Source organism: Streptomyces olindensis (assembly GCF_040645895.1).
GTDB lineage: Bacteria > Actinomycetota > Actinomycetes > Streptomycetales > Streptomycetaceae > Streptomyces > Streptomyces olindensis.
The window spans coordinates 57,132-158,739 of sequence record NZ_JBEYZD010000013.1 but is presented as its reverse complement, the minus strand read 5'-3'; the positions used below and the strand labels follow the sequence as shown (position 1 = coordinate 158,739).

Annotated in this window: 97 protein-coding genes, 1 rRNA gene, 1 pseudogene and 1 riboswitch; of the genes and pseudogenes, 56 read left to right on the top strand and 43 right to left on the bottom strand. The window is 72.4% G+C overall.

Annotated features, from left to right (window positions below):
- Together ABZ948_RS11230 and ABZ948_RS11225 are read right to left on the bottom strand one after the other, a co-directional pair.
- A 16S ribosomal RNA gene (locus ABZ948_RS11230) occupies positions 1-92 on the bottom strand; the annotation flags it as partial.
- A gap of 525 nt (positions 93-617) precedes the next feature.
- Positions 618-1,259 (bottom strand): DNA-3-methyladenine glycosylase, encoded by a 642-nt coding sequence (locus tag ABZ948_RS11225; RefSeq protein WP_359758647.1) that lies wholly within the window; start codon positions 1,257-1,259, stop codon positions 618-620.
- A 145-nt stretch (positions 1,260-1,404) separates the two neighbouring features.
- Between ABZ948_RS11225 and ABZ948_RS11220 the strand changes: the two genes are divergently transcribed.
- The 3 genes from ABZ948_RS11220 to ABZ948_RS11210 all read left to right on the top strand — a co-directional run bounded on the left by ABZ948_RS11220 (position 1,405) and on the right by ABZ948_RS11210 (position 3,496).
- Positions 1,405-2,187 (top strand): sporulation protein, encoded by a 783-nt coding sequence (locus tag ABZ948_RS11220; protein WP_359758646.1) that lies wholly within the window; start codon positions 1,405-1,407, stop codon positions 2,185-2,187.
- 51 nt (positions 2,188-2,238) lie between these two features.
- Positions 2,239-2,778: a YbhB/YbcL family Raf kinase inhibitor-like protein gene (locus ABZ948_RS11215; protein WP_359758645.1), complete on the top strand. Its 540-nt coding sequence runs from the start codon at positions 2,239-2,241 to the stop codon at positions 2,776-2,778.
- 211 nt (positions 2,779-2,989) lie between these two features.
- Entirely contained in the window at positions 2,990-3,496 is a 507-nt protein-coding gene (locus ABZ948_RS11210; RefSeq protein ID WP_359758644.1) for an HNH endonuclease, read from the top strand.
- Positions 3,497-3,558: 62 nt separating this feature from the next.
- Here ABZ948_RS11210 and ABZ948_RS11205 read toward each other — a convergent pair whose 3' ends face one another.
- From ABZ948_RS11205 to ABZ948_RS11195, 3 genes are all read right to left on the bottom strand, one after another.
- On the bottom strand, positions 3,559-4,518 hold the full coding sequence (locus ABZ948_RS11205) for an SPFH domain-containing protein (protein WP_031118970.1): 960 nt from the start codon (positions 4,516-4,518) through the stop codon (positions 3,559-3,561).
- A 131-nt stretch (positions 4,519-4,649) separates the two neighbouring features.
- Positions 4,650-5,081 (bottom strand): NfeD family protein, encoded by a 432-nt coding sequence (locus tag ABZ948_RS11200; RefSeq protein ID WP_359758643.1) that lies wholly within the window; start codon positions 5,079-5,081, stop codon positions 4,650-4,652.
- A 96-nt stretch (positions 5,082-5,177) separates the two neighbouring features.
- Positions 5,178-5,975: an ABC transporter ATP-binding protein gene (locus tag ABZ948_RS11195; protein WP_359758642.1), complete on the bottom strand. Its 798-nt coding sequence runs from the start codon at positions 5,973-5,975 to the stop codon at positions 5,178-5,180.
- Between the two features lie 161 nt (positions 5,976-6,136).
- Here ABZ948_RS11195 and ABZ948_RS11190 point away from each other — a divergent pair, with 161 nt between their 5' ends.
- A complete protein-coding gene (locus ABZ948_RS11190; RefSeq protein ID WP_359758641.1) occupies positions 6,137-6,925 on the top strand; it encodes an Rv1486c family protein in 789 nt (262 codons plus the stop codon).
- Positions 6,926-7,126: 201 nt separating this feature from the next.
- On the opposite strand, the gene ABZ948_RS11185 is transcribed toward ABZ948_RS11190, so the two are convergent.
- From ABZ948_RS11185 to ABZ948_RS11175, 3 genes are all read right to left on the bottom strand, one after another.
- Positions 7,127-7,369, bottom strand: a complete 243-nt coding sequence (locus tag ABZ948_RS11185) for a chaplin (protein WP_031118966.1) — start codon at positions 7,367-7,369, stop codon at positions 7,127-7,129.
- 156 nt (positions 7,370-7,525) lie between these two features.
- Positions 7,526-8,167: a response regulator gene (locus tag ABZ948_RS11180; RefSeq protein WP_359758640.1), complete on the bottom strand. Its 642-nt coding sequence runs from the start codon at positions 8,165-8,167 to the stop codon at positions 7,526-7,528.
- Positions 8,160-9,338, bottom strand: coding sequence for a GAF domain-containing sensor histidine kinase (locus tag ABZ948_RS11175; RefSeq protein ID WP_359758639.1), 1,179 nt, complete (start codon positions 9,336-9,338; stop codon positions 8,160-8,162). The genes ABZ948_RS11180 and ABZ948_RS11175 overlap by 8 nt, the downstream gene beginning before the upstream one ends.
- A 279-nt stretch (positions 9,339-9,617) precedes the next feature.
- Here ABZ948_RS11175 and ABZ948_RS11170 point away from each other — a divergent pair, with 279 nt between their 5' ends.
- The 3 genes from ABZ948_RS11170 to ABZ948_RS11160 all read left to right on the top strand — a co-directional run bounded on the left by ABZ948_RS11170 (position 9,618) and on the right by ABZ948_RS11160 (position 12,438).
- Entirely contained in the window at positions 9,618-10,316 is a 699-nt protein-coding gene (locus ABZ948_RS11170) for an SDR family NAD(P)-dependent oxidoreductase (RefSeq protein WP_359758638.1), read from the top strand.
- Positions 10,313-11,362: an S-adenosylmethionine:tRNA ribosyltransferase-isomerase gene (locus ABZ948_RS11165; protein ID WP_359758637.1), complete on the top strand. Its 1,050-nt coding sequence runs from the start codon at positions 10,313-10,315 to the stop codon at positions 11,360-11,362. Before ABZ948_RS11170 ends, ABZ948_RS11165 begins: the two co-directional genes overlap by 4 nt.
- Before the next feature lie 347 nt (positions 11,363-11,709).
- Positions 11,710-12,438, top strand: coding sequence for a transglycosylase SLT domain-containing protein (locus ABZ948_RS11160; RefSeq protein ID WP_359758636.1), 729 nt, complete (start codon positions 11,710-11,712; stop codon positions 12,436-12,438).
- A gap of 91 nt (positions 12,439-12,529) precedes the next feature.
- Here the strand turns inward: ABZ948_RS11160 and ABZ948_RS11155 are convergent, their stop codons facing one another.
- Positions 12,530-15,091, bottom strand: a complete 2,562-nt coding sequence (locus tag ABZ948_RS11155; RefSeq protein ID WP_359758635.1) for an ABC transporter ATP-binding protein/permease — start codon at positions 15,089-15,091, stop codon at positions 12,530-12,532.
- Between the two features lie 243 nt (positions 15,092-15,334).
- Between ABZ948_RS11155 and ABZ948_RS11150 the strand changes: the two genes are divergently transcribed.
- Together ABZ948_RS11150 and serB are read left to right on the top strand one after the other, a co-directional pair.
- Complete coding sequence (locus tag ABZ948_RS11150) at positions 15,335-17,821, top strand: streptophobe family protein (RefSeq protein ID WP_359758634.1); 2,487 nt, start codon at positions 15,335-15,337, stop codon at positions 17,819-17,821.
- A gap of 129 nt (positions 17,822-17,950) precedes the next feature.
- Positions 17,951-19,165 carry a phosphoserine phosphatase SerB gene (gene serB / locus ABZ948_RS11145; protein ID WP_359758633.1) on the top strand — a complete coding sequence of 405 codons (1,215 nt, stop codon included), beginning with the start codon at positions 17,951-17,953 and terminating at the stop codon, positions 19,163-19,165.
- Positions 19,166-19,221: 56 nt separating this feature from the next.
- Here the strand turns inward: serB and ABZ948_RS11140 are convergent, their stop codons facing one another.
- From ABZ948_RS11140 to ABZ948_RS11125, 4 genes are all read right to left on the bottom strand, one after another.
- Positions 19,222-19,740 carry a SixA phosphatase family protein gene (locus ABZ948_RS11140; protein WP_359758632.1) on the bottom strand — a complete coding sequence of 173 codons (519 nt, stop codon included), beginning with the start codon at positions 19,738-19,740 and terminating at the stop codon, positions 19,222-19,224.
- Positions 19,741-19,805: 65 nt separating this feature from the next.
- The gene (locus ABZ948_RS11135; protein ID WP_359758631.1) at positions 19,806-20,012 is read right to left on the bottom strand and encodes a hypothetical protein; all 207 of its coding nucleotides are present in this window, start codon (positions 20,010-20,012) and stop codon (positions 19,806-19,808) included.
- Between the two features lie 168 nt (positions 20,013-20,180).
- Positions 20,181-20,297, bottom strand: a complete 117-nt coding sequence (locus tag ABZ948_RS11130; RefSeq protein WP_097215821.1) for an SGM_5486 family transporter-associated protein — start codon at positions 20,295-20,297, stop codon at positions 20,181-20,183.
- Between the two features lie 69 nt (positions 20,298-20,366).
- Positions 20,367-21,836: an MFS transporter gene (locus tag ABZ948_RS11125; RefSeq protein WP_435857479.1), complete on the bottom strand. Its 1,470-nt coding sequence runs from the start codon at positions 21,834-21,836 to the stop codon at positions 20,367-20,369.
- Between the two features lie 70 nt (positions 21,837-21,906).
- Here ABZ948_RS11125 and ABZ948_RS11120 point away from each other — a divergent pair, with 70 nt between their 5' ends.
- The gene (locus ABZ948_RS11120; protein ID WP_359758629.1) at positions 21,907-22,599 is read left to right on the top strand and encodes a FadR/GntR family transcriptional regulator; all 693 of its coding nucleotides are present in this window, start codon (positions 21,907-21,909) and stop codon (positions 22,597-22,599) included.
- Here ABZ948_RS11120 and ABZ948_RS11115 read toward each other — a convergent pair.
- From ABZ948_RS11115 to fabG, 3 genes are all read right to left on the bottom strand, one after another.
- On the bottom strand, positions 22,577-22,927 hold the full coding sequence (locus ABZ948_RS11115; RefSeq protein ID WP_359758628.1) for a hypothetical protein: 351 nt from the start codon (positions 22,925-22,927) through the stop codon (positions 22,577-22,579). The two genes, ABZ948_RS11120 and ABZ948_RS11115, sit on opposite strands and share 23 nt — an antisense overlap.
- A 161-nt stretch (positions 22,928-23,088) precedes the next feature.
- Positions 23,089-23,856 carry an enoyl-ACP reductase FabI gene (fabI, locus tag ABZ948_RS11110; RefSeq protein WP_359758627.1) on the bottom strand — a complete coding sequence of 256 codons (768 nt, stop codon included), beginning with the start codon at positions 23,854-23,856 and terminating at the stop codon, positions 23,089-23,091.
- 5 nt (positions 23,857-23,861) lie between these two features.
- Positions 23,862-24,581 carry a 3-oxoacyl-[acyl-carrier-protein] reductase gene (gene fabG, locus ABZ948_RS11105; protein WP_359758626.1) on the bottom strand — a complete coding sequence of 240 codons (720 nt, stop codon included), beginning with the start codon at positions 24,579-24,581 and terminating at the stop codon, positions 23,862-23,864.
- Between the two features lie 300 nt (positions 24,582-24,881).
- On the opposite strand from fabG, the gene ABZ948_RS11100 reads away from it, so the two are divergent.
- Genes ABZ948_RS11100 through tyrS form a run of 3 tightly spaced genes read left to right on the top strand, consistent with a single transcriptional unit; the run spans position 24,882 to position 29,121 of the window.
- Positions 24,882-26,405 carry a TldD/PmbA family protein gene (locus tag ABZ948_RS11100; protein ID WP_359758625.1) on the top strand — a complete coding sequence of 508 codons (1,524 nt, stop codon included), beginning with the start codon at positions 24,882-24,884 and terminating at the stop codon, positions 26,403-26,405.
- The gene (locus ABZ948_RS11095; RefSeq protein ID WP_359758624.1) at positions 26,402-27,796 is read left to right on the top strand and encodes a metallopeptidase TldD-related protein; all 1,395 of its coding nucleotides are present in this window, start codon (positions 26,402-26,404) and stop codon (positions 27,794-27,796) included. Before ABZ948_RS11100 ends, ABZ948_RS11095 begins: the two co-directional genes overlap by 4 nt.
- 56 nt (positions 27,797-27,852) lie before the next feature.
- The gene (gene tyrS, locus ABZ948_RS11090; RefSeq protein ID WP_359758623.1) at positions 27,853-29,121 is read left to right on the top strand and encodes a tyrosine--tRNA ligase; all 1,269 of its coding nucleotides are present in this window, start codon (positions 27,853-27,855) and stop codon (positions 29,119-29,121) included.
- A gap of 98 nt (positions 29,122-29,219) precedes the next feature.
- On the opposite strand, the gene ABZ948_RS11085 is transcribed toward tyrS, so the two are convergent.
- A complete protein-coding gene (locus ABZ948_RS11085; protein WP_031118946.1) occupies positions 29,220-29,495 on the bottom strand; it encodes a GlsB/YeaQ/YmgE family stress response membrane protein in 276 nt (91 codons plus the stop codon).
- A gap of 244 nt (positions 29,496-29,739) precedes the next feature.
- On the opposite strand from ABZ948_RS11085, the gene ABZ948_RS11080 reads away from it, so the two are divergent.
- The gene (locus ABZ948_RS11080) at positions 29,740-30,135 is read left to right on the top strand and encodes a DUF3099 domain-containing protein (RefSeq protein ID WP_359758622.1); all 396 of its coding nucleotides are present in this window, start codon (positions 29,740-29,742) and stop codon (positions 30,133-30,135) included.
- 216 nt (positions 30,136-30,351) lie between these two features.
- Positions 30,352-30,564: a hypothetical protein gene (locus ABZ948_RS11075; RefSeq protein WP_031118944.1), complete on the top strand. Its 213-nt coding sequence runs from the start codon at positions 30,352-30,354 to the stop codon at positions 30,562-30,564.
- 11 nt (positions 30,565-30,575) lie between these two features.
- On the opposite strand, the gene moaA is transcribed toward ABZ948_RS11075, so the two are convergent.
- The 3 genes from moaA to ABZ948_RS11060 form a co-directional block, all read right to left on the bottom strand.
- Positions 30,576-31,565, bottom strand: coding sequence for a GTP 3',8-cyclase MoaA (gene moaA, locus ABZ948_RS11070; RefSeq protein ID WP_359758621.1), 990 nt, complete (start codon positions 31,563-31,565; stop codon positions 30,576-30,578).
- A gap of 171 nt (positions 31,566-31,736) precedes the next feature.
- Positions 31,737-33,362: a monocarboxylic acid transporter gene (locus tag ABZ948_RS11065; protein ID WP_359758620.1), complete on the bottom strand. Its 1,626-nt coding sequence runs from the start codon at positions 33,360-33,362 to the stop codon at positions 31,737-31,739.
- Positions 33,359-33,715 carry a DUF485 domain-containing protein gene (locus ABZ948_RS11060; protein ID WP_359758619.1) on the bottom strand — a complete coding sequence of 119 codons (357 nt, stop codon included), beginning with the start codon at positions 33,713-33,715 and terminating at the stop codon, positions 33,359-33,361. Before ABZ948_RS11060 ends, ABZ948_RS11065 begins: the two co-directional genes overlap by 4 nt.
- Before the next feature lie 254 nt (positions 33,716-33,969).
- On the opposite strand from ABZ948_RS11060, the gene ABZ948_RS11055 reads away from it, so the two are divergent.
- From ABZ948_RS11055 to ABZ948_RS11040, 4 genes are all read left to right on the top strand, one after another.
- Complete coding sequence (locus ABZ948_RS11055) at positions 33,970-35,499, top strand: S8 family peptidase (RefSeq protein ID WP_359758618.1); 1,530 nt, start codon at positions 33,970-33,972, stop codon at positions 35,497-35,499.
- A gap of 58 nt (positions 35,500-35,557) precedes the next feature.
- A complete protein-coding gene (locus tag ABZ948_RS11050; RefSeq protein ID WP_359758617.1) occupies positions 35,558-37,084 on the top strand; it encodes a S8 family peptidase in 1,527 nt (508 codons plus the stop codon).
- 76 nt (positions 37,085-37,160) lie between these two features.
- Positions 37,161-37,685, top strand: coding sequence for a hypothetical protein (locus ABZ948_RS11045; protein ID WP_359758616.1), 525 nt, complete (start codon positions 37,161-37,163; stop codon positions 37,683-37,685).
- 51 nt (positions 37,686-37,736) lie between these two features.
- Positions 37,737-38,705 (top strand): CopD family protein, encoded by a 969-nt coding sequence (locus ABZ948_RS11040; protein ID WP_359758615.1) that lies wholly within the window; start codon positions 37,737-37,739, stop codon positions 38,703-38,705.
- A gap of 12 nt (positions 38,706-38,717) precedes the next feature.
- Here the strand turns inward: ABZ948_RS11040 and ABZ948_RS11035 are convergent, their stop codons facing one another.
- On the bottom strand, positions 38,718-39,398 hold the full coding sequence (locus tag ABZ948_RS11035; protein ID WP_359758614.1) for a lysoplasmalogenase: 681 nt from the start codon (positions 39,396-39,398) through the stop codon (positions 38,718-38,720).
- A gap of 368 nt (positions 39,399-39,766) precedes the next feature.
- Positions 39,767-40,627, bottom strand: a pseudogene (locus ABZ948_RS11030) (sterol desaturase family protein); the annotation flags it as partial.
- A 235-nt stretch (positions 40,628-40,862) separates the two neighbouring features.
- Here ABZ948_RS11030 and ABZ948_RS11025 point away from each other — a divergent pair.
- The 3 genes from ABZ948_RS11025 to ABZ948_RS11015 all read left to right on the top strand — a co-directional run bounded on the left by ABZ948_RS11025 (position 40,863) and on the right by ABZ948_RS11015 (position 43,038).
- Positions 40,863-41,855: a DEDDh family exonuclease gene (locus tag ABZ948_RS11025; protein WP_359758613.1), complete on the top strand. Its 993-nt coding sequence runs from the start codon at positions 40,863-40,865 to the stop codon at positions 41,853-41,855.
- 102 nt (positions 41,856-41,957) lie between these two features.
- Positions 41,958-42,191 (top strand): metallothionein, encoded by a 234-nt coding sequence (locus ABZ948_RS11020; protein WP_114251243.1) that lies wholly within the window; start codon positions 41,958-41,960, stop codon positions 42,189-42,191.
- 49 nt (positions 42,192-42,240) lie between these two features.
- On the top strand, positions 42,241-43,038 hold the full coding sequence (locus ABZ948_RS11015) for an SURF1 family cytochrome oxidase biogenesis protein (protein WP_359758612.1): 798 nt from the start codon (positions 42,241-42,243) through the stop codon (positions 43,036-43,038).
- Between the two features lie 177 nt (positions 43,039-43,215).
- On the opposite strand, the gene ABZ948_RS11010 is transcribed toward ABZ948_RS11015, so the two are convergent.
- The gene (locus ABZ948_RS11010; protein ID WP_359758611.1) at positions 43,216-45,354 is read right to left on the bottom strand and encodes a carbon starvation CstA family protein; all 2,139 of its coding nucleotides are present in this window, start codon (positions 45,352-45,354) and stop codon (positions 43,216-43,218) included.
- A 77-nt stretch (positions 45,355-45,431) separates the two neighbouring features.
- Positions 45,432-45,644 carry a DUF3311 domain-containing protein gene (locus tag ABZ948_RS11005; RefSeq protein ID WP_031118928.1) on the bottom strand — a complete coding sequence of 71 codons (213 nt, stop codon included), beginning with the start codon at positions 45,642-45,644 and terminating at the stop codon, positions 45,432-45,434.
- Between the two features lie 168 nt (positions 45,645-45,812).
- Here ABZ948_RS11005 and ABZ948_RS11000 point away from each other — a divergent pair, with 168 nt between their 5' ends.
- Genes ABZ948_RS11000 through ABZ948_RS10980 form a run of 5 tightly spaced genes read left to right on the top strand, consistent with a single transcriptional unit; the run spans position 45,813 to position 50,831 of the window.
- On the top strand, positions 45,813-47,360 hold the full coding sequence (locus ABZ948_RS11000; RefSeq protein WP_359758610.1) for a sodium:solute symporter family protein: 1,548 nt from the start codon (positions 45,813-45,815) through the stop codon (positions 47,358-47,360).
- Positions 47,357-47,935: a sigma-70 family RNA polymerase sigma factor gene (locus tag ABZ948_RS10995; RefSeq protein ID WP_435857478.1), complete on the top strand. Its 579-nt coding sequence runs from the start codon at positions 47,357-47,359 to the stop codon at positions 47,933-47,935. The genes ABZ948_RS11000 and ABZ948_RS10995 overlap by 4 nt, the downstream gene beginning before the upstream one ends.
- Positions 47,932-48,243, top strand: coding sequence for a hypothetical protein (locus tag ABZ948_RS10990; RefSeq protein WP_031118925.1), 312 nt, complete (start codon positions 47,932-47,934; stop codon positions 48,241-48,243). Before ABZ948_RS10995 ends, ABZ948_RS10990 begins: the two co-directional genes overlap by 4 nt.
- Positions 48,244-48,276: 33 nt before the next feature.
- Positions 48,277-50,070, top strand: coding sequence for a glycoside hydrolase family 15 protein (locus ABZ948_RS10985; RefSeq protein ID WP_359758609.1), 1,794 nt, complete (start codon positions 48,277-48,279; stop codon positions 50,068-50,070).
- 5 nt (positions 50,071-50,075) lie between these two features.
- Complete coding sequence (locus tag ABZ948_RS10980; RefSeq protein WP_359758608.1) at positions 50,076-50,831, top strand: SDR family oxidoreductase; 756 nt, start codon at positions 50,076-50,078, stop codon at positions 50,829-50,831.
- Between the two features lie 59 nt (positions 50,832-50,890).
- On the opposite strand, the gene amaP is transcribed toward ABZ948_RS10980, so the two are convergent.
- The 5 genes from amaP to ABZ948_RS10955 are packed head-to-tail and all read right to left on the bottom strand — an operon-like array spanning position 50,891 to position 53,253.
- Positions 50,891-51,469, bottom strand: coding sequence for an alkaline shock response membrane anchor protein AmaP (amaP, locus tag ABZ948_RS10975; protein WP_359758607.1), 579 nt, complete (start codon positions 51,467-51,469; stop codon positions 50,891-50,893).
- A 6-nt stretch (positions 51,470-51,475) separates the two neighbouring features.
- Positions 51,476-52,165 (bottom strand): DUF6286 domain-containing protein, encoded by a 690-nt coding sequence (locus tag ABZ948_RS10970; RefSeq protein ID WP_359758606.1) that lies wholly within the window; start codon positions 52,163-52,165, stop codon positions 51,476-51,478.
- Entirely contained in the window at positions 52,162-52,545 is a 384-nt protein-coding gene (locus tag ABZ948_RS10965) for a hypothetical protein (RefSeq protein WP_359758605.1), read from the bottom strand. The genes ABZ948_RS10970 and ABZ948_RS10965 overlap by 4 nt, the downstream gene beginning before the upstream one ends.
- Positions 52,542-52,727 carry a hypothetical protein gene (locus ABZ948_RS10960; protein ID WP_359758604.1) on the bottom strand — a complete coding sequence of 62 codons (186 nt, stop codon included), beginning with the start codon at positions 52,725-52,727 and terminating at the stop codon, positions 52,542-52,544. The genes ABZ948_RS10965 and ABZ948_RS10960 overlap by 4 nt, the downstream gene beginning before the upstream one ends.
- 55 nt (positions 52,728-52,782) lie before the next feature.
- On the bottom strand, positions 52,783-53,253 hold the full coding sequence (locus ABZ948_RS10955; protein ID WP_359758603.1) for an Asp23/Gls24 family envelope stress response protein: 471 nt from the start codon (positions 53,251-53,253) through the stop codon (positions 52,783-52,785).
- 87 nt (positions 53,254-53,340) lie between these two features.
- Here ABZ948_RS10955 and ABZ948_RS10950 point away from each other — a divergent pair, with 87 nt between their 5' ends.
- Positions 53,341-54,054, top strand: coding sequence for a nucleopolyhedrovirus P10 family protein (locus ABZ948_RS10950; RefSeq protein WP_359758602.1), 714 nt, complete (start codon positions 53,341-53,343; stop codon positions 54,052-54,054).
- A 21-nt stretch (positions 54,055-54,075) separates the two neighbouring features.
- Here the strand turns inward: ABZ948_RS10950 and ABZ948_RS10945 are convergent, their stop codons facing one another.
- The 6 genes from ABZ948_RS10945 to ABZ948_RS10920 all read right to left on the bottom strand — a co-directional run bounded on the left by ABZ948_RS10945 (position 54,076) and on the right by ABZ948_RS10920 (position 61,023).
- The gene (locus ABZ948_RS10945) at positions 54,076-54,879 is read right to left on the bottom strand and encodes an enoyl-CoA hydratase/isomerase family protein (RefSeq protein WP_359758601.1); all 804 of its coding nucleotides are present in this window, start codon (positions 54,877-54,879) and stop codon (positions 54,076-54,078) included.
- 153 nt (positions 54,880-55,032) lie between these two features.
- Positions 55,033-55,251 carry a helix-turn-helix domain-containing protein gene (locus ABZ948_RS10940; RefSeq protein ID WP_010037790.1) on the bottom strand — a complete coding sequence of 73 codons (219 nt, stop codon included), beginning with the start codon at positions 55,249-55,251 and terminating at the stop codon, positions 55,033-55,035.
- Positions 55,252-55,586: 335 nt separating this feature from the next.
- Positions 55,587-57,185, bottom strand: coding sequence for an ABC-F family ATP-binding cassette domain-containing protein (locus tag ABZ948_RS10935; protein ID WP_359758600.1), 1,599 nt, complete (start codon positions 57,183-57,185; stop codon positions 55,587-55,589).
- A 204-nt stretch (positions 57,186-57,389) separates the two neighbouring features.
- Positions 57,390-58,790, bottom strand: a complete 1,401-nt coding sequence (locus tag ABZ948_RS10930; RefSeq protein WP_359758599.1) for a hypothetical protein — start codon at positions 58,788-58,790, stop codon at positions 57,390-57,392.
- A 233-nt stretch (positions 58,791-59,023) separates the two neighbouring features.
- Positions 59,024-60,151: an alpha/beta hydrolase gene (locus ABZ948_RS10925; RefSeq protein ID WP_359758598.1), complete on the bottom strand. Its 1,128-nt coding sequence runs from the start codon at positions 60,149-60,151 to the stop codon at positions 59,024-59,026.
- Positions 60,152-60,291: 140 nt separating this feature from the next.
- The gene (locus ABZ948_RS10920) at positions 60,292-61,023 is read right to left on the bottom strand and encodes a class II aldolase/adducin family protein (RefSeq protein ID WP_359758597.1); all 732 of its coding nucleotides are present in this window, start codon (positions 61,021-61,023) and stop codon (positions 60,292-60,294) included.
- 196 nt (positions 61,024-61,219) lie between these two features.
- Between ABZ948_RS10920 and ABZ948_RS10915 the strand changes: the two genes are divergently transcribed.
- The 16 genes from ABZ948_RS10915 to cobC all read left to right on the top strand — a co-directional run bounded on the left by ABZ948_RS10915 (position 61,220) and on the right by cobC (position 81,159).
- Positions 61,220-61,972, top strand: a complete 753-nt coding sequence (locus ABZ948_RS10915; protein ID WP_359758596.1) for a lysozyme — start codon at positions 61,220-61,222, stop codon at positions 61,970-61,972.
- 144 nt (positions 61,973-62,116) lie between these two features.
- Complete coding sequence (locus ABZ948_RS10910) at positions 62,117-63,358, top strand: inorganic phosphate transporter (RefSeq protein WP_359758595.1); 1,242 nt, start codon at positions 62,117-62,119, stop codon at positions 63,356-63,358.
- A gap of 31 nt (positions 63,359-63,389) precedes the next feature.
- Positions 63,390-63,611, top strand: a complete 222-nt coding sequence (locus tag ABZ948_RS10905; RefSeq protein WP_175431774.1) for a hypothetical protein — start codon at positions 63,390-63,392, stop codon at positions 63,609-63,611.
- Between the two features lie 154 nt (positions 63,612-63,765).
- A riboswitch (cobalamin riboswitch) is annotated at positions 63,766-63,886 on the top strand.
- A 100-nt stretch (positions 63,887-63,986) separates the two neighbouring features.
- Positions 63,987-64,922 carry a cobalamin biosynthesis protein gene (locus ABZ948_RS10900; RefSeq protein ID WP_359758594.1) on the top strand — a complete coding sequence of 312 codons (936 nt, stop codon included), beginning with the start codon at positions 63,987-63,989 and terminating at the stop codon, positions 64,920-64,922.
- Between the two features lie 2 nt (positions 64,923-64,924).
- Entirely contained in the window at positions 64,925-66,433 is a 1,509-nt protein-coding gene (locus ABZ948_RS10895; RefSeq protein ID WP_359758593.1) for a cobyric acid synthase, read from the top strand.
- Positions 66,430-70,086 (top strand): cobaltochelatase subunit CobN, encoded by a 3,657-nt coding sequence (cobN, locus tag ABZ948_RS10890; protein WP_359758592.1) that lies wholly within the window; start codon positions 66,430-66,432, stop codon positions 70,084-70,086. Before ABZ948_RS10895 ends, cobN begins: the two co-directional genes overlap by 4 nt.
- Positions 70,083-72,077, top strand: coding sequence for a putative cobaltochelatase (locus tag ABZ948_RS10885; protein ID WP_359758591.1), 1,995 nt, complete (start codon positions 70,083-70,085; stop codon positions 72,075-72,077). Before cobN ends, ABZ948_RS10885 begins: the two co-directional genes overlap by 4 nt.
- Positions 72,077-72,676, top strand: a complete 600-nt coding sequence (cobO, locus tag ABZ948_RS10880; protein ID WP_359758590.1) for a cob(I)yrinic acid a,c-diamide adenosyltransferase — start codon at positions 72,077-72,079, stop codon at positions 72,674-72,676. Before ABZ948_RS10885 ends, cobO begins: the two co-directional genes overlap by 1 nt.
- Complete coding sequence (locus ABZ948_RS10875; RefSeq protein WP_359758589.1) at positions 72,673-74,049, top strand: cobyrinic acid a,c-diamide synthase CobB; 1,377 nt, start codon at positions 72,673-72,675, stop codon at positions 74,047-74,049. Before cobO ends, ABZ948_RS10875 begins: the two co-directional genes overlap by 4 nt.
- A complete protein-coding gene (cobI, locus tag ABZ948_RS10870) occupies positions 74,046-74,777 on the top strand; it encodes a precorrin-2 C(20)-methyltransferase (RefSeq protein ID WP_359758588.1) in 732 nt (243 codons plus the stop codon). Before ABZ948_RS10875 ends, cobI begins: the two co-directional genes overlap by 4 nt.
- 67 nt (positions 74,778-74,844) lie before the next feature.
- The gene (cobM, locus tag ABZ948_RS10865) at positions 74,845-75,663 is read left to right on the top strand and encodes a precorrin-4 C(11)-methyltransferase (RefSeq protein WP_359758587.1); all 819 of its coding nucleotides are present in this window, start codon (positions 74,845-74,847) and stop codon (positions 75,661-75,663) included.
- Positions 75,660-76,898 carry a precorrin-6y C5,15-methyltransferase (decarboxylating) subunit CbiE gene (gene cbiE / locus ABZ948_RS10860; protein WP_359758586.1) on the top strand — a complete coding sequence of 413 codons (1,239 nt, stop codon included), beginning with the start codon at positions 75,660-75,662 and terminating at the stop codon, positions 76,896-76,898. Before cobM ends, cbiE begins: the two co-directional genes overlap by 4 nt.
- On the top strand, positions 76,895-78,595 hold the full coding sequence (gene cobJ, locus ABZ948_RS10855; RefSeq protein WP_359758585.1) for a precorrin-3B C(17)-methyltransferase: 1,701 nt from the start codon (positions 76,895-76,897) through the stop codon (positions 78,593-78,595). Before cbiE ends, cobJ begins: the two co-directional genes overlap by 4 nt.
- A complete protein-coding gene (locus ABZ948_RS10850; RefSeq protein WP_359758584.1) occupies positions 78,592-79,179 on the top strand; it encodes a precorrin-8X methylmutase in 588 nt (195 codons plus the stop codon). Before cobJ ends, ABZ948_RS10850 begins: the two co-directional genes overlap by 4 nt.
- Positions 79,176-80,114 carry a sirohydrochlorin chelatase gene (locus ABZ948_RS10845; RefSeq protein WP_359758583.1) on the top strand — a complete coding sequence of 313 codons (939 nt, stop codon included), beginning with the start codon at positions 79,176-79,178 and terminating at the stop codon, positions 80,112-80,114. The genes ABZ948_RS10850 and ABZ948_RS10845 overlap by 4 nt, the downstream gene beginning before the upstream one ends.
- Positions 80,104-81,159, top strand: a complete 1,056-nt coding sequence (gene cobC, locus ABZ948_RS10840; protein WP_359758582.1) for an Rv2231c family histidinol phosphate aminotransferase CobC — start codon at positions 80,104-80,106, stop codon at positions 81,157-81,159. Before ABZ948_RS10845 ends, cobC begins: the two co-directional genes overlap by 11 nt.
- A 35-nt stretch (positions 81,160-81,194) precedes the next feature.
- Here the strand turns inward: cobC and ABZ948_RS10835 are convergent, their stop codons facing one another.
- Positions 81,195-82,088, bottom strand: coding sequence for an SCO1860 family LAETG-anchored protein (locus ABZ948_RS10835; protein WP_359758581.1), 894 nt, complete (start codon positions 82,086-82,088; stop codon positions 81,195-81,197).
- A gap of 158 nt (positions 82,089-82,246) precedes the next feature.
- Positions 82,247-83,338 (bottom strand): amidohydrolase family protein, encoded by a 1,092-nt coding sequence (locus ABZ948_RS10830; protein ID WP_359758580.1) that lies wholly within the window; start codon positions 83,336-83,338, stop codon positions 82,247-82,249.
- A 131-nt stretch (positions 83,339-83,469) separates the two neighbouring features.
- On the opposite strand from ABZ948_RS10830, the gene ABZ948_RS10825 reads away from it, so the two are divergent.
- The 6 genes from ABZ948_RS10825 (at position 83,470) to thpD (ending at position 89,148) form a co-directional block, all read left to right on the top strand.
- Positions 83,470-84,570, top strand: a complete 1,101-nt coding sequence (locus tag ABZ948_RS10825) for a pyridoxal-phosphate-dependent aminotransferase family protein (RefSeq protein ID WP_359758579.1) — start codon at positions 83,470-83,472, stop codon at positions 84,568-84,570.
- A 498-nt stretch (positions 84,571-85,068) separates the two neighbouring features.
- Entirely contained in the window at positions 85,069-85,605 is a 537-nt protein-coding gene (locus ABZ948_RS10820; protein WP_359758578.1) for a DinB family protein, read from the top strand.
- 339 nt (positions 85,606-85,944) lie between these two features.
- Positions 85,945-86,451: a diaminobutyrate acetyltransferase gene (gene ectA / locus ABZ948_RS10815; protein WP_359758577.1), complete on the top strand. Its 507-nt coding sequence runs from the start codon at positions 85,945-85,947 to the stop codon at positions 86,449-86,451.
- 67 nt (positions 86,452-86,518) lie between these two features.
- A complete protein-coding gene (ectB, locus tag ABZ948_RS10810; protein ID WP_359758576.1) occupies positions 86,519-87,790 on the top strand; it encodes a diaminobutyrate--2-oxoglutarate transaminase in 1,272 nt (423 codons plus the stop codon).
- Between the two features lie 43 nt (positions 87,791-87,833).
- Positions 87,834-88,232 carry an ectoine synthase gene (locus ABZ948_RS10805; RefSeq protein WP_031118884.1) on the top strand — a complete coding sequence of 133 codons (399 nt, stop codon included), beginning with the start codon at positions 87,834-87,836 and terminating at the stop codon, positions 88,230-88,232.
- A 16-nt stretch (positions 88,233-88,248) separates the two neighbouring features.
- Entirely contained in the window at positions 88,249-89,148 is a 900-nt protein-coding gene (gene thpD, locus ABZ948_RS10800) for an ectoine hydroxylase (protein WP_359758649.1), read from the top strand.
- Positions 89,149-89,267: 119 nt separating this feature from the next.
- On the opposite strand, the gene ABZ948_RS10795 is transcribed toward thpD, so the two are convergent.
- The 5 genes from ABZ948_RS10795 to ABZ948_RS10775 all read right to left on the bottom strand — a co-directional run bounded on the left by ABZ948_RS10795 (position 89,268) and on the right by ABZ948_RS10775 (position 94,097).
- Positions 89,268-90,320 (bottom strand): aminotransferase class V-fold PLP-dependent enzyme, encoded by a 1,053-nt coding sequence (locus ABZ948_RS10795; RefSeq protein ID WP_359758575.1) that lies wholly within the window; start codon positions 90,318-90,320, stop codon positions 89,268-89,270.
- Between the two features lie 95 nt (positions 90,321-90,415).
- The gene (locus tag ABZ948_RS10790) at positions 90,416-91,138 is read right to left on the bottom strand and encodes a DsbA family oxidoreductase (protein WP_359758574.1); all 723 of its coding nucleotides are present in this window, start codon (positions 91,136-91,138) and stop codon (positions 90,416-90,418) included.
- Positions 91,139-91,211: 73 nt separating this feature from the next.
- On the bottom strand, positions 91,212-91,718 hold the full coding sequence (locus tag ABZ948_RS10785; RefSeq protein ID WP_359758573.1) for a GNAT family N-acetyltransferase: 507 nt from the start codon (positions 91,716-91,718) through the stop codon (positions 91,212-91,214).
- Positions 91,719-91,858: 140 nt separating this feature from the next.
- Positions 91,859-92,467, bottom strand: coding sequence for a DUF1349 domain-containing protein (locus ABZ948_RS10780; RefSeq protein WP_359758572.1), 609 nt, complete (start codon positions 92,465-92,467; stop codon positions 91,859-91,861).
- Between the two features lie 100 nt (positions 92,468-92,567).
- Complete coding sequence (locus tag ABZ948_RS10775) at positions 92,568-94,097, bottom strand: aldehyde dehydrogenase (NADP(+)) (protein ID WP_359758571.1); 1,530 nt, start codon at positions 94,095-94,097, stop codon at positions 92,568-92,570.
- A gap of 132 nt (positions 94,098-94,229) precedes the next feature.
- Here ABZ948_RS10775 and ABZ948_RS10770 point away from each other — a divergent pair, with 132 nt between their 5' ends.
- The 6 genes from ABZ948_RS10770 to ABZ948_RS10745 all read left to right on the top strand — a co-directional run bounded on the left by ABZ948_RS10770 (position 94,230) and on the right by ABZ948_RS10745 (position 100,033).
- Entirely contained in the window at positions 94,230-95,003 is a 774-nt protein-coding gene (locus ABZ948_RS10770) for an IclR family transcriptional regulator (protein WP_031117296.1), read from the top strand.
- Positions 95,004-95,007: 4 nt separating this feature from the next.
- Positions 95,008-95,478 (top strand): GNAT family N-acetyltransferase, encoded by a 471-nt coding sequence (locus ABZ948_RS10765; RefSeq protein WP_359758570.1) that lies wholly within the window; start codon positions 95,008-95,010, stop codon positions 95,476-95,478.
- 125 nt (positions 95,479-95,603) lie between these two features.
- Positions 95,604-96,605: a hypothetical protein gene (locus ABZ948_RS10760; protein ID WP_359758569.1), complete on the top strand. Its 1,002-nt coding sequence runs from the start codon at positions 95,604-95,606 to the stop codon at positions 96,603-96,605.
- Positions 96,602-97,861: a sensor histidine kinase gene (locus ABZ948_RS10755; RefSeq protein ID WP_359758568.1), complete on the top strand. Its 1,260-nt coding sequence runs from the start codon at positions 96,602-96,604 to the stop codon at positions 97,859-97,861. The genes ABZ948_RS10760 and ABZ948_RS10755 overlap by 4 nt, the downstream gene beginning before the upstream one ends.
- On the top strand, positions 97,858-98,520 hold the full coding sequence (locus ABZ948_RS10750) for a response regulator (RefSeq protein WP_359758567.1): 663 nt from the start codon (positions 97,858-97,860) through the stop codon (positions 98,518-98,520). Before ABZ948_RS10755 ends, ABZ948_RS10750 begins: the two co-directional genes overlap by 4 nt.
- A 55-nt stretch (positions 98,521-98,575) precedes the next feature.
- Positions 98,576-100,033 carry a peptidoglycan D,D-transpeptidase FtsI family protein gene (locus ABZ948_RS10745; protein WP_359758566.1) on the top strand — a complete coding sequence of 486 codons (1,458 nt, stop codon included), beginning with the start codon at positions 98,576-98,578 and terminating at the stop codon, positions 100,031-100,033.
- A 69-nt stretch (positions 100,034-100,102) separates the two neighbouring features.
- Here the strand turns inward: ABZ948_RS10745 and ABZ948_RS10740 are convergent, their stop codons facing one another.
- Positions 100,103-101,560, bottom strand: coding sequence for an NCS2 family permease (locus tag ABZ948_RS10740; protein ID WP_359758565.1), 1,458 nt, complete (start codon positions 101,558-101,560; stop codon positions 100,103-100,105).
- Between the last annotated feature and the right edge of the window lie 48 nt (positions 101,561-101,608).

The following is a 101,608-nucleotide window of genomic DNA, read 5'->3' as shown; positions in this document are numbered from 1 at the left end:
CTAATCCCCACCGAAGTGGTTCATCGTTCGACTTGCATGTGTTAAGCACGCCGCCAGCGTTCGTCCTGAGCCAGGATCAAACTCTCCGTGAATGTTTTCCCGTAATCGGGATGAACACCACGAGAGCGGTGCGAGAGGAGGAATAGTCCTCTCGCACACAGCGTCCTCGCTGTGTTTTTTCAAAGGAACCTCGACCATCGGTTGTCCGATGGACGGGGTATCAACATATCTGGCGTTGACTTTTGGCACGCTGTTGAGTTCTCAAGGAACGGTCGCTTCCTTTGTACTCACCCTCTCGGGCTTTCCTCCGGGCGCTTCCCTTCGGTCTTGCGTTTCCGACTCTATCAGATCTTTTTCTCGATCCGATTCCCTGTCGGCGGGATTTGCCGTCCGGCCCGGGCTTTCGCTCGTCGGCCTTTCGACATTCACTACGTTAGCCGATTCCCCGTCCAACTCATAATCGAGTCCGTCGGCGTCGAATTCAGGCATGCGGGCACGCCGAATTCGCCCCTGCTGAGGGGAGTCGCTAGGTAGTGGTTTGGCCGCTTCCGGCTGCTGGCGATTGCCGTACCCGGATCAAGCGGCTCGGGCTACATTACGCACCTTGCCTGGACGCGTCAACTTCGGCGGCGCCTCGGGACATGGGCCCGATAGGGGCTGACCGTCGGGTCGTTGGCGATCCAGAAGCGCCAGGGGTGCACGGCTCCCTCGCCGGCCACGCCGGTGCGGGGGCCGTTGAGTACCTGGTCGGAGGGCACGGGCGTGCCGGTCAGCATGCGGAGGGGGGTCTCCTGCGAGGTGCACGCGTCCGTACCGTCCAGGGAGCGGTCCACGTCCAGGGCCGTGGCCAGCCGGGCCGGGCCTTTGGCCAGTTCCTTGTCGTTGCGGGCCGAGAGTCGACGGGTGCGGGCGAGTTCGGCGCCCTCGATGATCTCGCCGGCGCGGAGCAGGACCGCGCTCGCCTTTCCCTCGGGGCCGCACACCAGGTTCATGCAGAACCACATGCCGTAGGTGAAGTAGACGTAGACGTGCCCGGGCGGACCGAACATCACGTCGTTGCGGGCCGTGCGGCCGCGATAGGCGTGGGAGCCGGGGTCGTCGGCGCCGTCGTAGGCCTCGACCTCTGTCAGGCGGAGGGCGATCGGACCGTCCGGGGTGGTGCGTACCAGGATGCGGCCGAGGAGGTCGGGGGCGACATCGAGGACGGGCCGGTCGAAGAAGTCCCTGGGCAGGGGCGTACGGTCGGGGGTCGCGATCATGCCGTCCGAGGGTACTGGAGACGGGTGGCGCGGCGGGGTGGCCGGTGGGCGCAGGCCTTGTCAGGGTGAGGGCATGGAACCGGCCACGGCCGGATCGCGTTTGTAGGGATCAAGGATCCACCCGTAGTGGGCGAGAGGGAGAGTCATGGCGTTCAAGAAGCTGCTCGCGAGCCTGGGGGCCGGCGGGGCTTCCGTCGAGACGGTGCTGCACGAGGTCAACGTCGTGCCGGGCGGTGTCGTCCAGGGTGAGGTGCGGATCCAGGGCGGGTCCGTGAACCAGCAGATCGAGGGGCTCTCGGTCGGGCTGCAGGCCAAGGTCGAGGTGGAGAGCGGCGACCAGGAGTACAAGCAGGACATCGAGTTCACGAAGTCGCGGCTGGGCGGCGCGTTCGAGCTCCAGGCGGGCGCGGTGCACGCGGTGCAGTTCGGGCTGGAGATCCCGTGGGAGACGCCGATCACGATGATCGACGGGCAGGCCCTGCGCGGCATGAACATCGGGGTGTCCACGGAGCTGGAGATCGCGCGGGCCGTGGACTCCGGTGATCTGGACCCCGTCAACGTGCACCCGCTGCCGGCGCAGAAGGCGATCCTGGACGCGTTCATCCAGCTGGGCTTCCGGTTCAAGAACGCGGACATGGAGCGCGGGGTCATCCGGGGTACGCGGCAGAAGCTGCCGTTCTACCAGGAGATCGAGTTCTACCCGCCGCAGCAGTACCGCGGGCTGAACCAGGTCGAGCTGAGCTTCGTGGCGGACCAGCACGCCATGGACGTGGTGCTGGAGATGGACAAGAAGCCGGGCCTGTTCAGCGAGGGCAGCGACACCTTCCGGTCGTTCCAGGTGGGACTCAACGACTACCAGGGGACCGACTGGGTCGCCTACCTGAACCAGTGGCTGTCCGAGGTCGGCAGCAAGCGCAACTGGTTCTGAGAAAGCCCTAGGCTCGGGTGGGACTGCAAGAACCGATCAGGAGGTACCGAGGTGACCGAGCTCAAGCGGCGGCCGCTCCCCCACGACTTCCATCCGCCCGTGCCGTCGTTCACGGTCGAGAGCAAGGACGTCCAGGAAGGGGCGACGCTCAAGGACGCTCAGGTCTACGCGGCCGGCAACACCTCACCGCACCTGCGGTGGGAGGGCTTCCCGCCGGAGACCAAGAGCTTCGCCGTGACCTGCTACGACCCTGACGCCCCGACGGGCAGTGGGTTCTGGCACTGGGTGCTGTTCGACATCCCGGCGTCGGTGACGGAGCTGCCGGTGGGTGCGGGCGGCGGCGCGTTCGAGGGGCTGCCCGAGGGCGCGATCCACGCTCGTAACGACTACGGCAGCAGGGACTTCGGCGGGGCCGCGCCGCCGCCCGGGGACGGGTCGCACCGGTATGTGTTCACGGTGTACGCCGTGGACCAGGAGAAGCTGGGTCCGGACGCGGACGCCAGTCCGGCTTTCGTCGGATTCAACCTGCGTTTCCACACCATCGCGCGGGCCCAGCTGATCGGTGAGTACGAGGTGCCCGCAGAAGGCTGAGCAAGCCGTCCTGGCGATCCCAGCGTTCACGGAACGTTTGCCCGCTCCTGGTCTTGGAATTGATCAGGAGCGGGCATTTTTGTTGCCGGGGGTCGCGGGGGTCACCCCCCGTGGGAGCAGCAGATATTGCGTTGTCCATCTCGGCGTGCCCGGCCAGAGTTGATCCCAGCCCGCCAGGGGGTGGGCCGGTGCACACGGGAGGTGGGCTGGTATGCGGGACACGCTGGTACTCAACGCGAGCTTCGAGCCGCTGTCGACGGTGACGCTGAACCGAGCCGTCGTTCTGGTGCTTCAGGACAAGGCCGTCGTCGAGCAGGCCCACCCCGAACTGCGCATGCGGGGAGCCGCGGTCGACATACCGGCGCCCCGTGTGATCAGGCTCTGCCAGTACGTACGGGTGCCGTTCCGAAGACGAGCGCCGTGGTCGAGGCGGGGTGTGCTGGTCAGGGACCGGCACAGGTGCGCGTACTGCGGGAGGCGGGCGACGACCGTGGACCACGTGGTGCCGCGGTCGCAGGGCGGTCAGGACACGTGGCTGAACACGGTGGCCTCGTGCGCGGAGGACAACCACCGGAAGGCCAATCGGACTCCGGAGGAGGCGGGGATGCCGCTGCTGCGGGAGCCGTTCGAGCCGACGCCCGCGGATGCGATGCTGCTGGCGCTGGCGCAGGAGGACTTCGCCGCGCTGCCGGACTGGCTGGCGCTGGACGCGGCCTAGCCGAGCCGACGTGCGAAGGGGCCCGCTTCTCTTGGGAAGCGGGCCCCTTCGCATGGGTCGCGTCAGTCGATGGACGGCTTCTCGCGGCGTTCCTGGGCGGGGACCTGGGCTCCGGTCGCGCCGCCGTTGCCGCCGGAACCGCCGCCGATGCCGCCGAAGTTGCCCATCGCTCCGGAGAGGCCCTTGAGGGCGTCGCCGATCTCGCTGGGGACGATCCAGAGCTTGTTGGCGTCGCCCTCGGCGATCTTCGGGAGCATCTGGAGGTACTGGTAGGAGAGGAGCTTCTGGTCCGGGTCGCCGGCGTGGATGGCCTCGAAGACCGTACGGACGGCCTGGGCCTCGCCCTCGGCGCGCAGGGCGGCGGCCTTGGCCTCACCCTCGGCGCGCAGGATCTGGGACTGCTTCTCACCCTCGGCGCGCAGGATCTCGGACTGCCGGACACCTTCGGCCTGGAGGATCGCGGCGCGCTTGTCGCGGTCGGCGCGCATCTGCTTCTCCATCGAGTCCTGGATGGAGGTGGGCGGCTCGATGGCCTTCAGCTCGACGCGGTTGACGCGGATGCCCCACTTGCCGGTGGCCTCGTCGAGGACGCCGCGCAGGGCCGCGTTGATCTCCTCGCGGGAGGTCAGGGTGCGCTCCAGGTCCATGCCGCCGATGATGTTGCGGAGCGTGGTGACGGTGAGCTGCTCGATCGCCTGGATGTAGCTGGCGACTTCGTAGGTCGCGGCCCGGGCGTCGGTCACCTGGTAGTAGATGACGGTGTCGATGTTCACGACCAGGTTGTCCTGGGTGATCACCGGCTGCGGCGGGAAGGGCACGACCTGTTCGCGCAGGTCGATGCGGTTGCGGATGGTGTCGATGAACGGGACGACGATGTTGAGGCCCGCGTTCAGGGTCCGGGTGTAGCGGCCGAACCGCTCCACGATGGCCGCGCTGGCCTGTGGGATGACTTGGATCGTCTTGATCAGGGCGATGAAGACCAACACCACCAGAATGATCAGGACGATGATGACCGGTTCCATCGTCGTTCCCCGTACCCTTCTCCGCCTCGGCGCCTTCGGCAGATCTTATGGTTGTTGAAGATCTTGCTGGTCGAGTCTGACAGACCGTCGCGTACCTCGCGAGGAGTTCTCACCAGTTACGTCGTGCGAGGTCACATGACGATCGCAGTCGCTCCCTCGATGTCCACGACATCCACTTCCTGGCCCACTTCGTAGGCGCGGTCGGTGTCGAGGGCGCGGGCCGACCAGACCTCTCCGGCCAGCTTGATCCGGCCTCCGGAGGCGTCGACGCGTTCCAGGACGACGGCTTGTCTGCCCTTCAACGCGTCCACGCCGGTGGCGAGTTGGGGTCGTTGGGCGCGATGTCGGTTCGCGATGGGGCGTACGGCCGCGATGCCCGCGGTGGAGACGACCGCGAAGACGACGACCTGGGCGACGGCCCCGCCGCCGAAGACGCCGGTGGCCACCGCCGCGGCGATGGCGCCCACCGCGAGCATGCCGAGTTCGGGCATCGCGGTGACCACGAGCGCGATGCCGAGCGCTGCCGCGCCGATCAGCCACCACAGCCATGCGTCGATTTCCACATGGTCATGGTAGGTCCGCGGGCCCTGTCGCCGACAGGGCGCCCAGCGTGTGAAATGCCGTTCTTACCCTGGGATTTGTGGGGCGCGGGGGCCGGGTCAGGACAGCGGGAGGCCCTGCGCGGTCCAGCGGTCGCCCACCTGTTCGACGACGAGGGGGAGGCCGAAGCAGAGGGAGAGGTTGCGGGAGGTGAGTTCGAGCTCCAACGGGCCCGCGGCGAGGACCTTGCCCTGGCGGATCATGAGGACGTGGGTGAAGCCCGGGGGGATCTCCTCGACGTGGTGGGTGACCATGAGCATCGAGGGGGCGATGGGGTCACGGGCGAGCCGGCCGAGGCGGCGGACGAGGTCCTCGCGGCCGCCGAGGTCGAGGCCGGCGGCGGGCTCGTCCAGGAGCAGCAGCTCGGGGTCGGTCATCAGGGCGCGGGCGATGAGGGTGCGCTTGCGCTCGCCCTCGGAGAGCGTGCCGAACTTGCGCTCCAGGTACTCGCTCATGCCGAGGCGGTCGAGGAAGGCGCGGGCGCGCTGCTCGTCGATCTCCTCGTAGTCCTCGTGCCAGGTGGCGGTCATGCCGTACGCGGCGGTCAGGACCGTCTCCAGGACCGTCTGGCGCTTGGGGAGCTTCTCGGTCATGGCGATGCCGGCCATGCCGATGCGCGGGCGCAGCTCGAAGACGTCGGTGCCGGGCTGGCCGAGGGTCTCGCCGAGGATGGCGGCGGTGCCCGAGCTGGGGAAGAGGTAGGTGGAAGCGAGGTTGAGGAGGGTGGTCTTGCCCGCGCCGTTCGGGCCGAGGATGACCCAGCGCTCGCCCTCCTTGACCGACCAGGAGACCTGGTCCACCAGAGCCCGGCCCTCGCGGACCACGGATACGTCCTGAAGCTCCAGAACATCGCTCATGAGCGCGTTGTCTCCCCTTGCAGTGTGGCCGGTCTCGGCTGTCGCGTACGCCTGTGGCTCGGTCCGCCGCGCCGGTGGGCGCAGCCCTCCATGAAATCTACGCCACCGGTCGGCCGGGACATTCCCTCGGTCCGGTCCTTGGAGGGTCCTAGGGTGGGAGCATGCTCACGGAACCGCGCGCTGGACGTCTCGCAGCATGGGGAAATGCCCTTTTGGCCGGACTTGTCTCGCCGGATGACGCCGTGCTTGCCATCGTCGGCGAGGACGCGGTGCACCGGGTGGCGGGGCTGCCCGGGGAGTCGGCGCCCGTCGGGCTCACGTTGGCGCTGGGGCGGCTGCGGGCGCTCGGGGTGACCGGGCTGCGGGTGGCGCTGCCCGCGCCGGGGCATCCACTGGGGCTGAGCGGACCGCCGGAGTTCAACGCGCGGGCGCTGGACGCCGAGGAGGCGGTGGTCTGTTACGGGGCCGCGCTCGGGCTGGTGCCGGAGGTGCACGAGGCCGGGCCCGAGGGTGATGTGCATGTCGAGGTCGTGTGGCACGTGCTGCCCGTGCGGGAGGCGCCGCCTGCGGATGTGCCGTCGCTGGGTGAGGCGGAGCGGGAGCTGGCGGAGGCCCTGCGGGAGGCGACCGAGGCGCTGACGCGGCTGGATGTGGCCGGGTCGGGGCCGGTGGCGGAGGCGGCGATCGATGCGTACCGGGCGCGGGCCGAGCGGGGGCGGGAGGTGCTGGCGCCGGGGTATCCGCCGCGGGCGGTGCGGGTGCTGGAGCTGGCGCAGCGGGTGGGGACGCTGATCGGGGTGGCCACGGAGAGTGGGCACGGGGGTGCGGTGAGTTCGGCTGAGATCTTCGCTCGGCGGGAGGCGTTGCGGCCGGTGGAGCGGACGGCTCGGCGGGCGCAGGTCGCGGCGTACAACTCCGTTGTGGAGGAGCGGGAGCGGGGGGTGCGGTGATGCGGTGTGGGGTGGTGCTCGGCGTTGCGGCCGGGGTCACGGCGTTGCGCAACCCGGCGCTGCGGGGTGCAGCCTGCGCCCACCCGTGCCGCCCCAGCGGCACGACTGCCCGCAGGCTCGGCCGGGCAGAAGACTGAGCGGCCTCCCGGGTGTTCCCGGGAGGCCGGTGTCACCTCCGGCTCGGGGGCGGAGGTGGGGGTGTCAGTGGTTGACGGCGGAGTTGCCGAAGGCCGGGTTCAGGATGCCCACGACGTTCACGCTGTTGCCGGACACGTTGACCGGGACGTGCACCGGCGCCTGGACGACGTTGCCCGAGCCGACGCCCGGGGAGCCCACGGCCTGGCCGTCGGCGTGCGCGCTGGTGGCGGAGGCCATGCCCGCGCCCGCGGCCAGCAGGCCACCGGTCACCATCGTCACGGCCGCTGCCTTCTTCAGGTTCTTCACTTCTGAGCCCTCCTTGCGATTGCCGCGGCAGGCGCCGCAGCACGCACTGGAGAACGGCGGAGATCCACCGAGGATGCGCCATGTGAGGGACATTCCCACGACGGTATGAATCTCAGTCCGGAATGGAACCCTCCGTGTTGCCGTGGGGTGAGCGTGTCAGCCGGTCACACCATGGCGAACGGCCCACAGGGCGGCCTGTGTCCGGTCGGACAGGTCGAGCTTCATCAGGATGTTCGAGACGTGGGTCTTGACGGTCTTCTCGGAGAGGACGAGCGCGCGGGCGATCTCCCGGTTGGAACGGCCGTCCGCTATCAGGCCGAGCACCTCGCGCTCCCGCTCGGTGAGGGAACCGCCCCTGCCGGGCCCGGAATTGGCCTCCTCCTGGGAGAGCAGCGCGCCGGCGACCTCCGGCTGGAGCAGGATGTGCCCGGCGTGCACCGAGCGGATGGCTCCGGCGAGGGCGTCGGGGTCGACGTCCTTGTAGACGTACCCGGCGGCGCCCGCGCGCAGGGCGGGGACCACCGTGCGCTGCTCGGTGAAGCTGGTGACGATCAGCACGCGCGCGGGGTTGTCGAGTTCGCGGAGTCTGCGCAGGGCGTCGACGCCGTCCATGCCCGGCATCTTGACGTCCATGAGGATCACGTCGGGCCGCAACTCCTCGGCGCGGTCGACTCCTTCGGCGCCGTCGGCCGCCTCGCCGACGACCTCGATGTCGTCCTGCACTTCGAGGAACGTGCGCAGGCCCCGGCGGACGACCTGGTGGTCGTCGACGAGCAGGACCTTGATCGCGTCAGCCACCGGGGACCTCCATCTCGATCGTGGTGCCCTTGCCGGGCACCGATTCCACGGTCAGCGAACCGCCGGCGCCACTGGCCCGGTCCCGCATCGAGACCAGGCCGAGGTGGCGCCCCGCGCGGCGGACCGCCTGCGGGTCGAAGCCGCTGCCGTCGTCCGTGACCCGCAGGACGGCTCCGCCGCCGCGGCGGTCCAGGGTCACGTCGACGTGGTCGGCGCCGGAGTGCCGCAGGGCGTTGTGCAGGGCTTCCTGGGCGACGCGCAGGAGCGCCTCCTCCTGGGAGGCGGGCAGGGCCTTCACGCCGTGGCCGGAGAAGGTCACGCGGGCGCTGTGGGCGCGGTCGAGGACCTGTATCTGCGTGCGCAGGGTGGCGACCAGGCCGTCCTCGTCCAGGGCTGCGGGGCGCAACTCGACGACCGCCGCGCGCAGTTCGTCGGCGGCCTCGGCGGCCAGCGCGGCCACTTGCTGCAGTTCGCCCTTGGCCCGGGAGGGGTCGCGGTCCACCAGGCGGGCGGCCGCCTGGGCCGTCAGGCGCAGCGAGAACAGCTTCTGGCTGACCGCGTCGTGCAGTTCGTGGGCCAGGCGGGAGCGTTCCTCGGCGATGGTCAGTTCGCGGCTGCGTTCGTACAGGCGGGCGTTGGTGAGGGCGATCGCGGCGTGCTGGGCGAGGATGCCGAGCAGTTCCTCGTCGTCCTGCGTGAATCCGCAGCTGTCCTCGGGCTTCGGGCCCGGGGGGTGTGGGGGGTGTCCCCCCGCAGGACGCAGCTTGTTGGCGAGGAACAGCGCGCCGATGACCTCGTCGCCGTCCCGGATCGGCAGGCCCAGGAAGTCGACCAGGTCCGGGTGGGCCTTTGGCCAGCCCTCGAAGCGGGGGTCCTTGCGGACGTCGGCGAGGCGCTCGGACCTGGCCTCGTGCAGCATCGCGGCGAGGATGCCGTGCTGGCGCGGCAGGGGGCCGATGGCCTTCCACTGCTCCTCGCTGACGCCGTCGACCACGAACTGGGCGAAGCCGCCGTGGTCGTCGGGGACGCCGAGCGCGGCGTACTGCGCGTCGAGCAGCTCGCGGGCCGAGGCGACGATCGTCTTGAGGACGTCGCGCACCTCGAGATGCCTGCTCATGGCCAGCAACGCGGAGCTCACCGCGGCGAGGCCGGACCGGGGACCGTGGCTCATGTCCTCACGGTACCGGCGGGCTGTGACAGCGCGGATCGGACCGGTGACGGTGGAGTCCCGGCCGGTGGGCCTAGGTCGCGGGGCCGAGGCCGAGTCCCGGACATTGCGTTCGCGGCGTGATCCGAACGACAGGCCCTTTGCGGACACGACCTAGGTCCAGGGGCGGCGGGCCCGTGGCGTAGGGCGAAGGGACCCGGTGGGTTGCGGCCCGGGGCCGAGGCGGCCCGGGCGGTCCCGTTCCTACGTTGAAGGCACGCGATCACGACGAGGGAGCTGATCATGCCGGTTGCGATCATCACCGGGGCCTCCAAGGGGCTGGGGCGGGCGCTCGCCGAGGCCCTTGCCGGGCGTGGCTGGGATCTGGTGCTCGACGCCCGGGGCGCCGAGGCCCTGGCGGACGCCGCCGAGGCCGTATCCGCGCACGGCACGCGTGTGACCGCCCTGCCCGGGGACGTCACGGACGCCGCGCACCGGGCGGAGCTGGTGGCGGCGGCGTGGCGGCTGGGCGGGGTCGACCTGCTGGTGCACAACGCGAGCGCGTTGGGCGCCGAGCCGCTGGTGCGGCTGGAGGAGCTGCCCCTCGAGGGACTCGGGCGGGCACTGGAGGTGAACCTGGTGGCGGGGCTGGGCCTGGTCCAGGAGGCGCTGCCGCTGCTGCGGGCGTCGGAGGCGGGGACCGTGGTGGCGGTCACTTCGGACGCGGCCGCCGAGGCGTACGAGACGTGGGGCGGCTACGGGGCCTCCAAGGCGGCACTGGACCACCTGGTGGCGGTGCTCGCCGTGGAGGAGCCGGGGCTGCGGGTCTGGGCGGTGGATCCCGGGGACATGGCCACGGACCTGTACGCGGCGGCCGTACCGGACGATCCCGAGCCGCGGCCGGAGCCGGCCGCCGTGGTGCCGGGGTTCCTGCGGCTGCTGGACGAGCGGCCGGCGAGCGGGCGGTACGGGGCTCCGGCGCTGGTGGACGGGGCCCGATGACCCTGGCCGTGCGCGTGCCGGAGGAGTTGTCGGCCCGGGTTCCCGTCGAGCAGCGGGGGCCGGGGCTGGACCGGGATGCCGTACGGATGCTGGTGTCCCGGGGTGCCGAGGTGGCGCACCACGCGTTCACGGAGCTGCCGCGGCTGCTGCGGGCCGGGGATCTGCTCGTGGTCAACACCTCGGCCACGCTGGCGGCGGCCGTCGACGGATGGGCCGGGCACGCGCGCGTGGTGGTGCACTTCTCGACCCGTGGGGACGACGGCCGCTGGGCGGTGGAGCTGCGGGAGCCGGACGGGCGGGGCACCACGCGCGCGCGTGCGGCCGCGCCCGCGGGGACGGAGGTGTGCGTGGGCCTGCCGGGGGGTGTACGGCTGGTCCTGGAGGAACCGCTGAGCGGGCGGAGCGAGCGGCTGTGGTGGGCGCGGGTCTCCGGGGGCGGGGTGCCGGGGCTGCTGCGGGAGCACGGGCGGCCCATCCGGTACGCCTATACGGAGCGGGACCAGCCGCTGGCCGTCCACCAGACGGTGTTCGCGCTGCCGTCCGGGGACGGGGAGGGCAGTGCGGAGATGCCGAGTGCGGCGCGGCCCTTCACGGCGCGGCTGGTGACGGAGCTGGTGAGCCGGGGGGTGCGGTTCGCGCCGGTCACCCTGCACACGGGGGTGGCGTCGGCGGAGGCGCACGAGCCGCCGTATCCGGAGCGTTTCGCGGTGCCCGAGGCGTCCGCGGGGCTGATCAACGCCACGAAGGCCGGGGACGGCCGGGTCATCGCGGTCGGCACGACGGCGGTACGGGCCGTGGAGTCGGCGGCGGGCGGTGACGGGGTCGTGCGGCCGCGGGCGGGGTGGACCGATCTGGTGGTGACGCCGGCGCGCGGGGTCCGCGTGGTGGACGGGCTGCTGACCGGGCTGCACGAGCCGGAGGCCTCGCACCTGCTGATGCTGGAGGCGGTCGCGGGGCGGGCGGCGATCGAGCGGGGCTATGAGGCCGCGCTCCGGGGCCGGTACCTGTGGCACGAGTTCGGGGACGTGCACCTGCTCCTGCCGTAGCCGGCCGGACCCTCACACAGAGCATCGCTTGTGCAACGGGCCGTGAGACCGGGCGTCGCCCGATGTGAGCCCGCGCATAGGACGCACGTCACGTACGAAAGTGCGTAGGAGACAAAGCCCCACCTATTGAGCGGCACAGACAGTCCAATCTGCCCCGATTTGCCCCTCCCTGATCCACTATCGGGCATCGTACGTCACACCTTTGCCACGCCATTTTGCGGCCGCTAAGAATTGCTGGCGTCGCTCAGCGCCGTGGGTTCTCCCCCGCGGCGTTCGTGTCGGAAGCACAACCGTCCAACGCCGGACGCCGAGCGACCCCCGCGCTATTCGAAGAGGTCCACAGCAGCATGCCCAAGAACATCTTCAGCCGTGTTCAGAGTCGTAGCCTGACCCGTCATCACAAGATCGCCATGGCCGGTGTCGCCACCCTCGGCGCCGTCGCCATCGGGGTCTCCGCGGTGCCGAGCGGCGCGTCGACCAAGACCACGACCGAGGCCGCTCAGCCGGCTGCGGTGGCGTTCAGCACCGAGCAGATCAAGGACGTCAAGGCGAGCGTCACCGACCAGATGGCCGGCGCCAGCCTGAAGGCCGAGCAGATCGCGGCGAAGAAGAAGGCCGACGCCGCGGCCGCCGCCAAGAAGAAGGCCGCCGCCGAGGCGGCGAAGAAGAAGGCCGAGGCCGCGCGCAAGGCCAAGGAGGCCGCGAGCCGCGACGCCAAGCGCGCCCAGGTCAAGAAGGCCGCCGCGAAGAGCTACCCGAACAACCTCGACGGCTGGATCCGCGAGTCGCTCGACGTCATGAAGAAGCACGGCATCCCCGGCTCCTACGACGGCATCAAGCGCAACATCATCCGGGAGTCCTCGGGTAACCCGAAGGCGATCAACAACTGGGACATCAACGCCATCAACGGCGTCCCGTCGAAGGGCCTGCTGCAGGTCATCCCGCCGACCTTCAAGGCCTACCACGTCCCCGGCACCTCCTGGGACATCTACGACCCGGTCGCCAACATCACCGCCGCCTGCAACTACGCGGCCGACAAGTACGGCTCCATGGACAACGTCTTCGGCGCGTACTGAGGCTGGCGCGGACCTCTGCTCGCTGAACCGAACGCCGAAGGGCGGCACCCTACTGACGGGGTGCCGCCCTTCGGGCGCGGTGGAGCGGTGACTACTTGCGCATGACCTCGGGCTCGTGGCGGCGCAGGAAGCGGGCCACGAAGAAGCCGCAGATCACGCCGAGGGCGAGCAGCGCGCCCATGTCCATGGCCCAGGCCCCGACCGTGTGCTCCCACAGCGGGTCGTTGTCACCGGCCGTCTCGGGCGGGCTGATCTTGTTGAAGTCCAGCGTGGCACCGGAGGCGGCGACCGCCCAGCGCGACGGCATCAGGAACGAGAACTGGTTGACGCCGATCGAGCCGTGCAGCGTGAACAGGCAGCCCGTGAAGACGACCTGGATGATGGCGAACATCACCAGCAGCGGCATGGTCTTCTCGGCGGTCTTCACCAGCGACGAGATGATCAGGCCGAACATCATCGACGTGAAGCCCAGCGCCATGATCGGGATGGAGAGCTCGACGAGGGTCGCGCTGCCGAGGACGAGCCCCTCCTCGGGGATCTCCCGGCTGGAGAAGCCGATGACGCCGACCAGCAGGCCCTGCAGCACGGTGATCATGCCGAGCACGAACACCTTCGACATCAGGTACGCCGACCGCGACAGGCCGGTCGCGCGCTCCCGCTCGTAGATCACCCGTTCCTTGATGAGCTCGCGGACGGAGTTCGCCGCGCCCGCGAAGCAGGCGCCGACCGCGAGGATCAGCAGGACCGTCGTGGCCGTGCCGTTGGGGATGATCCGGCCGGTCTGCGGGTTCTCCGGGTTCGGCAGCAGACCCCTGTCCGCGTCGATGAGCAGGCTCACCGCGCCGAGCACGGCCGGCAGGATCACCATCAGCGCCAGGAAGCCCTTGTCGGACGCGATCACCGAGACGTAGCGCCGGACGAGCGTGACGAACTGGGACATCCAGCCCTGCGGCTTCGGCGGCTTCATCGCCTGCATGGGCGCAACCTGTACGGACTGCGGCGCGACGGCGTCGATGTCCGCGGCGTACATCTGGTAGTGCTGCGAGCCCTTCCAGCGGCCCGCCCAGTCGTAGTCGCGGTAGTTCTCGAAGGCGGAGAAGACATCGGCCCAGGTGTCGTAGCCGAAGAAGTTCAGCGCCTCCTCGGGCGGGCCGAAGTAGGCCACGGAACCGCCGGGCGCCATCACCAGGAGCTTGTCGCACAGGGCCAGCTCGGCCACGGAGTGGGTGACGACCAGGACCGTACGGCCGTCGTCGGCGAGGCCGCGCAGCAGCTGCATGACGTCGCGGTCCATGCCCGGGTCGAGGCCGGAGGTCGGCTCGTCCAGGAAGATCAGCGACGGTTTGGTGAGCAGCTCCAGGGCCACCGAGACGCGCTTGCGCTGGCCGCCGGAGAGGGACGTGACCTTCTTGTCCTTGTGGATGTCGAGCTTGAGCTCGCGCAGCACCTCGTCGATGCGGGCCTCGCGCTCGGCGCCGGTGGTGTCGGCGGGGAAGCGCAGCTTGGCCGCGTACTTGAGGGCCTTCTTGACGGTCAGCTCCTTGTGCAGGATGTCGTCCTGCGGGACCAGACCGATGCGCTGGCGCAGCTCGGCGAACTGCTTGTAGAGGTTCCTGTTGTCGTAGAGGACCTCGCCCTGGTTGGCGGGGCGGTAGCCCGTGAGCGCCTTGAGCAGGGTCGACTTGCCGGAACCGGACGGGCCGATGACGGCGATCAGCGACTTCTCCGGGACGCCGAAGGAGACGTCCTTGAGGATCTGCTTGCCGCCGTCGACCGTGACGGTCAGGTGGCGGGCGGAGAAGGACACCTCACCGGTGTCGACGAACTCCTCGAGCCGGTCGCCGACGATGCGGAACGTCGAGTGGCCGACGCCGACGACGTCGCTCGGGCCGAGCAGCTGCGAGCCGCCCTTGGGGATCGGCTGGCCGTTGACGTACGTGCCGTTGTGCGAGCCGAGGTCGCGGATCTCCATGCGCCCGTCGGGCGTGGCGTGGAACTCGGCGTGGTGCCGGGAGACCTGCAGGTCGGAGACGACCAGTTCGTTCTCCAGGGCACGGCCGATGCGCATCACGCGGCCGAGGGAGAACTGGTGGAACGTGGTCGGGCTGCGGTCGCCGTAGACCGGCGGTGCCCCCGCGACACCGCCGGGGCCCTGCTGCTGCGGGATGTGCGCCGCGGGCTGCTGCGGCTGCTGCTGCTGCCAGCCGGCCTGCGGGGCCTGCTGCTGCGGTGCCGCCTGCTGGTGGGGCGCCTGCTGCTGCGCCTGCTGGGCGGGGGCCTGCTGCGCCCAGCCGGGGTTCGCGCCCTGCGCGGCGTACGGCTGCTGCTGAGGCTGGGCCTGGGGTGTTGCGACGGAGGCCGCGGCGCCGGAGAGGTTCAGGCGCGGTCCGTCGGTCGCGTTGCCCAGGTTGACGGCCGAGCCCGGGCCGAGCTCCATGTGATGGATCCGCTGCCCCTGCACGAACGTGCCGTTGGTGCTGCCGTGGTCCTCGATGACCCAACTGCGGCCGTTGAAGCTGACCGTGGCGTGGCGCCAGGAGACCCTGGCGTCGTCGAAGACGACGTCCCCCTGCGGATCACGTCCGAGGGTGTATGCCCTGGACGGATCGAGCGTCCAGGTACGTCCGTTTGATTCCAGTACGAGTTCCGGCACTCCATGCCCCACTGAGTTGTCCCCCGAGTTATCCCCCGACATGGGGAGTCTAGGGATGTCGAACATCGGGGGGAACTATTTCAGGAGCGGCCCCCTGACCGAAAGTCGGGCCTTGTGAAGCGCGCGTTCGGACGCATCAGCCGATTCCGTTGACGGGGTTGAAAACGGGCCGGAGAGTGGTATTTCGACGCGAGGGGGACATGAGCGGTGTTCCCCGCCGCGCAGCGGATCGGGGGGTCTGCCATGGGTGGTGCCACAGGGTTCGACGGGGCGAGGGGCGACGCGCGCGTGCCGTGGGGGGACGTGCTGATGTCCGCCGTCGCCGCCGTGAGCTGGGCGTTGATCGGGATGGCGGGGACGGCGGCGCTGGGCCTGCGGCTGCTGGAGGCGGATGCGGCGGGCTCGTTGGGGCCGATGACGGCGGCGGTGGTGGCGCTCGCCGCGGGGGGTTCGGTCACGCCGTCCGGTGACGTGTCGGCGTTCGGCCTCACGAGCGCCGAGGCGGACACGGCCATCGAGATCACGCCACTGGGGGTGAGCCTGGTCGGGGCGGTGCTGCTGTCGTACTTCTTCCTGCGGTCCTTGCGGGCGGCGGGAGTTGTGATATCGCCGGCCGAACTCCTCGCCCGCGTCGGGGCGTTGGTCGCGCTGTTCGTGGCGATGCTGGGCGGGCTCGCCTGGGCGGGGCACGACGTCATCACGATCGACGGCGGTGCGCTGGGTCTGGATGACGTGACCGGCGGGGGCGGGGGCGTCGAGGTTCCGGGGCTGGGGGACATCGGGGGGCTGCTGCCGGACCGGCTCGGCGACCTGGTCGACGCGCAGGCCTCGGTCGGTTTCACGGTCGACACCGCGCCCACGCTGCTCGGCGGGTTCCTCTGGTCGGCCGGGATCCTCGCCATCGCCCTGCTGGCCTCGCGCCGCACGCCGCTGCCGCGGGGCTGGGAGGCCGTGCACCGGGTGGTACGGCCGGCCGTATCCGCGGTGGTGACCGTGCTGCTGGTGGCGGTGGCGGCGGGGCTCGCCGCGGCGGGGTACGCGGCGATCGGCGACGACCATCCGCGGCGCATCGCCGGGGCGGCGCTGCTCGGGGCGCCGAACGGGGTGTGGCTGGGCATCCCGATCGGCCTGCTCGTGCCGTGGGACGGCCGGGCGACCGGGGAACTGACCCGGTTCCTGCCGGACCCGCTGGACGACCTGCTCGCGGTCGGCACCGACCAGCCGGTGACGCTGGGCCGACTGGCGGAGCTGGACGGCCGCGTGTGGCTGCTCGGAGTGGCGGCGGCCCTGACGATGCTGCTGGCCGGGGTGCTGATGGCGGCACGGACGCCGGTGCCGGTGGGGGGCGACGGGGCAGGTGCTGTGGGGTCGGGGGTGGAGGCCGGGTGGGGTGCTGTGGGGCGGGGTGCTGTAGCGGGGCATGGGTCGGTGGGGTGGTCTGTGCAGGTCGGGAGCACTGGGGGTTCCGGCGGTTCCGCAGGTATCGGAGATTCCCGGGGCTCCGGGGGTTTCGGCAACTCGGGGGGCGTGGGGGGCTCGAAGGGTTTCGGGAGCGCCTTGGGCGTACGGGGTTCGGGCGCGCTCGGTTTCGCGGGGTGGTGTGCGCTACGGCTGGGGATCGCGACCGCGCTCGCCCTGCCCTTGCTCGCGTGGCTGACGGAGGTGTCCGCGACCGCGTCCCTGTCCGTGCTCGGCTTCGACGCGTTCGGCGCGGGCATCGAACTGCACGGGCACCTCGGCATGGCACTGCTACTGGGCGCGGTGTGGGGTGCGGGGGCCGGGGCCGTCGGGGCGCTGCTCGCGTGGGCGAGCGGGGCAGCGGGGCGGGCGGCGGCGCCGCTGGCCCGGGAGGGAGGGGTGAGCGGGGCCGAGTGGCCGAGCGGCGTTGGTGGGGTCGGCATTGCCGGTGGGGCGGGCATCGCCGGTGGGGAGGCCGGCAGGGCCGGTGGGAAGGCCGGCAGGGCCGGTGGAGTAGGCGGCTTGGGTGGAGCGGGGCAGACGGGAGGTGCCACGGCGGGGCCGGGGGTGGGGTGGCCCGGGCAGGCGGGACCGGGGACTCCTCGGCCGGACACCGGGCAAGCAAGGCCGGGAGCCCCTGCCGGTCCGGCCGGTCACGGTGTCGGAGCCGGTCCGGCCCAGGACCCGGGCCGCGGCCGCACGGGCAGCCCACCGCCACCGCACGGCGGGGAACCCGGCCCCTACGCCCCGGGGGCGCCGTACCGGCCGCCGAACCCGGCCACCAATCCGTACCTCCGGGTGCCGGAGGAACTGCGCGAGCCGGAGGACGCACGGCCCCCCGGCGACGCCGCCCGGCACGATCGGCCCCCTCGGCCGGGCGGGCGCCCTCACCGGCCACGGCAGCCGGGAACTCCACGCCCCGGTGAGCCCAGGCCCTCGCATGACGCCCGGTCGGGCGGTGACCTCGGGAGGGAGGGTGACTCACCGAGGGAGGAAAACTCCGCGACGACTGCCAGCTCTCCGGCGGCCAATGACTCCACAAGGCACGACGACTCCCCCAGGGCCAATGACTCCGCAGAGCACGGCGACTCCCCGGAGGCCGGTGACCTCTACGGCGCGCCCACCGTGGCGCGGCCGGTCGGGCCGCCTCCGCGTAGGCCCCGGCAGCCGCCCGGGCCCAGGGGTGGGAACGGGCCGCCGGCCCGGCCGGACGACGGGCCGCCGCCTCCGCCGCCTCCCCCGCCGCCTCGGAAACCACGGGGCGGGAGGTGATCCCGGGGGGACAGGGACGCCGTACCGGTACGTAAGGTTCACGCCATCGACGCGACACCCAGTGTTCGCTGTCCGCCAGACGGACCTCACGGGCGGTATGCGCTGCCCGCCGGATACGGTGGAACCACCATGAGCGCTTCGCAGACCTCGTCCTCTGACGTCCCCACCCTCCTTGTGAAGATCTTCGGCAAGGACAGGCCGGGCATCACGGCCGGCCTCTTCGACACCCTCGCCGCCTACTCCGTCGACGTCGTCGACATCGAGCAGGTCGTCACGCGTGGCCGAATGGTGCTGTGCGCGCTCGTGACGGAGCCGCCCCCCGGTCTGGAGGGAGATCTGCGGGCGACCGTCCACAGCTGGGCCGAGTCCATGAAGATGCAGGCGGAGATCATCTCCGGCCTCGGCGACAACCGGCCGCGCGGCCTGGGCCGCTCCCTGGTCACCGTGCTCGGGCATCCGCTCACCGCGGAGGCGACCGCGGCGATCGCCGCGCGGATCACCAAGACCGGCGGAAACATCGACCGTATCTTCCGGCTCGCCAAGTACCCCGTGACCGCCGTCGAGTTCGCCGTCTCCGGTGTGGAGACCGAGCCGCTGCGCACCGCCCTGGCGATCGACGCGGCGAAGCTCGGCATCGACGTGGCGGTCGTCGCCGCCGGTCTGCACCGGCGCGCGCAGCGCCTGGTCGTCATGGACGTCGACTCGACGCTGATCCAGGACGAGGTCATCGAACTGTTCGCCGCGCACGCCGGCTGCGAGGACGAGGTCGCCGAGGTGACGGCGGCCGCGATGCGCGGGGAGCTGGACTTCGAGCAGTCCCTGCACGCCCGCGTGGCGCTGCTGGAGGGCCTGGACGCCTCGGTCGTGGACAAGGTGCGCAGCGAGGTGCGGCTGACCCCGGGCGCCCGCACCCTGATCCGTACGCTGAAGCGGCTCGGCTACCAAGTCGGCGTCGTCTCGGGTGGGTTCACCCAGGTCACCGACGATCTGAAGGAGCGGCTCGGGCTGGACTTCGCCCAGGCGAACACGCTGGAGATCGTCGACGGCACGCTGACGGGCAAGGTCACCGGCGAGATCGTCGACCGCGCGGGCAAGGCCCGGCTGCTGCGCCGCTTCGCCGCGGAGGCGGGTGTGCCGCTGTCGCAGACGGTGGCGATCGGTGACGGGGCGAACGACCTCGACATGCTGAACGCGGCCGGTCTGGGCGTCGCCTTCAATGCCAAGCCGGTGGTGCGCCAGGCCGCGCACACGGCGGTGAACTTCCCCTTCCTGGACACGGTCCTGTACCTGCTGGGCATCACGCGCGAAGAGGTCGAGGCGGCGGACACCGTCGACACGGTCTGAGCGGGCGAGGGGCCCGGCACCGCACCGGCGCCGGGCCCCTCGTCACGCGGTGGGGGTCACTCGGCGGGCGCCCAGTAGTCCTGCAGCGTGGCCACGCCCGGCTCCAGGCTCTTCCACGCGCCGGTGTAGCTGAGGACGGCGAAGGCGGCGGCCGGGAACCCGCGGCGGCCCATCCGCTCACGGGCGTCGCCCTCGGCCGAGCCCGCCAGGATGTCGGCGAGACCCTGGATGCCCGGGTTGTGGCCGATCACGAGGATGTTCTGCGCGTCGTCGGGGGTCTCGTTGAGCACGGCGATCAGTTCGCCCGGCGAGGCCTCGTAGATCCGCTCCTCGTAGACGGTTTTCGGCCGCTGTGGGAACTCCTGGACGGCGAGCTTCCAGGTTTCCCGGGTCCGGACCGCGGTGGAGCACAGGGCCAGGTCGAAGGCGATGCCGGTGTCGGCGAGCCTGCGCCCGGCCTCCGCCGCGTCCATTCGGCCCCGGTCAGCGAGCGGGCGCTCATGATCGGTCACCTGCGGCCAGTCGGCTTTCGCATGGCGGAAGAGGACAATCCTGCGGGGTTCTGCGACGCTCATGAGATCCAGCTTCGCATGAAACACGCCACAGGGCGCAGGGAGTTGACCAGCGGATCCGGCCGTGCTCAGCGGGTTATCAGCTGCTGCGCCCGCTCGAAGAGGTGCGTGAGCGCGGCGTCGCCGGTGGCCGCGTGGGCGTCGGACGGGTTCAGGATCAGGGCGAGCAGCGCGGTGAAGGCGAGCATCGGCAGGGCGAGGGCCCACCAGGGCAGTCGGCTGTCGACGCCGGCCCGGGTCGCCGGGTGGGGCCGGGTGTGCGTGGGAGCCGACATGCGTGCCTCCGCTCTTCGGACGGTCGGTGACCCGCTTCTCGTGGCCACACCTCGAAGTTACGGAATCCGCGGCCACCGGCCCATCCGGTGATCCACCCACTTGACCCTGACCCTCACCCCCTAAGGGACAGGGGGGCTAGCCCCACCCCGGGGCGTGCGGGCGCCGGATCAGGGCGAGGCGATGGTCGCGATGACGGCGATGACGATGAAGATCGCGAAGAAGGCGCCGAACACGAGCAGCATCTTCTTCTGACCGTGCTGGGGATTCGGGTCGAGCACTGGCATGGGCCAAGTCTCGCACCCGCCCCGGACGCCGGAGGCCCCGGGGTGGCCCCACGGCCCCCGGGAGGAGGCTCAGCGGGTCGCCTCGTCCTCCACCGTGCGGTCGCGGCCCGCCAGGAAGCCGACCGCCATCTGCGGGACCATCAGGGCGCTCATCAGCGCGATCGGCAGGCCCCAGCCGCCGCTGTGCTGGTAGAGGACGCCCACCAGGAGCGGTCCGGGGATGGAGATCAGGTAGCCGGTGCTCTGCGCGAAGGCCGACAGCTGGGCGACGCCCGGGCCGGTCCTGGCCCGCATCCCGACCATGGTCAGGGCGAGCGGGAAGGCACAGTTGGCGACGCCGATCAGCAGGGCCCAGGCCCAGGCTCCGGCGGCCGGCGCGAGGTACAGTCCGGCGTAGCCGGCGAGGCCGCAGACGCCCAGGGCGAGCACGATCGGGCCCTGGTGGGGCAGTCGCGTGGCCAGGCGCGGTATGACGAAGGCGAGGGGCACGCCCATGACCATCGTGACGGCGAGCAGCAGCCCCGCGGTGCCGGCGGGTACACCGGCGTCCCGGAAGATCTGCGCCATCCAGCCCATGGTGATGTAGGCGGCGGTGGCCTGGAGGCCGAAGAAGACGGCCAGGGCCCAGGCGGTACGGCTCCGGGTGATCCGCAGCGTCGCCGTCCCCTCGCGCGCGGGTTCCGTCCGGGCGGAGTCCTGCGCGTGCGTCGCGGCCCGCCCGTCGGTGGCGGACCCGGCAGCGTCCCGGGTCACGGCCCCTGGCGCAGTCGCCCGGTCCCCGGCCCCTGGCGCCGTCGCCGAGTCCACGGCCTCAGACGCCGCAACCCGGCCCCCGGCCTCAGACGCCGTCGCCCGGCCCCCGGCCCCGGGCGCGGTCACACGTCCTCGTACGAACGGCAGCCACGGCAGCACCGCCGCCACGGCCAGGCCCGCCCACAGGGCCAGGCCCGACTGCCAGCTCCCGCCGAGGGCGTCGGTGAGGGGTACCGTCACCGCCGCCGCGAGCGAGGTGCCCAGGGCGAGCGCCATCGAGTACAGGCCGGTCATGGAGCCGACGCGGTCGGGGAACCAGTGCTTGACGATGACGGGCATCAGGACGTTGCTGACGGCGATGCCCATGAGGGCGAGGGCGCTGGCGGCCAGGAAGCCGGCCGTGCCGCCGGCGTACGGCCGGAGCAGCAGGCCGGTGGCGATGGCGACCATGCCGGCGCACACGACGGCGCCGGCGCCGAAGCGGCGGGCGAGGCGCGGGGCCGTGACGCCGAAGACGGCGAAGCACAGCGGCGGCACGGACGTGAGCAGCCCGGCCACGCTGCCGCTCATGCCGAGCCCGTCGCGGACCTCCTCCAGAAGGGCGCCGAGGCTGGTGATGGCGGGGCGGAGGTTGAGCGCGGACAGCACGATGCCGAGGACGAGCAGGCGCATCGTCCACGCGCGCGTGGACGTCCCGCCCTGTACCCGGGCGTCGTGCGCGGCCGAGTCGCGTGCGGTCGGGGGCGTCATCGTCCGGGTTTCCTCACTAGCCATGAGGTCCATCATAGAATCATAGGATGATTGACTGTCCACTCCCCGGCCGCGCTCCGGCGCCCCGATCGTGGGAAGGTGTGCCATGCCCCTGAGCCATCCCCGTCGTTCGGCGCTGTCCGAGCAGGTCATCGCCGCGCTGCGGGCCCAGATCACCTCGGGCGAGTGGCCGGTCGGCTCCCGCATCCCGACCGAGCCGGAGCTGGTCGAGCAGCTGGGTGTCGCCCGCAACACGGTCCGTGAGGCCGTCCGCGCGCTCTCGCACAACGGCCTGCTGGACATCCGCCAGGGTTCCGGCACGTACGTCGTGGCGACGAGCGAGCTGGCGGGCGTGATGCAGCGGCGGTTCGCCGACGCCGACCCCCGGCACATCGCCGAGCTGCGCTCCACGCTGGAGTCGGCCGCCGCCCGGCTGGCCGCCGAGCGGCGTACGGAGAAGGACCTCAAGCAGCTCGACGCGCTGCTGCTGCGGCGCGAGGAGGCCTGGGAGTCCGGTGAGAAGGAGGCGTTCGTGACCGCCGACGCGACCTTCCACCTGGCCGTGGTGTCCGCCTCCCACAACGACGTGATGACGGCCATGTACGCGGACCTGGGCGAGGTGCTGCGCGACTGGCTGCGCGAGGACGTCGGCGAGGAGCTGACGCCGGAGACGCACATGGACCACGGGCGGCTGCTCGACGCGATCCGCGCGGGCGACGCGGAACGGGCGGCCGCGGAGGCCGCCCGCTATCCGTTCCTGTGCCGCCTGGGCGGGGTCAGTTCCCCCGCCGGTGACTGATCCAGGCCTCGTCGACTTCCTTCCAGCAGCGTCCGCTGAGCCGCACGGTCTGCGCGGGCCCGGCCTCGACCGGGGAGCTGTCGGTGTCGATGTCCCACCAGCGGGCGCACTCGACGTGCAGGCTCACACGGTCGGTCTCCGGGTACGGGTTGTGGCAGTGGGCGGTCACCGTCGAACCGGTGACGCGGACCCGGCAGGCGGCACCGAACGGCTCCGCCGACTCCTGGTCACCGGCGGGCACGCGCGCGTGGGGCACCGCCTCGTGCGCCAGGGTCATCAGGAGAGCGACGGCGAGGGACAGTGAGGCCGTTCGGCGGGACAAGCGCACAAGGGGACCTCCTCGGCCGTGCTGGGGAGGGGATCGCGTGGTGAACGCGTACTCCAGAGTGCCCAGTTGCAGCGCTCCCCCGCCCGGCCGGATGGGCCGAACGGGTGACGCCCCGCTCCCCGCGCGGTGCGGGGAACGGGGCGTCGAGGGCGTACGGCGGATCAGGCGCCGATGGCGTGCAGACCGCCGTCCACGTGGATGATCTCGCCGGTGGTCTTCGGGAACCAGTCGCTCAGCAGGGCGACGACGCCGCGGCCGGCCGGCTCGGGGTCCTTCAGGTCCCACTCCAGCGGGGAGCGGGAGTCCCACACGGAGGCCAGCTCGCTGAAGCCCGGGATGGACTTGGCGGCCATGGAGCCGAGCGGGCCGGCCGAGACCAGGTTGCAGCGGATGTTCTGCTTGCCCAGGTCACGGGCCATGTAGCGGCTGGTGGCCTCCAGGGCGGCCTTGGCCGGGCCCATCCAGTCGTACTGCGGCCAGGCGAACTGCGCGTCGAAGGTCAGGCCCACGACGGAGCCGCCGTTCTGCATGAGCGGCAGGCAGGCCATGGTCAGCGACTTCAGGGAGTACGCCGAGACGTGCATGGCCGTGGCGACCGACTCGAACGGCGTGTTCAGGAAGTTGCCGCCGAGGGCGTCCTGCGGGGCGAAGCCGATGGAGTGCACGACACCGTCGAGGCCGCCGAGCTCCTCGCCGACGATGTCGGCCAGGCGCGCGAGGTGCTCGTCGTTGGTGACGTCCAGCTCGATGACCTTGACGGGCTTGGGCAGCTTCTTGGCGATGCGCTCGGTCAGCGTGGGCCGCGGGAACGCCGTGAGGATGACCTCGGCGCCCTGCTCCTGGGCCAGCCTGGCGGTGTGGAAGGCGATGGAGGCCTCCGTCAGCACACCGGTGATCAGGATGCGCTTGCCCTCGAGAATTCCGCTCATGGTGATCAGTGACCCATTCCCAGTCCGCCGTCAACAGGGATGACGGCTCCAGTGATGTACGAGGCGTCGTCCGAGGCGAGGAACCGCACCGTCGCGGCGATCTCCTCCGGCTGGGCGTACCGCCCGAGCGGCACCTGCGACACGATGCCGGCGCGCTGCTCGTCGGTGAGCACCTTGGTCATGTCGGTGTCGACGAAGCCGGGTGCGACGACGTTGAAGGTGATGTTGCGCGAGCCCAGTTCCCGGGCGAGGGAGCGTGCGAAGCCGACCAGGGCGGCCTTGGAGGCGGCGTAGTTGGCCTGCCCCGGCGAGCCGTACAGGCCCACCACCGACGAGATGAGGACGACGCGGCCCTTCTTGGCGCGCAGCATGCCGCGGTTGGCGCGCTTGACGACGCGGAAGGTGCCGGTGAGGTTCGTGTCGATGACCGAGGTGAAGTCCTCCTCGGACATGCGCATCAGGAGCTGGTCCTTGGTGATGCCGGCGTTGGCGACGAGGACCTCGACGGGGCCGTGGTTCTCCTCGATCTCCTTGTAGGCCTGCTCCACCTGCTCCGCGTCGGTGATGTCGCACTTGACGGCCAGGCAGCCCAGATCCGTCAGGGCGGCGGGCGGCTCACCCGAGCGGTACGTGATGGCGACCTTGTCGCCGGCATCGGCGAAAGCGCGGGCGATGGCGAGGCCGATGCCCCGGTTGCCTCCGGTGACGAGAACCGAGCGGCTCAACGGATCACCCTTTCGGTAGCGGTCTGGTACCCGCCCGGGCGCCTGGACGACAGGCGGCGATGACAGGCGGCTTCCCCGAAAACCTATCGGTCCCGGCACGCCCGGGGACATTCGGGCACCGACAGTGGCGTACGGGACTGACTGTCGGGTCCCTACAGAAAGCGCCGGACAGAAAGCCCCGGTCACCGGTTCGGAAACTCATGGCCCGCGCGCGGGATGGGCGACATGATCGGAGCAGTCACAGAGCACGGCAACCACAGAGCACGGCAACCACGGTCACCTCGACAGAAAGAGACGGCGGTGCCTCATACCATCGACGAGGCCTTCACGGCCCTCCCCCTACGCGCCCTCGCCGACGCGGCCCTCGCACGCGCGCGTGCGCTGGGTGCCGAGCACGCGGACTTCCGGTTCGAGCGGGTGCGGGGCGCCTCCTGGCGGTTCCGGGACGCCAAGCCCGCCGGGTCGTCGGACACCACCGACCTCGGGTACGCGGTGCGGGTGGTGCACGGCGGCACCTGGGGATTCGCGTCCGGTGTCGACCTCAGCATGGACGCCGCCGCCAAGGTCGCCGGCCAGGCGGTGGCCATGGCGAAGCTGTCCGCGCAGGTGATCAAGGCGGCCGGTTCGGACGAGCGCGTGGAGCTGGCCGACGAGCCGGTGCACGCCGAGAAGACCTGGGTCTCGTCGTACGAGATCGACCCGTTCACCGTGCCCGACGAGGAGAAGGCCGGGCTGATCGCCGAGTGGAGCGCGCGGCTGCTGGCGGCCGACGGGGTCGACCACGTGGACGCCTCGCTGCTCACGGTGCATGAGAACAAGTTCTACGCCGACACCGCCGGGACCGTGACCACGCAGCAGCGGGTGCGGCTGCACCCGGTGTTCAACGCCGTCTCGGTCGACGAGTCGAGCGGCGAGTTCGACTCGATGCGCACGCTCGCGCCGCCCGTCGGACGCGGCTGGGAGTACCTGCGGGGCACCGGCTGGGACTGGGAGGGCGAGCTGGAGCGGATCCCGGAGCTGCTCGCCGAGAAGATGCGCGCCCCGAGCGTCGAGCCGGGCCTGTACGACCTGGTCGTCGATCCGTCCAACCTGTGGCTGACCATCCACGAGTCCATCGGCCACGCCACCGAGCTCGACCGGGCGCTCGGCTACGAGGCCGCCTACGCGGGCACCTCCTTCGCGACCTTCGACCAGCTGGGCAGGCTGCGCTACGGCTCGGAGCTGATGAACGTCACCGGCGACCGCACCGCCGAGCACGGCCTCGCCACGATCGGCTACGACGACGAGGGCGTCCAGGCGCAGTCCTGGGACCTGGTGAAGGACGGCACGCTCGTCGGCTACCAGCTGGACCGGCGGATCGCGAAACTGACCGGCTTCGAGCGGTCCAACGGGTGCGCCTACGCCGACTCCCCCGGACACGTGCCGGTGCAGCGCATGGCCAACGTGTCGTTGCAGCCGGACCCGGCCGGGATGTCGACGGAGGACCTGATCGGCGGCGTGGAGCGGGGGGTCTACGTCGTCGGCGACCGGTCCTGGTCGATCGACATGCAGCGCTACAACTTCCAGTTCACCGGGCAGCGCTTCTACCGCATCGAGAACGGGCGGCTGGCCGGTCAGCTGCGGGACGTGGCCTACCAGGCGACGACCACCGACTTCTGGGGCTCGATGGCCGCGGTGGGCGGCCCGCAGACCTACGTGCTGGGCGGCGCCTTCAACTGCGGCAAGGCCCAGCCGGGCCAGGTCGCGGCCGTGTCGCACGGCTGCCCCTCGGCCCTCTTCAAGGGCGTCAACATTCTGAACACGACCCAGGAGGCCGGTCGATGAGCGGGCGCACCAGCAAGCCGCACGAGGTCGTCGAGCGCGCCCTCGAACTGTCCCGGGCGGACGGCTGTGTCGTCATCGCCGACGAGCGGTCCACCGCCAACCTGCGCTGGGCGGGCAACGCGCTGACGACGAACGGCGTGACGCGCGGGCGCACGCTCACGGTCGTCGCCACGGTCGACGGCCAGGAGGGCACGGCCTCGGGGGTCGTGTCCCGCTCCGCCGTGACCGCCGACGAGCTGGAGCCCCTGGTGCGGGCCGCCGAGGCCGCCGCGCGCGGCGCCGGGCCCGCCGAGGACGCGCAGCCGCTGGTCTCGGGCGTGGCCCGGTCGCCGGAGTTCACGGAGGCGCCCGCCGAGACCTCCTCGGCGGTGTTCGCCGACTTCGCGCCGGCGCTCGGCGAGGCCTTCGCACGCGCGCGTGCCGGGGGCCGGGAGCTGTACGGCTTCGCCAACCACGAGCTGGTGTCGTCCTACGTGGGCACCTCCACGGGGCTGCGCCTGCGGCACGACCAGCCGAACGGGACGCTGGAGCTGAACGCCAAGTCGCCCGACCGGACCCGGTCCGCGTGGGCCGGGCGCTCCACGCGGGACTTCAAGGACGTCGACCCGGCGGCCATGGACGCCGAGCTGGCCGTGCGTCTCGGCTGGGCCGAGCGGCGCGTGGAGCTGCCCGCGGGGCGCTACGAGACGCTGCTGCCGCCGACGGCCGTGGCGGACCTGCTCATCTACCAGATGTGGTCGGCGTCGGGCCGGGACGCGGTCGAGGGGCGCACGGTGTTCTCCAAGCCGGGCGGAGGCACCCGGGTCGGCGAGCGGCTCACCGACCTGCCGCTGACGCTGCGCAGCGATCCGAACGAGCCGGGCCTGGAGTCGGCGCCCTTCCTGATCGCGCACTCCTCCGGGGGCGACCAGTCGGTGTTCGACAACGGGCTGCCGCTCGCGGCCACCGAGTGGATGCGCCGGGGCGAGCTGCGGCACCTGACGACCAGCCGCCACAGCGCGGGGCTGACCGGACTGCCCGTGGCGCCGGGCATCGACAACCTGATCCTGGACGGGGGCGAGGACCGCTCCCTGGAGGAGATGGTCGCGGACACCGAGCGGGGGCTGCTGCTGACCTGCCTGTGGTACATCCGCGAGGTCGACCCGGCGACCCTGCTGCTGACGGGCCTGACCCGGGACGGCGTCTACCTCGTCGAGAACGGCGAGGTGACGGGCGAGGTGAACAACTTCCGGTTCAACGAGTCGCCGGTGGGTGTGCTGGGCCGGGCCACCGAGGCGGGACGGACCGAGAAGACGCTGCCCAGGGAGTGGAGCGACTGGTTCACCAGGGCGGCCATGCCCGCGCTGCGGGTCCCGGATTTCAATATGAGCTCTGTCAGTCAGGGCGTATAACCTCGTAGTCGGCTGTCACCCGACCGCCCGAAGATCATCAAGGAGACACGAGAACCGTGACGGACATCGTCGACGAGCTGAAGTGGCGCGGGCTGTTCGCCCTGTCCACCGACGAGGACGCTTTGCGCAAGGCGCTCGCGGACGGTCCCGTCACGTTCTATTGCGGCTTCGACCCGACGGCGCCGTCGCTGCACGTGGGGCACCTGGTGCAGGTGCTCACCGTGCGCCGGCTCCAGCAGGCCGGTCACCGGCCGCTGGCGCTGGTCGGCGGTGCCACGGGCCTGATCGGCGACCCGCGCCCGACCGCGGAGCGCACGCTGAACGACCCGGAGACGGTCACCGGCTGGGTGGCCAAGCTGCGCGCCCAGATCGAGCCGTTCCTCGACTTCGAGGGCGAGAACGCGGCCGTCATGGTCAACAACCTCGACTGGACGCAGAACCTCTCCGCGATCGAGTTCCTGAGGGACATCGGCAAGCACTTCCGCGTCAACAAGATGCTGACGAAGGACTCCGTGGCCCGCCGCCTGGAGTCCTCCGAGGGCATCAGCTACACGGAGTTCAGCTACCAGCTCCTGCAGGGCATGGACTTCCTCCAGCTCTACCGTCGCTACGGCTGCACGCTCCAGCAGGGCGGCAGCGACCAGTGGGGCAACCTCACGGCGGGCCTGGACCTGATCCACCGCCTGGAGCCGGACGCCGGCGTGCACGCGCTGGCGACGCCGCTGATGACCAAGGCGGACGGCACCAAGTTCGGCAAGACCGAGGGCGGCGCCGTCTGGCTCGACCCGGAGATGACGACGCCGTACGCGTTCTACCAGTTCTGGCTGAACGTGGACGACCGGGACATCTCGAAGTACATGCGCATCCTGTCCTTCCGCTCCCGCGAGGAGCTGGAGGAGCTGGAGAAGCAGACGGAGGAGCGTCCGCAGGCCCGGGCCGCGCAGCGCGCGCTGGCCGAGGAGCTGACGACGCTGGTGCACGGCGCCGACCAGACGGCCGCCGTGATCGCCGCGTCGAAGGCCCTCTTCGGACAGGGCGAGCTGGCGGAGCTCGACGACCGGACGCTGGCCGCGGCCCTGTCGGAGCTGCCGCACATCCAGGTCGCCGAGCTCGGCCCGGTCGTCGACCTGTTCGCCGAGGTCGGCCTGGTGGCCAGCAAGTCGGCCGCGCGCCGCACGGTGAAGGAGGGCGGCGCGTACGTGAACAACGTCAAGGTCGCCGGCGAGGACGCGGTCCCCGCCAAGGAGGACCTGCTGCACGGCCGCTGGCTGGTGCTGCGCCGGGGCAAGAAGAACCTGGCGGCGGTCGAGCTCACGAGCGGCTGAGCGCGCGGAGCCCCGGCGAACGGCGAACGGCGAACGGCGAACGTGAACGACGAAGGGGGCGGTCTCCGGATGCGGAGGCCGCCCCCTTCGCCGTTCCGTCAGGCCCTTCGTCTGCTTCCCCTGGCCGCCGTCCAGGCCCGGTCGCCGAGACCGACGAGGATGACCGCCATCACCAGCTGGAAGACGTGCCGCCACCAGTCGATGCCGGCCGTGGCGTCGACACCGGCCGCCCGGGCGATGGCGTTGCCGGCGATAGCGCCGATCATGCCCAGGATGACGGTCAGCCACAGCGGCACATGCTGCTTGCCCGGAATGATCGCCTTGGCGATCAGGCCGAGTACCAGTCCCACGATGATCGCCCACAACCAGCCCATCGCTGCCTCCTCGTACGGCTCGACGTGAGCACTACGGCCAGTGTCGGCCCAGCCGCGGTACGCCGCATGCCGACGAAGGCCGTACGCGGTACGGCGCAGGCCGCTCGCACCAGCCGGACCGGCCCCGGTCTCGTAGCGGACGCAGACGCGGCGTAACGTGGGAGCTGTCCTGGTCAGGTTCCCCGACCGGCCGGGGACGGCCACGGGGCGGGGAGAGTCCGATACGGGCGGATGGTGGAATGCGATGCGGAAGCAGCATGGCGGCGGGAACGTCCAGGTTTTCCGGATCACCGGCGCCCGGACGGGGCTCCAGGAGGACGTACGCGGGCGGCAGCGCCGGTACGTGATCTCGATGACGATCCGCACGATCTCGGTGATCCTCGCGGCCACCCTGTGGAACGTCGAACGGCACGTGGCCATCGTGGCGTTGGTGCTCGGACTGGTCCTGCCGTACATCGCGGTGGTGATCGCGAACGCCGGGCGCGAGAACGCGCCGTCTCTGCCGTCGACGTTCGTGGCGCCGCCGGTGCGTCCGATGATCGCGCCGCCGGGGGCGCAGGACGGGCCCGCGGAATCCGCCGCGGAAGACGCCGTGTCCGGCACGGTGCCGGGTGCGCGGACCGAGTCGGGCGAGCGGTAGGAGCGTTCGCGGGTGATCACAAACGGAAGTCATCTTCCCGCCAAGCTCAAGAAAAGCTCAGATCAATCATGTTGTTCCGGTGCCGGGCCCGGGGTTACCCGTGACATACTTCGTACGCGCTCCGCATCCCCCGTCGGAGCGACGGACCGACGCCGGGCAGCTCCCCCCGTGGCTGCTCGGCGTCGCCTTTTCTGTGTGCAGTGGTGAGACGAACCTGTGAGTGACGAGACGCCCATCTGTTCCGCGAAGGGCTGCCGCGCCGACGCGGTCTGGGTGCTTGCCTGGAACAACCCGAAGATCCATACGCCGGAGCGGCGCAAGACGTGGCTGGCCTGTGAGGAGCATCGCGAACATCTGTCGCAGTTCCTCGGCGTGCGGGGGTTCCTGAAGGACGTCGTTCTCCTCAAGGAGTGGGAAGAGAGCGCCTAGCCCCGCTGCGCTCAGCCGCCGATCGCCGACATCGGCCGGTCCGGCTGCACGAACGTCGGGTCGTCCAGGCCCGCTCCCGCCTTCTTGCCCCACATCGCCAGGCGCCAGATGCGGGCGATCTCCTCGTCCGGGGCGCCGGAGCGCAGGGCGGCGCGCAGGTCCGTCTCCTCCTGGGCGAACAGGCACGTGCGTACCTGGCCGTCGGCGGTGAGGCGGGTGCGGTCGCAGGCCGCGCAGAACGGGCGGGTGACGGAGGCGATCACGCCGACCACGTGCGGGCCGCCGTCGACCAGCCAGCGCTCCGCCGGGGCCGAGCCGCGCTTCTCCTCGCCCTCGGGGGTCAGCTCGAAGCGCGTGCGCAGGGAGGTCAGGATGTCGCCTGCCGTGATCATGCCGTCGCGCTTCCAGCCGTGCTGGGCGTCCAGGGGCATCTGCTCGATGAAGCGCAGCTCGTACTCGTGCTCCACGGCCCAGGCGAGGAGGTCCGGGGCCTCGTCGTCGTTGAGCCCCGGCATCAGGACCGAGTTGACCTTGACCGGGGTGAGGCCGGCGTCGCGGGCGGCGTGCAGGCCCTCGATGACGTCCTGGTGGCGGTCGCGGCGGGTGAGGGTCTTGAAGACGTCCGGCCGGAGCGTGTCGAGGGAGACGTTGACCCGGTCCAGGCCCGCCGCCTTCAGGGCCGCCGCCGTGCGCTTGAGGCCGATGCCGTTGGTGGTCAACGACATCTGCGGGCGGGGTTCCAGGGCCGCGACGCGCTCGACGATGCCGACCAGGCCGGGGCGCAGCAGGGGCTCGCCGCCGGTGAAGCGGACCTCCTCGATCCCGAGGGACGTGACCGCGATGTCGATCAGGCGGACGATCTCGTCGTCCGTCAGCAGATCGGGCTTGGCCAGCCACTGCAGGCCCTCCTCGGGCATGCAGTACGTGCACCGCAGGTTGCAGCGGTCGGTCAGCGAGACCCTCAGGTCGGTGGCCACTCGGCCGTAGGTGTCGATGAGCACGTGGGCCCCCTCCCTCGACGCGGATCGTGCCCGGAGCACTTGTTCTCCGACACCTGTGAGCCTACGTGACCCCACCGACAACTCCACAGGCCCGATCCCACGACGTGGAACGCGGCCGCGCCGCAGGGACCTGGAGGTTCCTACGACGCGGCCGGGGGCGTGCGGTCGTGCTCAGTGGGCGCCGGTGCCGGTCAGGGACCTGACCTCCAGCTCGGCGTACTTCTTGGCGTCGGGCTCCTCCTTGGACAGGACCGTGCCGAGCCAGCCCATGAGGAAGCCGAACGGGATGGAGATGATGCCCGGGTTCTTCAGCGGGAACCAGGCGAAGTCGACCTCGGGAAACATCGCCTTGGGGTCGCCGGAGACGACGGGCGAGAACAGCACCAGGCCGACGGCGACGATCAGACCGCCGTAGATCGACCACAGGGCGCCCTGAGTGGTGAACCGCTTCCAGAACAGGCTGTAGAGGATCGTCGGCAGGTTGGCGGAGGCCGCGACGGCGAAGGCGAGGGCGACCAGGCCGGCCACGTTCAGGTCGCGGGCCAGGGCTCCCAGGCCGATGGAGATCACGCCGATGAAGACGGTCGCCCAGCGGGCCGCGCGCACCTCCTCGGCGCCCGAGGCCTGCCCCTTGCGGATGACGTTGGCGTAGATGTCGTGCGCGAAGGAGGACGACGAGGCGAGGGTGAGGCCGGCGACGACGGCGAGGATCGTCGCGAAGGCGACCGCCGAGATCGTGGCGAGCAGGATCGCGCCCCACGTCGAGTCGACACCGCCCAGGTGCAGGGCGAGCAGGGGTGCCGCCGTGTTGCCGGACGGGTTGGACGCGATGATCTCTTCCTGCGAGATGAGCGCGGCGGCGCCGAAGCCCAGCGCGATGGTCATCAGGTAGAAGCCGCCGATGATGCCGATCGCCCAGTTCACGGACTTACGGGCGGCCTTGGCGTCCGGCACCGTGTAGAAGCGGATGAGGATGTGCGGCAGGCCGGCGGTGCCCAGCACCAGGGCGATGCCCAGCGAGATGAAGTCCAGCTTGGAGGTGCCGGTCGCGCCGTACTGGAGGCCGGGCTCCAGGAAGGCGGCGCCCTTGCCGCTGTTCTCGGCGGCGGTGCCGAGCAGGTCGGAGATGTTGAAGTTGAACTTCAGCAGCACCAGGAAGGTGATCAGGAGGGTGCCGCCGATGAGCAGCACGGCCTTGACCATCTGGACCCAGGTGGTGCCCTTCATGCCGCCGATGGAGACGTAGACGATCATCAGGATGCCGACCAGGGCGACGATGAGGATCTTGCCCGCGTCGGAGGTGATGCCGAGCAGCAGCGAGACGAGGACGCCCGCGCCGGCCATCTGGGCCAGCAGGTAGAAGATCGACACGACGATCGTGGAGGTGCCGGCGGCGGTGCGGACCGGGCGCTGGCGCATGCGGTAGGCGAGGACGTCGCCCATGGTGTAGCGGCCGGAGTTCCTGAGCGGCTCGGCCACCAGGAGCAGGGCGACCAGCCAGGCGACCAGGAAGCCGATGGAGTAGAGGAAGCCGTCGTAGCCGAAGATGGCGATGGCGCCGGCGATGCCGAGGAATGAGGCGGCGGACATGTAGTCGCCGGAGACCGCCAGGCCGTTCTGGAAGGCGCTGAACTGGCGGCCGCCCGCGTAGAAGTCCGCGGCGTCCTTGGTCTGGCGGCCCGCCCAGATCGTGATGCCGAGGGTCGCGAGGACGAACAGCGCGAACAGGGTGATGATCAGCGGGCGGTGCTCGCTGGCCTCGTTCGCGGCGAGAAGGGTCTGCTGTGCGGTGCTCATGCGCCGCCCTCCATCCGGGACTTGATGGCCTCGGCCTTGGGGTCGAGCTTCGCGGCGGCGTGCTTCGAGTACCACCAGGCGATGAGGAACGTGGTGACGAACTGGGCGACGCCGAGGACGAAGGCGACGTTGATGTTGCCGAACAGCTTGGTGCCCATGAAGCCGCCCGCATAGTTCGACAGCAGGACGTACAGCAGGTACCAGGCGATGAAGGCGACGGTCAGCGGAAAGGCGAAGGAGCGGTAGGAGCGGCGCAGTTCACCGAACTCCGCGCTCTCCTGCACCTCGCTGAACTCCTCGGGTGAGGGGAGTTTGTGTTGTTCTTTCGAGGGGGGCGGTGCGTCGGTGGCCACGGGGTCTCCTAGCAAAGACGGAAGCGGTTGTGAGCGGGGACGGAGGTGAGTGTCCTCACGCTCCCTGTCCAACGTCACGGCGGCACGCGAGGAGCGGTTCAACGGCGTCGCGTTCTTTCCGAAGTCGTTTCGACAAAACGTTGCTGGCCAGCGAGAGGCCGGGATAGCTTCACCCTGCACCACCTCGTCATGTACCTGCCCGAGCACCACCTGTGCCTCGGGCCGGTTTCGTTTCCGGAGGATGTGGAGACCCCATGTCTCATCTGCGTTCCAGACGCCGGCTCGCCCTCGCCGTGCCCGTCGTGCTGTCCCTGACGGCCTCGCTGGGCTTCCTGCCCGCCGCCGCGTCGGCGGCCCCGCAGGCGGAGCCGGCCACCCGGTCGGCGGACGCGCCGCAGCTGGCGTACGTCGTCAACACCAAGGTGGACCGGCACACGATCGCGTCGGTGAAGAAGGCGATCGGGAAGGCCGGCGGCTCGGTCGTGGCCACCTACGAGCGGATCGGCGTGATCGTCGTCCACTCCTCGAACGCCGACTTCGCCAAGACCATCCGCACGGCGCGGGGGGTCCAGTCGGCGGGCGCGACTCGTACCGCGCCGCTGACGGCCGCGGGCACCAAGGAGCAGGGGGCGGCGGAGTACCTGACGGCCGCCCAGGCGAAGCGCACCGAGGCCGCCTCGGCGAAGACGCCCGAGAGCGAGGCCCTCGAGGCGGACCAGTGGGACCTGCGCGCGATCGGCGCCGACAAGGCCGCGCAGATCAACCCGGGCAGCCGCAAGGTGACCGTCGCCGTGATCGACACCGGCGTGGACGACACCCACCCCGACATCGCCCCGAACTTCTCCGCGTCCCAGTCCGCCAACTGCGCCGGCGGCAAGCCGGACACCAGTGAGGGCGCCTGGCGGCCGTACACGCCCGAGGACTACCACGGCACGCACGTCGCCGGTTCCATAGCCGCGGCCCGCAACGGGACCGGCGTGGCGGGCGTCGCTCCCGGTGTGAAGGTGTCCAGCATCAACGTGACCGACCGGGCGAACGGCCTCTTCTACCCGGAGAGCGTCGTCTGCGCGTTCGTGTTCGCCGCCGACCACGGCGTCGAGATCACGAACAACAGCTACTACGTCGACCCGTGGCTCTACAACTGCATGGACGACCCGGACCAGCGGGCCGTCGTCACCGCGGTCAACCGGGCGCAGCTGTACGCCCAGAAGAAGGGCACGCTCAACGTCGCCGCGGCGGGCAACTCCAACCACGACCTGGACGCGGACGCGATTCTCGACGACTCCAGCCCGAACGACACCACCCCCGTCGAGCGCACCATCGACCCGCACGAGTGCTTCGACATCCCGACCCAGCTGCCGGGTGTCGTCACCGTCAGCGCGACCGGCGTCAACAACCTCAAGTCGTACTACTCGACGTACGGCGAGGGTGTCGTGGACGTCGCCGCTCCCGGTGGCGACCGCCGCTACCAGATACCGGACACGCCTTCCAAGGACGGCCGCATCCTGTCCACCATGCCGAACGGCGCGTGGGCCTTCCTGCAGGGCACCTCGATGGCCTCGCCGCACGCCTCCGGCGTCGCCGCGCTGCTGAAGTCCAAGCACCCCTGGGCGTCTCCGGCCCAGCTCCAGGCGATGCTGAAGGCCCAGGCCGACCGGACCGCCTGCCCCGAGTCCTACGACCAGGACGGCGACGGCACGCAGGACGCGGTGTGCGAGGGCGGCGAGCGCGTCAACGGCTTCTACGGGCACGGCATCGTCAACGCGCTGCGCGCGGTCAAGTGACCGCGCCCTCACGACTTTCCGCACAGCCCGCTCGTACCGCGAACGAACTGGAGACAGCATGACAGCGCCGCACGCGCGCCACCGCCGCGCCGTCGCGATCCCGGCCGGGATGGCCATGGCCACGGCCCTCGCGTTCCTGCCGAACACCGCCGCGACGGCCGCCGAGGACGCCCCGGCCCCCGCCGCGGTGACGGCCGACGCGACCTCGCTCAGCTATGTCGTCAACGTCAAGCCGGGCCACGGCACTTCGGCGTACGTGAAGAAGGCCGTCGCCAAGGCCGGCGGCACGATCGTGACGTCGTACGACCAGATCGGCGTCATCGTCGTCCACTCCTCGAACCCCGACTTCGCCAAGAGCATCCGCAAGGTGCGCGGGGTGCAGTCGGCCGGGGCCACCCGCACCGCGCCGCTGCCCGCGGCGTCGACGGGCGACCTGGGCGCGCCGAAGGTGCTGAGCGCGGCCGAGGTCGCGAAGGCGGAGGCGGCGGCCGGGCAGGACCCGCTGGAGTCCCTGCAGTGGGATCTGCCGGCCATCAAGGCGGACAAGGCGCACGAGAAGTCGCTGGGCAGCAAGGACGTCACGGTCGCCGTGATCGACACCGGCGTGGACGACACCCACCCCGACATCGCGCCCAACTTCGACCGCAAGGCGTCGGTCAACTGCGTGACGGGCAAGCCGGACACGTCCGACGGGGCGTGGCGGCCGAGCGCCGAGGAGAGCCCGCACGGGACGCACGTCGCCGGTGAGATCGCCGCCGCCAAGAACGGCGTCGGCATGACCGGTGTGGCGCCGGGCGTGAAGGTCTCCGGCATCAAGGTGTCGACCACGGCCGGCTTCTTCTACACGGAGGCCGTGGTGTGCGGCTTCGTGTGGGCGGCCGAGCACGGGGTCGACGTGACGAACAACAGCTATTACACCGACCCCTGGTACTTCAACTGCAAGAACGACCCGGACCAGAAGGCGCTCGTCGAGGCCGTCACCCGGGCGTCGCGGTACGCGGAGAAGAAGGGCGCGGTCAACGTCGCGGCGGCCGGCAACGAGAACTACGACCTCGCCTCCGACGAGATCACCGACCCGGCGTCGCCGAACGACTCCACGCCGGGCGACCGGGTCATCGACCCCTCGGAGTGCCTGGACATCCCGACGCAGCTGCCGGGTGTCGTCACGGTCGCCTCCACGGGCGCCAAGGGCATCAAGTCGTCCTTCTCCAACTACGGGCTGGGCGTCGCCGACATAGCCGCGCCGGGCGGCGACTCGACGGCCTACCAGAAGCCGGAGCCGCCGGCCACGAGCGGGCTGATCCTGGGCACGCTGCCGGGTGGCAAGTGGGGCTACATGGCCGGTACGTCGATGGCGTCCCCGCACGTCGCGGGCGTCGCCGCGCTCATCAAGTCGACGCACCCGTACGCCTCCCCCGCCCTGGTGAAGGCCCTGCTCTACGCGCAGGCCGACGCCAAGGCGTGCACGGACCCGTACGACATCGACGCCGACGGCAAGATCGACGCGGTGTGCGAGGGCCCGAAGAACCGCAACGGCTTCTACGGCTGGGGCATCGCGGACGCGCTGGACGCGGTGACCAAGTAGGGCTGACGTGAAGACGAGCCGGGCCGGGCGGGGACACCTGCCCGGCCCGTTCGCGCCTACGGCAGGATGCGTGGTCATGAACGTGTACGAGGACCCGTCCACCTGGACCGCCGAACCGGTCCGGCCGCGGTGGCGGCTGGCCCTGCGGTTCGCCGGGGGCGTGGTGTGGTTCCCGGTGGTCTGCGTGCTGTGGGTGGCGGTCGCTGTCGTGGGCTTCGTCGTCGGACTGTTCGCCGACGCGGTCGTCAGCAGCCGCTTCGAGCGTGCCTACGTCGACTTCGTGGGCGCGACCCTGCGGCGCGTCAAGGGGCTGGCCTCGTGGTGTGTGACCTGGCCGGAGCTGCTCCACGAGGGGGACGCCGACTACTACAAGGCGCGCGTGGACAGAGTGGTCCGGGACTGGACGGCCCGGGCCGCGGCGCCGTCCCGCCAGAAGAAGTCGAGGCCGTCTGTCGAGTGTGCGGTACCGCTGCGGGACTACCGCGGGGTCGGTGGCTGGTACGTCGCCGAGGTCGCGCTGGCGCGGGGCTGGGAGCTGCGGCCGACGGACGCGCGCACGGAAGTGCGGCTGTGGTGGCCGGCCGCGTCCAGGGCCGATTGAGTTCGTCCTCGTGGATTTGCCAGTCATGTGAAGGCTGGTGAAGATTTCGGGGTGACCCTGACAAGACCCGTCGCTGTCCTGGTGCTCGTGGCGCTGGCCGGGCTGGTTCCGCTGCTCGGCCCGGCCACCGCGCTGCACGGCACCGGGGAGGCGCGGGCGCCCGGCGCCGGGGGCATAGCCCTGCTGCGTGCGGTGCTGTTCGCGGCGCTGTGCATACCGGTCGGCGAGCTGTTCGTGAACCGGCTGGCGCGGTCCGTGCCGGGCGCGGAGACCGGGGCGTGGGGCGTGCCCCGGAGTTGGTCGCCCGTCGCGGCCGCCGCCGGTTTCGTCGCCGCCCTGGGGCTCGCCTCGGTCGTGGCCACGGGCAACCTCGTGCCGGACGGCCTGGCGGACATGGACGTCGGCGGGCTCTACGCGTCCCGGGACGGCAAGCTCGCTCTGCTGGAGGTCAACGCGTTCCTCGTGGCGTGGCTGTGCGCGGTGTCCGCCCGGCCGGTCACGCAGGTGTGGCCGCTGGCCGCCGTGATCGTCGCCGAGGCCCTGCGCGCGCACCCCGCGACCGAGCACACTCCGCTGACCGGCTCCGGGCTGACGCTCGTCCACCTGACCTGCGCCGCGCTGTGGGCGGGCGGGCTGCTGCACGCGCTGCGCACCCTGCGGCTGTGGCGGAGCCGGCAGGGCACGGAGACGGGGGCGGCCCTTCTGGGCCGCTACGCGCGCGTGGCGGCCGTCCTGCTGGCCGCCATCACCGCGACGGGCGTGTGGAGTTCACTGCGCCGGATGCCGCCGGAGACGGTCCTGGAGCAGCTCACGGCGACGGCGTACGGGCGGGCCCTGCTCGCCAAGGTGCTCCTCGTGGCGGCCGTCGCCGCTCTCGCCCTGTGGGCCCGGCGTCGGCTGCGTCGGGCGGCCGACCCGCTGACGGCGTGTGTGCCCGCGCGGGCGGAGGTAGTCGTCCTGGGCCTGGTGGTCGCGGTGTCCGGGCTGCTGACGGCGCTTCCGGTGCCCATCCGCTGGTGACGCCGGCGGGTCTCAGGCGGCTCGCATCTCGCCGTACGTCGCGGCCGGTGCCCGGCGCGCGTCGAGCGCCCCGAGCGTGCCGCCGGCCAGCAGGGCCTGTGCGGCGAGGTACGTGAGCATGATCCAGAAGTCGGGGGCGGGCGGCTGCGGCCAGTCGGCGACGCCGGTCGCGATGAGCGCGTCGGAGAGCAGGAAGAGCGCCCCGCCGGCTCCTGCGAAGAGGCCGAGCCGGGTGGCGGCGCGGTACGCCATGGCCGCCAGCAGGAGGCTGTACGCGGCGACGGGGACGCGCAGGTCCGCGGGCAGGTCCGGCCACAGCAGCGCGACCGTCGTGACGAGGGCGGTGGCGTAGCCGAGGGCGAGGAGACCGGCACGCGCGCGTGGGACCGTGTTCCGGCTGCCGTACGTGGCGAACAGGACGAGGTAGCAGACGTGTCCGGCGGCGAAGCTGCCCATGCCGGCGAGGAAGGCCGGCTCGGCGTCGGACAGCAGCAGGACGTCTCCGCCCCAGCCGAACAGCAGGGCGGCCACCAGCGGCCGGGGCGCCCGGCGCCGAGCGGCCCAGAGGGCCAGCAGCGGCATCAGGAGGGGCTTGGCGACGGCGTGCCCGGTGCCGAAGCCGGCCGCGAGAGAGACGAGGTCGACGGCGCCGACGAGACCGAAGGCGAGGAGCAACAGGCGCGAAGGGGTCACGCCGACGCGCCCTTTCCGGCGGCTGCGCCCTTCACTGTGGCTGCGCCGTTCCCAGCGGTCGCGCCGTTCCCAGCGGTCGCGCCCTTCACGGCGGTTGCGCCGTTCCCAACGGTCGCGCCCTTCCCGGTGGCTGCGCCCTTCCCGAGCGGGATGCTCCCGTCGACGGGCGCGCCCTCCTTGGCCCGCGTGCCGCCCTCCGCCCGCGTGCCGCCCTCCGCCCGCGTGCTCTCGCCGCCGGGCGTGCTCGTCCCGCCGGGCGTGCTCGTCCCGACGGGCGTGCTCGTCCCGACGGGCGTGCCCTCGCCGACCGGCTCGCCGACACGGTCCGTCGATGAGACCGTGTCAGCCCCCACAAGCACCGGCGTACCCGACTCGGCAGCCGCTGCCGGAGCCTGGGCCCGCGCCGGCCCCCACCCCGGCCCGCGGAACACCCGCCCGGCGCGCTCGCTCCAACTGCGCGCCGCCCTCAGGTCCTTGGCGATCGACACGTACTCGTGCGTCGCCACCTTCAGCAGGTTGTACGTCTCGATGTTCTTGGTCAGCCCGTACCGGGGCCGCTCGGTCTCGGCGACGAACGACCCGAACAGCCGGTCCCAGACGATGAGGATGCCGCCGAAGTTGCGGTCGAGGTAACCGCCCTGGGAGGCGTGGTGGACCCGGTGGTGCGAGGGCGTGTTGAAGACGAACTCGAACCAGCGGGGCATCCTGTCGATGCGCTCGGTGTGGATCCAGAACTGGTAGACGAGGTTCGCGGAGGAGCAGAAGGCCAGGGCGGCCGGGTGCACGCCGGCGAGGATGAGGGGCACGTAGAACGGCCACACGGTCAGGGACGTCCAGGGCTGGCGCAGCGCGGTCGTGAAGTTGAACTTCCGGCTGGAGTGGTGGACGACGTGACAGGCCCACAGGATGCGGACGACGTGGTGGCCGCGGTGGGACCAGTAGTAGAAGAAGTCCTGCGCGAGCAGCATCAGCGGAACGGTCCACCACAGGACGGGGGCGCGCAGGGGCGTGAGTTCGTACAGGGCCGTGTAGACGGCGACGATCGGGATCTTCCACAGGAAGTCGAAGGCGAGGCTGCCGAGCCCCATGCCGATGCTCGTCGCGGCGTCCTTCGCCTCGTAGCCCTCCGCGTCCTCGTCGGGATGGAGGCGGTAGCTCACCATCTCGACCACGGTGAGCAGCACAAAGGCGGGTATCGACCACAGCACGACATCGGGCAGGTTCGGCATGCCTGCACCGTAGGACCGCCGTCCGGCCCTCACCAGACGTTGTTACCCACAAGTATTACCGACGGTACGCGCTTGCTTCTTGGCGATCTCCGCCAATACGGAGTGCCGGTCCTCGCTCAGACGTACGCCTCGTGAACGGACAGAACGGACAACGCGCCTGAGGGGGCGTCGGAAGAACGGGCCGGACCCACCTGGCGGGCAGGAGTGTCAGTCCCGGCCCGTATCCTCAGGGACCATGCTGGAAGACCTGACGACCGCCGCCTTCTCTCCCACATCGTGGCCGACCGCGTATCCCAAGGGGTACGCGGTCGTTGACGTGGAGACCACGGGCCTGGCCCGGGACGACCGCATCATCTCCGCGGCGGTCTACCGGCTGGACGCGCGCGGCGAGGTCGAGGACCACTGGTACACGATGGTCAACCCGGAGCGCGACCCGGGCCCCGTGTGGATCCACGGACTGACGAGCGAGGCGCTCGAGGGCGCGCCCCTCTTCCAGGACATCGCCGAGGAGTTCACGGCCCGGCTGGCGGGGCGGGTGCTCGTCGCGCACAACGCCGTCTTCGACTGGCAGATGATCGCCCGGGAGTACGCGCGCGCGGAGCGCGAGGCGCCGGTGCGGCAGCGGCTGTGCACCATCGCGCTCTCCAAGGAGCTCGGACTCCCGCTGCCCAACCACAAGCTGGAGTCCCTCGCCGCGCACTTCGGCGTGGTCCAGCGGCGGGCGCACCACGCGCTGGACGACGCGCGCGTGCTGGCGGAGGCGTTCCGGCCCAGCCTCAAGGCCGCGGCGGCGAGCGGCGTACGGCTGCCTCTGCACGAGTGCCGGCCGCTGACGGAGTGGTCGGACCGTCCCGCCGCGCCCCGCATCGGACAGCAGGCGGGTTACGGCGGGTCCCGGCCGGGCAGTTGGCGTCCCTCCCGGAAGCGGCCCGCCTGCCCCTACCCCAACCCGGGGCGCTACGCGCCGGGCGGGCGGCTCAAGCAGGGCATGCGGGTCGCCTTCTCGGGTGACACCTCCGTCGAGCGGGAGCTGCTGGAGGACCGCGCCACCGAGGCCGGGCTGCACGTGGCGTCGAGCCTGTCCCGGCTGACGAGCCTGCTCGTCACGAACGACCCGGAGTCGGGCACGTCCAAGGTGGTCAAGGCCCGCCAGTTCGGCACCCCGGTCGTGGACGAGGCGGCGTTCGGGCAGCTCCTCGCGGACGTGGAGCCGGCGTCCGGGGAGTGAGCCGGACGCCGAGCGGCGGCGGACCGTACGGACGGGTGATTGCCGGGCGACTCGCCCGGCGGCCGCTCGCCCGGGCCGGGGTGACGGCCCACCCTGTGGCGCATGGCGACCTGTGAGGTATGTGGCAATCAGTACGGAATGACCTTCGAGGTGCACGCGCAGGGCGCGGTGCACGTCTTCGACTGCTTTGCCTGCGCGATCCACCGCATGGCCCCCATCTGCGAGCACTGCCGGGTCCAGATCATCGGCCAGGGCGTGGAGGTCGAGGGCCACTGGTACTGCGGCGCCCACTGCGCCCGCGCGGAGGGAAAGGTGGGAATTGTCGACAAGGTGTGAACCGGTACCCGCCTGAATGCACCCCACGACCCAGTTGTACGGTCGTGGGGTGTACCGCTTCCTGATGTCCCGGCAGTGGGTGATCCTCACGCTGATCGCCCTGCTTCTCATCCCCACGATGATCAGGCTGGGCATCTGGCAGATGCACCGCTACGAGGAGCGCACCGCCCGGAACCAGCTGGTCACCGACGCGCTGGCGGCCGAGCCGGTGCCCGTGGAGAAGCTGACCGCCCCCGGGCACACCGTCACCAGCGCCGAGCGGTACCGGACCGTGACCGCGAAGGGCCGGTTCGACACTGAGGACGAGGTCGTCGTCCGCCGCCGCACCAACTCGGACGACGAGGTCGGCTACCACGTCCTGACGCCCTTCGTCCTCGACGACGGCAAGGTCCTGCTGGTCAACCGGGGCTGGATCCCCTCCGACGGCCCGAGCCAGACGACGTTCCCCAAGGTCCCCGCCCCGCCGAGCGGCGAGGTCACCGTGCAGGGCCGGCTGATGCCCAGTGAGACGACCGCGGCGAGCGGCATCAAGGACCTCAAGGGCCTGCCGGACCGGCAGATCATGCTGATCAACAGCGAGCAGGAGGCCCGCCGCCTCGACGCGCGGGTGCTCGGCGGCTACATCGCCCTGACGGCCCCCGAGCCCAAGGGCGACACCCCCGAGCTGCTGGGCAACCCGGGCAAGGAGGACGCGGCGCTGAACTACGCGTACGCCATCCAGTGGTGGCTGTTCGCCGCGGCCGTCCCGGTCGGCTGGGTGGTCCTGGCCCGCCGCGAGGCCCGGGACCGGGCACAGGCGGCGGCCCGGAAGCAGGACTCCAGTGAGGCGGAACCGGCGGCGGTGTGACCACCGCCGGTCGCCCCGGCCGTCCGGCACCCTCCCCGCCACGGCCCGGCTTGCCGCCGATGCGTCAGCAGCAACGGCCCTGCCGGCACTCCTCCCGGTGCGACCGGTCGAGCACCTCCGCGAGCTCCCGGACATACCAGCGCACCGCCCGCACCCAGCTCAATACCCGCGTCGCCCTCACGACCGCGCCCCCGCCAACGGCTCCTCCGGCACGTCGAGGCGGGACTCCACGTACGGCGCCTCGGTCACCGGCAGGGAGCCCGGGGCCCTGATCGCCCGCACGCAGACCACCGCCGCGTTGCCGATCACGACGGCGACGAGCAGCAGGAACAGGGCGATCAGCACGCCGTCCACGGTGGAGTTGGTGACCACGGTGTGCATGTCGTCGAGGTTCTTGGCGGGCGGCAGGACCTGGCCCGCGTCGAGGGCGTCGGCGTACCGCGCCCGCTGGGCGAAGAAGCCGATCTTCGGGTCGTCGGAGAAGATCTTCTGCCAGCCCGCGGTGAAGGTGATCGCGACGACCCAGGCGAGCGGGACGCCCGTGACCCAGGCCCAGCGCAGCCGGCCGGACTTGATCAGGATCGTGGTGCAGACGGCCAGGGCGATCGCGGCGAGGAGCTGGTTGGCGATGCCGAACAGCGGGAAGAGCTGGTTGATCCCGCCGAGCGGGTCGGTGGCGCCGGTGTAGAGGAAGTAGCCCCAGGCCGCCACGACGAGGGCGCTGCAGAGCCAGATGCCCGGCTTCCAGGTGACCCGGCCGAGGGGCTTGAAGACGTTGCCGAGCATGTCCTGGAGCATGAAGCGGCCCACGCGGGTGCCGGCGTCCACCGTCGTCAGGATGAACAGCGCCTCGAACATGATCGCGAAGTGGTACCAGAAGGCCTTCATCCCGGCGCCCCCGAAGACCCCGGAGAAGATCTCCGACATGCCGACGGCCAGGGTCGGCGCTCCGCCGGAGCGGGCGATGAGCGTCTGCTCCTCCACGGCCTTGGCGGCCTGGGTGAGCTGGTCGGGCGTGATGGTGAAGCCGAGGCCGGCGACGGCGTGGGAGGCGGACTCGGCCGTGGTGCCGAGCAGGGCCGCCGGGGCGTTCATGGCGTAGTACAGGCCCGGCTCCAGGGTCGCCGCGGCGATCAGCGCCATGATCGCGACGAACGACTCCATCAGCATGGCGCCGTAGCCGATCATCCGGACCTGGGACTCCTTCCGGATCAGCTTCGGGGTGGTCCCCGAGGCGACCAGCGCGTGGAAGCCGGACAGCGCGCCGCAGGCGATGGTGATGAAGAGGAAGGGGAAGAGCCCGCCGGCGAAGACGGGCCCGGCGCCGGAGGAGGCGAAGTCGGTCACCGCGTCCGCGCGCATCACGGGCGCGGCGACGACCACGCCGACCGCGAGCAGGGCGATGGTGCCGATCTTCATGAAGGTGGAGAGGTAGTCGCGCGGCGCGAGCAGCATCCACACCGGCAGCACGGAGGCGACGAAACCGTAGCCGACCAGGCAGAACACCAGGGTGGTCGGGCTGAGGGTGAAGGCGGAGGCCAGCGAGGACTCCTGGATCCAGCTGCCGCCGACGATGGCGAGGAGCAGCAGGACGACGCCGATCAGGCTGGTCTCGACGACCCGGCCCGGGCGGATGACGTGCAGCCAGAAGCCCATGAACAGGGCGATGGGGATGGTCATCGCGACGGAGAAGGTGCCCCACGGGCTGTGGGCGAGGGCGTTGACGACGACCAGCGCGAGCACGCCCAGCAGGATGATCATGATGGCGAACACGGCGATGAGGGCCGCGGCACCGCCCAGCCGCCCGATCTCGTCGCGGGCCATCTGCCCGAGCGAGGTGCCGTCCCGCCGCATCGACAGGAACAGCACGACCATGTCCTGCACGGCGCCCGCGAAGATCACCCCTGCCACGATCCACAGGGTCCCGGGGAGATAGCCCATCTGTGCCGCGAGCACCGGGCCGACCAGCGGTCCGGCGCCGGCGATGGCGGCGAAGTGGTGGCCGAGCAGCACCCGGCGGTCGGTGGGCTGGAAGTCGACGCCGTCCTCCAGGCGTTCGGCCGGGGTGGCCCGGCGGTCGTCCGGCTTCAGGACGCGGCGGGCGATGAACCGGGAGTAGAAGCGGTAGGCGATGGCGTACGAGCCCAGGGCGGCTGTCACCAGCCAGACCGCGGAGATCCGCTCGCCGCGGGCCAGGGCGAGGACGCCCCAGGCGACCGCGCCGAGCAGAGAGACGGCGGTCCACACCACGAACGACCGCATGCGGGATTTTTCCGGCACCTCGGGGCCGGTTTCGGGCAGGGTTGATGCAGGCATGGCGGCTCCTCGCCTCGGCAGGTGGGTGAAACAGGGGGCGGATCAGCGGTGTGCGGATCAGCGGTGTGCGGTGTCGTTCAGCGATGTCGTTCGGTCAGCGCGTACGCGGCGAGCAGGCACAGGCCGCAGCCCGGTACCCAGGCCAGCTGGTACCAGTAGAAGAACGGCGTCCCCGCGAGCCGCGGATCCGCCCCGGCGTACAGCGGGACCCACAGCAACCCGGCCGCGGGTGCGAGGAGCAGCAGGGCGACGGCGACGCGCCGTAGCCGGGGATGCCCGGTCCGTGCCATGACCCGCGCTCCTCTCCCGCTCGCTGTCGGTCTGTGCAAGAGTTGCGCACCCGCCGGAAGTGGTTGACACGGCGTTTCCAGAAGATTTCTCCCCGGTTCCCTGTCCTCCGGACGGGCCGTCCGCGCAACTTACGCGCGAGGGCACAGGCACACCAAGGACGGTGACCCATGGCTGACGGCGCCATGACCGCGACGTTCCTCGCCGTGATCGGCGGGGCGTCGCTGCTCGCCGTCACCGCGCGGCGGCTGCGTCCGGTCGACCGGCTGCCCTCGCTGGAGGGCTGGGCGCTGGCCGACCGCGGTCTGGGCCCCGGCTGGACCTGGCTGCTGCTCGGCGGCACGATCTTCACCGCGTACACGTTCACCGCCGTACCGGGGCTGGCGTACGGCAACGGCGCTCCCGCCTTCTTCGCGGTGCCGTACACGGTGATCGTCTGCCCGCTCGCCTTCGTGCTGCTGAGCCGGCTGGGGAGCGTGGCCCGGCGGCACGGCTACATCACCGCCGCCGACTTCGTGCGGGGCCGCTACGGATCGTCCCCGCTGGCGCTGGTGGTGGCCCTGACCGGGATCCTCGCCACCATGCCGTACCTGGCGCTGCAACTGCTCGGCATCCGGGCGGTGCTGACGGCCGGGGGCGTGTATCCGCGGGGCGCCGCCGGCGACCTGGTGCTGGTGGCCCTGTTCGCGGGGCTCGCGGTGGCCACCTACCGGCACGGACTGCGGGCGCCGGCGGTCATCTCGGCGCTGAAGGCGGTGGCCGTGTTCGTGTCGCTGACCGCGGTGACCTGGCTGGTGCTGGAACGATTCGGCGGCCCGGGCCCGGTCTTCGACGGCGCGGCGGAGCGGCTGGGCGGTCCGGCGCTGCTGCTCTCCCCCGAGCAGCAGCCGGCCTACGCCACCCTCGCCCTCGGCTCCGCGCTCGCCCTGCTGATGTACCCGCACGTGCTCACCGCCGGTTTCGCCGCCGACGGGCCGCGCACCCTGCGCAGGGTCGCGGTGGCGCTGCCCGCCTGGACCGGGCTGCTCGCGCTGTTCGGCTTCCTCGGCGTCGCCGCCCTCGCGGCGGGGGTGCGGGCACCGCGCGGAGGTGCCGAGGCGGCCGTGCCGATGCTGGTCGACCGGCTGATGCCGGCGCCGCTCGCCGGGCTGGTGTTCGCCGCGATCGCCGTCGGGGCGCTGGTCCCGGCGGCGGTGATGTCGATCGCCGCGGCCACGAGCTTCGTCCGCAACGTGTACGTCGAGTACGTCCATCCGACGGCCACGCCCAAGCGGCAGGTGCGGATCGCCAAGGCCGTGTCCCTCACCGCGAAGGTGGGTGCCGTGGCGTTCGTGTTCGGACTGCGCGACCAGGACGCCGTCAACCTCCAGCTGCTCGGCGGCGTGTGGATCCTGCAGATCTTCCCGGCCGTCGCCGTCGGGCTGTTCACCGGGCGGCTGCACCCGCGGGCACTGCTCGCCGGGTGGGCCGTGGGCATGGCGTCGGGGACGTACCTGGTGGTGCGCGAGGGCTTCTCCTCGATCGTGCCGCTCGGCACCGGCGCCGGGCCGCTGGAGATCTACGCCGGGCTCGCCGCCCTGCTGCTCAACCTGACCGTCGCGGTGGCCGGCACCGCGGCCCTCGAACGCCTCGGCGTCCCGCGCGGCGCCGACGCCACCGACCTGCCGTCCCGCCTGACCGTCCGGCGCCGCCCGGAGACGGGAGCGAACAACCCGTGAGACGCAGAGAGAACCCCACGCTGCCCCCCGCGGCGGCACCGGCACCGGCCGAGCCGCTCGCCACCCCCGCCGGCGACCCCGCCGACCTGGAGCGGGAGGCCGGTGTCGCCCACCTCTTCGAGCTGCACTACTCCTCGATGCTGCGCCTGGCCGTGCTGCTCGGCGCCGACGACCCGGAGAACGTGGTGGCCGAGGCGTACTACCAGATCTACCGCAAGTGGCGGCGCCTGCGGGACGTGGCCGCGGCGGAGGCTTATCTGCGGTCCACCGTCTGCAATCTGACGCGGATGCGGATACGGCACCTCCAGGTCGCCCGGCGGCACGAGGAGAACCCGCCGGACGAGACGGTCGCCTCCGCCGAGCACGCCGCCCTGCTCCGCGAGGACCAGCGCGTGCTGATCGACGCGCTCCAGCAGCTGCCGCCCCGGCAGCGCGAGGCGCTGGTGCTGCGGCACTGGCTCGGGCTCAAGGAGAGCGAGATAGCCGCCGCGATGGGCATCTCCGGCGGCTCCGTCAAGACGCACACGGCACGCGGCATCGCCGCCCTGACACAGGCGATGGAGGCCCGGCGATGACGCACCGAGACGCGACACCGTCGCACGGCACCGACCGGACCGAGCAGGAACTGCGCGAGGCGCTGCGGGCCCTGGCGGGCGGGGTGCTCCCCGACCCCGACGCGTACCGCACGGCGCGCGGGGAGTGGCTGCGGCGCGAGCGCCGGCGGAGGCTCGTGCTGGCCGTGCTGATCACCGTCGTCTTCGCGCTGGCGGTGCTGATCGGCCTGTGGGTGCTCAACCAGGCCCCGTCGGACCCGGGGGTGATCTTCTCGGGCACCGGCGCCGCGGCCGCCGACGGCCTGTCACTCCCCCGGCCCCTGCCCTGATTGCCGCGCCGACTTGCCGGGAACCCGCACTGCGTGCACCCGAGCATCGAGGACTACGCGATCGTCGGCGACGAGCAGACCGCTGCCCTGGTCGGCACGGACGGATCCGTCGACTGGCTGTGCCTGCCCCGCTTCGACTCCGCCGCCTGCTTCGCCAAACTGCTCGGTGACGAGGACAACGGCTACTGGCGCATCGCCCCCGTGGGGGCGGACCGGTGCACCCGGCGCGCCTACCGCCGCGACACCCTCGTCCTGGACACCGAGTGGGAGACCGAGCAGGGGACGGTCCGGGTCACCGACCTGATGCCCCAACGCGACCGTGCCCCCGACCTCGTACGCATCGTCGAGGGCCTCGACGGCGAGGTGACGCTCCACAGCGTCCTCAAGCTGCGCTTCGACTACGGCTCGATCGTGCCGTGGGTGCGCCGGGCCGACGGCCACCGCGTCGCCGTCGCCGGGCCGGACTCGACGTGGCTGCGCAGCGAGCCGGAGGTGCGCAGCTGGGGCGAGGACTTCGGCACGCACGCGGAGTTCACGGTCCGGAAGGGGGAGCAGGTCGCCTTCGTCCTGACCTGGCACCCCTCGCACGAACCGCGCCCCCCGCTCGTCGACCCCTTCGACGCGCTGCGCCACAGCGTCGAGGACTGGCGGGCCTGGGTGTCGCGCTGCCGCTACGAGGGACCGTACCGGGACGCCGTCGTGCGCTCCCTGATCACCCTCAAGGCGCTCACGTACGCCCCGACCGGCGGCATCGTCGCCGCCGCCACGACCTCCCTGCCCGAGGAGCCGGGCGGGGTGCGCAACTGGGACTACCGCTACTGCTGGCTGCGCGACTCCACCCTCACCCTGGGCGCGCTGCTGGCGGCGGGCTACCAGGAGGAGGCGGAGGCCTGGCGGAACTGGCTGCTGCGCGCGGTCGCGGGCGACCCGGCGGACCTGCAGATCATGTACGGCCTGGCGGGTGAGCGACGGCTGCCCGAGTTCGAGCTGCCGTGGCTGTCCGGCTTCGCCGAGTCCACCCCCGTCCGCATCGGGAACGACGCCGTCAACCAGCTCCAGCTGGACGTCTACGGCGAGGTCATGGACTCCCTGTCCCTGGCCCGCGAGTCGGGACTGTCCCCGCAGCCGGACGTGTGGGCCCTGCAGACGGCCCTGCTGGACTTCCTGCGCACGCACTGGCGGCAGCCGGACGAGGGGCTGTGGGAGGTGCGCGGCGGCCCGCGCCAGTTCGTGCACTCGAAGGTGATGGTGTGGGTCGCCGCCGACCGTGCCGTGCGCACGCTGGAGCTCCACCCGGAGCTGGACGGCGACCTGGACGGCTGGCGCGCGCTGCGCGAGGAGGTGCACCGCGAGGTGTGCGAGAAGGGCTACGACCCGGAACGCAACACCTTCACCCAGTCCTACGGCTCGCGCGAGCTGGACGCCGCGCTGCTGCTCATCCCGCGCGTCGGTTTCCTGCCGCCCGACGATCCGCGGGTGGTCGGCACCATCGACGCGGTCCGCAAGGAGCTGGACCACGGCGGCTTCCTGCGCCGCTACAGCACCACCGACTCGGAGCGGGCGGACGTCGACGGACTGCCCGGGAGCGAGGGCACCTTCCTGGTGTGCTCGTTCTGGCTCGCGGACGCCCTGCACATGACGGGCCGTACGAAGGAGGCCCGGCAGCTGTTCGAGCGGCTGATGGGGCTCGCCAACGACGTCGGTCTGCTGGCCGAGGAGTTCGACCCGGTGACCGGCCGGCAGCTCGGCAACTTCCCGCAGGCGTTCAGCCACATCGGCCTGGTGAACACCGCCCTCGCCCTGTCCGGGGAGGACGGGGCAGGATAGGAACCATGGATCTTGGACTGAAGGACCGGGTGTACGTCGTCACGGGGGCCACGCGGGGCCTCGGCAACGCCTCCGCGCGTGAACTCGTCGCGGACGGGGCGAAGGTGGTCGTCTCGGGGCGGGACGAGAAGGGTGTCGCCGAAGCGGCGGCCGCGCTGGGCCCGAACGCGGTCGGGGTGGCCGTCGACAACGCCGACCCCGGGGCGGCGGCCCGGCTGATCGGTGCCGCCCGGGAGCACTTCGGGCGGGTCGACGGTGTCCTGGTCAGCGTGGGCGGGCCGCCGGCCGGGTTCGTCGCGGACAACACGGACGAGCAGTGGCAGACGGCGTTCGAGTCGGTGTTCCTCGGCGCGGTGCGGCTGGCTCGCGCCGCGGCCGCCGAGCTGGAGTCCGGGGGCGTCATCGGGTTCGTGCTGTCCGGGTCGGTGTACGAGCCGATTCCGGGGCTGACGATCTCGAACGGGCTGCGGCCGGGCCTGGCGGGCTTCGCCAAGTCGCTGTCCGACGAACTGGGGCCGCGGGGCGTCCGGGTGGTGGGCGTGCTGCCCGGGCGGATCGACACGGATCGCGTGCGCGAGCTGGACGGGTTGTCGGCGGACCCGGAGGCGACCAGGGCGGCGGCGGAGTCGAAGATCCCGCTGCGGCGGTACGGGTCGCCCGAGGAGTTCGGGCGGGTGGCCGCGTTCCTGCTGTCGCCGGCCGCGTCCTATCTGACCGGGGTCATGGTGCCCGTCGACGGAGGAGCGCGGCACGGGTTCTGAGAGCACCGGCGGCGGGCGCGCGGGGATCGCTCGCGCGTTTCCCCGCTCCCCCGGGCACGTCAGCTCACCCGCTCCGCGTGGTGCCGGACGCCACTCAGCCGTACCTCCGCCGGAAGTGACGCCAGCCCGGCGGAGTCCCGTGCGTGCGCCAGCGCCTGACCCGTGAAGTCGTTCAACGCGTCCCCGGGGTCCACGTGCGGCTCCAGTGCGAGGCGTACGCGGGCCTCGGGGGCGCTGCGGCGGCCCCTCAGGTGGGCGCGGGCGCGGTCGACGCCGTCGATCCGGGCCGCCTCCTCGCCGAGGACGCTCTCCAGGGCCCGGCCGCGCAGCAGCGCGCCCTCGCCGTCGCCGGTGTCGACGAGGACCTCGGCGAGGCGGCGCCGGCGCAGCACCGAGACGAGCCACCACAGGGCGAGCAGCAGCAGGACGGCGAGCGCGGCGATGACGACCGGCCACCACCAGCCGGCGTCGCGCCAGCGGGTGCGTTCGGCCTCGCTCAGCAGCACGTCGTGCCGGTCGTGGTGGATCCACCAGGAGGGTGCCGGGGCGCCGAGGCCGACGGCCAGGACGGAGCCGCCCAGCACCAGCAGGACGAGCCCCACCAGCCCGAGGAACACACGGTTGACGGTCCTGAGCACCGCACCTCACCCCTTCCGGCCGGGCCGCCGGACGCGCACCGACAGCGAGGGCGGCCGGGACAGCCCCAGTCCGCGGACCGCGTCGCCGAGCACGGCGTCCAGATCGGTTCGTACGTCGTCCAGTTCACGGAAGTGGGACAGGGCGCGGACGTTCGCGCGGCGACGGCGCACCCGTACCCGTGCCGACTGCACGCCGGCGACCTCCATGGCCCGGTCGCGCAGCGCGGTCGCGGCGGCGTCCCGGTCCAGGCCCGCGCGGACGTCGCCGTGCGTGCGGCGCATCGGGAGCACGTGCCGCAGGCCGGGTGTGGCGGCCAGGACCAGCAGCCAGAGCCCCAGGGCGGCGGCGACCCCGGCCCCGACGAGCACCCAGGTGTCGTCGAGGGGCCGTTCGGCGAGCTGCCGGGCCAGCTCCCGGCGCCAGTGCATGCCGGGCCGGTCGGCCCGCACGGAGACGATGTCGTAGAGGAACAGCCCGGCGAGGCCCAGGAGCAGCAGGGCGACGATGCCCGCGGGGATGCGGCGCGTCGACCAGAAGCGGCCCGCGCGGCCGCCCTCGCCGTCGGGCGCCTGCGGCGGTCCGGGCGACGACTCCGACCGGTCGGGTCCGGCGCCGGCCTGGGACTTCTCCAGGACCGGCAGGCGCTGTGTGGTGCCCTCGGGCTCGGGCGGTTCCGTGCCCTGGGGTTCGCTCATCGCGTCCTCCCGTGTGCCGCGCCGGGCGCCGCGGTCAGGTGCAGCCGCTCCACGTGGACGACGACCTCCGGCACCTGCATTCCCACCAGGGCGCCCACCCGGTCGACGACTTGGCGACGCACCCGGCGGCAGCGGTCGCCGATGTCGCAGGGGTAGTCGAGTTCGACGTGGACGCGGACGTGGACCACGTGGTGGTGGACGACGACCGAGGCGGACGGCCGGCCGGCGTCGGGCGGCAGCGTCCCGACGGCCTCGCGGGCCGCCTGGGAGGCGATCTTCGCGACGACCCGGTCGGCGATCCGGGTCGCGCCGCGCTCCCCCGCCGGGACGACGGTCAGAGGTCTGTCGAGCTCACCGGCCCCCGCGCTCACGGACGTCACCGCCGCCGTTCGCCACGGGTGCGGAAGAAGTCGCCCAGGTCCATGTCCCCCTCCAGGAACCGGCCGACGACGAAGCCGACGGCGCCCAGCGCCGCGACCAGCAAGAAGGCACCGAATCCGCCGAAATACCCGGCGAAGGCCAGCGCCATGCCGGCGATCATGCCGACCACGGCCATGCTCATGCGCTCCTCAGCTCCTCAGCTCCGCTGCCGCTGTGTTGTCCGGTGCCCCTGGTCCTCACTGGATCCGGCGCTCCGGTTCCTCTTCCTCTTCGTCCGGCAGCTTCACGTCGCTCACCGCGATGTTGACCTCGACGACCTCCAGGCCCGTCATCCGCTCGACGGCGGTGATGACGTTCTCCCGTACGTCCCTGGCCACGTCGGCGATCGACACGCCGTAGTCGACGACGATCTCCAGGTCGAGGGCGGCCTGCACCTCGCCGACCTCGGCCTTCACTCCGCGGGTCACCGACTTCTGGCCGCCGGGCACGCGGTCGCGCACTGCTCCGAACGTGCGGGACAGCCCGCTGCCCATGGCGTGCACGCCGTCCACGTCTCGTGCGGCGAGGCCGGCGATCTTCTCCACGACGCCGTCCGCGATGGTCGTCCGGCCCCGGGAGCCCGGGTCTCCGCCGCGCTTGGCCAGCGGACTCCTGCGTGCCGCCGGCGTTTCGGTCTCCCCGCCCCGGTTCTCGGTCATGTCAGTCATCGCCGTTCGTCCTTTTCGGTTGTCGTCCTGCGACCACCGTAAGCACGGTTACGTGGTGGCGCGCCTCTGATGCGGCAGGCTGGAGGAATGACGGCCGACCGGTGGACACGGGCAGTGAGACATCAGCTGGGTTTCGGCAGGCTCCTGCCGTTGGGTGAGGCGCGCGACGGCGCGTGGATCGCCGAGCAGGCGGCCGAGGCGGTGCTGCGGCGCGCGGCCGAGGACGCTCCGGGCGTGCGCGTCGACGCGCTGCGTATCGTGCTCGCCGACTCGGCGGACACGCGGGAGCCGGCCGTGCCCGCTCCGCCGAGCGCGCTGCCGCCGGGCCCGCTGCGGGTGACGGCCGAGTTCGCGGCCACGGCCTCGGAACCGCTGCCGACGACGGCGTCCCTGCTGCGGGCGACCCTGGCGACCGCCGCGACGCAGCGGATCGGCCTGGCGGTGCGCGAGGTGGATCTGCGGGTGACGGGGCTGCTGGACGAGGAGGCTGAGCCCGGGCCCGCCGTGCGTCTGCCCGAACCGTCCCCGGCCGCGCAGCCGGAGGAGGGCGACGAGGCTCGCGCGGCGGCGACGGCCCTCGCGGTCCCGGGCGTGCTGCATCTGACCGGCGCGCTGGGTCACCCCGTGCACATCGAGGAACTGGCGGGCGACGCCGCGCTGTCCCACCGCCATGTCCGGGTCGAAGTGGCGGTGGGCGCGGACCACCGGGCCCGGGACGTGGCCCGCGCGGTCCGTACGGCGGTCAGGACGGCGCTGCCGGACCACCCGACGGTGGCGGTGCTGGTGAGCGCGATCGGCTGACCGCCCGGCGGCCCGGCGGTCTCAGTCGCCGACGCCCGCCAGGTCCCGCAGCCTGCGCGCCTGGGACTGGCGTTCGGCGGCGCGCTGCTCCTCGTAGGTGCGGTCCTGGGCGCCGCGCAGCAGGGCCTTGGTCTCCACGACGGCGTCGCGGGGCGCGGCGAGGACGGCCGCGGTGAGGTCGCGGACGGTGTCGTCGAGCTGGTCGGCGGGCACGGCCACGTTGGCGAGCCCGGTGCTGACGGCCTCCTCGGCCGTGACGAAGCGCCCGGTCACGCAGATCTCCAGCGCGCGGGCGTATCCGACGAGCCCCACCAGCGGATGGGTGCCCGTCAGGTCGGGCACGAGTCCGAGGCTGGTCTCGCGCATGGCGAACTGCACGTCGTCGGCGACGACGCGCAGGTCGCAGGCGAGGGCGAGCTGGAAGCCCGCCCCGATGGCGTGTCCCTGGACAGCGGCGACGGAGACGATGTCGCTGCGCCGCCACCAGGTGAACGCCTCCTGGTATTCGGCGATGGTCGCGTCCAACTCGGCGTCGCCGCCCCGCGCGAGGTCGACGAACGACGGTTCGCCGTCGAAGCCCTCGGGCGTGAACGCCTGCCGGTCGAGGCCGGCCGAGAAGGACTTGCCCTCGGCCCGCAGCACCACGACGCGGACGGAGCCCGGCAGCTGCCGCCCGGCCTCGGTCAGCGCCCGCCACAGAGCGGGGCTCTGCGCGTTGCGCTTGGCCGGGTTGGCCAGCGTCACCGTGGCGATCGCGTCGTCGACGGTGAGCCGTACGCCGTCCTTGTCGAGTACGGGAACGAGGTCCTGGTCGGACGAAGCCATGGGACGCCTCCGATGTGTGCGGTCGTCTTCCGCGCCGTGCGACGGCGGATGTCCCGCCGCATCACGGCACAGCTAAGTGACTGCACAGTAACCACCCGGCCGCTCAGCCTGCCGACCGGGTGGCCACCATCGAAGCCGTGGGGCCACCCGGGGTCAGGCCGTGGCCTTTTTGCCCCGTGTCGCCCCGCCACGCCCTCGCAGCGTGACGCCCGACTCACTGAGCATGCGGTGCACGAAGCCATACGAGCGGCCGGTCTCCTCGGCCAACGCCCGGATGCTCGCACCGGCGTCGTACTTCTTCTTCAGGTCTGCCGCGAGCTTGTCGCGCGCGGCGCCGGTCACCCGGCTGCCCTTCTTCAGAGTCTCGGCCACCCGTGCCTCCTCATGGGAAGTGCGCTCTGGTCTCCTCATGATCACCCCTCCGAGCCTTGATGGCCACCCATTCGGCAAGGTCCGTGAGACAAGGTTGTGACGACGGGAGCACATCCCCACATCCGGAATACGGAATTCCGGAGAGCGGCGTCCGTACGCCCGAACGGATTGCCCCGGGAAATGCCAGGTCAGAAAGGCGACGCGGCCGAGCCCGGAAGAATCGGGGGCTCGGCCGCGAATTCGATGTAGGACACACCTCGGTACGAGGAGATCTCACACAGATGATGGATCACCGCTAGGCCGAATGATCCATACGCCGTTGATCACGCATTCGATCAAGCGAGGGCGACGAGGTCCGCGTAGTCGGCGCCCCACAGGTCCTCGACGCCGTCCGGCAGCAGGATGATCCGCTCCGGCTGGAGCGCCTCGACGGCACCCTCGTCGTGCGTGACGAGGACGACGGCGCCCTTGTAGGTGCGCAGCGCGCCGAGGATCTCCTCGCGGCTGGCCGGGTCGAGGTTGTTGGTGGGCTCGTCGAGGAGCAGGACGTTCGCCGAGGACACCACCAGCGTGGCGAGGGCCAGGCGGGTCTTCTCACCGCCGGACAGGACCCCGGCCGGCTTGTCGACGTCGTCGCCGGAGAACAGGAACGAGCCGAGCACCTTGCGGACCTCGACGAGGTCCATGTCGGGTGCGGCGGAGCGCATGTTCTCCAGGACCGTGCGGTCGGGGTCGAGGGTCTCGTGCTCCTGGGCGTAGTAGCCGAGCTTCAGGCCGTGGCCGGGGACGACCGCGCCCGTGTCGGGCTGCTCGACGCCGCCGAGCAGCCGCAGCAGGGTGGTCTTGCCGGCGCCGTTGAGGCCCAGGATGACGACGCGGGAGCCCTTGTCGATGGCCAGGTCCACATCGGTGAAGATCTCCAGCGAGCCGTAGGACTTCGACAGGCCCTCGGCCATCAGCGGGGTCTTGCCGCAGGGCGCGGGCTCCGGGAAGCGCAGCTTGGCGACCTTGTCGGACTGGCGGACCGCCTCCAGGCCGGAGAGCAGCTTGTCCGCGCGGCGGGCCATGTTCTGCGCGGCGACCGTCTTGGTGGCCTTGGCGCGCATCTTGTCGGCCTGCGAATGGAGCGCGGCGGCCTTCTTCTCGGCGTTGGCGCGCTCGCGCTTGCGGCGCCTCTCGTCGGCCTCGCGCTGCTGCTGGTAGAGCTTCCAGCCCATGTTGTAGACGTCGATCTGGGCGCGGTTGGCGTCCAGGTAGAACACCTTGTTGACGACTGTCTCGACCAGGTCCTCGTCGTGGGAGATCACGATGAAGCCGCCGCGGTAGGTCTTCAGGTAGTCCCGCAGCCAGATGATCGAGTCGGCGTCGAGGTGGTTGGTCGGCTCGTCGAGCAGCAGCGTGTCCGCGTCGGAGAACAGGATGCGGGCCAGCTCGATGCGGCGGCGCTGACCACCGGAGAGGGTGTGCAGGGGCTGGCCGAGCACGCGGTCGGGCAGGTTGAGCGCGGCGGCGATCGTGGCGGCCTCGGCCTCGGCGGCGTACCCGCCCTTGGTGAGGAACTCCGTCTCCTGGCGCTCGTACTGCTTGAGGGCCTTCTCGCGGGTGGCGCCCTTGCCGTTCGCGATGCGCTGTTCGTTGTCGCGCATCTTGCGGATCAGGACGTCCAGGCCGCGCGCCGAGAGGATGCGGTCGCGGGCGAGGACGTCGAGGTCGCCCGTGCGCGGGTCCTGCGGGAGGTAGCCGACCTCGCCGGAGCGGGTGATGGTGCCGCCGGCGGGCATGCCCTCGCCCGCGAGGCACTTGGTGAGGGTCGTCTTCCCCGCGCCGTTGCGGCCGACCAGGCCGATGCGGTCGCCCTTGGCGACCCGGAAGGTGGCGTTTTCGATGAGGACGCGGGCACCGGCGCGCAGCTCGATACCGGAGGCGGAGATCACGGACAGACTCCAGGGCGGATACGGGGGCGGGATGGGCGGCTGAGGACGTTCCCGCCGTCTAATGCGCGAGGAGAATGGCCATGGGGGACAGTCTAACGGGGGCGTGCAACCACTTTTTCTGCGTTCGGGTGTTCGGTTCGTCTCGCGGGGGGGGGGCGGGATCTCGCGGAGGCGGGATCCCGGCGCCCCGGACGGGCCGGGCGGCTAGTGGCCGCCGGTGTGCACCTGGAAGGCGGCCCGGCGCACGGCCTTGGCCAGGGCCGGGTCGGGGTGTGCCGCGGCGAGGGCGACCAGGACCTGCACGGTGCGCGGGTGCCCCACGGCCCGCACCTCGTCCAGGAGCATCGGGACGGTCGGCTGCACGGCGGACTCCAGGTGGCGGACGAGCAGCGGGGCCTCCCCGTGGTCGGCGACGGCGGCGGCCGTGTCCACCCACAGCCAGGTCGCCTCCTCCCGGGTGAGGACCTCGTGGGCGTCCTCCGGGTCGGCCCCGTCGTGCTCGGCCAGCCACAGCAGCGCGTACGGCCGGAGCGTCGGCTCCTCCAGCACGGCGCGGACGTCCGGCTCGGCGGGGGCGCCGACCACGCGCAGCGCCTCGAAGGCGAGGCCGCGCAGCAGGGCGTCCTCGCCGCGGGCGGCGCCGAGAAGCTCGGTGACGGCGCTGCCCACGGGCCGGGCGGCGAGCCAGGCGCGGTACTCGGCACGGGCCGCGTTCGGGCGCAGCTGGGCGCAGCCGCGGAGCATGTCCTCGGCGGCCTGCTCGATGTTCCCGGCGGGGCTCTGCGCGGCGACGCAGATCTGCTCCAGCTTGACCCAGACGGCCCAGCTGCCGAGCGGGGTGAGCGTGGCCTGGCCGTCGCCGTAGGTGAGGGCGCCGACGGAGGCAAGGGCGCGCAGGGCCCAGTCGAGGAGGGGGGCGAGCGGGGCGTCGGTGGGCTCCGGTTCGGCCGCCGGCTCGGGCTGGGGGCCGTAGGGGATCTCGCAGCGGGCGGTGCGCAGTTCGGTGACGCGCTGCTCCAGGAGGTCCAGGAGCTGCTCGACGGGGACGGGGCCGGCGGACAGCTGGAGGAAGGAGAGCACCTGCGGCATGGCCGAGACGACCTCGGCGACGGCGGCGGGCTCGTGCTCCTCGGGTTCCGGATGGGCGAGCGACCAGGCGTCGAAGAGGGCGACCCAGCCGCGCAGTACGGCGCTGTCGTCGCGGTTCCAGGCGCGCAGCCGCCAGCCGGGGCGGGCGCTGTCGCCGTGCACCTCGACGAGGCCGGCGAGGCGGGCGGTGTCCCAGTCGGCTCTGACCTGAGCCGGGGTCAGGCCCAGGTCCGAGGCGGCCCGTTCGGCGGTCGCGTCGGAGAGGGTGGCCTTGCCGTCGGCGGTGGCGCTGTCCCCGCCGGGGCCGAGGGCGGCGTCGGCCCAGCGGGCGACGCGGGCGGCGTCGGCGAGGCCGGAGCGTGCCATTCTGGCCAGCTCCGCCGGTGCCGGGGTGCCCTCCGGGGGGCGCGGCGCGGGGCGGCGCGAGCGCTGCTGGTTCATCGCTCTGGGGGCGGCGGCCAGGGGTCGCGGGCGGACGAGTCGAAGCCTGGAGTCGCGCGGGATACGGGACGTCACGGGGGCAGTCTTCCGGTTGACGGTCCGAAAACCCAAACGGAATGTCACGGCGGGCGACGGGGATGGCCAACGCACCGGTCCCCGGGAGTGGTCGAGGGCCGGGAACAGGCCAGTGGTACGACGCTAAACGGAATCATCGCGACCGGTCGGTGGGGAGCCGGACGGGACGTGGTTGCGACGGGGCGAAGGGGGCGTGAACGGGGGGTGTGACGGGCCTGCACCCGCCGCAGGGGTCACATGAGGGGGGTGAGGAAGCGCCGCAGGGCCTCCTCGTACGCCTCGGGGTCGGCGTTCCACATCGCACCGTGGGGGGCGCCGCGGACGGTGTGGAGGGCGACCATGTCGGGGCGGGCGTCGGCGAGGCGGCGGGAGAGCCGCCAGGGGGCGACCGTGTCGTCCGGGCCGTGGAAGAGGAGGGCGGGGACACGGACGCCGTCGTACGGGGCGGCCCCCGTGGCGCGGTCGCCGTACAGGCCGGTGCGGCCCTGGGCGGCGCGGACCGCCAGGGGCAGCAGCGCGCCCGGGGTGCGGCGGGCGGCGGCCAGAGCGCGCAGCGTGGTCTCCCAGCTGAGGACCGGGGAGTCCAGGACGAGCCCGGAGACGCGGTCGCGGAGCTCCGAGTGCTCGGCGGCGCGCAGGGCCATGGTGGCGCCGGTGGACCAGCCGTGCAGGACGACCTGGCGGGCTCCGTGGCGTACGGCGTGGCGGATGGCCGCGTCGAGGTCGCGCCACTCGGTCTCGCCGAGGTGGTTCAGGCCGTCGGGCGGGCGGGGTGCGCCGAGGTCGCCGCGGTAGGCGAGGGCGAGGACCGGGAAGCGGTTGCGGTGCAGGAACTCCATGACGTTCATGGCGATTTCCCGGGTGGTGCCCAGGCCGTGCGCGGCGATCACCCAGGTGTCCCGGGCGCCGGGCACGAACCACGCGGGCAGCGCGCCGAGTTCGCCGGGGATCTCGACGTCGGTGTGTTCGAGGCCGAGGGCGGCGCCGGGGTCGCCGACGTACACGTTGGGGGTGAGCCACGCCTTGTCGCCGGGGCGCAGGGCGCCGTGGGTGACGCGCTCCAGGCGGCGTACGACGGTGTCGGCGGTGTGCGGGGCGTCGGCGAGGACGGGGCCGACGACGGCGTGGGAGCCGTCGCCGGCCAGGCCGTAGCGGCCGGGCCGCAGGGCGGCCAGGTCCCGGGTGAGGCTGATCTGCCCGGCGGCCGTGCCGTGCACGGTGAGCCGGGGTTCGGTGGGCAGGGGCCTGCCCGGACGCGCCTTGAGCGCGGCGTCGCTGGCGAACCGGCCGGCGGCCACCGCGGCGGCCCCGGCCCCGATCACGGCGGTGACGGCAGCGGCCGTCGCTTTGACAGTGCGCACCCGTCCAGTGTCCTGGCGGACCCGGCCGGCGACCAGTGGGGGGCGGCGGTGGGGTGAGGCGCACGCCGGCCGCGGCTGGCGGCGGCATCCGGGGCTCGTGAGGGCGGTGGCGGCGCGGTTCCTGGCGCGGGCGGCCCCGGTCACTGACGCTGGCCGTAGCCGCGCAGGCGCTGTTCCACCTCCGTCAGCTGGTCGCGGGAGAGCAGGCTCGGGGACAGGCCCGGCACCGACGTGGCGGTCAGCCACAGGCGGCACATCCATTCCAGCTGTGCGGTGCGGTCGTAGGCCTGGTCGAGGGTGGCGCCGTGGGTGATGGTGCCGTGGTTCTGCAGGAGGCAGCCGGCGCGGTCGGCGAGGGCGCGGAGCATGTTCTCGGCCAACTCGTCGGTGCCGTACGTGGCATACGGGGCAACCCGGACGGGCCCGCCGAGGGCGGCGGCCATGTAGTGGATCAGCGGGAGCTCGCCGACGAGCGTCGAGACGGCCGTCGCGTGCACGGCGTGGGTGTGGACGACGGCGCGGGCGTCGGCCGTGCGGTAGACGGCGAGGTGCATGGGCAGTTCGCTGGTCGGGACGAGCGTGCCGAGGACCTGCCGGCCGTCGAGGTCGACACCGGTCACGTCGCCGGGCGTCAGCCGGTCGTACGGGACGCCCGACGGCGTGACCAGCACGGTGTCCCCGACGCGCACCGAGACGTTGCCCGAGGTGCCGACGACGAGGCCTTCGGCGACCGTTCGGCGGGCCGTGGCGACGAGGTCCTCCCAGGCGCGCGCCTCCTCGGGTCGGACACCCCTCCGCCGCGGTTCCCCCGCACCCTGTCCGCCGCCCCGGGCGTCCCGCCCGCCCCGCTCGCCGCCTCGCTGCTCAGCCATGCGGCGATCCTGCCAGCCGGTTCCGCAACCCGCCGCCGGGCGGGGGCACTTTAGGCCGGAAGCCGACCATCCGTAAGGGCGCAGACCGGCACAAAAGCCCTCGCGATCTTTCTTGGCCGGAGATCTTCGGGCATTCAATGATCTTCCAGTACGCTCTGGGGGATTTGCCGTGCACGTCGCCATTCCGGGGGGAAACATGGCCCGTGACCGCACACCGACCCGACGCCGCGGCCGATGGCTCGCGGTGTACGCGGCGGCACTCGCTCTGGGAGGGACCGCGCTGGCCGAGGCGCCGGCCTCGGCCGCGAGCCGCCCGAAGGGACACGACGTCTCGTCCCACCAGAAGAACGTCGACTGGCGGAGCGCGAGGAGCAAGGGCGCCCGGTTCGTCTACGTCAAGGCGACCGAGTCCACCACCTACCGCAACCCTTACTTCGGCCGGCAGTACAACGGCTCGCGCGCGGCCGGCCTCGTCCGCGGCGCGTACCACTTCGCGCTGCCGAACCGGTCGTCGGGCACGGCGCAGGCGGCGCACTTCGTGGGCAACGGCGGCAGCTGGAGCGCCGACGGCTGGACGCTGCCGCCCGCGCTGGACATCGAATACAACCCGTACGACAAGAAGCGGAAGTGCTACGGCCTGAGCAAGGCGGGGATGGTCGGCTGGATCAAGGCGTTCAGCGACGAGGTCAAGCGGCTCACCGGCCGTCGCCCCGTGATCTACACGACCACCCACTGGTGGAAGACGTGCACGGGCAACAGCTCCGCCTTCGCCGCCGACCACCCCCTGTGGATCGCCCGCTACGACTCGGCGAGCGCGGGGACGCTGCCGGCCGGGTGGTCGTCGTGGACGTTCTGGCAGTACGACAACGGCAGCGGCACTCTTCCGGGTGACCAGAATCTCTTCAACGGGTCACTCGATCGACTGAAGCGGTTCGCGCGGGGCGCCTAGCCGTTGGGGCGCAAGGCCCGCCAGGACAGGGCGGAACACCGACCTTCCGTTGCGGACACCCCTGCGCCCCTCCCAGTTCATCTTCCGTTCACTCAGGTTACTTACGGTCGTCGCGCCAACGACCTCGAACGATTGCCTGGGTAAATGGAAAGCTTCTCGCTGATCCTCGCGATTGTGGTGGTAACCGCACTCGCGTTCGATTTCACGAACGGTTTCCACGACACCGCGAACGCGATGGCCACGACCATTTCCACGGGCGCCATGAAGCCCAAGGTCGCAGTGGCCATGTCCGCGGTCCTCAACCTGGTCGGCGCCTTCCTGTCCGTCGAAGTCGCCAACACGATCTCCAAGGGCCTCGTCGACGAGGCCGGTATCCGCCCCGAGGTCATCTTCGCCGCCCTGGTCGGCGCGATCCTCTGGAACCTGCTGACCTGGCTGGTCGGCCTGCCGTCCAGCTCCTCGCACGCCCTGATGGGCGGCCTGATCGGCGCCACGATCGCCTCGGCGGGCGTCGGCGCGGTGCACGGCGACGTGCTGGTCACGAAGGTGCTGATCCCGGCGATCGCCGCCCCGCTGGTCGCGGGCGTCGCGGCGATGCTCGCCACGCGGCTGACGTACTCGCTGGGCAGGAAGGCCGACGGCAAGGCCTCCGAGAAGGGCTACCGGGCCGGCCAGATCGCCTCCGCGGGCCTGGTCTCCCTGGCGCACGGCACCAACGACGCGCAGAAGACGATGGGTGTCATCACCCTGGCCCTGGTCGCCGGCGGCGCCGTCGCGCCCGACTCCGACCCGCCCATGTGGGTCATCCTCTCCGCGGGCATCGCGATCGCGCTCGGCACCTACCTGGGCGGCTGGCGCATCATCCGCACCATGGGCAAGGGCCTGACCGACCTCCGGCCGCAGCAGGGCTTCGCCGCCCAGACCAGCGCGGCGACGGTCATCCTGGCCTCCTCCCACCTCGGTTTCTCCCTGTCCACCACGCACTCGGTGTCCGGCGCGGTGATGGGCGCGGGCCTCGGCCGCAAGGGCGGCGTGGTCCGCTGGTCGACGGCGACGCGGATGTTCGTCGCCTGGGGCCTGACCCTGCCGGCGGCGGCCCTGGTGGCCGCGCTCGCCGAGTACGTGACCGGCTTCGGCGACTGGGGCACCGCCGTGGTGGCCGTCTTCCTCGTCGCCTCCTCGGCGGCCATCTGGAAGATCTCCCGGCGCGAGGTCGTCGACCACACCAATGTCAACGACACCGACGACGCGGAGCCGGCCGGTGTGGTCACCACGGCGATGGCCGCGGTGACGCCGCCGCCTGCGGGCGGCACCTCCGCCGACGTGCCGCCGATACCGGCCCAGGCCACCGCCGAGCGCACACCCTCCACGACCACCACGGTCTGACCCGCCCACCGGCAGCGAGAAGGAAGCAGAGATGAAGATCGACTGGGCGGCCCTCGGCTCCGTCTTCGGCGTGAGCCTCGTCGTCACCGTGGCCCTCGTGGGCCTGTTCACCCTCGGCATCACCGGCCTGTCGCGCCGCGAGCGCGCGGTCGCCGAGGGCGGGTCCGCGAGCCTCGCCGTCACGGGCGCGTACGCGTGCTTCGCGGCGTGCGCGGCGGCCGTGGGCTACGGGATCTATCTGATCGTGGCCTGACGGCCCGATCGCACAGCGTGTCCGCCGGGCGGCACGGGACCTCGGTCCCGTGCCGCCCGGTCGTCGTGTGCGCGAAAGGGGCGATGTGGGGTTCTCCACACTCTCCCCGCGCAGGTCAAGGGCAAGTTGACGGCGGTTCGCGGCCGTGGTGGACTTCCGGGGCCAGTACGGCGGCAGGAGAGGAAGCCGGTGTGAGTCCGGCGCGGTCCCGCCACTGTCACCGGGGTAGCCATCCCCCGGGAGCCAGGAACTCTCACCGCCGGTCTCGTCGAACCAGGGCGTGGACACCCTGAGTGAGGACACGTATCGCCATGCGCGGCTGCCGATCGAGGTTCAGCACCCCACCCCTGCCTGCCCTGTTGGCCGGCTGAGCCCATGGGTGCCGGTCGCGTCTTCGCGTACGGCGCCGCCGCCGGCCTGATCGGTGACCTGCTGCTCGGCGATCCCCGCCGGGGGCATCCGGTCGCCGCGTTCGGGCGGGCCGCGGGTGCCGTGGAACGGGTGTTGTGGCGGGACCACCGCGGGTGGGGCGCGCTGCACACGCTCGTGTGCGCGGGAGGAGCCGTCGCGCTCGGGGCCGTCGCCGAGCGTGCCGTGCGGTCCTCCGCCGTCGCCTCCGTCGCGCTCACCGGAGCCGCCACCTGGGCCGTCGTCGGGGGCACTTCGCTCGCCCGGGAGGCCGGGACCATCGGGCGTGCCCTGGAGGCGGGGGACGTGGAGGCGGCCCGGGCGCGGCTGCCGCATCTGTGCGGGCGCGATCCGCAGGCCCTCGACGCCGACGGGATCGCCCGGGCCGTGGTCGAGTCCGTCGCCGAGAACACCTCCGACGCGGTGGTCGGGGCGCTGGTGTGGGGGGCCGTGGGCGGGGTGTCGGGGCTGCTCGGGTTCCGGGCCGTCAACACCCTGGACGCCATGGTCGGGCACAAGTCGGCCCGTTACCGGCGCTATGGGTGGGCCTCCGCGCGGCTGGACGACCTCGCCGGGTGGCCGGGCGCGCGGCTGACCGCCGTCCTCGCAGTGCTGGCCGGGCCGGATCCGCGGGGGGCCGTCCGCGCCTGGCGGGCGGACGCGGCGCAGCACCCCAGTCCCAACGCCGGGCCCGTGGAGGCCTCGTTCGCGGGGGCGCTCGGGGTGCGGCTGGGCGGGACCCTGTCGTACGGCGGGCGGGTGGAGCACCGGCCCGTGCTGAACACGGACGGGCGGGCCGTCGTCCGCCATGACGTCGAGCGGGCCGTGCGGCTCTCGCGGCGCGTCACCTGGCTGGCGCTCGGGGTGTGCGCCGGCGCGCGGTTGCTGAAGAGGGGGAAGTGAGCATGAGCGGTGGGCTTCTCGTCGCCGGGACCACCTCCGACGCGGGCAAGAGCGTCGTGACGGCCGGGATCTGCCGGTGGCTGGTGCGGCAGGGCGTCAAGGTCGCGCCCTTCAAGGCGCAGAACATGTCCCTGAATTCGTTCGTGACGCGGGAGGGCGCCGAGATCGGGCGGGCGCAGGCCATGCAGGCACAGGCCTGCCGGGTCGAGCCGACCGCGCTGATGAACCCGGTGCTGCTCAAGCCCGGGGGGGAGCAGAGCAGTCAGGTCGTGCTGCTGGGCAAGCCGGTCGGTGAGCTGAGCGCGCGCGGCTACCACGGCGGGCGGCAGCAGAAGCTGCTCGGCACGGTGCTGGACTGCCTGGAGCAGTTGCGGGGCACGTATGACGCGGTGATCTGTGAGGGGGCCGGTTCTCCCGCCGAGATCAACCTCCGGCGGACGGACATCGTCAACATGGGCATCGCCCGGGGCGCCGGGCTTCCCGTGCTCGTCGTCGGCGACATCGACCGGGGCGGTGTCTTCGCCTCGTTCTTCGGGACGGTGGCGCTGCTGTCGCGCGAGGACCAGGAGTGCGTCGCCGGGTTCCTCGTCAACAAGTTCCGCGGGGACGTCTCCCTGCTGGAGCCGGGCCTTGACATGCTGCACGGACTGACGGGGCGGAAGACGTACGGCGTGCTGCCGTTCCGGCACGGGCTGGGGATCGACGAGGAGGACGGGCTGCGGGTCTCCCTGCGGGGCGCCGTGCGGGAGTCCGTCGTCGCGCCGCCGCTCGGGGAGGACGTGCTGCGCGTCGCCGTGTGCGCCGTGCCGCTGATGTCCAACTTCACCGACGTGGACGCCCTGGCCGCCGAACCGGGCGTCGTGGTGCGGTTCGTGGACCGGCCGGAGGAGCTGGCCGACGCCGACCTCGTCGTCGTGCCCGGCACCCGTGGCACGGTCCGCGCGCTGGACTGGCTGCGTGAGCGGGGGCTCGCCGACGCCCTGGTCCGCCGGGCCGCCGAACAGCGGCCGGTGCTCGGCGTCTGCGGCGGCTTCCAGCTCCTCGGCGAGCACATCGAGGACGACGTCGAGAGCCGCCGGGGCCACGTCGACGGGCTGGGGATCCTGCCCGTGCGGGTGCGGTTCGCCCGCGAGAAGACCCTCACCCGGCCGGAGGGCGAGGCCCTCGGCGAGCGCGTCGAGGGCTACGAGATCCACCACGGGGTCGCCGACGTCACCGGCGGCGAGGCCTTCCTGGACGGCTGCCGGGTCGGCCAGACCTGGGGCACGCACTGGCACGGCTCGCTGGAGTCGGACGGCTTCCGGCGGGCGTTCCTGCGCGAGGTGGCGGCCGCCGCGGGCCGCCGTTTCGTGCCGGCTCCGGACACCTCGTTCGCCGCGCTGCGCGAGGAGCAGCTCGACCGGCTCGGCGACCTGATCGAACAGCACGCGGACACCGACGCGCTGTGGCGGCTCATCGAGTCCGGCGCGCCGCAAGGACTGCCCTTCATTCCACCGGGAGCACCCGCATGAGCACTGTGTTGTTGTTGTCGACCGCCGACACGGACCTGCTGGCGGCCCGGGCCGCCACGGGTGCCTCGTACCGGATCGGCAATCCGACCCGCGTGGACGTGCGCGAGGAGCTGCCGGCTCTGCTGGACGGCGCCGACCTCGCCGTGGTGCGGCTGCTCGGCGGCAAGCGGGCCTGGGAGGACGGGCTGGCCGCGCTGAAGGCCGCCGGGATCCCGACCGTGCTGCTGGGCGGCGAGGCCGTGCCGGACGCGGAGCTGATGGCCGAGTCGTCGGTGCCGGCCGGTGTCGTCGCCGAGGCGCTGAAGTACCTCGTGGAGGGCGGGCCGGAGAACCTCACCGAACTGGCCCGGTTCCTGTCCGACACGGTGCTGCTCACCGGCGAGGGCTTCGCCGCGCCGCGCAAGATGCCCGAGTACGGCGTCCACGGCGAGCGGGCGTTCAGCGAGGGCCGTCCGACCGTCGGCGTGCTCTTCTACCGGGCCCACGAGCTGAGCGGCAACACCGCCTTCGTGGACACGCTGTGCGACGCGATCGAGGCCCACGGCGCCAACGCCCTGCCCGTGTACTGCGGTTCGCTGCGGGGTGCGGACGAGGGGCTGTACGAGATCCTGGGCCGGGCGGACGCCCTGGTCGCCACTGTCCTGGCCGCCGGCGGCACGCACGCCTCGCAGGCCTCGGCGGGCGGTGACGAGGAGGCCTGGGACATCGGTGCCCTCGCCGAGATGAACGTCCCGGTGCTGCAGGGGCTGTGCCTGACCTCCTCGCGGCAGGCCTGGGAGGAGTCGGACGCCGCCCTCTCCCCCATGGACGCCGCGATGCAGGTGGCGATCCCGGAGTTCGACGGGCGGCTGATCACCGTGCCGTTCTCCTTCAAGGAGCAGGGCCCGGACGACGTACCGGTGTACGTGGCCGACCCGGAGCGTGCCGCCCGGGTCGCCGGCATCGCCGTACGGCACGCCCGGCTCAAGCACAAGGAGAACGGCGAGAAGAAGCTCGCGCTGGTCTTCACCGCGTACCCGACCAAGCACTCGCGGGTCGGCAACGCGGTCGGGCTCGACACGCCGGCCTCGGCCGTGCGGGTGCTGGACGCCCTGCGGGACGCCGGGTACGCCGTCGAGGGGTACCCCGACAACGGCGACGAGCTGATCCACCGGCTGATCGAGGCCGGCGGGCACGACGTGGAGTGGCTGACGGAGGAGCAGTTGTCCGCCGCGCCCGCGCGGGTGCCGCTGGCGGACTACCGGGCCTGGTTCGACAAGCTCGACCCGGAGCTGCGCGACGCCATGACCGAGGCGTGGGGCGAACCGCCGGGCAGCCTCTACGTCGACGGGGACGACATCGTGCTGGCGTCCCTGCAGTTCGGGAACGTCGTGGTGATGATCCAGCCGCCGCGCGGCTTCGGCGAGAACCCCATCGCGATCTACCACGACCCGGACATGCCGCCGTCGCACCACTACATGGCGGCCTACCGCTGGCTGGAGAACAGTTTCGGCGCGGACGCGATCGTGCACATGGGCAAGCACGGCACCATGGAGTGGCTGCCCGGCAAGGGCCTCGGGCTCAGCGGCGGCTGCGCCCCGGACGCCGTCCTCGGTGACCTGCCGCTGATCTACCCGTTCATCGTCAACGACCCCGGCGAGGGCACCCAGGCCAAGCGCCGCGGCCACGCCACGGTCGTCGACCACCTCGTGCCGCCGATGGCCCGCGCCGACACCTACGGCGATCTGGCCAAGCTGGAGCAGCTCCTCGACGAGTACGCGCTCGTCTCCGACCTGGACCCGGCCAAGGCCCCGGCCGTGCGGGCGCAGATCTGGACGCTGGTGAAGGCCGCCGAGCTCCACCACGACCTGCACGTGGACGAGCAGCCGGACGACGAGGCGTTCGACGAGTTCGTCATGCACATCGACGGCTACCTGTGCGAGATCAAGGACGTGCAGATCCGCGACGGCCTGCACATCCTGGGCGGCGGGCCGGTCGGTGAGCCGCGCGTCAACCTGGTGCTGGCCGTGCTGCGCGCCTCGCAGGTGTGGGGCGGCCAGGCCAACGCGCTGCCCGGTCTGCGGGCCGCGCTGGCGGAGCACTTCGGACTGGTGGAGAAGGAGCTGCTGGCCGAGCCGGGCGCCCCGGTGAAGGTGCCCGTCGAGCTGACCGACCTGGTCGACGGCCCCGCGCGCAGCGCCGCCGACGCGATCGACCTGCTGGAGCAGCTGTGCCGGCGGATCGCGGAGGGCATGGAGGAGCGGGGCTGGGCGGTCGCCGAGAGCGCGCCGCTGGTCCGCGAGGTGCTCGGCACCGAACTGGCCGACGCCGTCGCCGTGCTGGAGTTCGCCTGCGCCGAGGTCGTGCCCCGGCTGGAGCGGACCACCGACGAGATCGGGCACATCCTGCGCGCCCTGGACGGCGGTTACGTCCCGGCCGGTCCCTCCGGCTCGCCGACCCGCGGTCTGGTCAACGTGCTGCCGACGGGCCGGAACTTCTACTCCGTCGACCCCAAGGCGATCCCGTCCCGGCTCAGCTGGGAGGTCGGGCAGTCGCTCGCCGACTCGCTGGTGCAGCGCTACCTCCAGGACACCGGCGAGTACCCGAAGTCCGTCGGCCTGACGGTGTGGGGCACCTCCGCCATGCGCACCCAGGGCGACGACATCGCCGAGATCCTGGCGCTGCTGGGCTGCCGACCCGTCTGGGACGACGCCTCGCGCCGGGTGACCGGGTTCGAGGTGATCCCCCTGGCGGAGCTGGGCCGGCCCCGCATCGACGTCACGGTCCGCATCTCCGGCTTCTTCCGGGACGCGTTCCCGCACGTGGTCGGGCTGATCGACGACGCCGTGCGGGCGGTGGCCGAGCTGGACGAGCCGGCCGAGTCCAACTACGTCCGCGCCCACGCCGACGAGGACACCGCCGAGCACGGCGACCGGCGCCGCGCCACCGCCCGCATCTTCGGCTCCAAGCCGGGGGCGTACGGGGCCGGTCTGCTGCCGCTCATCGACGCCCGCAACTGGCGCTCCGACGCGGACCTCGCCGAGGTGTACGCGGTGTGGGGCGGCTACGCCTACGGGCGCGGGCTCGACGGACGGGCCGCGCGCGGGGACATGGAGACCGCGTTCAAGCGGATCGCCGTCGCCGCGAAGAACGTCGACACCCGCGAGCACGACCTGGTCGACGCCGACGACTACTTCCAGTACCACGGCGGCATGGTCGCCATGGTGCGGCATCTGACCGGCGCCTCCCCCGAGGCCTACGTCGGCGACTCCGCCACCCCGGACCAGGTGAAGACCCGCACGCTGGGCGAGGAGACGCACCGCGTGTTCCGCGCCCGGGTGGTCAACCCGCGCTGGATGGCGGCCATGCGGCGGCACGGCTACAAGGGCGCCTTCGAGATGGCGGCGACCGTCGACTACCTCTTCGGGTACGACGCCACGGCCGGGGTCGTGGACGACTGGATGTACGAGAAGCTCAGCGCCGAGTACGTCTTCGACCCGGAGAACCGGGACTTCATGAAGAAGTCCAACCCCTGGGCGCTGCGCGGCATCACCGAGCGGCTGCTGGAGGCGGCCGAGCGGGGTCTGTGGGCCGAGCCGGACGCGGAGACGCTGGAGCGGCTGCGCGCCACCTACCTGGAGCTCGAAGGCGACTTGGAGGGCGACGACAAGTGACCACCCCGTTTCCGTTCACGGCCGTCGTCGGCCAGGACGACCTGCGGCTCGCGCTGCTGCTGAACGCCGTGTCACCGGCGGTCGGCGGTGTGCTGGTGCGCGGTGAGAAGGGCACCGCCAAGTCGACGGCCGTACGGGCCCTTTCGGCGCTGCTGCCGGAGGTCCCGGTCGTCCCCGGGTGCCGCTTCTCGTGCGACCCCGCCTCCCCCGACCCGGGGTGCCCCGACGGGCCCCACGAGGCCGGCGGCGGCGTGGAGCGGCCCGCCCGCATGGTGGAGCTGCCCGTCGGCGCCTCCGAGGACCGGCTTGTGGGCGCGCTGGACATCGAGCGGGCGCTGTCGGAGGGCGTGAAGGCCTTCGAGCCCGGCCTGCTCGCGGACGCGCACCGCGGGATCCTCTACGTCGACGAGGTCAACCTCCTCCACGACCACCTGGTCGACCTGCTGCTGGACGCGGCCGCGATGGGCGCCTCGTACGTCGAGCGCGAGGGCGTCTCCGTACGGCACGCCGCGCGGTTCCTGCTCGTCGGCACGATGAACCCCGAGGAGGGCGAGCTGCGGCCGCAGTTGCTCGACCGGTTCGGGCTGACCGTCGAGGTCGCGGCCTCCCGGGAGCCGGACCAGCGGGTCGAGGTCGTGCGCAGGCGGCTGGCCTACGACGACGACCCGGCCGCCTTCGCGGCCCGGTGGGCCGAGGACGAGGCCGAGGTACGGGCGCGGATCGTGGCGGCGCGTGCGCTGCTGCCGTCGGTGCGGCTCGGCGACGGGGCGCTGCGGCAGATCGCGGCGACCTGCGCGGCCTTCGAGGTGGACGGCATGCGCGCCGACATCGTGATGGCCCGGACCGCGACCGCGCTGGCCGCCTGGGCCGGGCGGACGGACGTGCTCGCGGAGGACGTCCGGCAGGCGGCGCTGCTCGCGCTGCCGCACCGGCGGCGGCGCAACCCCTTCGACGCGCCCGGGCTGGACGAGGACAAGCTGGACGAGACGCTGGAGGAGTTCGGCGGCTCGGAGGACGACGACCCGGACCCGGACCCCGGGCCGGACGGACCCGGTGGGGGCGGCGGGCAGCCAGACCCCGGCGAGGGTCCCGAGGGCGGTGACACGGGCGCGCAGCCCGAGGCCGGGGAGGGCGGGCAGCCGCAGCCTTCCGGGGGCGGCGAGCAGTCGGCCGTACGGGCCTCCGAGCCGTTCCGCACGAAGGTGCTGAGCGTGCCCGGGATCGGCGAGGGCGCCGCCGGGCGGCGTTCGCGGGCACGGACCGAGCACGGGCGGACCACCGGGGCGCGGCGACCGCAGGGCGCGCTCACCAAGCTGCACCTGGCGGCGACCGTGCAGGCCGCCGCCCCGCACCAGCGGGCCCGCGGACGGTCCGGGCCCGGCCTGGTGGTACGCCGGGACGACCTGCGGCAGGCCACCCGCGAGGGGCGCGAGGGCAATCTCGTGCTGTTCGTCGTGGACGCCTCCGGGTCGATGGCGGCCCGGCAGCGGATGAGCGCCGTGAAGGGCGCCGTGCTGTCGCTGCTGCTGGACGCCTACCAGCGGCGGGACAAGGTCGGTCTGGTGACCTTCCGGGGCACGGGCGCCGACGTCGCGCTGCCCCCGACCTCGTCGGTGGACGCGGCGGCGGCCCGGCTGGAGTCGCTGCCCACGGGTGGGCGCACGCCGCTCGCGGCGGGACTGCTGCGGGCGCACGACGTGCTGCGCGTGGAGCGGCTGCGGGATCCGGCGCGGCGGCCGCTGGTCGTGGTGGTGACGGACGGGCGGGCCACGGGCGGCCCGGAGCCGGTCGCGCTGGCTTCGCGTGCGGCGCGGCTGTTCGCGGCCGAAGGGGTCGCCTCCGTGGTCGTGGACTGTGAGTCGGGGCCCGTGCGGCTGGGGCTCGCCGGGCAGCTCGCGGGCGAGCTCGGCGGTACGGCGGTGACGCTGGACGAGTTGCGGGCGGACTCGATCGCCGGGTTGGTGAAGGACGTACAGAGGAGGGCCGCGTAATGCCGCAGGGACAGCCGAGTGTGATTCCCGACGACGGGCTGACGACCCGGCAGCGCCGGAACCGGCCGCTGGTCGTGGTGCACACGGGCGTCGGCAAGGGCAAGTCCACCGCCGCGTTCGGGCTCGCGCTGCGCGCCTGGAACCAGGGGTGGCCGATCGGGGTGTTCCAGTTCGTCAAGTCGGCGAAGTGGAAGGTCGGCGAGGAGAACGCGCTGCGGGTGCTGGGGGCGTCCGGGGAGGGCGGGTCCGTCGACTGGCACAAGATGGGCGAGGGCTGGTCGTGGGTGCAGCGCGACGCTCAGATGGACAACGAGGAGAAGGCCCGGGAGGGCTGGGAGCAGGTCAAGCGGGACCTGGCGGCCGAGACGTACAAGCTGTACGTGCTCGACGAGTTCGCGTACCCGATGCACTGGGGGTGGGTCGACACCGACGAGGTCGTCGACGTCCTGCGGAACCGGCCCGGCACACAGCATGTGGTGATCACCGGGCGGAACGCGCCCGAGAAGCTCGTCGACTTCGCCGATCTCGTGACCGACATGTCCAAGGTGAAGCATCCGATGGACGTGGGCCAGAAGGGCCAGAGGGGCATCGAGTGGTGAGTGCTTCCGTCCCTCGGCTGGTCATCGCCGCGCCCTCCTCGGGCAGCGGCAAGACCACCGTCGCCACGGGGCTGATGGCCGCGTTCGCCGCGCGGGGGCTCGCCGTGTCGCCGCACAAGGTCGGGCCGGACTACATCGACCCCGGGTACCACGCGCTCGCGACCGGGCGGGTGGGGCGGAACCTGGACGCGTACCTGTGCGGGCCCGAGCTGGTCGGGCCGTTGTTCCTGCACGGGGCGCGGGGGTGTGACATCGCCGTCGTCGAGGGCGTGATGGGGCTGTACGACGGGGCGGCGGGGGAAGGGGAGCTGGCCTCCACCGCCCATGTCGCGAAGCTGCTGCGGGCGCCGGTGGTGCTGGTCGTCGACGCGTCGTCGCAGTCGCGGTCGGTGGCTGCCCTGGTGCACGGGTTCGCCTCCTGGGACCCCGAGGTGCGGATCGGGGGCGTGATCCTGAACAAGGTCGCCTCCGACCGGCACGAGGAGCTGTTGCGGGAGGCGCTGGACTCGGCCGGCGTGCCCGTTCTGGGTGTGCTGCGGCGGGTGGGGCAGGTGGAGACGCCGTCGCGGCATCTCGGGCTGGTTCCTGTCGCCGAACGGCAGGGTGCGGCCATCGAGGCTGTCGCTGCGATGGCCGCGCAGGTCTTGGACGGTTGTGACCTGGGGGCGTTGGAGGCCCTGGCACGTGCGGCCGGTGCCGTACCAGCGGGCTCCGCCCCCTGGACCCCCGCCTCGCCCGCCCACCACCCGGCTCCGTCGGACGGGCAGCGCGCGCCCGTCATCGCCGTCGCCGGTGGGTCCGCCTTCACGTTCTCCTACGCCGAACACACCGAACTGCTCACGGCCGCCGGGGCCGAAGTCGTCACCTTCGACCCGTTGCGGGACGAGGAACTGCCCGAAGGGACCCGGGGGTTGGTGATCGGGGGCGGGTTCCCCGAGGTGTACGCCGCCGAGCTGTCCGCGAACGAACCGTTGCGGAAGGCCGTCGCCGAGCTGGCGAACAGCGGTGCTCCCGTGGCCGCCGAGTGCGCCGGGCTGCTGTATCTGTGCCGGGAGCTGGACGGGCTGCCGATGTGCGGGGTGCTGGACGCCTCGGCGCGGATGAGCGAGCGGCTCACTCTGGGCTACCGGGACGCCGTCGCGGTCGGCGACAGCGTGCTCGCGGCGGCCGGGACGCGGATGCGCGGGCACGAGTTCCACCGGACCGTCGTGGAGCCCGGGTCGGGGACGGAGCCCGCCTGGGGCGTGAGAAGCCCCCGGCCGCGGGTCGAAGGTTTCGTACAGCGCGGTGTGCACGCGAGTTATCTGCACACGCACTGGGCGTCCGAGCCCGGTGTCGCCCGTCGGTTCGTGGAGAGGTGCCGGACGTCATGAGCAGCAGGCTGGTCGGAGTCGGGGTGGGCCCCGGGGATCCGGAGCTGGTGACCGTCAAGGGCGTCAACGCCCTGCGGGAGGCCGATGTCGTCGTCGTGCCCGTGATGGACACGGGTGAGCGCGGCCGGGCCGAGGCGACCGTGTTGCACTACGTGCCCGAGGAGAAGGTCGTCCGGGTCGTGTTCGCGCTGAACGAGCGGAGCGACCGGGGCCGGCGCGAGGCCGCCTGGGACGCGGCGGGCGCCCGCGTCGCCGAACTGCTGCGGGCGCACGACGCCGTGGCCTTCGCGACCATCGGCGACCCCAACGTGTACTCGACCTTCACCTACCTCGCGCAGACCATCGCCGAGCTGGTGCCGGGGACCATCGTGGAGACCGTGCCCGGCATCACCGCCATGCAGGACCTCGCCGCCCGGTCGGGTGCCGTGCTCACCGAGGGGACCGAGCCGCTGACGCTGGTGCCCGTCACCGCGGGGGCGACCGTGCTGAAGGAGGCCCTCGCCGGGCCCGGCACGGTCGTCGCCTACAAGTTCGGCCGGCAGGCGCACGAGGTCGCCGAGGCGCTGCGCGAGACCGGGCGGATCGGGGACGCGGTGTGGGGATCGGCGCTGGGGCTGACGGAGGAGTCGATCCGCCCGGCCGCCGACCTCGACGGCGCTCCCCTGCCCTATCTGTCGACGCTCATCGCGCCCGCCCGGCGCGAGGGCGGCCGGGGCGGAAAGCTCTGACCCGGCCCCGCAGGTTCATCACCGTCCATTCATCACCGTCCAACCCCTGTACGAGAGGACCCCTCCCATGGCCGACGCCCCCGCCGGCAAAGTGACCTTCGTCGGTGCCGGCCCCGGCGCCGCCGACCTGCTGACGTTCCGTGCCGCGCGCGCCATCGCCGAGGCCGACGTCGTGATCTGGGCGGCCAGCCTGGTCCAGGCCGAGGTCCTCGACCACGCCCGCGAGGACGCGGAGATCCTCGACTCGGCGACCATGTCCCTGGAGGACGTCGTCGCCGTGTACGAACGGGCCCGCCGCGAGGGCCTGAAGGTGGCCCGCATCCACTCCGGCGACCCGGCCCTGTGGGGCGGTACGCAGGAGCAGCTCGACCGGTGTGCCGAGATCGGCATCGCGACCGAGATCGTGCCCGGGGTGTCCTCCTTCTCGGCCGTGGCGGCGCTGGCGCAGCGCGAGCTGACCATCCCGGAGGTCGCGCAGTCCGTGGTGCTGACCCGGCTCGGCGGCGGCAAGACGCCCATGCCGCCCGGTGAGGAGGTCCGCGAGTTCGCCAAGCACGGCACGACCATGGCCGTGTTCCTGTCGGCCGCCCGCAGCGGGCAGTTGGTGCGGGAGCTGCTGGAGGGCGGCTACCCGACGACGACGCCGGTCGTGGTGGCGTACCAGGCGACCTGGCCGGAGGAGCTGGTCGTGAAGTGCACGATCGGCACGCTGGAGGAGACGGTCAAGGAGCACAAGCTCTGGAAGCACACGCTGTTCCTGGTCGGACCGGCCCTCGACGCGCACGGCACGCGCTCGCACCTGTACCACCCGGGGCACTTCCACGGCTACCGCAAAGCCGACCCTCAGGCCCGCCGGGCGCTGCGCGAGCGGGGGGCGAGTACGTGATCACGGTGGTCGGCACCGGGACGGGGGCCGCGGCGCCTGACGGCGACGTCCTCGCCGGTGCCGAGCTGGTCGTGGGCGGTCGGCGGCATCTGGACGCCGTGCGGCTGCCGGACGGCGCCGGGCGGGTCGTGCTCGGGGCGCTCGCGCCCGCCCTCGACACCATCGAGGAGTACGTCGAGAAGGACCGGCCGGTCGTGGTGCTGGCCTCCGGCGACCCGGGGTTCTTCGGGATCGTGCGGGTGCTGGCCGAGCGGTTCGGGGCGGAGCGGCTGGACGTGCGGCCGGGAGTGTCGTCCGTCGCCGCCGCCTTCGCGCGGATCGGGCTGCCCTGGGACGACGCCGTGGTGGTCAGCGCCCACGGGCGGGACCTCAGGACGGCCGTCAACGTGTGCCGGGCGCGAGCGAAGACGGCCGTGCTGACCGGGCCGGGGGCCGGTCCGGCCGAGCTGGGTGCCGCGCTGGCGGGCGAGGACCGGGTGCTGGTCGTCGCGTCCGGGCTCGGCTCCGCCGCCGAGCGCGTGGAGCGCGTGACGCCCGCCGAGGCCGCCGCCCGGGACTGGGGTACGGCGGTGAGCGTGGTGCTGTGCCTGGACGAGACGCGGGCGCTCGGGCCGGTGCGGACGGTCGCGGGGCCCGGGGAGCGGCCGGCCGGGTGGGCCCTGGACGAGGCGGAGTTCGCGCACCGCGACTCGATGATCACCAAGTTCGAGGTGCGGGCGCTGGCCCTGGCCCGGCTGGGTCCCCGGCTGGGGGACCTGGTGTGGGACGTGGGCGCGGGCTCCGGCTCGGTGGCCGTGGAGTGCGCCCGGCTCGGGGCGGCGGCCGTCGCCGTGGAGAAGGCGCCCGACGGGGTGGAGCGGATCCGCGCCAACGCCGCCGCGCACGGCGTGGACGTCCGCGTGGTGCACGGCGCGGCACCGGACGCGCTGGAGACGCTCGCCGACGACCCGGACGCCGTGTTCGTCGGGGGCGGCGGGCGGGAGCTGCCCGCGATCGTCGCCGCGTGCGCCCGGCGGGCCCGGCGCGCGGTGGTCGTCGCGATGGCCGCGCTCGACCGGGTGCCGGCCGCGCGCGAGGCCCTGACGGGCGCCGGGTTCTCCTGCGACGGAGTGCTGTTGCAGTCGTCCCGGCTCGCGCCGCTGCCGGGTGAGGTGTCCCGGCTGGCGGCCACCAATCCGGTTTTCCTGTTGTGGGGTGTCAGAGAACCCCTGGATCGTGAGGGAGTTGCCCAGTGATCGGCCTCATTTCCGCCACCGCGGCGGGGGCGGCGGCGCGCGACCGGCTGGCCGCGGCGTGGCCGGACCGCACCCGCGTGTACGAGGGTCCCGTGGGGGACGCCGTCCGGCGGGCGTTCGCGGAGTGCGAGCAGCTCGTGTGCTTCCTGGCGACCGGCGCGGTCGTGCGGATCGTCGCCCCGCTGCTGGCGGACAAGGCGAACGACCCGGGTGTGGTCTGCGTCGACGAGGCCGGGCGGTTCGCCGTGTCGCTGGCCGGCGGGCACGGCGGCGGCGCCAACGACCTCGCCCGTGCGGTCGGTGACGTGCTGGGCGCCGAGCCCGTGGTGACCACCGCGACGGACGCCGTGGACCTGCCCGGCCTGGACACGCTCGGACTGCCCGTGGAGGGCGATGTCGCCGGGGTCTCGCGGGCCCTGCTCGACGGTGAGCCGGTGGCGCTGCGGGCCGAGGTGGCCTGGCCTCTGCCGCCGCTCCCGGTCGCGGCCGAGGGGCCGTACACGATCCGGCTGACGGACCGGCTCGTCGAGGCGGCGGAGGGCGAAGTGGTGCTCCGGCCGCCGTCCCTGGTCGTCGGCGTGGGCGCCTCCTCGGGCGTTCCGGTCGAGGAGGTGCTGGGGCTGGTCGAGACCGCGCTGCGGGAGGCGGGGCTGTCGGCCCGCAGCCTCGCCGAGTTCGCCACGGTCGACGCCAAGGCCGAGGAGCCCGGCATCGTCGAGGCCGCGCGGCGGCTCGGGGTGCCGCTGGTGACGTACGCGGCCGGGGAGCTGTCCGGGGTCGAGGTGCCCAACCCGTCCGACGCGCCGCTCGCCGCCGTCGGCACGCCTTCCGTCGCGGAGGCCGCGGCGCTGCTGCGCGGCGGCGAACTGCTCGTTCCCAAGCGGAAGTCGCAGCGCGCCGACGGCACGCCGGCGATGGCGACCTGTGCCGTCGTACGGCGGCCCGGGCGCGGGCGGCTCGCGGTGGTGGGGCTCGGGCCGGGCGCCCGGGACCTGCTGACGCCGCGCGCCAGGGCCGAACTGCGGCGCGCCGCCGTGCTCGTCGGGCTCGACCAGTACGTCGACCAGATCAGGGACCTGCTGCGGCCCGGCGCGCGGGTCCTGGAGTCGGGGCTCGGGGCCGAGGAGGAGCGGGCCCGCACGGCCGTCGAGGAGGCCCGCAAGGGGCAGGCCGTCGCGCTGATCGGCAGCGGCGACGCGGGCGTGTACGCCATGGCCTCCCCCGCGCTCGCCGAGGCGTCCGACGACATCGACGTGATCGGCGTGCCCGGGGTGACGGCGGCCCTCGCGGCGGCCGCGATCCTCGGTGCGCCGCTCGGGCACGACCACGTGTCGATCAGCCTGTCCGACCTGCACACGCCGTGGGAGGTCATCGAGCGCCGCGTGCGGGCGGCGGCCGAGGCGGACATCGTGGTCACCTTCTACAACCCGCGTTCGCGCGGCCGCGACTGGCAGCTCCCCAAGGCGCTCGCGATCCTCGCCGAGCACCGCGAGCCCTCGACGCCGGTCGGTGTCGTGCGGAACGCCTCGCGGCCGGACGAGTCGAGCCGGCTCACGACCCTGGGTGCACTGGACCCGGCGACGGTCGACATGATGACGGTCGTGACCGTGGGCAACACGGCGACCCGGGACATCGCGGGGCGCATGGTGACGCCGCGCGGCTACCGCTGGCAGACCGCGCAGGAGGGCGCCGAGTGAACCGCGTCGTGCATCCCATCGAGGTGGAGTCCTACCGGCGGCTGCGCGCCCGCCTGGACACCTCCCACTTCCCGCCGCTGACCCGGGCGGTCGTGGAGCGGGTCATCCACTCCGCCGCCGACCTCGACTACGCCACCGACCTCGTCATGGCCGAGGCCGACCTGGAGAAGGCGCACGCCGCGCTGCACGCCGGGGCGCCCGTGGTCGTGGACGTGGAGATGGTCGGGGCCGGCATCACCCGCCGCGAGACCGTCTGCCGGCTGAAGGACGCCGAGGCCGGTCCGGGCCTGACCCGGTCCGCGCACGCGATCCGGCTCGCCTACGAGCAGGTCGGGCCGGGCGCCCTGTGGGTGATCGGCAACGCCCCGACCGCGCTGGAGGAGCTGCTGACCCTGGACGCCGGCCCGGCGCTCGTCATCGGGCTGCCCGTCGGGTTCGTCGGTGCCGTCGAATCGAAGGCCGCACTGCGCGAGAGCGGGCTGCCCGCCGTGAGCAACGTGTCCGAGAAGGGCGGCTCCGCGGTCGCCGCCGCCGCGCTCAACGCCCTGCTGTACCACCCCACTTCCGCCGAGGAGAAACTGTGACCACCCCGCCCGCCCTGCTCATCGCCGGCCACGGCACCCGGGACGACGCCGGAGCCGAGGCGTTCCGCGACTTCGTACGGGAGCTGGGGGCCCGCCACCCCGAACTGCCCGTCGCGGGCGGCTTCATCGAGCTGTCCCCGCCGCCGCTCGGCGAGGCCGTGACCGAACTGGTCGAGCGGGGTGTGCGGCGGTTCGCCGCCGTGCCGCTGATGCTGGTGTCGGCCGGGCACGCCAAGGGCGACATCCCGGCCGCGCTGGCCCGCGAGAAGGAGCGGCACCCCGGCATCTCGTACACCTACGGGCGTCCGCTGGGCCCGCACCCGGCGCTGCTGAACGTGCTGGAGCGGCGCCTGGAGGAGGCGCTGGGCGCCGGTCCCGGGCGCACGCCCGGGGACCGGTCCGACGTGACGGTGCTGCTGGTGGGGCGCGGGTCGACGGACCCGGACGCCAACGCCGAGGTGCACAAGGCGGCGCGGCTGCTGTGGGAGGGGCGCGGTTACGCGGGTGTCGAGACGGCGTTCGTGTCGCTGGCGGCGCCGGACGTGCCGAGCGGGCTCGACCGGTGCGTGCGGCTGGACGCGCGCCGGATCGTGGTGCTGCCCTACTTCCTGTTCACGGGCATCCTGCCGGACCGGGTGCGGCAGCAGACGGAGGGCTGGGCGGCCGCGCACCCGGAGGTCGAGGTGCGCTCGGCCGACGTCATCGGGCCGGAGCCGGAACTGCTGGACCTGGTGTGGGAGCGGTACGAGGAGGCTCTCAAGGGCGATCTGCGGATGAACTGCGACTCGTGCGTGTACCGGATCGCGCTGCCGGGCTTCGAGGACAAGGTGGGGATGCCGCAGCAGCCGCACTTCCACCCGGACGACGACGGGCACCACCACGGTCATGGCCACGGGCACGGTCATCACCACGGCGCGCACTCGCATGCGCACTGAGAACGGGCACGACCTGCGCCACCACGGGGACGCGGAGGTCCGGGACGACGGCGGCTCGCTCGTCGACCTCGCGGTGAACGTCCGCGCGGACACACCGCCGGCCTGGCTGCGGGAGCACATCGCCGGGGTGCTGGGCGGCCTCGCGGCCTACCCGGACGGCCGGGCGGCGCGCGCGGCGGTGGCGGCCCGGCACGGGCTCCCGGCGGAGCGGGTGCTGCTGACGGCGGGCGCGGCGGAGGCGTTCGTGCTGCTGGCGCGGGCGCTGAAGGTGCGGCGGCCGGTCGTCGTGCATCCGCAGTTCACGGAGCCGGAGGCGGCCCTGCGGGACGCGGGGCACACGGTCGACCGGGTGCTGCTGCGGGAGGCGGACGGCTTCCGGCTGGGCCCGGCGGCCGTCCCGGAGGACGCGGACCTGGTCGTGATCGGCAACCCGACGAACCCGACGTCGGTGCTGCACCCGGCGGACGCGATCGCCTCCCTGGCCCGGCCCGGGCGGGTGCTGGTGGTGGACGAGGCGTTCATGGACGCGGTGCCGGGCGAGCGGGAGTCCCTGGCGGGACGCGTCGACGTCCCCGGGCTCGTGGTGCTGCGCAGCCTGACGAAGACCTGGGGGCTGGCCGGGCTGCGGATCGGTTACGTCCTGGCGGCGCCGGAGACCGTCGAGGAACTGGAGCGGGCGCAGCCGCTGTGGCCGGTGTCCACGCCGGCGCTGGCGGCGGCCGAGGCGTGCGTCGGGCCGCGGGCGGTGGCCGAGGCGGCACACGCCGCGCACCGCGTCGCGTCGGACCGGGCGCACCTCCTGGCCGGCCTCGCCCGGTTCGCGCCGGCCGGGCTGCGGGTGGTCGAGCCCGCGCAGGGCCCGTTCCTCCTCATCCGCCTCCCGCGGGCGGCGACCGTACGCCGCCGCCTGCGCGACCTCGGCTACGCCGTGCGCCGAGGGGACACGTTCCCCGGCCTGGACGAGGAGTGGCTGCGCCTCGCGGTACGGGACCGCACGACCGTGGACGGCTTCCTGCGGGCGCTGGAACAGGCGCTGCACGGCTGACGCCCCGGCCGCGGCGCGGCGCTTCTCGAGGCGCGTCAGCCGCGCCGTCGGGCCAGGAACACCGCTGCGCCGCCCCCGGCCAGCAACGCCACCGCCCCGCCCACCAGGTACGGCGTCGCCGAACTGCCGCCCGTCTCCGCCAGGTTCGCCTCGGCGGGGGCGCCCTGGGGCTTGGTGTCGGCGGGCGGGTCGGAGGCTTCGGGCGCGGGGCCGGGCGTCTTGCAGGTGGCCTCGGCCAGGGTGAGCGTGCCGTCGACCTCGGCGACGTTCAGCTTCAGCGGGTCGACGGACACCCGCAGTTCCAGGGCGGTGGCAGCGGCCGAGCGGGCCGTTCTCCGGGGGCTCGACAGGTCCAGGCGCACCTCGCCGACGCCCGGGACCGCGACGTCGGTCGGGCCGCCGGCGGTCAGCTTGACGCGCTTGCCGAGCACGGTGACCGAGCCGGGCAGGTCGGTCGTGGCGACCGGCGCCTTCCCCACCTCGCAGGTGGCCCTGGACGTGACCTGCTCGACCTCGATCAGCGACAGCAGCGGCAGGCCCGGCACGTGCAGACGGGCATGGGCCAGCGTGGTGGTCCCCTCGGCCTTCGTGGCGGTCGCCGTGGCGCTCGCCCGCGCCGCCTCCGCGCGCAGCACGGTGAAGGGCCGGCCGCCGTCCACGGCGTCCAGACGGGCCGTCAGTGTGGTCTTCTCGGCGCTCTGCGGGGCCTCGACGTCGTTGAGGGAGACGGCGAGCGGGACGTTCACCGACTTGTTCAGCAGCGAGACGTCCAGGCCGGTGCGCAGGACGGCGGCGCTCGCGCGGCCGTGGTCGCCGGTGGCGTGCGCCGGGCTCACGCCGGTCAGGGCCGCGGGCCCGGCGGCGAGGGCCGTGGCCGTCGCGACGGTCGCCAGCCGGCGTGCGGGCATGCGGAAGGAAGTGCTGTTCACGGTGGGGACTCCCAGAAGAGACAGGCTCGGGACCCGGAAAGAATCACCCCACCGCGCGGCCCCCGTCAGCGATCCGACGCCGCTTCACCCCAACGGGGCGAGATCGCCGCTGTATTCGAATCCCTCGGAACAGACGTTCCCGGCGGTCACCCTCGTGGCTACCCGACCACGCGCCCGTTGAGCACCACCCGGCGCGGCGCCGCCAGCACGCGTACGTCCGCGCGCGGGTCCTCGTCGTAGACCACCAGGTCGGCCGGGGCGCCCTCGTCGAGGCCGGGACGGCCGAGCCAGGCGCGGGCGCGCCAGGTGCCCGCCGCCAGGGCCTCGACGGGCGGGATGCCCGCGGTGACCAGCTCGGCGACCTCCGCCGCCGCCAGGCCGTGGGCGAGGCCGCCGCCGGCGTCGGTGCCGACGAAGACGGGGATCCCGGCGTCGTAGGCGCCCCGGACGGTGTCGTAGCGGCGGGCGTGCAGCCGGCGCATGTGGTCCGACCAGCGCGGGAACTTCTCCTGGCCGCCGTCGGCGAGCCGCGGGAAGGTCGCGATGTTGACGAGGGTCGGGACGATGGCGACGCCGCGCTCGGCGAACAGCGGGACGAGGTCCTCGGTCAGGCCCGTGGCGTGTTCGATGCAGTCGATGCCCGCCTCGACGAGGTCCCGCAGGGAGTCCTCCGCGAAGCAGTGCGCGGTGACCCGGGCGCCCAGGCGGTGCGCCTCGGCGATCGCCGCCTCCACCGCGCCGCGGGGCCAGCAGGCCGACAGGTCGCCGAGGTCGCGGTCGATCCAGTCGCCGACCAGCTTGACCCAGCCGTCGCCGCGCCGGGCCTCCTGGGCGACGTAGGCGACCAGGTCCTCCGGCTCGATCTCCCAGGCGTAGTTGCGGATGTAGCGGCGGGTGCGGGCGATGTGCCGCCCGGCGCGGATGATCTTCGGCAGGTCGTCGCGGTCGTCGACCCAGCGGGTGTCGGAGGGCGAGCCGGCGTCGCGGATCAGCAGGGTGCCCGCGTCCCGGTCGGTCAGCGCCTGCTTCTCGGCGACGTCCTGCGGGACCGCGCCGTGCCGGTCGAGTCCCACGTGGCAGTGGGCGTCGACCAGGCCGGGCAGGGCCCAGCCCTCGACGGTGCGGATGTCGCGGGCGCCGGCGGGGCGGTCGTAGGAGACGCGGCCGTCGACGACCCACAGTTCGTCCCGGACGTCCTCGGGCCCGACGAGCACCCGTCCCTTCACGTGCAGCACCGCGTGATCGCTCATGTACGGCACCTTAATGAGCCGCCGGTCGCGGCCTGAAGGGGCCCGGTCCCCGGGGGCTCTGCCGCGCGGGGGCGGGTGGGGCGCCGGTTACCCTCGATGCCGTCGAACCTGTGAGTGAAGAGAGCATTGCCGTGACGCATCCGTTTCTGGACCTGGCCCCGCTCGGCGCGGACCGCTTCGCCGCGATCGAGGACCGCGTGGCCCGGCTGCTGAGCACCGAGCAGGACGTCGTGATCATGCAGGGGGAGGCGCTGCTGCCGCTGGAGGGCGCGATCCGCGCCGCGGCCGGCCCGGGTACGACGGCGCTGAACGTCATCACGGGCCCGTACGGGCAGACGTTCGGCGACTGGCTGCGGGACTGCGGCGCGACGGTGGTCGACCTGGCGGTGCCCTTCCACACGGCGGTCACGGCCGAGCAGATCCGGCAGGCCTTCGCCGAGCATCCGGAGATCGACTTCGTGTCCCTGGTGCACGCGGAGGCGGCGACCGGCAACACCAACCCGGTCGCGGAGATCGGCGAGGTGGTGCGGGCTCACGGGGCGCTGTTCTACCTGGACGCGGTGGCGTCGATCGGGGCGGAGCCGGTGCTGCCGGACGCGTGGGGCGTCGACCTGTGCGTGATCGGGGCGCAGAAGGCGATGGGCGGTCCGGCCGGGGTGTCGGCGGTGTCGGTGAGCGAGCGGGCCTGGGCGCGGATGGCCGCCAACCCGAAGGCGCCGCGCCGCTCCTACCTCTCGCTCCTCGACTGGAAGGAGCGGTGGATCGACGGCGGCCGCAAGGCGCTGCTGCACGCGCCGGCGCAGCTGGAGATGCTGGCGCTCCAGGCGTGCGTGGAGCGGATCGAGGCGGCCGGGCTGGACGCGGTGATGGCCCGGCACGCGTCGGCCGCGGCGGCCACCCGGGCCGGGGCGCTCGCCCTCGGGGGCGGGCTGGAGCCGTACGTGTACGAGGCGCGGGACGCGGCGCCGGTCGCGACGACGCTGCGGGCGCCGGCCGGGGTGGTGGCGTCGGAGCTGGTCGCACGGGCCCTGGCGGCGGATCCGGCCCTGCCGGTGGCCGCCGGCGGGGGCGCGCTGGCCAAGGAGATGATCCGGGTCAACCACTACGGGGCGGACGCGACGCCGGGTGCCGTGCGGGCGTCTCTGGCCGCACTGGGCGTCGCCTTGTCGGAGAAGGGACTGTCGGTGGACGTGCCGGGGGCGCTGCGGGCCGCGGAGGAGGCGTGGCGGTAGTCGCCGGCCGAGGGGCCTACCAGGAGCGCCGGTCGCCGGCCTAGGCCGGCCAGACGCTCCGGTCACCCGCCGAAACCTGCCAGGCGCTCCGATCGCCGACCGAGGCCTGCCAAGGACTTCGGTCGCTGACCGAGGCCTGCCGGGAGCTCCGATCGCCGCCGAGGCCTGCCAGGGACTTCGGTCGCCGACCGAGGCCTGCCAGGGACTTCGGTCGCTGACCGAGGCATGCCGGGAGCTCCGATCGCCGCCGAGGCCTGCCAGGGACTTCGGTCGCCGACCGAGGCATGCCGGGAGCTCCGGTCATCGGCTGAGGCCCGCCGGGAGCTCCGGTCATCGACCGAGGCCGGCCGGGAACTCCGGTCATCGACCGAGGCCGGCCGGATGCTCTGTTCCCGGCCCCGCGGCCGGCCTCGCTCTCGGACGCCGGACCGGCTGGATCCTGTCGGTTGCCGACGCACGGGGCCCTGTGGTGCGGGTGGCCCGTGCCATGCTCCCGGCATGACCGCCGACACGTCCTCCGGCACCGCTTCCCGTCCCGACGGCCGCCCCGTCCCCCGCCTCACCGGCGACGAGCGGGCCATGCTCGAGAGCTGGCTCGACTTCCACCGGGCCACGCTGGAGCTGAAGTGTGCCGGGCTGGACGACGCGCAGGCGCGGATCCCCTCGGCCCCGCCGTCGCGGCTGACGCTGCTGGGGCTGGTGCAGCACCTCGCCGAGGTCGAACGGAACTGGTTCCAGCGGGTGGCCTGCGGCGCCGACGTGCCGCCCCTGTTCGAGGACGAGACCGGCTACGCGCTGGATCCCGGGCGGGGACTCGACGAGGCGCTCGGCATCTGGCGGCGGGAGATCGCCCGGGGGCGGGAGCTGTGCGCCGGGCTGCCGCTGGACCACATCGGGCGGGTGACCGCGGGGCCGGTGCCCGGGATGGAGGTCGGTCTGCGGTGGGTGCTCATTCACATGATCGAGGAATACGCGCGGCACAACGGTCACGCCGATCTCCTGCGGGAACGTATCGACGGAGTGACCGGGGCCTGAATTACACGTGTTTTCCGCAACATCCCGCATGTAAGCTGGCACACAATTAAGAATTCTTTCAAGAACAGCTTCCCGTATTCTTCTTCCCGCTTTTCCCGGTCCTAAACGCGCAGATTTTGAGGACACTCGGCGAGGCAATTCGGGGAGATCTCGTGGCGGTTACACGGCTGTGACGCGTTACACACTGTGACGGCTTTGCCCGGTATTATCCGGACAATAGCGGGCGTAACGCTGCCATCTCGCAGGAGCCCTCGCGCCCGCGTGATAACACAGACCGGCCTCATTCGTAACCCCGATCGGCGATGCAATTTTGAATTTCGCTGGGTAAGTTCAATTCGCATGACTGCCGTACAAGCAGATCCGCAAATCGACCGCCCCACGGTGGCTGACGGAGCCGCACTGTGGCGGATGGCGAAGGACTCCAAGGTTCTCGACCTGAACTCGTCCTACAGCTATCTGCTGTGGTGCCGCGACTTCGCGGCCACGTCGGCCGTCGCGCGTGACGAGCACGGCGAGCCGATGGGCTTCATCACCGGGTACGTGCGGCCGGACAGCCCGCACACCCTGCTGGTCTGGCAGGTGGCGGTGGACGAGGCCCACCGCGGGCGCGGGCTGGCAGCCGCGCTGCTCGACGGTCTGGTCGCGCGGACCGTCGCCGAGCGCGGGGTGACGACCGTGGAGACCACCATCACCCCGGGCAACACCGCCTCGGAGCGCCTGTTCACGTCCTTCGCCGAGCGTCACGGCGCGCCACTGGAGCGCGAGGTGCTGTTCGACACGGGCCTGTTCCCCGACGGGCCGCACGACCCGGAGGTCCTGTACCGCATCGGCCCGCTGCCCCACTGAGACTTCCCCCTCCCCAGACTTCCGCAGACTTCGCAGACTTCCCCCACGCACCGAGGAGCGATTCGTCGTGACCATCACCCAGCCCGACCTGAGCGTCTTCGAGACCCTGGAGTCCGAGGTACGCAGCTACTGCCGCGGCTGGCCCACCGTCTTCGACCGTGCGGTGGGCAGCCGCATGTACGACGAGGACGGCCACGAGTACCTCGACTTCTTCGCCGGAGCCGGGTCACTGAACTACGGGCACAACAACCCGGTCCTGAAACGCGCGCTGATCGACTACCTGGAGCGGGACGGCGTCGCGCACGGGCTCGACATGTCGACCACCGCCAAGCGCCGTTTCCTGGAGACGTTCCAGAACCTGCTGCTGCGCCCGCGTGACCTGCCGTACAAGGTCATGTTCCCGGGCCCGACCGGCACCAACGCCGTGGAGTCCGCGCTGAAGCTGGCGCGGAAGGTGAAGGGGCGCGAGGCGATCGTGTCGTTCACCAACGCCTTCCACGGCATGTCGCTGGGCTCGCTCGCCGTGACCGGCAACGCCTTCAAGCGAGCCGGCGCCGGCATCCCGCTGGTGCACGGCACGCCGATGCCGTTCGACAACTACTTCGACGGCCAGGTCCCGGACTTCCTGTGGTTCGAGCGGATCCTGGAGGACCAGGGCTCCGGCCTGAACAAGCCCGCCGCCGTGATCGTCGAGACCGTGCAGGGCGAGGGCGGCATCAACGTGGCGCGGCCCGAGTGGCTGCGCGCGCTGGCCGAGCTGTGCGAGCGGCAGGACATGCTGCTCATCGTCGACGACATCCAGATGGGCTGCGGCCGCACCGGCGCGTTCTTCTCCTTCGAGGAGGCCGGCATCACGCCGGACATCGTCACCGTCTCCAAGTCCATCAGCGGCTACGGCCTGCCCATGTCGCTCTGCCTCTTCAAGCCCGAGCTCGACGTCTGGGAGCCCGGCGAGCACAACGGCACCTTCCGCGGCAACAACCCCGCCTTCGTCACGGCCACCGCCGCGCTGGAGACGTACTGGGCGGACGGTTCCGCGATGGAGAAGCAGACCCGCAAGCGCGGGGAGCAGGTCGAGCAGGCGCTGATCTCCATCACCGAGGAGAACCTGGCCGACGTGAAGGAGTACCGGGGCCGCGGCCTGGTGTGGGGCATGGAGTTCCACGACAAGGCCCGCGCCGGCAAGGTCGCCAAGCGCGCCTTCGAACTCGGGCTGCTCATCGAGACGTCCGGCCCGGAGAGCGAGGTCGTGAAGCTGCTTCCCGCCCTCACCATCACGCCCGAGGAACTGGACGAGGGCCTGACGACGCTGGCCCGCGCCGTCCGCGAGACCGCCTGACCAACCAACCGGCACCACCCCACCTAGGAGGCATCGCAGCACCGTGATTGTCCGTTCGTTCAAGGAGATCGAAGGTACCGACCGGCACGTGAAGGCGGCGTCCGGTACGTGGGAGAGCAAACGCATCGTCCTCGCCAAGGAGAAGGTCGGCTTCTCCCTGCACGAGACGGTCCTGTACGCGGGCACGGAGACGTCGATGTGGTACGCGAACCACATCGAGGCCGTCGTCTGCGTGGAGGGCGAGGCGGAACTGACCGACCACGAAACCGGGCAGAAGTACACCATCACGCCCGGCACCATGTACCTCCTGGACGGGCACGAGAGGCACACGCTGCGGGTCAAGCAGGACTTCCGCTGCCTCTGCGTGTTCAACCCGCCCGTGACCGGACGGGAGGACCACGACGAGAACGGCGTATACCCGCTGCTCACCGAGGAGGTGTGACGTTTCCATGACGACCATCACCGACACCACCACCGGTATCCCCGACCTCTACCCCAGTCGGGGCGCCACCGAGGTGCTGACCCCGCGTCAGGACCCGGTCGTCTGGGGTGCGCCGGACGCGCCCGGTCCGATCGCGCCGGCCGACCTGCTGTCCTACGAGCGCGACGGCTTCCTCGCCATCGACCAGCTCATCACGGACGACGAGGTCGCCGTCTACCGCAACGAGCTGAACCGGCTGGTGACCGACCCGGACATCCGTGCCGACGAGCGGTCGATCGTCGAGCCGCTGTCCAAGGAGATCCGCTCGGTCTTCGAGGTCCACAAGATCAGCAAGGTCTTCGCCGACCTGGTCCGTGACGAGCGGGTCGTCGGCCGGGCGCGGCAGATCCTCGGCTCGGACGTCTACGTCCACCAGTCGCGGATCAACGTCAAGCCGGGCTTCGGGGCGAGTGGCTTCTACTGGCACTCGGACTTCGAGACGTGGCACGCCGAGGACGGTCTGCCGCGGATGCGCACGGTGTCGGTCTCGATCGCGCTGACCGAGAACTACGACACCAACGGCGGACTCATGATCATGCCGGGGTCGCACAAGACGTTCCTCGGGTGCGCGGGGGCCACGCCGAAGGACAACTACAAGAAGTCGCTGCAGATGCAGGACGCCGGGACGCCCTCCGACGAGGCGCTGACCCAGCTGGCCTCGCAGCACGGCATCAAGTTGTTCACGGGCAAGGCCGGTTCGGCGACCTGGTTCGACTGCAACTGCATGCACGGCTCCGGCGACAACATCACGCCGTTCCCGCGCAGCAACGTGTTCATCGTGTTCAACAGCGTGGAGAACCCGGCGGTGGAGCCGTTCGCGGCGCCGGTGCGGCGACCGGAGTTCATCGGGGCGCGGGACTTCACGCCGGTGCGGTGACGCTCTCGGCGGTCACGTGACCGCGGCACGGTGAAGTGACCGTTTGACACAGCTGCCGGGTGGGGCCTCTTCGTGTGGGACGGGAGGCCCCACCCGGTTTTTTCCATGCCGTCACGCCGTCATGCCTTCAGGACGTCCAGCAGCCGGTCCACGTCCGCCGCCGTGTTGTACAGGTGGAACCCGGCCCGCAGGTTCCCCGCCCGGTCGGACACCTCGATGCCCGCCCGGCTCAGGTCCTGCTGCCGGTGGCCGAGCCCCGGCACGGACACGATCGCGGAGCCCGGTGAGGGCACCGGCTCGTGGCCCAGCTCGGCGAGCCCGGCGCGGAAGCGGTCCGCGAGAGCGACGTCGTGGGCGTGGATGACGTCGACGCCGATCTCCTCGACCAGTTCCAGGGAGGCCCGCAGCCCGGCGTAGCTGAAGAGGGACGGGCTGATGTCGAACCGCCGCGCCGAGCCGGCGAGTTGCTCGACGGGGCCGTAGCAGCTCTCCCACGGGAACTCGCCGGCGACCCATCCGGCGAGCAGCGGGGAGAGCCCGCCGAAGTCCCGCGGGGCGACGAAGAACGCGGCCCCGTGCGGCCCCAGGAGCCACTTGAAGCCGACGGCGGCGAGGAAGTCGTCCGCGTCGGCCTCCATCGGGAGCCAGCCCGCGGACTGGGAGGCGTCGACGTAGGTGCGGGCACCGTGCGCCCGGGCGGCCTCGCGCACGGCGGGCAGGTCGGCGAGGCGGCCGTCGGCGGACTGGGCGGTGCTGACCGCGACGAGCGCGGTGCCGGGCCGGACGGACTCGGCGAGCCGCTCCAGCGGGACGGCCCGCACCTTGAGGTCGCCGCGCGCGTGGAACGGGTTCACCAGGGAGGCGAAGTCCCCCTCCGCCGTGAGGACCTCGGCGCCGGCGGGCAGGGAGGCGGCGATCAGCCCGCCGTACTCGGCGATCGAGGCGCCGGTCGCGACGCGCTCGGCCGGCACGCCGGCGAGCCGGGCGAAGGAGGCGCGGACGATCTCCACGTTCTCGTACAGGGGACCGATGGGCGTGCCGTCGGCGCGCATCCGCACCGCCTCGTGCAGAGCGGTGACGGTACGGGCGGGCAGGAGCCCGTTGCTCGCGGTGTTGAGGTAGGTGTGCTTCGGGGCGAACTCGGCACGGACGAGGTTCTCGAAGGTCTCCATGGGACCACTCTGCGGCCCCCGGATCTCCTCGTCCATTGCCGATTTCTGCGTGATGTCGCTAAGGAGCGCTTATACATGCGCTCCGAGCTGCGCGTTCAGCGCTGGGGCACGGCGCAGCCGTCCGGGCCGCAGACGTCGGCGCCGTCGGCGTCTCCGCTGTCGACGGTCTTCAGGGGCGCGTGCTCGCCGTACGCCTGGGTCAGGGCCCGGGCGAAGACCTCGGCGGGCTGGGCGCCGGAGACGCCGTACTTGCGGTCGAGCACGAAGAACGGCACACCGTTCGCGCCGAGCTGCGCCGCCTCGCGCTCGTCGGCCCGCACCTCGGCGGCGTACGCCTGCGGGTCGGTGAGCACCGCGCGGGCGGCCTCCGCCTCCAGTCCGGCGGCCACGGCGAGGTCCACCAGCCGCTCGTCGTCGTCGAAGACCGAGCGCTCCTCGGCGAAGTTGGCCCGGTACAGCAGGTCGAGCAGCTGCTCCTGGCGGCCCTGCTCCTTGGCGAAGTGCAGCAGGCGGTGCATGTCGAAGGTGCTGCCGTGGTCACGGCCGCGGGTGCGGTAGTCGAGTCCCTCGGCGGCGGCCTGCGCGCCCAGGTTGTCCTCGCCCGCCTCCGCCTGGGCCGCGCTCATCCCGTACTTCCTGGTGAGCATCGTGATCACGGGCTGGATGTCGCCCTTGGCGCGGCCCGGGTCCAGCTCGAAGGAGCGGTGCACCACCTCGACGTCGTCGCGGTGCGGGAAGTCCCGCAGCGCCTTCTCGAAGCGGGCTTTGCCCACGTAGCACCAGGGGCAGGCGATGTCGCTCCAGATCTCGACGCGCATGTGTCGGCTCTCTCCAGCTCGTACGGTACGGAGACTCCCTCCGCCGGGTGCATGAACGTTCAAGCAGCCTGGTTCATTCCCCGGGCACCGTGAACCGCAGCCGGAGGTGGTGGTCGTCCGGTCCGGCCGGGTGCTCCGGGTCGGCGACCCAGCCCTGGCGGGCGTAGAAGCCCTGCGCCCGCTCGTTGCCCGCGTGCACCTCCAGTACGGCCGTCCGCACACCGTCGACCCGCCACTCCTCCACGCAGGCGGTGTGCAGGGCCGTCCCGATCCCGGACCGCCAGCGGTCCGGGTCGACATGGAACTGGAGCAGCTTGACGACGCCCGACGGCTCCCCGTCCTGCCTGCGGAAGCAGGCGATGCCGGCCATGCGGCCGTCGCGCACCGCGCACAGCACCCGCCCGCCGGGCCGCGCGATCGCCTCCCGCCACCGGGCCTGCCAGTCGGCCCCGTCGTCCGGGAAGCCGTCCGGGTAGTACGAGGCCCGGGCCCGCCGGTGCAGGGCGGCGACCTCCTCGGCCTCGGCGGGCAGCACGGTCCTGATCACCAGGGGCGCGGCGGAGCGGTTCGTCTCGATCATGCCGCGGAGGACGTGCCCTGCGGCGGCGCGGTTCCCAGCCGCCTGAACTGCGCGGGCGTTCGGCGCTCCAGCCGGGCTGGCAGCGTTAGCACCGGGGGGCAGCGGGGGCTCCGGGAGTTCCCCCCAGGCCCCCGTAGGGTTCAGCTGCCGTCCCTCAGATCCTTAGGCCAGTCCGGCCGGAACTCGATGTGGTCGTACGTCACCACGCAGCCCTCCCCCATCGGCGACTGGGTCATGAAGCCGACCAGGGCCGCGCCCGTCTCCTTCTCGTCGCCGAGGGTGAAGAGGCGGACGAAGGTCCAGCGTTCTCCGTCGCGGGAGGCGTGGAAGGCGAACGCGCGGCCGGTGCGGCTCACCCGGAGCCAGACGGAACTGCCGTCGACGGCGAAGGAGTTGGCGTCGTCGGAGTACCCCCGGGTGACGACCGTGCAGACGGTGGGGACGTCCGGGGAGTACTCCAGGCAGAGCTTCGCCCAGGCCCGCTCCCCCACGTGGACGTAGAGCACCCCGGCGTCGAAGGCCGCGCCGAACCCGACGGTGACCTTGGCGATCAGCTGGAAGTCCCCTTCGGGCGCCCCCAGCAGCCGCGGCGCGTCCGAGGCGGGGTCCAGCCCCTCCCCGGTGGGCGGCACGAACCGGTCCTGCCGCGCCCCGGCCCACCCGGTGAGCACGCCGTCCTCGTAGGACCAGTGCGCCTCGGGCCCGTAAGCGCGCAGGGCGAAAGGAAGTTCGGGAAGTTCCAGTTCCATTCGACCGAGTCTCCCAGCTCCGACCTCGAGGGGCGCGGGGAACTGCGCGATCAACCACAACGAACCCGCGGCCGGCAGTCCACCCGCACCCCTATGGCGCTTACCGCTCCAACTGCCCGTTGAACCTGCGAGGCAGCCCGAGCGGGTTCTCGTCCCGCAGCTCGGCCGGCAGCAGCGCCTCGGGAGCGTTCTGGTACACAACCGGCCGCAGCCACCGCTCGATCGCCGTCCCGCCCACCGACGTGGACGTCGACGTCGTAGCCGGGTACGGCCCGCCGTGGTGCTGCGCCGGCGCGACGGCGACACCCGTCGGCCAGCCGTTCACCAGCACACGTCCGGCCAGCGGCGTCAGCTCCTGCAGCAGCTCCGCGCCACGGCCCTCACCCGCCGCCTCCTCCTCGGACAGCTGCACCGTCGCCGTCAGGTTGCCCGGCAGCCGCGACAGGACCGCCTTCACCTCGGCCTCGTCCTCGTAGCGGGCCACCACGGTGACCGGCCCGAAGCACTCCTCCAGGAGCAGGTCGTGCTCGCCCTCCGCCGCCAGCCTGCTCGCCGGAACCGTGAGGAAGCCCGCGCTGACGGTGTGCTCGCCGCCCGCGCCCGGCGTGACCGGGGAGTCGACGTCGGGCAGCCCGGCCCGCTCGGCGACGCCCGCGACGAAGTTGTCGCGCATGCGGTGGTCGAGCAGGACCCCGGCGTCGGTGTCGCTGACGGCGTCGGTCAGCGACTTCAGCAGGGCGTCACCGGCGGCGCCGGACGGTGCGAGGACCAGGCCCGGCTTCACGCAGAACTGGCCGACGCCGAGCGTCATGGAGCCGGCGAGACCGGAGCCGATCGCCTCGGCGCGCTCGGCGGCCGCGGCCTCGGTGACGACGACCGGGTTCAGCGAGCCCAGCTCGCCGTGGAAGGGGATCGGCACCGGACGCGCGGCCGCCGCGTCGAACAGCGCGCGACCGCCGCGCACCGACCCGGTGAAGCCGGCCGCCGCGACCAGCGGGTGCTTGATCAGCTCGACACCGGCCTCGAAGCCGTGGACCAGGCCGACGACGCCCTCGGGGATGTCGTGCCGGGCGGCGGCGCGGCGCAGCATCTTGGCGACGTACTCGGACAGGGCCGGGTGGTCCGGGTGGGCCTTGACGACGACCGGGCAGCCGGCCGCGAGGGCGCTCGCGGTGTCGCCGCCGGCGACGGAGAAGGCGAAGGGGAAGTTCGACGCCGAGTAGACGGCGACGACGCCCAGGGGCACCTTGTAGCGGCGCAGGTCCGGGATCGGCGGGGTCGCGGTGTCGTCGGGGTGGTTGATGACGACGTCGAGGAAGGCGCCCTCGTCGACGATGTCGGCGAAGGCCCGCAGCTGGTAGCAGGTGCGGGCGAGCTCGCCGGTCAGGCGGACCGGGCCGAGCGCGGTCTCGGCGTCGGCGGTCTCGACGAGTCCGTCCTTGGCCGCCTCCAGCTCCTCGGCGGCGCTGCGCAGGAAGGCGGCGCGGACCGTGCGGTCGGCGAGGGCGCCGCGCACCTCGTGCGCGGCGCGGACGGCGGCGTCCACCTCCTGGGCTGTGGCCTCCACCGCAACCTGTTCACGCTGCTTCCCGGTTCGGGGGTCGACACTCCAGACTGGTGCTGCTGCCACCGCGGGTCCCTCCACACATGTAATGCCGCAGTACTGGGTCATCCACCAGGCACGTTCGATATACTGAACGCTGTCTCTGATGATGAATATGCTGTGGAGACTATTTCCCGTCGAACGAAGGGGTCAAGGGCGATGTCGGCTGGCGAGACGGGCGGCGGGGCGCAGGTCAAGTCCGCGGTAAGAACGGTTGAACTGCTCGAATACTTCGCCGGGCGTCCCGGTATGCACTCCCTGGCCTCGGTCCAGGAGGCCGTCGGGTACCCCAAGTCCAGTCTCTACATGCTGCTGCGCACCCTGGTCGAGCTGGGCTGGGTGGAGACGGACGCGACGGGCACACGGTACGGCATCGGCGTACGGGCCCTGCTGGTCGGCACGTCGTACATCGACGGCGACGAGGTCGTCGCGGCGGCCCGGCCGACGCTGGACCGGCTCTCGGACGACACGACGGAGACGATCCACCTGGCCCGGCTGGACGGCACGAACGTCGTCTACCTCGCCACCCGCCAGTCGCAGCACTACCTGCGGCCCTTCACCCGGGTCGGCCGCCGGCTGCCCGCGCACTCCACGTCCCTCGGCAAGGCGCTGCTGAGCACGTACTCGGACGAGCAGGTCCGCAAGATGCTCCCGGAGACGCTGCCGGCGCTGACGGAGAACACGATCACCGACCGGGAGAAGCTCATCGAGGAGCTGCACCAGGTCCGTGAGCAGGGCTTCGCCGTGGACCGGGAGGAGAACACGCTGGGGCTGCGCTGCTTCGGCGTGGCGATCCCGTACCGCACGCCCGCGCGGGACGCGATCAGCTGCTCCGTGCCGGTGGCCCGGCTCACGCCGGCGCACGAGCAACTGGTGAAGGACGCGCTGTTCGACGCGCGGGACCGGCTGACCCTCGCGACCCGGAGGCTCTGAATCCATGGAGGTCGTACTCCGACCCGTCCACGACAGCGACCTGCCGGTCTTCTTCCGGCAGATGAACGACCCCGAGTCCCTGCACCTGGCGGCCTTCACCGCTAAGGACCCCGCCGACCGGGCCGCCTTCGACGCCCACTGGGCGAGGATCCGCTCCTCGTCCGACGTGGCGCGGACCGTCCTGGCCGACGGTGACGTCGTCGGCCACGCGGCGGTGTACGGGGTGCCGGGCGAGCGCGAGGTGACGTACTGGGTCGACCGCGCCTACTGGGGGAAGGGCATCGCCACGGCGGCCCTGCGGGCGCTGCTGGCCGAGGTGCCCGAGCGTCCGCTGTACGCCCGGGCGGCTTCGGACAACGCGGGGTCGCTGCGGGTGCTGGAGAAGTGCGGGTTCCGGGCCGTGGCCACGGCCCGGGGCTACGCGCGGGCCCGGGACGCCGAGATCGACGAGACGGTCCTGCGCCTGGAGGGCTGACCGCCTTCCCCGTCTCGGCTCCTCGGTCCCGGCTCCTCCCGGTCCCGGCTCCTCCCCCGTCCGGCGGAGGCGGATCGTCGTCCCGCAGGAGGTGCCGCCGGTCGCCCCCGCGGGAGCCTGATCGCATGCCTCAGTCGATCGCTCCTGCCGTCGCTCCGCCGCCCGCCGCCGGCCTCGGCCGCACCCGGCGGCTCCTGCGTGCCGTCGCCGTCCTCGCCTGCGTGCCGTATCTCGCTCTCAAGGCCGCCTGGATCGCCGGGAGCCGCGTCGGCATCCCCGAGGGCAGTCCGCTGCTCGACGACCGCCTCGCCGTGGCCGTGATCAACGGCGTCTCCGTACTGCTGGACAGCGCGGTGATCGTGCTGGCGCTCGTGCTGACCCGGCCGTGGGGGCTGCGGGTGCCCGCGTGGCTGCTGGCGTTCCCCGTGTGGGTGGCGACCGGGCTGCTCGCGCCGATCATGGCCGGGTTCCCGGCGCAGCTGGTGGTGCGGGCGTTCGCCGCGGCAGAGCCCCCGGGGCGGGACGCCTTCCTGGACGAGTGGGTGTTCGCCCTCGTGTACGGCGGGTTCATCGTCCAGGGGCTCGCGCTCGGCGGTCTCTTCGTGCCCTACGCCCGCGACCGCTGGGGGCACCTGTGGCGCGGCCGGGTGGGGGACCTGCCCGTCGGCGTCCTCGGGCCGGCGCACCGGGCCCTGGCCGTGGCGGCGGCCGTGTTCGCCCTGCTGCCCCTCACCCTGCACGCGCTGTGGGCCTGCGGCGTCACCGCGGGGCTCAGCGAGGGCAGGGCGGCGGAGCGGGGCGGTGACTTCTACGTCCTGGAGGCGGTCTACGTGGTGTTCCTCCTCGCGGCCGTCACCGGCGGCGGTCTGCTGGCCTTCCGGCGCGGGCGGGCCCTGTCGGTGTCGGTGCCGCTCGGTCTCGCCTGGGTCGGCTCCGGGGCCGTGGCCTGCTGGGGCGGCTGGCTGTCGCTCGCCTCGCTCGGCGGTGTCGAGAACATCGCCGACCGCCCCACGCCGCTGATGAGCCTCGCCTACGCTGTCCAGATGCTCGTGGGCTTCCTGGTCGCCGCCGTCGGCGCCTACTCCTTCGCGGAGCGTTCGGCCGGGGCCGTGCGGCGGGCGGCGTGAGGGACCGCGTCCGGTTCCTGCTCGGGCGGCGGGCCCGGCAGCGCTGGATCCACCTCGTCCTCGGCGGCGCGCTCGCCATGCCGTACTTCCTGGTCGGCTCGGTGATCCTCGGCCCGGTCACCGGCTCCACGGACGTCTTCGGGTCCTTCCCCCTCCAGCTCGCCTCGTTCGGTGTGGGCCTGCCGATCGCCGCCGTCACCTCCCTGTTCCCGCTGACCCGGCCGCTGGAGTCCGCCGCCGCGCGCTGGCTGTGCGGGGTCGCCGCGGACCGGCTCGCCCCGGGACCGGCCCGGACACGGGACGAGAAGGGCCGCACGGCGGCCTGGTTCACCCTGCACCTCGGGCTCGGCGGGATCATCGCGGGGATGTCGCTGGCCCTGCCGCCGTTCGCCGCCGTGCTCATCGCGCTGCCCCTCTTCGCGGGGCTGCGCGGCACCCGGCTCGGGCTGCCCGAGGTCCTCGACCACATCTGGGCCCTGGCGCTCGCCCCGGTCGTGGGGGTGGCGTCGCTCGTCGCCCTCGCCGGCTGCGCGGCCGGCTGCGGAGCGCTGCTGGCCCGCTGGGCGCCCGCCCTGCTCGGTCCGTCGCCCGAGGACCGGCTCGCCGCCGCCGAGGCACGCGCCGCCGACCTGGCCGTACGCAACCGGCTGGCCCGGGAGCTGCACGACTCGGTGGGCCACGCCCTGAGCGCGGTCATACTCCAGGCGAGCGCGGCCCGCCGCGTCCTCGACTCCGACCCGGAGTTCGTCCGCGAGGCCCTGGCCGCCATCGAGGACACGACCCGGCGCACCGTCGGCGAACTCGACGCCGTCCTGGGCGTGCTGCGCGAGGGCGACGCCCCCGGCACGGCCCCGGCGCCCACCCTCGGCGCCGACCTCGACGGCCTGCTCTCCCGGACCCGGGCGGGTGGCGCGCGCGTGACCGCCACGGTCGACGCCGACCCCGAGGCGCTGCCGCCGCTGCTGTCCCGCGAGGCCTACCGCATCGTGCAGGAGGGGCTGAGCAACGCCCTCAAGCACGCGGGTGAGCGGGTGGCCGCCGAGGTGCGGATCGCGGTGGCGGGCGGGGACCTGGAGATCACCGTGGAGAATCCGGTGACCGGCCCCGCGCCCTCCCGCCCCGGCGGCGGCCACGGACTGCGGGGCATCGCCGACCGGGCGCGGCTGCTGGGCGGCACCGTGACGGCGGGAACCGCCGGACCGGCCGGGGACATCTGGCGACTGTACGTACGCCTGCCGATGAAGGGACCCGCATGACCAGCCCGACGCCGATCCGTGTCGTCCTCGCCGACGACGAGCGCATGGTGCGCACCGCGCTGCGCGCCATCCTCTCCGCCGAGCCGGACCTTCAGGTGGCGGGCGAGGCGGCCACCGGTGCCGAGGCGGTGTCGGTCGTCCGGGACGTGCGGCCGGACGTCGTCCTCATGGACGTCCGGATGCCGGAGATCGACGGCATCCGCGCCACCGAGCAGATCCTCGCCACCCTGGACGAGCCGCCCCGGATCGTCGTCGTGACGACGTTCGAGAACGACTCCTACGTGTACGACGCGCTGCGCGCGGGAGCCGCCGGGTTCCTGCTGAAGCGGGCGGACGCCGACGCGCTCGTGCAGGCGGTCCGGCTGGTGGCGCGCAGCGACAGCCTGCTGTTCCCGGCGGCCGTCCGCACGCTCGCGGCCGAGCACGCCCGCGCGCACCCGGCGCCGCCCGCGTGGGTGGCGAAGCTCACGGCACGCGAGGGGGAGGTGCTGCGGCACATGGCGCGGGGGCTGACCAACGCGGAGATCGCGCGCCGGATGGAGGTCGGCCCGGCCACGGTGAAGTCGCACGTGGCGGCGGTGCTGGCGAAGACGGGGACCCGGGACCGCACGCAGGCGGTCATCGCCGCGTACGAAGCGCGTTTTCTGAACGGCGGATGAGAAAACCGGACGGGAGGGAACGATCCGCCCGGCCTCACTCGTCCTCCTGTTCGGAATGAACAAGACGATCAGGCGCGCATCGGTCTTCACGCTGCTGCTGGTGTTGGCCCTGCTGGGCAGGGCGACCTGGGTGCAGTTCTACGAGGGCCAGGCGCTCGCAGACGACAAGGACAACCGGCGGAACGCCATAGAGACGTACTCGGCGCCGCTCGGGAACATCATCGTGGCCGGCCGGTCGATCACCGGCTCGGCGCCGACCAAGAACAGCGACCTGAAGTACAAGCGCACGTACACGGACGGCGAGCTGTACGCGGCGGTGACGGGATACGCGTCGCAGGCGTACGCGCCGACCCAGCTGGAGGGCATCTACACCGACCTCCTCAACGGCACGGACAGCCGGCTGAAGTCCGTGCTGGACACGCTCACCAACCAGCGGGCCGACCCGGGCAACGTGGTCACGACGATCGACCCGGACGTGCAGAAGGCGGCGTACGACGCGCTCGGCGACAAGAAGGGCGGGGCCGTCGCCATCGACCCGAAGACCGGGAGGATCCTGGCGGTCGTGTCGACGCCGTCGTACGACCCCTCGTCGCTGACGGACGCCAACACCGCGGGCACGGCCTGGAAGAAGCTCACCTCCGACCCGGAGAAGCCGCTGGTCAACCGTGCGCTGCGGCAGCCGCTGCCGCCCGGCTCGACGTTCAAGCTGGTCGTGGCGGCGGCCGCCCTGGAGGACGGGCTGTACTCGTCGGTCGACGAGCGGACCGACAGCCCGAACCCGTACCCGCTGCCGGGCACGAGCCGGTCGCTGGACAACGAGAACCCGAGCGCGCCGTGCGCGAACGCCTCGATCCGGGTGGCGTTGCAGTACTCCTGCAACAACGTCTTCGGGAAGATGGCCGTCGACCTGGGCCAGGACAAGGTCAAGGCGATGGCCGACAAGTTCGGCTTCAACGACGACGAACTGGACGTGCCGGTCCGGGCCTACACGAGCGTGTACCCCTCGGACATGTACCCCTCGGAGACGGCCCTGACGGGCATCGGCCAGTTCGACGTCACCGCGACCCCGCTCCAGATGGCGATGGTGTCGGCGGCCATAGCCAACGGCGGCAAGCTGGTCTCGCCGCACATGGTTTCGCAGATCACCAACAGCGGCGGCGATGTGCTGCAGAACTACGACGACGAGGCGGGCACGAAGGAGATCGTCTCCTCCTCGACCGCCGAGCAGCTCCAGTCGGCGATGCGGACGGTCGTGGAGAAGGGCACGGGCACGAACGCCCAGGTGCCGGGCGCGACCGTGGGCGGCAAGACGGGTACGGCCCAGCACGGCGAGAACAACAGCCAGGTGCCGTACGCCTGGTTCACCTCCTACGGGAAGTCCGGCTCGTCGGGCAAGGAGGTCGCGGTGGCGGTCGTGGTGGAGCAGTCCGACGCGGCCCGCTCGGAGGTCAGCGGCAACGGCCTGGCGGCGCCGGTCGCCAAGGCGATGATGGAAGCCGCGCTGAAGGACTGAACCTCCGACGCCCGCACGGCGTCTGTACAGATGGGCCGCCCCCTTCCCCCCGGGGGCGGCCCTTCCGCGTTACTTGGCCCCGAGGAGCTGCTCGATCGGGTCGATCGCGAAGTACACGACGAACAGGGCCGAGGTGGCCCACAGCAGCCAGTGCACCTCCTTGGCCTTGCCGAGCACGGCCTTGATGACGACGTAGGCGAGGAAGCCGGCGCCGATGCCGTTGGTGATGGAGTAGGTGAACGGCATCACGGCGATGGTGAGGAACGCGGGGATGGCGATGTCGTAGCGGTCCCAGTCGATGTGCTTGACCTGGGTCATCATCAGGAAGCCGACGGCGACCAGGGCCGGGGCGGCGGCCTGGAGCGGGACGATGGTGAGCAGCGGGGTCAGGAACAGGGCGAGGGCGAACAGGCCGCCGGTGACGAGGTTGGAGAAGCCGGTGCGCGAGCCCTCGCCGACGCCGGCCGCCGACTCGATGTAGGAGGTCGCGGAGGAGGCCGAGGCCGCACCGCCGGCGACCGCGGCGGCACCGTCGATGAGCAGGACCCGGCCGAGGTTCGGGACCTTGCCCTCCTCGTCCAGCAGGCCCGCCTCGGCGCTGACGCCGACGACCGTGCCCATGGTGTCGAAGAAGTCGGACAGGATCAGGGTGAAGACCAGCAGGACGACGGTGATGACGCCGACGCCGGGGGCGCTGAAGGCACCGAACAGGTCGAAGTCGCCGAGGAGTCCGAAGTCGGGGGCGTCGACGAGCTTGTCGGGCCAGGAGGGGGTGGTCAGGCCCCAGCTCTTGATGTCCGCGAGGGAGTTGATCACTACGGCCAGCACGGTCATGGTGACGATGCTGATCAGGATGGCGCCCTTGACCTTGCGGGCGAGCAGGCCGATCGTCAGCAGCACGCCGAGGCAGAAGACGAGCATCGGCCAGCCGGTGAGGGTTCCGGTGCCGCCCAGCTGGACGGGGACGGTGGTGTTGGCGGCGTCCGGGATGCGGCTGACGAACCCGGCGTCGACGAAGCCGATGAAGGCGATGAACAGGCCGATGCCGACGCTGATCGCCTGCTTGAGCGGCTGGGGTATGGCGTGCATGACGGCCTCGCGCAGGCCGGTCACCACCAGTACGCAGATCAGCAGGCCCTCCAGGACGATCAGGCCCATGGCGTCGTCCCAGCTCATCAGCGGGGCGATCTGGAAGGCGACCACGGCGTTCAGGCCGAGTCCGGCGGCGAGCGCGAGCGGCAGGTTGCCGGCGACGCCCATGATGATCGTCATCACGGCGGCCACCAGGGCGGTGGCGGTGGTGAGCTGGACGGCATCCAACTGGTGCCCGAACTTGTCCTTGGCGCTGCCCAGGATGATGGGATTCAGGACAAGGATGTAGGCCATCGTGAAGAAGGTGGCGAAGCCGCCGCGTATCTCACGGCCGAAGGTGGATCCCCGCTCGGAGATCCGGAAGAACCGGTCGACGCTGTTCACCGGGGGTGGTGCGGCGGTCGGCCGGTCGGCCGTCTGCTGCGGTTCGGACATGGCGCGTGCTCCTTGATGCCTGGGTGATCGGTGTGCGGATGCTGGCTG

Bases quoted from the DNA above. Each gene is read 5' to 3' on its own strand.
- ectA (WP_359758577.1), top strand. From the start codon at position 85,945: ATGACTGCCGTACAAGCAGATCCGCAAATCGACCGCCCCACGGTGGCT.
- ABZ948_RS11170 (WP_359758638.1), top strand. From the start codon at position 9,618: ATGCCGGTTGCGATCATCACCGGGGCCTCCAAGGGGCTGGGGCGGGCG.
- ABZ948_RS11140 (WP_359758632.1), bottom strand. From the start codon at position 19,740: ATGAGCGTCGCAGAACCCCGCAGGATTGTCCTCTTCCGCCATGCGAAA.
- ABZ948_RS11130 (WP_097215821.1), bottom strand. From the start codon at position 20,297: ATGCCAGTGCTCGACCCGAATCCCCAGCACGGTCAGAAGAAGATGCTG.
- ABZ948_RS11065 (WP_359758620.1), bottom strand. From the start codon at position 33,362: ATGAGCACCGCACAGCAGACCCTTCTCGCCGCGAACGAGGCCAGCGAG.
- ABZ948_RS11190 (WP_359758641.1), top strand. From the start codon at position 6,137: ATGCTCACGGAACCGCGCGCTGGACGTCTCGCAGCATGGGGAAATGCC.
- ABZ948_RS11000 (WP_359758610.1), top strand. From the start codon at position 45,813: ATGGCTGACGGCGCCATGACCGCGACGTTCCTCGCCGTGATCGGCGGG.
- ABZ948_RS10955 (WP_359758603.1), bottom strand. From the start codon at position 53,253: ATGACTGACATGACCGAGAACCGGGGCGGGGAGACCGAAACGCCGGCG.
- ABZ948_RS10780 (WP_359758572.1), bottom strand. From the start codon at position 92,467: ATGGAACTGGAACTTCCCGAACTTCCTTTCGCCCTGCGCGCTTACGGG.
- ABZ948_RS10750 (WP_359758567.1), top strand. From the start codon at position 97,858: ATGACCAGCCCGACGCCGATCCGTGTCGTCCTCGCCGACGACGAGCGC.
- ABZ948_RS11195 (WP_359758642.1), bottom strand. From the start codon at position 5,975: ATGAGCGATGTTCTGGAGCTTCAGGACGTATCCGTGGTCCGCGAGGGC.
- ABZ948_RS10970 (WP_359758606.1), bottom strand. From the start codon at position 52,165: ATGAGCGAACCCCAGGGCACGGAACCGCCCGAGCCCGAGGGCACCACA.
- ABZ948_RS11085 (WP_031118946.1), bottom strand. From the start codon at position 29,495: ATGGGCTGGTTGTGGGCGATCATCGTGGGACTGGTACTCGGCCTGATC.
- ABZ948_RS11025 (WP_359758613.1), top strand. From the start codon at position 40,863: ATGCTGGAAGACCTGACGACCGCCGCCTTCTCTCCCACATCGTGGCCG.
- ABZ948_RS10945 (WP_359758601.1), bottom strand. From the start codon at position 54,879: ATGGCTTCGTCCGACCAGGACCTCGTTCCCGTACTCGACAAGGACGGC.
- ABZ948_RS11225 (WP_359758647.1), bottom strand. From the start codon at position 1,259: ATGATCGCGACCCCCGACCGTACGCCCCTGCCCAGGGACTTCTTCGAC.
- ABZ948_RS10770 (WP_031117296.1), top strand. From the start codon at position 94,230: ATGTCGGCTGGCGAGACGGGCGGCGGGGCGCAGGTCAAGTCCGCGGTA.
- ABZ948_RS11120 (WP_359758629.1), top strand. From the start codon at position 21,907: ATGCCCCTGAGCCATCCCCGTCGTTCGGCGCTGTCCGAGCAGGTCATC.
- ABZ948_RS10820 (WP_359758578.1), top strand. From the start codon at position 85,069: ATGACCGCCGACACGTCCTCCGGCACCGCTTCCCGTCCCGACGGCCGC.
- ABZ948_RS11020 (WP_114251243.1), top strand. From the start codon at position 41,958: ATGGCGACCTGTGAGGTATGTGGCAATCAGTACGGAATGACCTTCGAG.
- ABZ948_RS10795 (WP_359758575.1), bottom strand. From the start codon at position 90,320: ATGGAGACCTTCGAGAACCTCGTCCGTGCCGAGTTCGCCCCGAAGCAC.
- ABZ948_RS11165 (WP_359758637.1), top strand. From the start codon at position 10,313: ATGACCCTGGCCGTGCGCGTGCCGGAGGAGTTGTCGGCCCGGGTTCCC.
- ABZ948_RS11045 (WP_359758616.1), top strand. From the start codon at position 37,161: ATGAACGTGTACGAGGACCCGTCCACCTGGACCGCCGAACCGGTCCGG.
- cobO (WP_359758590.1), top strand. From the start codon at position 72,077: ATGCCGCAGGGACAGCCGAGTGTGATTCCCGACGACGGGCTGACGACC.
- cobI (WP_359758588.1), top strand. From the start codon at position 74,046: ATGAGCAGCAGGCTGGTCGGAGTCGGGGTGGGCCCCGGGGATCCGGAG.
- ABZ948_RS11135 (WP_359758631.1), bottom strand. From the start codon at position 20,012: ATGTCGGCTCCCACGCACACCCGGCCCCACCCGGCGACCCGGGCCGGC.
- ABZ948_RS11050 (WP_359758617.1), top strand. From the start codon at position 35,558: ATGACAGCGCCGCACGCGCGCCACCGCCGCGCCGTCGCGATCCCGGCC.
- ABZ948_RS10980 (WP_359758608.1), top strand. From the start codon at position 50,076: ATGGATCTTGGACTGAAGGACCGGGTGTACGTCGTCACGGGGGCCACG.
- ABZ948_RS10915 (WP_359758596.1), top strand. From the start codon at position 61,220: ATGGCCCGTGACCGCACACCGACCCGACGCCGCGGCCGATGGCTCGCG.
- ABZ948_RS10745 (WP_359758566.1), top strand. From the start codon at position 98,576: ATGAACAAGACGATCAGGCGCGCATCGGTCTTCACGCTGCTGCTGGTG.
- ABZ948_RS11055 (WP_359758618.1), top strand. From the start codon at position 33,970: ATGTCTCATCTGCGTTCCAGACGCCGGCTCGCCCTCGCCGTGCCCGTC.
- ABZ948_RS11010 (WP_359758611.1), bottom strand. From the start codon at position 45,354: ATGCCTGCATCAACCCTGCCCGAAACCGGCCCCGAGGTGCCGGAAAAA.
- cobC (WP_359758582.1), top strand. From the start codon at position 80,104: ATGCGCACTGAGAACGGGCACGACCTGCGCCACCACGGGGACGCGGAG.
- ABZ948_RS10910 (WP_359758595.1), top strand. From the start codon at position 62,117: ATGGAAAGCTTCTCGCTGATCCTCGCGATTGTGGTGGTAACCGCACTC.
- ABZ948_RS10905 (WP_175431774.1), top strand. From the start codon at position 63,390: ATGAAGATCGACTGGGCGGCCCTCGGCTCCGTCTTCGGCGTGAGCCTC.
- ABZ948_RS10895 (WP_359758593.1), top strand. From the start codon at position 64,925: ATGAGCGGTGGGCTTCTCGTCGCCGGGACCACCTCCGACGCGGGCAAG.
- ABZ948_RS10920 (WP_359758597.1), bottom strand. From the start codon at position 61,023: ATGGCTGAGCAGCGAGGCGGCGAGCGGGGCGGGCGGGACGCCCGGGGC.
- ABZ948_RS11205 (WP_031118970.1), bottom strand. From the start codon at position 4,518: ATGGAACCGGTCATCATCGTCCTGATCATTCTGGTGGTGTTGGTCTTC.
- ABZ948_RS10760 (WP_359758569.1), top strand. From the start codon at position 95,604: ATGCCTCAGTCGATCGCTCCTGCCGTCGCTCCGCCGCCCGCCGCCGGC.
- ABZ948_RS10950 (WP_359758602.1), top strand. From the start codon at position 53,341: ATGACGGCCGACCGGTGGACACGGGCAGTGAGACATCAGCTGGGTTTC.
- ABZ948_RS10960 (WP_359758604.1), bottom strand. From the start codon at position 52,727: ATGAGCATGGCCGTGGTCGGCATGATCGCCGGCATGGCGCTGGCCTTC.
- ABZ948_RS11125 (WP_435857479.1), bottom strand. From the start codon at position 21,836: ATGATGGACCTCATGGCTAGTGAGGAAACCCGGACGATGACGCCCCCG.
- ABZ948_RS11005 (WP_031118928.1), bottom strand. From the start codon at position 45,644: ATGGCACGGACCGGGCATCCCCGGCTACGGCGCGTCGCCGTCGCCCTG.
- ABZ948_RS10990 (WP_031118925.1), top strand. From the start codon at position 47,932: ATGACGCACCGAGACGCGACACCGTCGCACGGCACCGACCGGACCGAG.
- ABZ948_RS11220 (WP_359758646.1), top strand. From the start codon at position 1,405: ATGGCGTTCAAGAAGCTGCTCGCGAGCCTGGGGGCCGGCGGGGCTTCC.
- serB (WP_359758633.1), top strand. From the start codon at position 17,951: ATGAGCGCTTCGCAGACCTCGTCCTCTGACGTCCCCACCCTCCTTGTG.
- ABZ948_RS10900 (WP_359758594.1), top strand. From the start codon at position 63,987: ATGGGTGCCGGTCGCGTCTTCGCGTACGGCGCCGCCGCCGGCCTGATC.
- ABZ948_RS11160 (WP_359758636.1), top strand. From the start codon at position 11,710: ATGCCCAAGAACATCTTCAGCCGTGTTCAGAGTCGTAGCCTGACCCGT.
- cobM (WP_359758587.1), top strand. From the start codon at position 74,845: ATGGCCGACGCCCCCGCCGGCAAAGTGACCTTCGTCGGTGCCGGCCCC.
- ABZ948_RS10790 (WP_359758574.1), bottom strand. From the start codon at position 91,138: ATGCGCGTCGAGATCTGGAGCGACATCGCCTGCCCCTGGTGCTACGTG.
- fabI (WP_359758627.1), bottom strand. From the start codon at position 23,856: ATGAGCGGAATTCTCGAGGGCAAGCGCATCCTGATCACCGGTGTGCTG.
- ABZ948_RS11095 (WP_359758624.1), top strand. From the start codon at position 26,402: ATGAGCGGGCGCACCAGCAAGCCGCACGAGGTCGTCGAGCGCGCCCTC.
- ABZ948_RS11150 (WP_359758634.1), top strand. From the start codon at position 15,335: ATGGGTGGTGCCACAGGGTTCGACGGGGCGAGGGGCGACGCGCGCGTG.
- ABZ948_RS11175 (WP_359758639.1), bottom strand. From the start codon at position 9,338: ATGAGCCACGGTCCCCGGTCCGGCCTCGCCGCGGTGAGCTCCGCGTTG.
- ABZ948_RS10765 (WP_359758570.1), top strand. From the start codon at position 95,008: ATGGAGGTCGTACTCCGACCCGTCCACGACAGCGACCTGCCGGTCTTC.
- ABZ948_RS10785 (WP_359758573.1), bottom strand. From the start codon at position 91,718: ATGATCGAGACGAACCGCTCCGCCGCGCCCCTGGTGATCAGGACCGTG.
- cobN (WP_359758592.1), top strand. From the start codon at position 66,430: ATGAGCACTGTGTTGTTGTTGTCGACCGCCGACACGGACCTGCTGGCG.
- ABZ948_RS10740 (WP_359758565.1), bottom strand. From the start codon at position 101,560: ATGTCCGAACCGCAGCAGACGGCCGACCGGCCGACCGCCGCACCACCC.
- ABZ948_RS11210 (WP_359758644.1), top strand. From the start codon at position 2,990: ATGCGGGACACGCTGGTACTCAACGCGAGCTTCGAGCCGCTGTCGACG.
- ABZ948_RS11080 (WP_359758622.1), top strand. From the start codon at position 29,740: ATGCGGAAGCAGCATGGCGGCGGGAACGTCCAGGTTTTCCGGATCACC.
- ABZ948_RS10830 (WP_359758580.1), bottom strand. From the start codon at position 83,338: ATGAGCGATCACGCGGTGCTGCACGTGAAGGGACGGGTGCTCGTCGGG.